73 protein-coding genes and 1 pseudogene are annotated in these 82766 nt (G+C 71.8%); 23 read left to right on the top strand and 51 right to left on the bottom strand.

Features of this window, described 5'->3' with window-relative positions:
- Positions 1–129 precede the first annotated feature (129 nt).
- Positions 130–585 (bottom strand): (2Fe-2S)-binding protein, encoded by a 456-nt coding sequence (locus tag ACCP09_RS08170; RefSeq protein ID WP_433744594.1) that lies wholly within the window; start codon positions 583–585, stop codon positions 130–132.
- Positions 576–1445, bottom strand: a complete 870-nt coding sequence (locus ACCP09_RS08175) for an FAD binding domain-containing protein (protein WP_433744597.1) — start codon at positions 1443–1445, stop codon at positions 576–578. Before ACCP09_RS08175 ends, ACCP09_RS08170 begins: the two co-directional genes overlap by 10 nt.
- 100 nt (positions 1446–1545) lie before the next feature.
- Here ACCP09_RS08175 and ACCP09_RS08180 point away from each other — a divergent pair, with 100 nt between their 5' ends.
- Positions 1546–2997: a PucR family transcriptional regulator gene (locus ACCP09_RS08180; protein ID WP_400986130.1), complete on the top strand. Its 1452-nt coding sequence runs from the start codon at positions 1546–1548 to the stop codon at positions 2995–2997.
- A gap of 26 nt (positions 2998–3023) precedes the next feature.
- Complete coding sequence (locus ACCP09_RS08185) at positions 3024–3842, top strand: alpha/beta fold hydrolase (protein ID WP_433744600.1); 819 nt, start codon at positions 3024–3026, stop codon at positions 3840–3842.
- Here ACCP09_RS08185 and ACCP09_RS08190 read toward each other — a convergent pair.
- Positions 3821–5026, bottom strand: coding sequence for a DUF6986 family protein (locus ACCP09_RS08190; protein WP_433744603.1), 1206 nt, complete (start codon positions 5024–5026; stop codon positions 3821–3823). The two genes, ACCP09_RS08185 and ACCP09_RS08190, sit on opposite strands and share 22 nt — an antisense overlap.
- A gap of 2 nt (positions 5027–5028) precedes the next feature.
- Positions 5029–6603, bottom strand: a complete 1575-nt coding sequence (gene aceB, locus ACCP09_RS08195) for a malate synthase A (protein ID WP_027931833.1) — start codon at positions 6601–6603, stop codon at positions 5029–5031.
- Positions 6604–6693: 90 nt separating this feature from the next.
- On the opposite strand from aceB, the gene ACCP09_RS08200 reads away from it, so the two are divergent.
- On the top strand, positions 6694–7461 hold the full coding sequence (locus ACCP09_RS08200; RefSeq protein WP_017987544.1) for an IclR family transcriptional regulator: 768 nt from the start codon (positions 6694–6696) through the stop codon (positions 7459–7461).
- Here ACCP09_RS08200 and ACCP09_RS08205 read toward each other — a convergent pair whose 3' ends face one another.
- From ACCP09_RS08205 to ftsY, 7 genes are all read right to left on the bottom strand, one after another.
- Positions 7462–7785 carry a DUF4333 domain-containing protein gene (locus tag ACCP09_RS08205; RefSeq protein ID WP_027931835.1) on the bottom strand — a complete coding sequence of 108 codons (324 nt, stop codon included), beginning with the start codon at positions 7783–7785 and terminating at the stop codon, positions 7462–7464.
- A 102-nt stretch (positions 7786–7887) separates the two neighbouring features.
- Positions 7888–8670: a hypothetical protein gene (locus ACCP09_RS08210; protein ID WP_378362986.1), complete on the bottom strand. Its 783-nt coding sequence runs from the start codon at positions 8668–8670 to the stop codon at positions 7888–7890.
- A complete protein-coding gene (locus ACCP09_RS08215; protein WP_400986123.1) occupies positions 8667–9266 on the bottom strand; it encodes a YbaB/EbfC family nucleoid-associated protein in 600 nt (199 codons plus the stop codon). The genes ACCP09_RS08210 and ACCP09_RS08215 overlap by 4 nt, the downstream gene beginning before the upstream one ends.
- Complete coding sequence (locus ACCP09_RS08220; protein ID WP_378335806.1) at positions 9263–9754, bottom strand: hypothetical protein; 492 nt, start codon at positions 9752–9754, stop codon at positions 9263–9265. Before ACCP09_RS08220 ends, ACCP09_RS08215 begins: the two co-directional genes overlap by 4 nt.
- An 18-nt stretch (positions 9755–9772) precedes the next feature.
- Complete coding sequence (locus tag ACCP09_RS08225) at positions 9773–11083, bottom strand: putative T7SS-secreted protein (RefSeq protein ID WP_433744609.1); 1311 nt, start codon at positions 11081–11083, stop codon at positions 9773–9775.
- A complete protein-coding gene (locus ACCP09_RS08230; RefSeq protein ID WP_378335804.1) occupies positions 11083–11601 on the bottom strand; it encodes a hypothetical protein in 519 nt (172 codons plus the stop codon). The genes ACCP09_RS08225 and ACCP09_RS08230 overlap by 1 nt, the downstream gene beginning before the upstream one ends.
- A gap of 118 nt (positions 11602–11719) precedes the next feature.
- Complete coding sequence (gene ftsY, locus ACCP09_RS08235; RefSeq protein ID WP_027931840.1) at positions 11720–13099, bottom strand: signal recognition particle-docking protein FtsY; 1380 nt, start codon at positions 13097–13099, stop codon at positions 11720–11722.
- Between the two features lie 106 nt (positions 13100–13205).
- On the opposite strand from ftsY, the gene ACCP09_RS08240 reads away from it, so the two are divergent.
- Genes ACCP09_RS08240 through ACCP09_RS08250 form a run of 3 tightly spaced genes read left to right on the top strand, consistent with a single transcriptional unit; the run spans position 13206 to position 16500 of the window.
- Entirely contained in the window at positions 13206–14384 is a 1179-nt protein-coding gene (locus ACCP09_RS08240; protein ID WP_433744613.1) for an anhydro-N-acetylmuramic acid kinase, read from the top strand.
- The gene (locus ACCP09_RS08245; protein ID WP_433744615.1) at positions 14371–15900 is read left to right on the top strand and encodes a sodium:solute symporter; all 1530 of its coding nucleotides are present in this window, start codon (positions 14371–14373) and stop codon (positions 15898–15900) included. Before ACCP09_RS08240 ends, ACCP09_RS08245 begins: the two co-directional genes overlap by 14 nt.
- A complete protein-coding gene (locus ACCP09_RS08250; protein WP_123683510.1) occupies positions 15901–16500 on the top strand; it encodes a maleylpyruvate isomerase N-terminal domain-containing protein in 600 nt (199 codons plus the stop codon).
- Positions 16501–17122: 622 nt separating this feature from the next.
- Here the strand turns inward: ACCP09_RS08250 and ACCP09_RS08255 are convergent.
- The 11 genes and pseudogenes from ACCP09_RS08255 to kdpF form a co-directional block, all read right to left on the bottom strand.
- Complete coding sequence (locus tag ACCP09_RS08255) at positions 17123–19621, bottom strand: glycoside hydrolase family 172 protein (protein WP_433744618.1); 2499 nt, start codon at positions 19619–19621, stop codon at positions 17123–17125.
- Positions 19622–19914: 293 nt separating this feature from the next.
- Positions 19915–23496 carry a chromosome segregation protein SMC gene (smc, locus tag ACCP09_RS08260; RefSeq protein ID WP_433744621.1) on the bottom strand — a complete coding sequence of 1194 codons (3582 nt, stop codon included), beginning with the start codon at positions 23494–23496 and terminating at the stop codon, positions 19915–19917.
- Between the two features lie 121 nt (positions 23497–23617).
- Entirely contained in the window at positions 23618–23950 is a 333-nt protein-coding gene (locus ACCP09_RS08265; protein ID WP_051362761.1) for an acylphosphatase, read from the bottom strand.
- A gap of 194 nt (positions 23951–24144) precedes the next feature.
- The gene (locus tag ACCP09_RS08270; protein WP_378335799.1) at positions 24145–24636 is read right to left on the bottom strand and encodes a hypothetical protein; all 492 of its coding nucleotides are present in this window, start codon (positions 24634–24636) and stop codon (positions 24145–24147) included.
- Positions 24637–24667: 31 nt separating this feature from the next.
- Positions 24668–25321, bottom strand: a complete 654-nt coding sequence (locus ACCP09_RS08275; protein ID WP_433744625.1) for a hypothetical protein — start codon at positions 25319–25321, stop codon at positions 24668–24670.
- 405 nt (positions 25322–25726) lie between these two features.
- The gene (locus tag ACCP09_RS08280; RefSeq protein ID WP_378335797.1) at positions 25727–26419 is read right to left on the bottom strand and encodes a response regulator; all 693 of its coding nucleotides are present in this window, start codon (positions 26417–26419) and stop codon (positions 25727–25729) included.
- Positions 26416–28962: a DUF4118 domain-containing protein gene (locus ACCP09_RS08285; RefSeq protein WP_433744628.1), complete on the bottom strand. Its 2547-nt coding sequence runs from the start codon at positions 28960–28962 to the stop codon at positions 26416–26418. The genes ACCP09_RS08280 and ACCP09_RS08285 overlap by 4 nt, the downstream gene beginning before the upstream one ends.
- 4 nt (positions 28963–28966) lie before the next feature.
- On the bottom strand, positions 28967–29554 hold the full coding sequence (locus ACCP09_RS08290) for a potassium-transporting ATPase subunit C (RefSeq protein WP_433744631.1): 588 nt from the start codon (positions 29552–29554) through the stop codon (positions 28967–28969).
- A 2-nt stretch (positions 29555–29556) separates the two neighbouring features.
- Complete coding sequence (gene kdpB / locus ACCP09_RS08295) at positions 29557–31599, bottom strand: potassium-transporting ATPase subunit KdpB (RefSeq protein WP_433744634.1); 2043 nt, start codon at positions 31597–31599, stop codon at positions 29557–29559.
- Positions 31596–33257: a potassium-transporting ATPase subunit KdpA gene (gene kdpA / locus ACCP09_RS08300; protein ID WP_433744637.1), complete on the bottom strand. Its 1662-nt coding sequence runs from the start codon at positions 33255–33257 to the stop codon at positions 31596–31598. Before kdpA ends, kdpB begins: the two co-directional genes overlap by 4 nt.
- 56 nt (positions 33258–33313) lie before the next feature.
- Positions 33314–33409, bottom strand: a pseudogene (gene kdpF, locus ACCP09_RS08305) (K(+)-transporting ATPase subunit F); the annotation flags it as partial.
- A 346-nt stretch (positions 33410–33755) separates the two neighbouring features.
- Here kdpF and asnB point away from each other — a divergent pair.
- A complete protein-coding gene (gene asnB / locus ACCP09_RS08310) occupies positions 33756–35591 on the top strand; it encodes an asparagine synthase (glutamine-hydrolyzing) (RefSeq protein WP_433744640.1) in 1836 nt (611 codons plus the stop codon).
- Positions 35592–35668: 77 nt separating this feature from the next.
- A complete protein-coding gene (locus tag ACCP09_RS08315) occupies positions 35669–36190 on the top strand; it encodes a general stress protein (protein WP_027931854.1) in 522 nt (173 codons plus the stop codon).
- 56 nt (positions 36191–36246) lie between these two features.
- On the opposite strand, the gene ACCP09_RS08320 is transcribed toward ACCP09_RS08315, so the two are convergent.
- The 8 genes from ACCP09_RS08320 to ACCP09_RS08355 all read right to left on the bottom strand — a co-directional run bounded on the left by ACCP09_RS08320 (position 36247) and on the right by ACCP09_RS08355 (position 42796).
- On the bottom strand, positions 36247–37227 hold the full coding sequence (locus tag ACCP09_RS08320) for an alpha/beta fold hydrolase (RefSeq protein WP_433744643.1): 981 nt from the start codon (positions 37225–37227) through the stop codon (positions 36247–36249).
- Between the two features lie 23 nt (positions 37228–37250).
- A complete protein-coding gene (gene idi / locus ACCP09_RS08325; protein WP_027931856.1) occupies positions 37251–37796 on the bottom strand; it encodes an isopentenyl-diphosphate Delta-isomerase in 546 nt (181 codons plus the stop codon).
- Between the two features lie 18 nt (positions 37797–37814).
- Positions 37815–38678 (bottom strand): bifunctional DNA-formamidopyrimidine glycosylase/DNA-(apurinic or apyrimidinic site) lyase, encoded by an 864-nt coding sequence (gene mutM / locus ACCP09_RS08330; protein WP_433744647.1) that lies wholly within the window; start codon positions 38676–38678, stop codon positions 37815–37817.
- Between the two features lie 384 nt (positions 38679–39062).
- Complete coding sequence (rnc, locus tag ACCP09_RS08335; protein ID WP_084022636.1) at positions 39063–39803, bottom strand: ribonuclease III; 741 nt, start codon at positions 39801–39803, stop codon at positions 39063–39065.
- A gap of 14 nt (positions 39804–39817) precedes the next feature.
- Complete coding sequence (rpmF, locus tag ACCP09_RS08340; RefSeq protein ID WP_017987516.1) at positions 39818–40000, bottom strand: 50S ribosomal protein L32; 183 nt, start codon at positions 39998–40000, stop codon at positions 39818–39820.
- A gap of 76 nt (positions 40001–40076) precedes the next feature.
- Positions 40077–40664, bottom strand: a complete 588-nt coding sequence (locus ACCP09_RS08345) for a YceD family protein (protein WP_027931859.1) — start codon at positions 40662–40664, stop codon at positions 40077–40079.
- A 56-nt stretch (positions 40665–40720) separates the two neighbouring features.
- Positions 40721–41443: a DivIVA domain-containing protein gene (locus ACCP09_RS08350; RefSeq protein WP_027931860.1), complete on the bottom strand. Its 723-nt coding sequence runs from the start codon at positions 41441–41443 to the stop codon at positions 40721–40723.
- Positions 41444–41776: 333 nt separating this feature from the next.
- Positions 41777–42796 carry an alcohol dehydrogenase catalytic domain-containing protein gene (locus tag ACCP09_RS08355; protein ID WP_433744653.1) on the bottom strand — a complete coding sequence of 340 codons (1020 nt, stop codon included), beginning with the start codon at positions 42794–42796 and terminating at the stop codon, positions 41777–41779.
- A gap of 161 nt (positions 42797–42957) precedes the next feature.
- Here ACCP09_RS08355 and ACCP09_RS08360 point away from each other — a divergent pair, with 161 nt between their 5' ends.
- A complete protein-coding gene (locus ACCP09_RS08360; RefSeq protein WP_433744714.1) occupies positions 42958–45720 on the top strand; it encodes a helix-turn-helix transcriptional regulator in 2763 nt (920 codons plus the stop codon).
- Positions 45721–45748: 28 nt separating this feature from the next.
- Here ACCP09_RS08360 and ACCP09_RS08365 read toward each other — a convergent pair whose 3' ends face one another.
- The 3 genes from ACCP09_RS08365 to rsmD form a co-directional block, all read right to left on the bottom strand.
- Positions 45749–46168 (bottom strand): ribonuclease domain-containing protein, encoded by a 420-nt coding sequence (locus ACCP09_RS08365; protein WP_433744656.1) that lies wholly within the window; start codon positions 46166–46168, stop codon positions 45749–45751.
- An 83-nt stretch (positions 46169–46251) separates the two neighbouring features.
- Positions 46252–46734 (bottom strand): pantetheine-phosphate adenylyltransferase, encoded by a 483-nt coding sequence (coaD, locus tag ACCP09_RS08370; RefSeq protein WP_027931864.1) that lies wholly within the window; start codon positions 46732–46734, stop codon positions 46252–46254.
- A 20-nt stretch (positions 46735–46754) separates the two neighbouring features.
- Complete coding sequence (rsmD, locus tag ACCP09_RS08375; protein WP_027931865.1) at positions 46755–47327, bottom strand: 16S rRNA (guanine(966)-N(2))-methyltransferase RsmD; 573 nt, start codon at positions 47325–47327, stop codon at positions 46755–46757.
- Between the two features lie 118 nt (positions 47328–47445).
- On the opposite strand from rsmD, the gene ACCP09_RS08380 reads away from it, so the two are divergent.
- The gene (locus ACCP09_RS08380; protein WP_433744661.1) at positions 47446–49575 is read left to right on the top strand and encodes a HelD family protein; all 2130 of its coding nucleotides are present in this window, start codon (positions 47446–47448) and stop codon (positions 49573–49575) included.
- Between the two features lie 113 nt (positions 49576–49688).
- Entirely contained in the window at positions 49689–50624 is a 936-nt protein-coding gene (locus tag ACCP09_RS08385) for a glutamate ABC transporter substrate-binding protein (RefSeq protein ID WP_037322620.1), read from the top strand.
- 3 nt (positions 50625–50627) lie between these two features.
- On the opposite strand, the gene ACCP09_RS08390 is transcribed toward ACCP09_RS08385, so the two are convergent.
- The gene (locus tag ACCP09_RS08390; protein ID WP_433744665.1) at positions 50628–51707 is read right to left on the bottom strand and encodes a DNA polymerase III subunit beta; all 1080 of its coding nucleotides are present in this window, start codon (positions 51705–51707) and stop codon (positions 50628–50630) included.
- Positions 51708–51777: 70 nt separating this feature from the next.
- Here ACCP09_RS08390 and ACCP09_RS08395 point away from each other — a divergent pair, with 70 nt between their 5' ends.
- Complete coding sequence (locus tag ACCP09_RS08395) at positions 51778–52767, top strand: LLM class flavin-dependent oxidoreductase (RefSeq protein ID WP_433744668.1); 990 nt, start codon at positions 51778–51780, stop codon at positions 52765–52767.
- Here ACCP09_RS08395 and ACCP09_RS08400 read toward each other — a convergent pair.
- Genes ACCP09_RS08400 through ACCP09_RS08410 form a run of 3 tightly spaced genes read right to left on the bottom strand, consistent with a single transcriptional unit; the run spans position 52764 to position 58308 of the window.
- The gene (locus ACCP09_RS08400) at positions 52764–54047 is read right to left on the bottom strand and encodes a class I SAM-dependent methyltransferase (protein WP_433744717.1); all 1284 of its coding nucleotides are present in this window, start codon (positions 54045–54047) and stop codon (positions 52764–52766) included. The two genes, ACCP09_RS08395 and ACCP09_RS08400, sit on opposite strands and share 4 nt — an antisense overlap.
- A gap of 39 nt (positions 54048–54086) precedes the next feature.
- Entirely contained in the window at positions 54087–54890 is an 804-nt protein-coding gene (locus ACCP09_RS08405; RefSeq protein WP_433744671.1) for an arginase family protein, read from the bottom strand.
- Between the two features lie 43 nt (positions 54891–54933).
- Entirely contained in the window at positions 54934–58308 is a 3375-nt protein-coding gene (locus ACCP09_RS08410) for a pyruvate carboxylase (RefSeq protein WP_433744674.1), read from the bottom strand.
- Positions 58309–58587: 279 nt separating this feature from the next.
- Between ACCP09_RS08410 and ACCP09_RS08415 the strand changes: the two genes are divergently transcribed.
- The gene (locus ACCP09_RS08415; RefSeq protein ID WP_433744677.1) at positions 58588–59109 is read left to right on the top strand and encodes an ImmA/IrrE family metallo-endopeptidase; all 522 of its coding nucleotides are present in this window, start codon (positions 58588–58590) and stop codon (positions 59107–59109) included.
- 62 nt (positions 59110–59171) lie between these two features.
- A complete protein-coding gene (locus tag ACCP09_RS08420) occupies positions 59172–59372 on the top strand; it encodes a hypothetical protein (RefSeq protein WP_378366307.1) in 201 nt (66 codons plus the stop codon).
- 140 nt (positions 59373–59512) lie between these two features.
- Here the strand turns inward: ACCP09_RS08420 and ACCP09_RS08425 are convergent, their stop codons facing one another.
- Genes ACCP09_RS08425 through ACCP09_RS08435 form a run of 3 tightly spaced genes read right to left on the bottom strand, consistent with a single transcriptional unit; the run spans position 59513 to position 64254 of the window.
- Entirely contained in the window at positions 59513–60448 is a 936-nt protein-coding gene (locus tag ACCP09_RS08425; protein WP_433744680.1) for a S8 family peptidase, read from the bottom strand.
- Positions 60449–60506: 58 nt separating this feature from the next.
- Positions 60507–62660, bottom strand: coding sequence for an ATP-dependent DNA helicase RecG (gene recG, locus ACCP09_RS08430; RefSeq protein ID WP_123683528.1), 2154 nt, complete (start codon positions 62658–62660; stop codon positions 60507–60509).
- 4 nt (positions 62661–62664) lie between these two features.
- Positions 62665–64254 carry a DAK2 domain-containing protein gene (locus ACCP09_RS08435; RefSeq protein WP_027931875.1) on the bottom strand — a complete coding sequence of 530 codons (1590 nt, stop codon included), beginning with the start codon at positions 64252–64254 and terminating at the stop codon, positions 62665–62667.
- A 135-nt stretch (positions 64255–64389) separates the two neighbouring features.
- Here ACCP09_RS08435 and rpmB point away from each other — a divergent pair, with 135 nt between their 5' ends.
- Together rpmB and ACCP09_RS08445 are read left to right on the top strand one after the other, a co-directional pair.
- Positions 64390–64581: a 50S ribosomal protein L28 gene (gene rpmB / locus ACCP09_RS08440; protein ID WP_017987500.1), complete on the top strand. Its 192-nt coding sequence runs from the start codon at positions 64390–64392 to the stop codon at positions 64579–64581.
- A gap of 141 nt (positions 64582–64722) precedes the next feature.
- Positions 64723–65400 (top strand): uracil-DNA glycosylase, encoded by a 678-nt coding sequence (locus tag ACCP09_RS08445; RefSeq protein WP_027931876.1) that lies wholly within the window; start codon positions 64723–64725, stop codon positions 65398–65400.
- Positions 65401–65455: 55 nt separating this feature from the next.
- On the opposite strand, the gene ACCP09_RS08450 is transcribed toward ACCP09_RS08445, so the two are convergent.
- From ACCP09_RS08450 to ACCP09_RS08460, 3 genes are read right to left on the bottom strand one after another with little or no spacing between them, the layout of a single operon-like run.
- Positions 65456–65977 (bottom strand): gamma carbonic anhydrase family protein, encoded by a 522-nt coding sequence (locus ACCP09_RS08450; protein WP_017987498.1) that lies wholly within the window; start codon positions 65975–65977, stop codon positions 65456–65458.
- Positions 65955–66434: a GNAT family N-acetyltransferase gene (locus ACCP09_RS08455; RefSeq protein WP_027931878.1), complete on the bottom strand. Its 480-nt coding sequence runs from the start codon at positions 66432–66434 to the stop codon at positions 65955–65957. Before ACCP09_RS08455 ends, ACCP09_RS08450 begins: the two co-directional genes overlap by 23 nt.
- Positions 66435–66454: 20 nt before the next feature.
- Positions 66455–67423, bottom strand: a complete 969-nt coding sequence (locus ACCP09_RS08460; RefSeq protein ID WP_431902705.1) for a thiamine-phosphate kinase — start codon at positions 67421–67423, stop codon at positions 66455–66457.
- Positions 67424–67532: 109 nt separating this feature from the next.
- Between ACCP09_RS08460 and ACCP09_RS08465 the strand changes: the two genes are divergently transcribed.
- Together ACCP09_RS08465 and ACCP09_RS08470 are read left to right on the top strand one after the other, a co-directional pair.
- Positions 67533–67766, top strand: coding sequence for an Lrp/AsnC ligand binding domain-containing protein (locus tag ACCP09_RS08465; RefSeq protein ID WP_017987495.1), 234 nt, complete (start codon positions 67533–67535; stop codon positions 67764–67766).
- Positions 67767–67769: 3 nt separating this feature from the next.
- A complete protein-coding gene (locus tag ACCP09_RS08470; RefSeq protein ID WP_431902707.1) occupies positions 67770–68303 on the top strand; it encodes a DUF3515 domain-containing protein in 534 nt (177 codons plus the stop codon).
- Positions 68304–68926: 623 nt separating this feature from the next.
- Here the strand turns inward: ACCP09_RS08470 and ACCP09_RS08475 are convergent.
- Positions 68927–70012 (bottom strand): D-alanine--D-alanine ligase family protein, encoded by a 1086-nt coding sequence (locus tag ACCP09_RS08475; RefSeq protein WP_037322622.1) that lies wholly within the window; start codon positions 70010–70012, stop codon positions 68927–68929.
- Between the two features lie 36 nt (positions 70013–70048).
- Positions 70049–71419, bottom strand: coding sequence for a PLP-dependent aminotransferase family protein (locus ACCP09_RS08480; protein WP_433744690.1), 1371 nt, complete (start codon positions 71417–71419; stop codon positions 70049–70051).
- A 71-nt stretch (positions 71420–71490) separates the two neighbouring features.
- Here ACCP09_RS08480 and ACCP09_RS08485 point away from each other — a divergent pair, with 71 nt between their 5' ends.
- Positions 71491–72138, top strand: a complete 648-nt coding sequence (locus ACCP09_RS08485) for a pyridoxamine 5'-phosphate oxidase family protein (protein ID WP_433744693.1) — start codon at positions 71491–71493, stop codon at positions 72136–72138.
- 9 nt (positions 72139–72147) lie between these two features.
- Entirely contained in the window at positions 72148–73320 is a 1173-nt protein-coding gene (locus ACCP09_RS08490; RefSeq protein WP_433744696.1) for an AAA family ATPase, read from the top strand.
- A gap of 39 nt (positions 73321–73359) precedes the next feature.
- On the opposite strand, the gene ACCP09_RS08495 is transcribed toward ACCP09_RS08490, so the two are convergent.
- The 6 genes from ACCP09_RS08495 to ACCP09_RS08520 all read right to left on the bottom strand — a co-directional run bounded on the left by ACCP09_RS08495 (position 73360) and on the right by ACCP09_RS08520 (position 78539).
- Positions 73360–75252 carry a hypothetical protein gene (locus ACCP09_RS08495; protein ID WP_433744699.1) on the bottom strand — a complete coding sequence of 631 codons (1893 nt, stop codon included), beginning with the start codon at positions 75250–75252 and terminating at the stop codon, positions 73360–73362.
- Positions 75249–75560, bottom strand: coding sequence for a type VII secretion target (locus ACCP09_RS08500; RefSeq protein WP_378366231.1), 312 nt, complete (start codon positions 75558–75560; stop codon positions 75249–75251). Before ACCP09_RS08500 ends, ACCP09_RS08495 begins: the two co-directional genes overlap by 4 nt.
- Entirely contained in the window at positions 75557–76072 is a 516-nt protein-coding gene (locus ACCP09_RS08505; protein WP_433744703.1) for a YbaB/EbfC family nucleoid-associated protein, read from the bottom strand. Before ACCP09_RS08505 ends, ACCP09_RS08500 begins: the two co-directional genes overlap by 4 nt.
- Before the next feature lie 114 nt (positions 76073–76186).
- Positions 76187–76651, bottom strand: coding sequence for a cysteine dioxygenase (locus ACCP09_RS08510; RefSeq protein ID WP_433744706.1), 465 nt, complete (start codon positions 76649–76651; stop codon positions 76187–76189).
- Positions 76652–76827: 176 nt separating this feature from the next.
- Positions 76828–77835 carry an NAD(P)H-dependent glycerol-3-phosphate dehydrogenase gene (locus ACCP09_RS08515; RefSeq protein WP_027931887.1) on the bottom strand — a complete coding sequence of 336 codons (1008 nt, stop codon included), beginning with the start codon at positions 77833–77835 and terminating at the stop codon, positions 76828–76830.
- 2 nt (positions 77836–77837) lie between these two features.
- A complete protein-coding gene (locus ACCP09_RS08520) occupies positions 77838–78539 on the bottom strand; it encodes a lysophospholipid acyltransferase family protein (protein ID WP_027931888.1) in 702 nt (233 codons plus the stop codon).
- A 69-nt stretch (positions 78540–78608) separates the two neighbouring features.
- On the opposite strand from ACCP09_RS08520, the gene cofC reads away from it, so the two are divergent.
- The 3 genes from cofC (at position 78609) to ACCP09_RS08535 (ending at position 82482) form a co-directional block, all read left to right on the top strand.
- Complete coding sequence (gene cofC / locus ACCP09_RS08525) at positions 78609–79244, top strand: 2-phospho-L-lactate guanylyltransferase (protein WP_020421983.1); 636 nt, start codon at positions 78609–78611, stop codon at positions 79242–79244.
- Between the two features lie 116 nt (positions 79245–79360).
- Positions 79361–81547, top strand: a complete 2187-nt coding sequence (locus ACCP09_RS08530) for an RNA degradosome polyphosphate kinase (RefSeq protein ID WP_017987482.1) — start codon at positions 79361–79363, stop codon at positions 81545–81547.
- Positions 81544–82482: an NUDIX hydrolase gene (locus tag ACCP09_RS08535; protein WP_433744711.1), complete on the top strand. Its 939-nt coding sequence runs from the start codon at positions 81544–81546 to the stop codon at positions 82480–82482. The genes ACCP09_RS08530 and ACCP09_RS08535 overlap by 4 nt, the downstream gene beginning before the upstream one ends.
- Positions 82483–82766 lie beyond the last annotated feature (284 nt).

The raw sequence follows: 82766 nt of genomic DNA on the forward strand, positions 1-82766 counted from the left end.
CCCCCGGCACGGCCGCCGGGCCGGGGCCGACGGCAGTGATGGTGTCGCCGTCGATGACGACGTGCCCGCTGCGGTGCTCGGCGCCGTCGGCGTCGACCGTCGCGATGGCGGCGTTCTCCAGGATCAGGGTCATTTCGCCGCCGCCCGCACCGCGTCGAGGATCTTCTCGTAGCCCGTGCAGCGGCAGAGGTTCCCGGCGAGCGCCTCGCGGATCTCCTCGTCGCTCGGGTTCGACACCCGGTTCAGCAGGTCGTGCGCGGCGACCACCAGGCCGGGCGTGCAGAAGCCGCACTGCACGGCGCCCGCGTCCACAAAGGACTGCTGCACCGGATCGAGCCGGTCGCCGTCGGCCAGTCCTTCGACGGTGCGCACCTCACGTCCCTCGGCCTGCCCAGCGGCGACCAGGCACGCGCAGACCGGCGTGCCGTCCAGGTAGACCGTGCAGGAACCGCATTCGCCCTGCTCACAGGCGTTCTTCGAGCCCGGCAGGCCGAGCCGCTCGCGCAGCAGGTAGAGCAGGCTCTCGCCCTCCCACACGTCGTCGGCCTGCCGGGCTTCACCGTTGACCGTCACGTTCACGCGCATGTCCGCTCACTTCCCAGGTAGTCCTGCCAGGCCCAGCCGAGTGTCCGGCGGGCGAGCACCGCCAGCGCGTGCTTGCGGTACTCCGCGGTGCCGCGCACGTCGTCGATCGGCGCGGCCGCCGACGCGACCAGCTCGCCGAAGCGCCGCTTGACCGAGTCGCGCAGCGGCGCGGGCGCGTCCCACGGCAGCTCGGCGGCCAGGAACTCCTCGGCTTCGGCGGCTCGGCGGGGGGTGGGCGCCGCGGAGCCGATCGCCGCGCCCGCGCGCCGGTGCGCCGGATCGAGCGCGACGGCGAACGAGCACACCGCGATGACCATGGCGTTGCGTGTGCCGACCTTCGCGAACTGCTGGGGCGCGGTCGCGACCGGCAGGTGCACGGCCACGATCAGCTCGTCCGGCGCGAGGCTGTGCTTCTTGACACCGACGTAGAAGTCGTCCGCATCGATCATCCGGGTGCCTCGCGTGGAGGCGACCTCGACCCGCGCGCCCGTCGCCAGCAGCACCGGGTGCGTGTCCCCCGCGGGCGAGGCGGCGCCGAGGTTGCCGCCGACCGTGCCGCGGTTGCGGATCTGCGGCGAGCCGACCGTGCGCGAAGCCATCGCCAGCGCGGGCAGCTGTTCACCCAGCTCAGTGATGAGCCGCGTATAGGAAACGCCCGCGCCGAGCCGGACCACGCCGTCCTCGACGGTCCACCCGGCGAGTTCCGCGACGCGGGTCAGGTCGAGCAGCGCGTCCGGACGGCGGTGGTCGAAGTTCAGCTCGACCATGACATCCGTGCCGCCCGCCAGTGGCACGGCGTCCGGGTGCTCGGCCTTCGCGGCGAGCGCCTCGGCCAGGTTCGCCGGTCGCAGGAATTCCATGGCAAGAAGTAGACGCCCGGGGCACGGGCACCGGCAACGGCGGCTCAGTACGAACCGACAGCAGCGTACGAGCCCGCGTTTGTGCTTTCCTACAATCCTGATGACGACCGTGAAAACTCTGCTGGAGATCCCGGAACTGCGCCTGCGGTTGCGCACCGGCGCCGGGCAGCTCGGCCGCGCGGTCAGCCGGATCTACGTCACCGAGCTGCCCGACCCGAGCCGGTACGTCTCGGCGGGCGAGGTCGTCCTCAGCGGGCTGCTGTGGTGGCGCGAGCCGGGCGACGCCGGGCCGTTCGTCGCCGCGCTGGCCCGCGCCGGGGTCGCCGCGCTGGCCGCGTCCGGCGCGGACACCGGCGGGATCCCGCCGGACGTCGTGCAGGCGTGCGCGCAGCACCGCATCCCGCTGCTGGAGGTGCCCGCCGACCTGTCGTTCGCGGTGATCACCGAGCGCGTGGTGCTGGAGCTGGCCGCGGCGCGGGGCCGGGAGCCGAGCGGCGCCCGCAAACGCTTGCTGGCCGCGGCGACCGAGGACATCTCGCTGCCCGCGTTGCTGCGGCAGGGTGCGATCGAGCTGGGCGCGCCGTGCTGGGTGCTGTCCGGGACGGGGCGGGTCGTCGCGGGCACGGCCGTGCCGCCCGAGGATCTCGTCGCGCATTTCGTGCCCGGCCGGGAGGTCACGGTCCACGACGGGTACGCGCTGATACCGGTCGGCGGGAGCTTCGCGGTGCCGTGGCTGCTGGCGGTCGCGCAGCCGGAGCCAGGTGAGCTGGCCGCGGAGCTGGCCGAGCTGGTGCGGCTGGCGCGGGCGCGGGCCGACCAGGTGCGGCGCATGTCGGGCCGGGCGGCCGAGCCGTTGCTCCAAGCCCTGGCCGACGGCGGGCCGGTCGGGGACGCCTTCGCCGCGTCCGGACTGCCCGCGGACACGGAGATCCGCGTGCTGCTCGCGCGGGCGCCGGACGAGAACCCGGCACTGGCGGCGGAGGTGCTGGCCGAACTGCTCGCCGAGGCGCGGCCGCTGGTCGGCGTCGTCGGCGAGGACGCCTACGCGCTGGTCGCCGGACCGGGCAACTGGATGCGCGCGGCGGCCGAGGCGCTGACGCGGCTGGACCGGCTGATGTCGTTGTCGCGGTTCCACCTGGGTTCCGGCGGCCCGGCGTCGGTGGACGGCCTGCACGGGGCGACGCAGGAGGCGCGGCACGCGGTCGAACTGGCGGCCCGCCGCGGCGGGCGGATCGAGCTGGTGGCGGGCGAGGACATCGCCGTGCACCAGTTGCTGGCTGCCGGCGCGCCGGACGAGCTGCGCCGGTCGGTGCGGGAGCGCGTGCTCGGGCCGTTGCTCGCCTACGACGCCGCGCAGGGCACGGATCTGGTGCACACCGTGCGGGTGTACCTGGAGTGCTCCAGCTCGCCGACCGCGGCGGCGCGGGCGCTGCACGTCCACGTCAACACGCTGCGGTACCGCATCGCGCGGGCGTCGGAGCTGCTCGGCGTGGACCTCAACGACTTCGTCACCCAGGTGGACGTGTATCTCGCGCTTCTGGTTACCGTCTAAGCCGCTTAACTGGTAACGTCCGGTGCATGGAGGAATTCGAGACACCGGGCGGGACCGTGCGCTGGGCTTCTTCGGGTTCCGGCCCGCCGGTCGTGTTGCTGCACGGCACACCGTTCTCGTCGTCCGTGTGGCGGGACATCGCGTCCGCGCTGAGCGAGCGGCACCAGGTGTTCGTCTGGGACATGCTGGGTTACGGGCGGTCCGAGAAGCGGGACGGCCAGGACGTGTCGCTGGGGACGCAGGCGGAGATCTTCGCGTCGCTGCTGGAGCACTGGGGGCTGGAGTCCCCGTCGGTCGTGGCGCACGACTTCGGCGGCGTCGTCTCGCTGCGGGCACACCTGCTCCATGGCGCACGGTACGACCGGCTCGCCCTGGTCGACGTCGTGGCGATCGCGCCGTGGGGGACGCCGTTCTTCCACCTGGTGCGGGACAACCCGCGGGTCTTCGAGCAGCTGCCGTCGCACCTGCACGAAGCGATCGTGCGCACCCAGACGGCGACCGCGTCCGCTGCCGGTCTGCGCGACGGCGTGCTGGACGAGTTGGTCGCGCCGTGGCTCGGCGCCGCGGGGCAGGCCGCGTACTACCGGCAGATCGCGCAGGCGGACCAGCGGTTCACCGACGAGATCGAGCCGCTGCTGGGCTCGCTGGACCTGCCGGTGCTGGTCGGCTGGGGCGAGGCCGACGAGTGGATCCCGGTCGAGCAGGGCAAGGAACTGGCGTCCCGCATCCCGGGCGCGCGGCTGCGCCTGTTCCCCGGCGCCGGGCACCTGGTGCAGGAGGACGCGCCGGCCGCGCTCACCGCCACCCTGCTGGAATTCCTCGGTCAGCCGCGGAAGGTCGCGTAGCTCTCCAAACGTGCGCGGGTGAGGCCGGTCAAGTTCTCGGCCTCAGCGGTGTCGATGGCGCCGCAATCCAAGCCGCGCAACAGGAAACCGGACAACGCCCGTGCCGTGGCCGGCTCGTCGAGCACGCCGCTGTCCACTTGTGCGGCGTAGTCCCGCAACCTCGCCGCCGCCGCGGGCAGGCCCTCGCGGAAGAAGGCGTACGTCGCGGCGAAGCGGGTGGGCAACTGATGCGGGTGCAGGTCCCACCCCTGGTAGAAGCCGCGCTCCAGGGAGCGTCGCACGAGCCGCAGATGCTCGCGCCAGGCCGGCACCAGCGCGTCGCCCACCGGAAGTTTGTTCGTCGACCCGTCAGACAGGCGCACACCCGTCCCCGCGGCGCTGACCTGCATGAACGCCTTCGCGAAGTCCGCCGCCGGGTGGTCCATGCTCTGGTGCTCCGCGGCGATGCCCAGCCCGGCGCTGTAGTCGTAGGTGCCGTAGTGCAGCCCACTGCACCGGCCCTCGGCGGCCTGCACGATCCGGGCCACCGCGACGCGGCCTTCACCGTCCACGATGGACTGCGCGGTTTCGACCTGCACCTCGAACCGCAGCGCGCCGTCCGGAAGACCGTAGGCCGTCTCCAGGTGGCCGAGCACCTCGGCGGCGGCGCCGACCTGCTCGACCGCCGTCACCTTCGGCAACGTCACCACGAACCCGACCGGCAGCTCGCCGTGCTCCAGCAGCCCGGACAGGAACAGGTCGAGCGTCCGGATGCCGCGACGGCGGGTCGCCCGTTCGAAGCTCTTGAACCGGATCCCGCAGAACGGCGTGACCGGGTTGGCCGCCAGCACGCGGCCCGCCGTGACCGCGGCCTCGTCCTCGGCGTCGTCGCCGGGGCGGCCGTAGCCGTCCTCGAAGTCGATGCGCAGGTCCTCGATCGGTTCGGTGACCAGCTTGCGCCGCACCCGCTCGGCCACGGCCGGGTCGAGCCCGAGCGCGTCGCCGCACGCGTCGAACGCGGCCCGCGCCTGCTCGCCCCAGCGCGCGACCAGATCGGCGGAGTACCGGTGCGCGGGCACGTAGACCGTGTGCACCGGTTGCCGCCCGGACGGCTCACCGGGGTAGCGCGCCTCGACCCGTTCGTCCACTTCGGACAGCCGGGCGTCGATGCCCGCGTACACGTCCCCGGTGAGCCGTCCGGCCACGGTTACTTGATCCGCTCGTAGGCGGGCAGGGTCAGGAAGTCGACGAACTCGTCGGCGAGCGCGACCTCCTCGAAGATCTCGACCGCCGGGGCGAGCAGGTCGGCCGGGACCTGGCCGTCGAGCTCCTTGCGCACGTCGTCCAGCACCGACTTGACCAGGTCACGGGTGACCTTCTGGCCGTTGTCGAGCTGGGTGCCGTTCTGCACCCACTGCCAGATCTGCGAGCGCGAGATCTCCGCGGTCGCGGCGTCCTCCATCAGGTTGTGAATGCCCGCCGCGCCGTTGCCACCCAGCCACGACGCGATGTAGCGGACGCCGACGTCGACCGCGCCTCGCAGGCCGGCCTCGGTGGCGCCGCCCTCGGTGCTCGCGACGTCGAGCAGCTGGTCGGCGGTCACCGACACGTCCTCACGCAGCCGGTCGAGCTGGTTCGGCTTGTCGCCGAGGACCTTGTCGAACTCCTCCTTGCACAGCTCGACCATGCCCGGGTGCGCGACCCACGAGCCGTCGAAGCCGTCATTGGCCTCGCGGGCCTTGTCGGCGTGGACCTTCTTCGAGGCGTTCTCGTTGACCTCGGGGTCCTTGCTCGGGATGAACGCGGCCATCCCGCCGATCGCGAACGCGCCGCGCTTGTGGCAGGTGCGCACCAGCAGCTCGGTGTAGGCGCGCATGAACGGCGCGGTCATGGTGACGCTGTTGCGGTCCGGCAGCACGAACTTCTCGCCCGCGTCGCGGAAGTACTTGATGACGCTGAACAGGTAGTCCCAGCGACCGGCGTTGAGGCCGGAGGCGTGCTCGCGCAGCTCGTAGAGGATCTCCTCCATCTCGAACGCGGCCGGGATGGTCTCGATCAGGACGGTGGCGCGGACGGTGCCGTGCTCGATGCCCAGGGTCTTCTCGGCGTGGGTGAACACGTCGTTCCACAGCCGGGCCTCGAGGTGGCTCTCCATCTTCGGCAGGTAGAAGTACGGGCCCTTGCCGCGCTCGAGCAGCTCCTTCGCGTTGTGGAAGAAGTAGAGCCCGAAGTCGACCAGCGCGCCGACACCCTTGCGGCCGCCGAAGGTCAGGTTGTGCTCGTCGAGGTGCCAGCCGCGCGGGCGGACCACGATGGTCGCCAGCTCGATGTCCTTGCGCAGCTCGTAGTGCTTGCCGTTGGAGTCGAGCTCGATGGTGCCGCGGATCGCGTCGTACAGGTTGACCTGGCCGCCGACGACGTTGTGCCAGTGCGGGGTGTTGGCGTCCTCGAAGTCGGCCAGCCACACCTTGGCGCCCGAGTTGAGGGCGTTGATCGTCATCTTGCGGTCGGTCGGACCGGTGATCTCCACGCGGCGGTCGCGCAGGGCGGGCGGCGCCTCGGCCACGCGCCAGTCGCCCTCGCGGATCTCCTTGGTCTCGGGGAGGAAGTCCAGGCGCCCGGTGCGCTTGGCCTCCTCGCGCCGCTTCGCGCGGGCGGCGAGCAGCTCGTCACGGCGAGCCGCGAAGTTCTCGTGCAGCCCGGCCAGGAAGTCCAGCGCTTCCCGGGTCAGGATCTCGTCGCCTCGCTCGACGGAGCCACCGAGCACCTGGACGTCAGCCATGCGGAACACTCCCAAGAAGACTTGCGGTTCGGTTTTTTACATCCCGGACTATAGTTTCTACATAGCGGAAGCTCAATGTGAGGAGTCGCGGTGGCCGAGGAGAAGGCAGGACGAGACGGCGGGGTCCAGTCGCTGCGTCGCGCGTTCGAGCTGCTCGAGCGGCTGGCGGACACCGGCGGCGAGGCCAGCCTGTCCGAGCTGGCGGCCACGTCCGGCCTGCCGATGCCGACGATCCACCGCCTGATCCGCACGCTCGTGCAGCTCGGCTACGTGAGGCAGAACACGAACCGGAAGTACGCGCTGGGGGCGCGGCTGATCCGGCTCGGCGAGAACGCGAGCATGCAGTTCGGCACGTGGGCGCGTCCGCTGCTGGCGGAACTGGTGGAGGCGACCGGCGAGACGGCGAACCTGGCGGTGCTGGAGCGCGACGAGGTGGTGTACGTGTCGCAGGTGCCGTCGAAGCACTCGATGCGGATGTTCACCGAGGTCGGGCGGCGGGTGCTGCCCCACGGGACGGGCGTCGGGAAGGCCATCCTGTCGCAGCTGCCCGCCGAGGACGTCCGCGCGTTGCTGGACCGCACGGGCATGCCCGCGTACACCGACCACACCTTCACGGACCCCGACGAGCTGCTGGCGCACCTCGCCCAGGTGGCGGCGCAGGGCTACGCCGTCGACGAGAGCGAGCAGGAACTGGGAGTGCGGTGCATCGCGGTCCCGCTCACCGGAACACCGGCTCCCGCGGCGGTCTCGGTGTCCGGCCCGTCCGGGCGGCTGACACGTGAGGCGGTCTCGCGGATCGCCCCGCTGGTCCAGGCGACGGCGGCGACGTTGTCGACGCACCTCGCGGAGAGCGCCTGATCAGCCGAACCAGGGGTTTTCGAGGGGCTGGTCGTCGACCTGGATGTGGTAGTCGGCGCCGCCGTTCGCGACTGCGGTGACAGTCGCGGTGACCCCGTAGCGCTTGCCCCCGACGGTGAGCACGCAGCGAGCGGTCTTACCCGGCTGCGCGGTCAGCGGATCCGGGCAATCGACCGCCTCGGGCCGGTGCCCGACCATGCTGAGGACCGTGTCGGAAATCCCCTGCTCGACGGTCTCCTGACTGAGCGAACGGGTCGTCCCGACGGTGACCGTGCAGCCGGCGAGCAGCAGGGCGGAGCAGACGACGAGCGCGGCGCGGAACATTGCGAGAACCCCCAGGAAGTGAAAGAGCGCGCCGCCTCCCCAGCGACGCGCCCTCACATCCTGCACTGCTCTGACCTGGCTTGTACAGCGTTCCCGATCTTCTCACCCGATCAGGGGGATGCGGTCGAGGATGTCGCAGCGGAGGTCGAGCGCCGCGACCAGTTCGGCGGGATCACGGTGGTCGCGGATCCGGTCGAGGGCGTCGACGCGGTCGGCGAACAGCGTGAACCCGCGGAACCGGCGCTCATCGGTGAGCAGGAACTCCGCCAATGCCGGGGTGATCACGTGGGCGAGGAACCGCTCGTCCGGCCCGTTGACGTCGAACCGGTCGTCGAAGGCCGGGTGGCCGGTGCGGAAGTCGCCCTGCCCGACGGCCGCGTTGATCTTGCTGACCATTCCCACCGTCTGCCGCACGTACACCGGCGGGCACGGCGCGGGCGTGCGCACCCAGATGCAGAGTTCGGTGGTGATCTGGTGCATGTAGAAGATTTCGAGCGTCGCGGCGACGAACGGGCGGCCGCGGTGGGTGCCGGTGATGATGTCGTGAGCGCTTCGCGCGTGCGGCGGCCGGATGAAGTGCTGCTCCAGCGGCCCCGGCGCCTTGGCCTGGAAGCCGGACCGCCATACCGGCTGGTTCGGCCGCCAGAACTGGCTCTGCTCCGGGCTCCAGAACTGCTCGTACTGCCGGTTGTAGGCCTCGGCCAACGAATCGTCGCGCTCGACGTACGTCCACCCCCGCCGCGGCAACTCCTCGCGCAACTTGGCGAGCGTGACCGCCGCGGCGGCACCCTGCCTGCGGTTGAACCACACGATCAGCCAGGTGATCAGCCCCATGAAGAGCACCGACCCGCCGACCGCCATCGCGACGACCGCTCCCGCGCTCACCGGCCCGAACCGTCCGCGAACAGGTCGGTCTCCTCGAACGGCTCGTCGTCCTGCGCGGGCGGCCGCCGGTGCGCCGCGGGCGCACGAGGCGGCACCGGCGTCGGGGCGGGAGGCGGTGGCGGCGGAACAGCCGGGCGCTCCTCGAAGAGCTGGTCGGCGCTCTCCAGCGGTTCCTCTTCGCGAGGTGGGACGAACACGGGAGCCGGACCCGGGTGTTTCGGCCGCTGGTCGCCGAACGTGTTCTCGTCCGCGTCGAGCACACGGTCCAGCAGCTCGGTGTCGCCGAGGCCCCGGCGCACGACCTCGGCCTGCTGCCTGGCCGCGGCGGCCCGCGCGACCGCGAGGGTGTGCATCACCGCCGCGGACAGCGCGGCCGGCGGCAGGTCGCGGACGCGTTCGCCGAAGGTCACCGCCTTGACCTCGCCGCCCGCGCCCGCGACGACCCGGACGGCGCCGTCCGGCGAGACCGCCTCGGCGGTCACGTCCTTCAGTTCCCCGGCCATCTGCTCGTAGGCCTGGGCGCGGCGGCGGTTGTCGGCCGCCGCGGTGTCGATGGCCTCGATCCGGCGCAGCAACTGCTGGGCGAACTCGCTCACCGCGTCTCCTCCGGGCGGATGGTCGACAGGAATTCGTGGAAGTCGCCGACGACCTGGTCGAACTGCTCGGCGAGCGAGCTGAGCACGATCTGCAGCACGGCGTACCGGCTCGGCTCACGGGTGTCGCGGATGCCGAGGAACACCTGGAGCTGCACCACCTGCTCGGGCTTGCCGTTCAGCAGCAGGGACAGGCGCACAGCCTGCGTCAGGCCGGGGCCGCCCGCGGACCCGGCCTCCTTGCGCCTGCCGAGCTGGGCGTCCGGCGCGCCGCGCCGCAGCCGGTCCAGCGCCGCGTCGGCGAGTTCGGTCAGCGACACGTCGCGGGGGTGCAGCTCGCCGCTGATCGTGATGTTCGGGGTGAACCCCTTGACCGCGGGCGGGCGCAGGGCCACGAACGCGGCCTCGTCGGCCTTGACCTCGGCCGGTCGCACCGACTGCCAGCCCTCGGGCAGCGAGAACTGGATCGGCACCGGAATGGTGGCTACCACGATGTCTCCGTCTCCGTCCTAGAACAGGAAGTCCGCGACCGCGTCCGCGGCGTTGGCCAGCCCGTGCCCGACGTCCGTCGCGATGTCGGCAACGTCGTCGGCCACGTCCGTCACAGTGTCCACGACCTCCTGCGGGTCGATCGCGATGTCGAACCCGACGTCCGCGCCGATGCCCAAGGTCAGGCCGAGCGACGCGCTCAGGTGGAACTTGCCGTCGTCACCCATCCCGATCTGGCCGTCCGCGTGCGCACCGACCCCGGCCGAGAGCCCGCCGTGAACGCCCGCGCTGAGGCCAGCCCCCTCGGCGCTCGCCGCGACACCGGCTCGGACGCCGGCAGAGCCTCCCAGGCTGCCCCGGACACCGGTCAGGCTCGCGCTTCCCTCGGCCTCGGCGCGCGCTCCAACGGAGGCTTCCGCGTGCCCGGAAGCGCCGGCGTGCTCCCCGAGCTTGACCTGCCCCTCTGCCGACCCCTTCGCCAGCCACGCCTCGGCGTTCGCCGCCGCGGTCAGACCGAGGGCGTTGGCGCTTCCGGACACGCCGGCGCTGGCACCGAAGAGCGAGCCTTCGAGCTTCCCCGATCCCGACAGCGCGCCGGCGCCGAAGGAGCCGTCCAGGCTCCCACCCAGCAGCTCCCCGCTCGCGGAGGCGCTGAAGGTCTCGTCCGAGAGGTCGAAGCCGAGCGCTTCGAGGGTCTCGTCGATCCGGTCACTGAGCATCCCGTCGGACTGGGAGCCCCACTCGAACCCCTTCCGCCTCCCGGGTTCGTGGCTCTTCTCGCCGAGCTCCTTGCGGTACCCGCCGTCGCCGTCGGGCTCGAATCCGAAGGCCGCCGCGACGGAATCGCCGATCTGGCTCACGTGGGCGCGAGCGAAGTCGAGCACCGACTGGGCTTCCCTCGCCAGGGCCTCGCCGGGGTCCTGGAACGGGGCGAGAGCCTGACCGACGGCCTGGGCCTGCGCGGCCTGGGCGTCGTACTGGGCGGCTGCCGCGCGGGAGGCGGCCTGCGCCTCGGTGTACATCTCGATGGCGCGCTGCGCTTCGGACTGCGCCCAGGTCAGCGCGTCGCCGAAGTCCGCGAGCGCCTGACCGCCCTGGCCGAGGAGCGCCGCGGTCTCGATCCACTTGGGCGGCTCCGCGCCGAACGCCTCCCGGAAGGCGTCGGCGGCCGCACCGCTCCACTGCGCGGGGGCGATCCCGGCGAGCCCGTCGCCGGTGGTGCCGATCTGCTGGATGCCGGCGACCAGGTCGCGCAGGTCGCCTGCGATCAGCTCCGGCTCGCCCGGGATCAGCTCCCTGGGGTTGGTCGTCTCACCGAGTCCGGCGGCCATCAGTAGGTCCGCTCGTCGGCGTCGAACTCGGCGGGGTTCAGCCGGCTGGAGATGCTGCCGCCGTCCGGGAACAGTTCGCGCGCGCGTTCCGGGCTCATGATCCCGGCCTGCTCGACCGGACCACTGGCGGCGCCCTGGAGACCGGCGACGCTCGCGGACGCGCTGCCCGTCACGCGAGCACCGGCGAAGCCGCCGCCGACCACGCCGCCGAGCGGGTCACCGGTCTCGCCGATCAGCTCGCCGATGCCGGCCAGGGACCGGCCGGCGTCGTCGTCCGACTCCAGGTACACGCCTGCCGCGACACGCAGGCTCTCGCCGTGCTCCTCGGCCTTGGCGCGCAGCTTCTTCAGCTGCGCCTCCATCTCGCGGAGGAAATCGGTCCAGCCCGCCTGCACGCCGGCGTGCCCGTAGTCGCCGGCCGGTGCGCGGAAGGCCACGCCTGCGACGCCGGACACGACGTCCCCGATGGTGCTCGCCGTCTGCCGCAGTTCGTCCGGGACCGCGCCGAAGCCGGTCATCGCCCACCCCCAGTCAAGGAAAAGGCGCGCCGCTCCCCGCGGCGCGCCTTCACAGACTGGCGAAATCCAGCCGACCTTGTACGGCGTTTATGATCATCTCACCCGGACGGGTGACGGCTCATCCGAGCAGGGCGTCCACGAAGGCGGCCGGCTCGAAGGGCGCCAGGTCGTCCGGCCCTTCGCCCAGTCCGACGAGCTTCACGGGCACCCCGAGTTCCCGCTGGACCTGGAACACGATGCCGCCCTTGGCGGTGCCGTCGAGCTTGGTCAGCACGATCCCGGTGACGTTCACGACCTCCCGGAACACGCGGGCCTGCATCAGCCCGTTCTGGCCGGTCGTGGCGTCGAGGACCAGCAGCACCTCGTCGACCTTGGCCTGCTTCTCGACGACCCGCTTGACCTTGCCGAGCTCGTCCATCAAGCCGGTCTTCGTGTGCAGGCGGCCCGCCGTGTCGATCAGCACCGCGTCGACCCCGGCGTCCACGCCCCGCTTGACCGCGTCGAACGCCACGGACGCCGGGTCGGCGCCCTCCTTGCCGCGCACGACCTCGGCCCCGACCCGCTCCGACCAGGTCTGCAGCTGCTCGGCCGCCGCCGCGCGGAAGGTGTCCGCGGCGCCCAGCAGCACCTCGCTGCCCTGCGCGACCAGCACCCGCGCGAGCTTGCCCGTCGTCGTGGTCTTGCCGGTGCCGTTGACACCCGCGACGAGCACGACGGCCGGCTGCTTCGTCCCGTCCACGGTGTGCGCGAGCGCCCGCACCGAGCGGTCCCAGTCCGGGTGCAGCGCGTTGGTCAGCACGGTCTTGAGCACCGTGCGCGCCTCCGCGGACGTCCGCACCGCCCGCGCGGTCAGCTCGGTCCGCAGCGTCTCCACGATCTCCGTCGTCGTGGCCGCGCCGAGGTCCGCCATCAGCAGGGTGTCCTCGACGTCCTGCCACGAGTCCTCGTCCAGGTCACCGGCCCCGAGCAGGCCGAGCAGGCTCTGCCCGAACATCGACCGGGACTTCGACAGCCGCCCGCGCAGCCGCTCGATCCGCCCGGAGACCGGCTCCGGCTCCTCGACCGCGACCGCGACCTTCTCCGGCTCACGCGCGGCAGGCACCTCGGGCGTCGCAGGCACCTCGGGGGTGGCCGGGACCTGCGCCGGCGGCGCGGGCGCCTCGGCCTCCGGGAGGCCAACGTCGACGATGCCCCGGCGCGGCGAGTCGCGGGGCACGGAGGCGTCGTCGCCGACACCCGGCTGCCCGTCCACCTCGGTGCGCTCACCCGCGGGGTGCTCGGGCGGTTCGGCCGTCTCCGTCTTCTGACCACCAGGCGCCAGGGCGATGCCGCCGCCGGCCTGGTAGTTCCCGCCTCTCGGAGGCTTGGTCTCCCGCTCCGGCTCCGCCTCGGTCAGGCTGATCCGCCGCCTGCGGGCGAAGACCAGACCGGTGATGAGGAGGATCGCCAGCAGGACGACGACCACCAGGATGATCCAGAACCAGAGGTTTTCCGCCACGTGGCCATCCTCGCATCTGCTGGTTGACCGGGCAGGACACCCCTCGCGGACAAAAACTCACCGGATGCCTTGCGCTCCGGTCAAAAAAGGACTAGACCACTCGGTCATGCGCGTCGTCGGGCTCATCTCCGGCACGTCGGTCGACGGGATCGACGTGGCACTGGCCGAGTTGACCGCGTCCGGCGACGAGGTCGTGCTCGTCCCGCTCGGGCACTCGTCGGTCCCCTACCCCGGCGACCTGCGGCGGGAGGTGCTCGCGGCGCTCCCGCCGTCCGGAACCACCGTCGAGCAGGTCACGCGCCTGGACACCAGGGTGGGGCAGGCCTTCGCCGAAGCCGCGAGCACCTTGTCCGGCACCGCGGACCTCGTCGCCTCCCTCGGCCAGACCGTCTTCCACTGGGTCGACGGCGGCCGCGCCCGCGGCTCCCTGCAGCTGGGACAGCCGGCCTGGATCGCGGAACGGACCGGGCTGCCGGTGGTCGCCGACCTGCGTGTCCGGGACATCGCGGCAGGCGGGCACGGCGCTCCCCTGGCCAGCACGCTCGACGCGTTGTGGCTGCGGGACCTGGCCCCGGCCGTCGCGCTGAACATCGGCGGCATCGCCAACGTGACCGTCGTGCGGGCGGACGGCGTGCAGGCCTTCGACACCGGCCCGGGCAACGCCCTGCTCGACCTCGCCGCGCACCAGGTGACCGGCGGCGCCCAGAGCAGCGACCTGGACGGCGCCATCGCCGCCCGCGGGCAGATTCACGAGGAACTGCTCCGCCGCCTCCTCGACGAGCCCTTCTACGCGGCCCCGCCACCGAAGTCGACCGGCAAGGAGCTGTTCCACGCCGGCTACCTGCGTGCCGCGACGGACGGCCTCGACGTCCGCGACGAGGACCTGCTCGCCACCCTCACCGAGCTGACCGCCGTCACCATCGCCCGCGCCTGCACGGACGCGACCACCGTGATCGTCTCCGGCGGCGGCGCCGACAACCCGTCGCTGATGCGCGCGCTGGCGCGGCACCTGCCCGCCGCCCGGCTGGCGACGAGCGACGAGTTCGGCCTGCCCCGCGACGCGAAGGAGGCGTACCTGACCGCGTTGCTCGGCTGGCTCACCTGGCACGGTGTCCCGGCGAACCTGCCGGAGGCGACCGGCGCACGCGGACCCCGGCTGCTCGGCTGCATCACCCCGGGCGCGCACCCGCTGTCGATGCCCGCTCCACATCCGGTGACCGTCACCCGTCTGCGGGTAGCGGCCCACCCGGACCAACCGATAGGAGTGCCTGATGCACCCAGTTGACCTGGCGATCATCGTGGTCTACCTGGCCGCGATGCCCGCGATCGGCGTGCTCGTGGGGCGGCGCCAGCGCTCGGCGGCGGACTACTTCATCGGCGAACGCAGCCTGCCGTGGTGGGCGGTGTGCTTTTCGATCGTCGCCACCGAGACCTCCACGCTCACCGTGATCAGCACGCCGGGCCTGATCTGGGCGGCGTCCGGCAACTACAACGGCCTCACCTACCTGCAGCTGCCGTTCGGCTACATCATCGGGCGCACGCTCGTGTCGTTCGTGCTGCTGCCGCGCTACTTCAAGGGACAGCAGACCACCGCGTACGCGTTCCTCGGCGAGCGGTTCGGCTCGGCCATGCAGGGTGTGTCGTCGGTGGCGTTCATCGTGACGCGGCTGCTGGCCGAGGGCGTGCGGCTGTTCGCGGGCGCGATCCCGATCCAGGTCATCCTCAAGCACTTCGGGCTGAACACGTCGTACTGGCAGATCGTGGTGGTGCTGACCGCGCTCACCGTGATCTACGCGCTGGTGGGCGGCATCAAGGCAGTCGTGTGGGTTGACGTGATCCAGCTGTCGGTCTACATCGGCGGCGCGATCATCGCGATGATCGTGCTGGCCGGGAAACTTCCCGACGGGTGGACCTCGCGCGCCGCGGACGCCGGGATCTTCCGGCTGTTCGACTTCAACTTCGACGTCCTGCACCTGCTGACCAGCCAGTACGCGTTCGTCACGGCCGTGGTCGGCGGCGCGATCTTCACCATGGCCTCGCACGGCACGGACCAGCTGATCGTGCAGCGGTTCCTGGCCTGCCGCAGCGTCTCCGACGGCCGCAAGGCGCTGATCGGCAGCGGCGTCGCGGTGACCGTCCAGTTCGCGTTGTTCCTGTTCGTCGGCGCGATGCTGTGGGCGCACAACGGGTTCCGCACCCTGCCCGAGCTGGGCGTGAAGGGCGACGACGTGTTCACCAACTTCATCACCAGCGAACTGCCGGTCGGCGTCGCGGGACTGCTGATCGCCGCGATCCTGGCGTCCACGATGGGCGCGCTGGCCTCGGCGCTCAATGCGTTGTCCAACTCGACGGTCGCCGACCTCTACCAGCGGTTCACCAAGCGGCAGCCGGAGGATTCGAAACTGCTGCGGCACGGCCGGATCTGGACGCTGGTGTGGGCGGTGGTGTTCGCGGTGTTCGGTTCGCTGTTCAGCAACCGGAACAACCCGGTGATCGAGCAGGGCCTGTCGATCACCGGCTACACCTACGGCGCGATGCTGGGCGCGTTCTTCCTCGGCATGTGGGTCAAGCGCGCGCGGCAGCTGGACGCGATCATCGCGTTCGTGGTGACAGTCGCGGTGATGGCGGTCGTGGTGCTGGGGGTGAAGATCCCGCCCGCGCCCGGAGCGAAGCCGGTCGTGCTGGCATTCCCGTGGTATACGCTGCTCGGCGTACTGATCACGCTCGTCGTGGGCGGCGCGCTGTCCCTGCGGCACCGCACTCCGGACACCACGGCCGCGAAGGAACCGGAGCCGGTCTAGATGGATGCGAACGCCCTGCTGTCCACCGCGCAGGAGTGCGCGGAGTTCCTGTCGGGGCAACTGCACCGCGACTGGTCGGCCGCGATTCCGGAGATGGACATGACGGTCGCGCAGGTCGTCGCCCACATCGCCGACTGCGTGCACTGGTACTCCTACGACCTCGCGGCCGGGCCGGTCGAGCTGTCGACGATGGAGGCGAAGGTGCGGCCGGAGTCCGAGCCTGCCGAGCTGGTGGTCACGCTGGGCACGACGGCGAAGGTGCTGGCCGCGGTGGTCGCGACCAGCTCGCCCGACGCCCGCGGCTGGCACCCGTGGGGCGTCGCCGACGCGTCCGGTTTCGCGGCCATGGCGTGCGACGAGCTGCTGGTGCACACCTCCGACGCGGCGCGCGGACTGGGCGTGGAGTTCTCGCCGACGCCCCGCCTGGCGGCCGCCGCGCTGTACCGGTTGTTCCCGTGGACGCCGATGGACACCGACCCGTGGCCCACGTTGCTGTGGGCCAACGGGCGGGCGTCCCTGCCGGGCCACCCGAGGCTGACGAAGTGGCGGTGGCACTGCGCGCCACTGTCCGAATGGGACGGTTCGGCGCCCATCAGCTAGGACGTGCGGCCGCTGGGTGGGCGTATCACCGGCACGGCGCGGCGGGGCGGCAGCGGCGAGAGCGCCGACGCGGCACTCGCGGGCGGCCAGCCACCGTGCCGAGCGGCCTCGCGATGCGGCCGGCCGCCCCGGCGCACCGGCTGGACCACCATCCAGCCGCGCGGCCGCACGCCCGGGCCCGCGCACCGCAGCAGCGACACCCCACCACCCACCCGACCACCAACCGCGCTCAGCCCGACCACCCACGACACACGAATAACCACCACAACGCCCCCGACCGCAGGACCACCAACCACCCGCGCAGCCCCAAACCGGGCCCGCCGCACCGCAGCAGCGACACCCTGCCACCCGCCCGACCACCAACCGCGCTCAGCCCGACCACCCACAGCACACGAATAACCACCACAACGCCCCCGGCCGCAGGACCACCCACCACCCGCGCAGCCGCAAGCCCGGGCCCGCCGCACCACAGCAGCGACACCCCGCCACCCGCCCGACCACCAACCGCGCTCAGCCCGAGCACCCACAGCACGCGAGTAACCACCACAACGCCCCCGGCCGCAGCACACCGACACCCACGCAGCCCCAAACCGGCTCCGCGCACCGCAGCAGCGCTCGCTGCCTAGTCCTGCGCGGGCTGGGTCGGCGCGCCCTGCGAGAAGACCGTGTAGCGCGACGCCGACCAGGCCGGCGCCCCCGCGACCGGTTCCAGCCGCACCCGCACCGAGGTCTGGCCTGCCGTCGCCGAGGCCGGGATGTCGAAACTGTCCTCCAGCCACCGCGAATGCGTGTTGCCCAGCGGCTGGTACCACTCGCCGACGAGCCGGTCGTTCACGAACACCCGCGCGTGCTGGAACGCCTGGGCCTGGTCGGAAACCCGGTGCAACCGCAAGCCGCCGTTGGACTGGTCCACCCGCGCGGTGAACGTGACCGGCTGGGTGGTGGCCGTCGTGGTCCCGGTGACCGGCGTGCGGTCCCGCTTGCCCTCGAACGTTGACGTCAGCGACTCGCGTGTTTCGCCCGGCGCCGAATACCCGTGCTGCGACCGGCTCGCGTCGTCGCCGACCTCGACCACGTCGCTCTGGCTCATCGACGGCGTGCTCTGCCCGTACCAGTACGCGGTCGAGCTGTAGTCGGCAGGCATCGACGACCGGTCGCCGTGCTCGATGTCGAACTCGATGCCGTTGCCGAACGGCACCCCGTCGCCGATCATCAGCCGGTAGGCGTTGAGGCACACGTACTGGCAGCCGTCGCTCGCGTCTTCCCGGCTGACCAGCCCCGCCTGCGGCATCGCGTACGGCACGCCCTCGACCCCGCCGTCGCGGCCGTCCTGGAAGTACCAGCCGGACTCGTAGAAGTCCTCGGACCCGGTGCCGTGGATCGCCGGGCTGGCCGAGCCGTTCGGGTACATCCGCTCGTCGCCTTCGAGGTAGTTCAGCTGGTTCTGCCCCGGCGGGATGCCGCCGCGCATGCTGGAGGTGACCCCGTAGAACACGCCCCGCCCTTGCGCGGTGAGGAAGTTCCAGTCCTGACCGGACACCGTCGCGGCCCGGTGGTGGGTCGCGTGGAAGTAGCCGAGGGTGCCGTCCCGCAGGCCCGCGGCCACGCCCGAGTCCGGCGCGGAGGTCACCTCCAGGCTGCCCCCGGTGACCGGCACGCCCGAGGTGTTGACCAGTTCCGCCACCGCGCTGCGGGCGTACGGCATCGGCCACCACGCCGTGAACGCGCCGTTCTCCGTGGTGTCGATGGCGTGCAGCAGCGTCCGCGACGCGTACTTGCCGAGCCCGGAGCCGAAGAACTCCCCGACCGGGGCGTCGACCGTGGTCTGCCCGTCGAAGGTCAGCCGCAGCCGCAGGCCCTCCAGCACCGCCTCGGACGCCGTGGCCTGCCCGGGGTCGGCCGGGTAGCGGAAACGCCGCAGCCCTGCCCACCGCTCACCGTCCACCCGGTACCCGTGCACGGCCTCTTCGTTGGGGTGGTTGTGGCCGAGGTCGAGCACGTCGGTGCGCACCCACTGCCCGCCGACCTTGCTGTGCACCTCGTACCGGAACTCGTTGACGTCCTCGGCGGAGGACACGAACCTGGTCGCGACCTGCACCTGCGACCGGTTGCGGGTCAGGTCCGCGGGCACCTCGACGACCTGGTCCAGCCAGCCGCCCCCGGCGCGGGCCGGGCCGCTGTAGAACTGGCCGGCCGGACGCCCGCCGACCAGCAGGTCCGCGCGTTGTTCGCCGATGCCGGCGTCGACGCGGCGGGTGATCCGCACGCCGTCGTTCTCCGGGGCCACGGTCGCGGTGAACGAGCTGCCGCCCGCGCCGTACGCGCGGCCGTCGTCGGACAGCCCGGGTGCCGCGATGACCTGCGGCAACCGGAGGTTGAGCTGTGTGATGCGCCGCGCGCCGGACGGCAACGGGATCGAGGCCGCGGACCCGGCAGGCACGTCGACCGCGGCCGACTGGACCCGCGCCCCTGGCGCCGCCGGTTTCGGGTCGCGCACGCCGAACCCGCGCAGGCGCTGGATGACGTCCGTGGCCTTGTCGGCCGGGTTGAACGTGCGCACCCCCGCCGCGTCGGCGAACTGCCGGTAGGTGACGTGGTAGAAGTGCGGGTTGTTCTCGGTGGTGATCCGCATCGAGGTCGTGTACGGCATCGGCACCTTGATCGCCGCGCCGCCCATGGTGTCGGCCGAGTTCCCCACCAGCGGCCACACGAACGGCGCGCCCTGCGCGCCGTTCACGATGTCCTGCAACGAACCCTGCAGCACGACCTTGCCGTCCAGTTCGATCTTGATCCGCCCGATCGCGGCGACCGACGTCGACTCGTAGGTGAACCAGATCGAGGACACCTCGCCCGGCCCGCGCGCGTCGGCGAGCAGGCAGTCCCCGTTGGCCTCCTCGCGCAGGCACGAGTAGGTGCCGACGAAGCCGTCGTCGTTGTTGCCCGCCCGGTCGAAACTGGAGAACTGCTTGACCTGCTCACCGGGCCGCATCCGGGCGAGCCCGTCGATCGATCGGTAGACGTCCCAGCCAACGGGTCCCTTGTCGCTCGCCCCGGGAGCAGGCGCCGCACCGGCGGGAACACCGACGACGAGCGCGAGAACCAGCCCGAGCACGACGATCACGGAGCGGTTTTTGGGCGCGACGAAGGAACTTTTGGGCACAGTGGGGACCCCCAGCCTGGACGGACCGCCGCGCCGGAGCGCGAGTAATCGTTTTCTGAACTTAGCGCCTGGTGGCTTCAGTGTGTCTAGCGCCACATGGGTGGTTACGGATCAGACACTGAGGGTTATTGCCGGGCAGGAGTGATCGAAACGGACACTTTCGAGGGAAGTGGGTGTCAAAACCCGGGCGCGGGGGAGGTCTGGGGCGTTGGTCGGCGTCGTTGCGTTGCCGTGCGCCCGACCCGCGGTGGTCCTCAGGCCTCCTGGCGGAGGCGCTGGCTGATCACCTTCGTGATGCCGTCGCCCTGCATGCTGACCCCGTAGAGGGCGTCCGCGATCTCCATCGTCGGCTTCTGGTGCGTGATGATGATCAGCTGCGAGGACTCCCGCAGCTGCTCCAGCAGGCCGATCAGGCGCCGCATGTTGGTGTCGTCCAGCGCGGCCTCGACCTCGTCCATCACGTAGAACGGCGAGGGGCGCGCTCGGAAGATCGCGACCAGCATCGCGACCGCGACCAGCGACTTCTCGCCACCGGACAGCAGCGACAGGCGCTTGACCTTCTTGCCCGGCGGGCGCGCCTCGACGTCCACGCCGGTCGCGAGCATGTCGTCCGGCTCGGTCAGCACCATCCGGCCGTCGCCGCCGGGGAAGAGCACCGAGAACACCGTCTCGAACTCGCGGGCGACGTCGTGGTAGGCGGACGTGAAGACCTCGAGGATCTTGTCGTCCACCTCCTTGATGACCGTGAGCAGGTCCTTGCGCGTGGCCTTCAGGTCTTCCAGCTGGGTGGACAGGAACTTGTACCGTTCCTCCAGCGCGGCGAACTCCTCCAGCGCGAGCGGGTTGACCTTGCCCAGAGTCGCGAGGTCCCGTTCGGCCCGCTTCGCGCGCCGCTCCTGGGTGCTGCGGTCGTACGGGATCGACGGCGGGGCGCTGACCTGCTCGCCGTTCGCCTTGGCCTCCTCGTACTCGGCCATCTCCTGCGCGCTCGGCGGCACGGGCACGTCCGGGCCGTACTCGGCGACCAGGTCCTCCAGGCCGATGCCGAAGTCCTCGGCGATCTTCGTCTCCAGCTGCTCCAGCCGCAGTCGCTGCTCGGCGCGCAGCACCTCGTCCCGGTGCACCGCGTCGGTCAGCTTCTCCAGCTCGTGGGTCAGCTCGCGAACCTTGTTGCGCACCTGGGTGAGCGCGGCCTCGCGCTGCTGGCGCACGGCCTGGGCTTCGTCGCGCTCGGCGGCGGCCCGCTGCACCGACAGCTCGATCCGCTCCAGCGCCAGCTCACCCGCGTCGACCACGGCCGCGGCGATTTCCGCGCCACGGGCCCGCGCCGCCCGCGCCTTCTCGGCCCGCTCCCGCGCCGCGCGCTCCGCGTGCGCGGCCCGGCGCAGCGAGTCCGCGCGGCCGGCGATGCTGCGTGCCCGCTCCTCGGAGGTCCGCAGCGCCAGCCGCGACTCGACCTCCTCCTGGCGCACCGCCGCCAGCCGCTCCGCGGCCTCGTCGCGCGCGCTGGTGTCCGGGTCCTCGTCCACCGGCTGCTCGGCGACCGCGGCCAGCCGCTCCTCCAGCTCCGCCAGGCTGGCCAGCGCCTGCTCACGGCTGGCCTCGACCTTCGCGCGCTGGTCCCGCAGCCGCGTCACCTCGGCCTCGGCGGACCGCGCGGCCTGCTGCAGCCGGTTCAGCCGCTCCGACGACCTGGCCTTGCGGACCTTCGCCTCGGACAGCGCTTCCTTCGCCTGGGCCACCTCTTCGCGCCGCGCCTGCTGCTCGGCGCGGGCGCCCTCCAGCTCGGCGGCCGTCTGCTCCAGGCGGCGTTCCGCGGCCATCAGCCGGTCGCGCGCCTCGTCGACCGCGGCCTGCACCTCGATGACGCTCTCGCTGCGGCCGGAACCGCCGACGGCCCAGTGCGAACCGAACACGTCGCCCCCGGCGGTCACGGCGCTGACCTCCGGGTGCGCCGCGACCAGCTGCCGCGCCGTCTCCAGGGTGTCCACGACCGCGATCCGGTCCAGCGCGCGCTCCACCGCCGGACGCAGCGGCTCCGGCGCGGTGACGACGTCCCGGGCCCAGCGCGCACCGTCCGGCAGCGACGGCCAAGCCGAGGTGTCCACTGTGTACGGAGCGCCGCCGAGCAGCACCCCGGCGCGGCCGGAGTCGTTGTCCTTCAAGAACTTCAGTGCCGCGATCGCCTCGTCGCCACCCTGCACCGCGACCGCGTCGGCGACCGGGCCGAGCGCCGCGGCGAGCGCGACCTCGTAGCCGGTCTCGACCGACAGCAGCGCGGCGACCGAGCCGAGCAGCCCGGGCAGCTGATCGCTCGCGCCGAGCAGCTCACCGGCGCCGTCCTTGCGCCGCAGCCCCATCGACAGCGCGTCCACGCGCGCCTTCTCCGACGCGATCTCGCGCTCGGCCTGCCGCTCGGCCTTGACCAGCTCCTCGACCCGGGCCTTGGCGGCCTGGTTGGCCTGCACCGCGCGGTCGTGCCGGTCCTGCAGGTCGGCGTCGTCGGACTCCTCGACCCCGCCCTCGGCCCTGGCCTCCTCCAGCTCCTCGACCGCCAGCTCGGCACGCGCCGCGGCCTCGTCGATGGCCGCGGTGAGGCGGTCAATCTCGTCCGAGGTCGCACTGTTCTTGCTGCGCAGCGCCTCGACCTGGCCAGTGAGCTTCGCCAGGCCTTCGCGCCGGTCGGCGATCGCGCGCACCGCGGCCATGTGGGCCTTCTCCGCGGCCTGGACCTCGTGCTCCAGCTCCTCGCGGCGCAGCACGGCCTCGGCGAGCGTCTCGCGGGCGATCATCACCGCTTCGTTCAGCTCGGCCTCGCGCTCGGCGACCTGCTCGGCCTCGGCCAGCAGCTCCTCCGGGTCGCGGCCGCCCGTCGAGGTCTCGACGTCGGCGGACAGGTGCCGCTGCCGCTCCACCGCCAGCCGCACCGTGCCGCGCAGCCGCTCGCCGAGCGCGGACAGCTTGAACCAGGTGTCCTGCGCGGCGTTGAGGCGCGGCGCGTCCTCCGCGACCATCGCCTCCAGCTGGGCCTCTTCGGCGCCGGCGAGTTCGAGCGCCTGCTCCACCTCGGCGCGGCGGGCGCGGGCGGCGTTCTCGTCCGCCTCCTCGCGCGCGATCGCCTCGCGCTGGGTCACCAGGTCGTCGGCCAGCAGCCGCAGCCGCGAGTCCCGCAGTTCGGCCTGCACGGCCTGCGCCTTGCGGGCGATCTCGGCCTGCTTGCCCAGCGGCTTGAGCTGGCGGCGCAGCTCGGCGGTCAGGTCGTTGAGGCGGTCCAGGTTCGCCTGCATCGCGGTGAGCTTCCGCAGCGCCTTTTCCTTGCGCTTGCGGTGCTTGAGCACCCCCGCGGCCTCCTCGATGAAGGCGCGGCGCTCCTCCGGCTTCGACTCCAGGATCTGCGCCAGCTGCCCCTGGCCGACGATGACGTGCATCTCGCGGCCGATGCCGGAGTCCGACAGCAGCTCCTGGATGTCCAGCAGGCGGCACGAGCTGCCGTTGATCTCGTACTCGCTGGCGCCGTCGCGGAACATCCGGCGCGTGATCGAGACCTCGCTGTACTCGATCGGCAGTGCGCCGTCGGCGTTGTCGATGGTCAGGGTGACCTCGGCGCGGCCCAGCGGGGCGCGGCCGGAGGTGCCGGCGAAGATGACGTCCTCCATCTTGCCGCCGCGCAGGTCCTTCGCGCCCTGCGTGCCCATCACCCACCGCAGCGCGTCGAGCACGTTCGACTTCCCCGACCCGTTCGGGCCGACGACGCAGGTGATGCCCGGTTCGAACCGCAAGGTGGTAGCCGAGGCGAAGGACTTGAAGCCCTTCAGCGTCAAGCTCTTGAGATGCACGTGGCGGGACCCTTCAACGCCTGGGTGATCCACGGAGTCTATCGGGGGCGGGTGGGCGTCCCGGTCATGCCCGTGGGCGTGTTGTCCCCGGGAGTCCCACTGTGCTCAGCCGCCCCAGGTGTCACTCCTCGACGAAGCCGTCCAGCCCGCCCTGCGCCGGCGACCAGTGCTCGACGACTTGATCCACACGACCGGGTGATGATGTTGAGCGAAGGGTGTCAAGTAGCTGCTGACAGTTGTCCCGACTACCCTCCGCCAATACCCGAACACGCCCGTCGTCGAGGTTGCGCGCACTGCCGACCAGGCCGAGCTCCAGCGCCCTGCACCTGGTCCACCAGCGGAAACCCACTCCCTGAACCCGTCCGCCGACCCACGCCGTGAGCCGGACGGCGTCCTTTTCACCCGTCACGTCCCCTATCCTGCCGGAAGCTTTCCGAATGCGGAGGGTGATCATGCCGGTGCTCCTGGACAGATCGGTATTCACTCCCAGTGCTAATCTCCCCGGCAGGCGCCACCATTCGGGCTCACCCGTCCGGATGTGCTCAAGCCGGTTTCCCCGCCAGTCAAGGAGCGTCAAATGGCCCACGTGGGTCGTCGGACCGAGGTGTCCCCGCCACGCGACTCCGCCTCGCGCAGCCAGCGCAGCGGCTACGTGCTGCTCGCGGTCAGCGGCGTCGTGCTCGCCACCGCGTTCGGCGGACTGGCCACGATCATCGCACCGGGCGGCTCGCCGAAGGTCGCGGTGCCGGGGGGCACCAACTCGACGTCGGGGGCGCAGCTCATCCCCGGTGACGCGGCGCCCGGCCAGACGCCGGTGACCGTCGACGGCGTGGCGATCCCCGCGGGCACCCGCACGGCCGTGGTGACCACCAACCCGGACGGGACGCAGGTCGTGACGCTGGTGCCGGCCGAGGGCTCCGGCGAGGCGCCGATAGTGCTGCCGCCCGGCACGCCGCTGCCGCCCGGCACCGTGATCCCGCCCGGCACCACGCTCCCGCCGGGCACCACGACCACTCCCCCGCGCAGCGACACCACCACGAAGCCGACCAGCACGAAGCCGACGAGCACCCCGCCGGACACGACTTCGCCGACCAGCGGCCCGACGACGTCCACCAGCAGCAGCACAACGTCGCCGACCACCGACAGCAGCACTCCCGAGGACCCGTCGTCGTCAAACGGTAGCGGCAGCTCGGACCCGTCGACTTCCTCGTGATCGGCTGACCAGCCGCGTCACCAGCGCGATCACCGACAGCAGCGGGATCGGAAAGCCCAGCACCAGGCCGATCCCGGCGTCGGCGAGCGGGGCGCACACCGCGGCGGCGAACACCCACACCGGCCCGGTCTGCGGTTTCGCGGCACCGGCCCAGGGCGTGCGCTTCCACGGTTTCGCTACCGACAGCCAGGCCTGGAACGCGATCGCGCTCACCATGAGCACGGTGCCGGCGACGAGACCCCACGGCGCGGGTGACGGATCCCCTGCCAGGGCCGCCTGCTCGGCGTCCGCCAGGGCCGGGGACAGCACGATGATGGCGACGTTGAACTGCACCACGGTGATCGTGAACTTGCCGAACACCCACCAGTGCCGGAAGAACCCCCACGGCGTCGCGGCCGCGAGCAGGAACCCGGTGAACGCGGACGCGTTGGCCAGCGGGGCGAGCAGGTGCAGGTCGATGGCGTGGGCCATGGACATCGCGCTCGCCCGGCGGACGGGATCCCCGCCCGAGCCGATCAGCATGAGCACGAACAACGTGAGCGCCTCGGCCATCCAGCCGACGGACGTGATGATGTGCAACCAGACGGCCGCGTGCCGCCAACTCTTGAGCATGCTTCCGAGGCTGCCGCCCGGGAAAGCCGCCCACATCGGGCGACGCCCGGATCTCTGCCCTGGTACGGAAGTCGCCGGATGTTGACAGGGCGGATCACCCTCGGGCGACCGCTCCGGGCGACAAGTCAGCCACTCCGGGCGGCGACTTGACCACCCCGGACGGCGAACCCGCCGACCCCGGCGGCGACTTGACCACACCAGGCGGCGGGTCGTCCCTTCCGGCGGCGGGTTCGCCGCCTCCGAGGGCGAGCTGGCCGCCCCGGGCGGCGACCTTCCCGCCTACGGGAGCGAATTGCCCCCAACGGCGGGTTCACCCCTCCCGAGCGGCGGTTCCCACCCACCACGGCGAATCGCCCGCCCCCGCCGCGGGGCCGCGCCGCCGGCGGGGGCCACCGGGCGCCGGGATCAGGCCTCGAAGCGGTACCCCATCCCGGGCTCCGTGATCAGGTGCCTCGGCCGGGACGGCTCCCGCTCCAGTTTCCGCCGCAGCTGTGCCAGGTAGACCCGCAGGTAGTGGGACTCGTTCTCGTACCCCGGACCCCACACCTCCCGCAGCAGCTGCTTCTGCGCCACCAACCGGCCGCGGTTGCGCACCAGCAGCTCCAGCACCCCCCACTCGGTCTTCGTCAGGTGCACCTCGACCCCGTCGCGGTGCACCTTCTTCGCCAGCAGGTCCAGCGTGAACGACTCGGTCTCGATCAGCGCCTCGCCCTCCGCGGACGGCACCGCGGAGCGCCGCATGGCCGCGCGCAGCCTGGCGAGCAACTCGTCCATCCCGAACGGCTTCGTCACGTAATCATCCGCGCCCAGGTCGAGCGCCTTCACCTTGTCGGGCGACTCGCCGCGCGCGGACAACACGATGATCGGCACCGTGGTCCACCCGCGCAGCCCGGTGATCACGTCCGTGCCGTCGATGTCCGGCAACCCCAGGTCCAACACCACGACGTCCGGCTTCGTGTCGGCCACCGCCCGCAGCGCCGCCGCCCCGTCGTGCGCCGTCACCACCTTGTACCCGCGCGCGGTCAGGTTGATCCGCAGCGCGCGCACGATCTGCGGCTCGTCGTCGACCACCAGTACCGTGCCGGTCTGCTCGGTCACGGAGCCACCTCCTTCAGCACCACCGGCACCACGTCGGGAGCCTGGCACGCCTTGAGCGCCACCACCACTGTGAGCCCGCCACCGGGCGTGTCCTCCGCCCGGATCGTGCCGCCCATGGCCTGGGTGAATCCTTTCGCGACGGACAACCCGAGCCCGACCCCGGGCGTCGCGTCCCGGTCCCCGAGCCTTTGAAATGGCGCGAACGCCGCCTCCGCCATCCCCTTCTTCAAGCCGCGCCCGTGATCCACGATCCGCAGCTCGACCCACTCCGCGTACGCCGAACCCCGCACCGCCACCGGACCGCCGCCGTGCCGCAACGCGTTGTCCAGCACGTTCGCGATCACCCGCTCCAGCAGCCCGGGATCGGCCATCACCGCGGGCAGCCGCTCGTCCACCTCGACCGCGACCGACTCCGAACCGTCCACATTCGACAGCGCGTGCGCCACCACCTCGTCGTACCCCACCGGCCGCAGGTGCGTCCGCACCGCCCCGGCCGCCAGCCGCGACGAGTCGAGCAGGTTGTTCACCAGCCGGGCGAGCCGGTCGGTCGACTCCTCCGCCGCCTCCAGCAGCTCCTCGGTGTCCTCCGGCGACAGGTCGATGTCCTGCGCCCGCAGGCTCCCGATCGCGGCCTTGATCGAGGTCAACGGCGTGCGCAGGTCATGGCCCAGCGCGGACAGCAACGCCGTGCGCAGCTGGGTCGCCTCGGCCTGGCGCTCGGCTTCCGCCTGTGCGGCCGCCATCCGCTGCTGCCGCAACGCGAGCAGCGCCTGCCCGGCCGCCGCCTCCAGCGCGCGCCGGTCCGCCGCGGGCAACGCCCGGCCCCGCAACGTCAGGTGCACGTCCGCGGTGACCGGGATGTCCACATCGGCTTCGTCCGGCTTGCCGCACGGGTTGACGCCGGCGTGCTCGGCCACCTGCCAGTTCCCGTCGCGCTTTTCCAGCAGCACCACGCATTCCATGCCGAAGTTCTCGCGCACCTTCTCCAGCAGCCGCGGCAACGGCTCGGCGTTGGTCAGCACCGTGCGCGCGTAGGACGCCAGCAACGCCGCCTCCGTGCGCGCCTGCGCCGCCTGGGTGGCCCGCCGCGCCGCCCGGTCCACGACCAGCGCGACCAGCACCCCGACCAGGACCATCGCGACCAGGGTGATCACGTTGCTCTGCGCGTGCACGGTCAGCGTGTAGAGCGGTTCGGTGAAGAAGAAGTTCAGCAACCCGGCCGACAGCAGCGCCGCCACCAGCGCCGGTCCCAGCCCGCCGACCAGCGCGACCACCACCGTGGCGAGGAAGTAGTCGACCACGTCGGTGGAGAAGTCCAGCTCCCGGCGCAGCAGCACCCCGGTCAGCGTGGCCAGGGCGGGCGCGAGGAACGCCAGCACCCAGCCGGCCAGCAGCCGCGACGGCGCCAGCGGGCTGCGCCTACCCAGCCACGACCGCAGCCGTCCGCCTGCCTCGTCGTGGGTCACCATGTGCACGTCGATCTGCCCGGACCGCTGCACCACCGTCGCGCCGATGCCCTCGTCGAACAGCCGCGCGACACGCGACCGCCGGGACGTGCCCAGCACGAGCTGCGTCGCGTTGACGCCGCGCGCGAAGTCCAGCAGCGCGGTCGGCACGTCGTCGCCGACGACCGTGTGGAACGTGCCGCCCAGCTGGTCGGTGAGCTTGCGGTACCGGCCGGTCTCGACGTGCCCGAGCGCGGACAGCCCGTCGCCGCGCAGGACGTGCAGCACCAGCAGCTCCGCTCCGGCCCTGGTGGCGATGCGGCTGCCACGCCGGATCAGCGTCTCGCTCTCCGGGCCGCCGGTGATCGCGACGACCACCCGCTCCCGCGTCTCCCACGTGTCGGTGATGCGCTGCTCGGCGCGGTAGCGCTGCAACGCCACGTCCACCTGGTCGGCCACCCACAGCAGCGCCAGCTCACGCAGGGCAGTGAGGTTGCCGGTGCGGAAGTAGTTGCCCAGCGCGGCGTCGATCCGCTCCGCCGGGTAGACGTTGCCGTGCGCGAGCCGCCGCCGCAGCGCCTCGGGCGTGATGTCGACCAGCTCCACCTGCTCGGCCCGGCGCACGACGTCGTCGGGCACGGTCTCCTGCTGCGCGACGCCGGTGATGCGCTCCACCACGTCGCTCAGGCTCTCCAGGTGCTGCACGTTCACGGTCGACAGCACGTCGATCCCGGCGGCGAGCAGCTCCTCAATGTCCTGCCAGCGCTTCTCGTTGCGCGAGCCGGGCACGTTGGTGTGCGCCAGCTCGTCCACAATGGCCACCTCGGGGGCGCGGGCGAGCACCGCGTCCACGTCCAGCTCCTCGAAGTCGCGGCCGCGGTAGGTCATCCGCCGCCGCGGCACCGCCTCGATGCCCTCCAGCAGCGCCGCTGTTTTCGCCCGGCCGTGGGTCTCGACCAGCCCGGCGACCACGTCGGTGCCGCGGTCGAGGCGGCGCCGCGCCTCGCCCAGCATGGCGTAGGTCTTGCCGACGCCGGGCGCCGCGCCGAGGTAGATGCGCAGCTCTCCCCGGCGCGGCGGTTCCTTCTCCACGTCCACGCTTTCAGTGTGCTCCTGCCGACTGGACGGCGAGGTTGAGTTCGAGCACGTTCACCCCGGGGACGCCGATGCCGTGACCGGTCGTGTTCGCCTCGACCAGCCGGCGGACGCGGTCCTCGGTCAGCCCCGTGTTGCGCGCCACCCGCGGCACCTGCAGGTCGGCGTAGGCGACGCTGATGGTCGGGTCGAGGCCCGACCCCGAGGCCGTGACCGCGTCCGCGGGCACCGTCTCCGGCGAGACGCCCTCGCGCTGCGCGATGGCCGCTTTGCGCTCCTCGACGGCCGCGACCAGGTCGGAGTTGAACCCGCCCTTGTTCGACCCGCCGGACACCGACGGGTCACCGGTCGCGGACGGCCGGGTGTGGAAGTACGGGTCGTGCGCCGGGTCGGCCGGGACCGGGTCGATCCCGATCAGCGACGAGCCCACGACCTGCCCGTTCGCCGTCACGAGCGACCCCTCGGCGTTGTCGTGCAGCCCCGGGATCCGGGACACCGCCCACACGCCGAGCGGGTAGACCACCCCGAGCAGCACCGTGAACACCAGCAGCACCCGCAGGGCGGCGCCGGTTTGCTTCAGCAGATTCTTGATCATGACTACCCGATTCCAGGGATGAAGCGGACGACGAGGTCGATGAGCCAGATGCCGAGAAACGGCGTCGCGATGCCGCCGACCCCGTAGACCAGCAGGTTGCGCCGCAGCAGCGCGGACGCGCTGGACGGCTGGTACCGCACGCCCCGCAGCGCGAGCGGGATCAGCACCACGATGATCAGCGCGTTGAAGATCACCGCGGACAGGATCGCCGACCGCGGGGTCGCCAGGTGCAGGATGTTCAGCGCGGCCAGCTGCGGGAAGATCGCCACGAACATGGCGGGCAGGATCGCGAAGTACTTCGCGAGGTCGTTGGCGATGCTGAACGTCGTCAGCGCGCCGCGGGTGATCAGCAGCTGCTTGCCGATCTCCACGATCTCGATCAGCTTCGTCGGGTCCGAGTCGAGGTCGACCATGTTGCCGGCCTCCTTCGCGGCCGACGTGCCGGTGTTCATCGCGACCCCGACGTCGGACGCGGCCAGCGCGGGTGCGTCGTTGGTGCCGTCGCCGGTCATCGCGACCAGGCGGCCGCCCTCCTGCTCGCGGTGGATGAGCGCCATCTTGTCCTCGGGCTTGGCCTCGGCGAGGTAGTCGTCGACGCCGGCGTCCTCGGCGATGGCCTTCGCGGTGCGCGGGTTGTCGCCGGTGATCATCACCGTCTTGATGCCCATCCGGCGCAGCTCGGCGAACCGTTCCCGCATGCCCGGCTTGACGACGTCGGACAGCCGGATCACGCCACGAACGAACGCGCGCCCGCCGGTCAGCTCGGCGACCACCAGCGGGGTGCCGCCCTGTTCGCTGATCTCGTCGACGATCCGCTCGGTCTCGTCCGGGAAGTCGCCGCCGTGCTCCCGCACCCACTCGCGGACGGCGCTCGCCGCGCCCTTGCGGACCTGACGGCCCGGCAGGTCGACGCCGCTCATCCGGGTCTGCGCGGTGAACGGGACGAACTCGCCGCCGCCGGGAACCGTGGTGCCCTCGGTCAGCTCGACGACGCTGCGGCCCTCCGGGGTGCCGTCCGCGAGGCTGGACAGCCGGGCGGCCTCGGCCAGCTGGTGCGGGTCCGTCGAGCCGACCGGGATCAGCTCGGTCGCCCGCCGGTTGCCGAAGGTGATCGTGCCGGTCTTGTCCAGCAGCAGCGTCGACACGTCACCGGCGGCCTCGACCGCACGGCCGGACGTGGCGAGCACGTTGCGCTGCACCAGCCGGTCCATCCCGGCGATGCCGATCGCCGACAGCAGCGCCCCGATCGTCGTCGGGATGAGGCACACCAGCAGCGCGGTCAGCACGATCACCGACTGCTCGCTGCCGGAGTAGGCGGCCATCGGCTGCAGCGCCACGACGGCGAGCAGGAAGATGATCGTCAGCGTGGACAGCAGGATCGTCAGGGCGACCTCGTTCGGGGTCTTCTGCCGTGACGCGCCCTCCACCAGCGCGATCATCCGGTCCACGAAGGACTCGCCGGGTTTGGTGGTGATCCGGACGACGATCCGGTCGCTCAGCACCGTCGTGCCGCCGGTGACGGCCGAGCGGTCGCCGCCGGACTCGCGGATCACCGGCGCGGATTCCCCGGTGATGGCTGATTCGTCGACCGTCGCGATGCCCTCGACCACGTCGCCGTCGCCGGGGATGGTCTCGCCAGCCTCGACGACCACCAGGTCGCCCACCCGCAGTTCGACGGCCGGCACGCGTTCCTCGCCGTCCGGGGTGAGCCGCCGCGCGACGGTCTCCTTCTTGGTGCGGCGCAACGATTCCGCCTGCGCCTTGCCGCGCCCCTCGGCGACGGCCTCGGCCAAGTTCGCGAACACGACCGTGAACCACAGCCACACCGCGATCAGGATCGTGAACACGCTCGGGTCGGTGACCGCGAAGACCGTGGTGAGCACCGAGCCCACCCACACCACGAACATGACCGGGTTGCGGACCTGGTGCCGCGGGTGGAGCTTGCGCAGCGCGTCGGGCAGCGAGGTCAGCAGCTGCCGTCCGTTGAACACGCCCGCGCCGACGCGAGCCGGCGTTTCGACGGGCCGGTCTTGGGTGATGGTCATGCCATGGCCTCCGCGATGGGACCGAGCGCGAGCGCCGGGACGAACGTCAGCGCCGCGACGAGCAGGATGGTTCCGGCGAGCACGGAGCCGAACAGCGGCCCGGTCGTCGGCAGGGTGCCCGCGGTCTCCGGCACCTTCTTCTGCGCGGCCAGCGAACCGGCCAGGCACAGGACCGCGATGATCGGCACGAACCGGCCGACCAGCATCGCCACCGACAGCGAGGACTGGAACCAGCCGTCCGTCACTGTGATGCCGGCGAAGGCGCTGCCGTTGTTGTTGCCGGTGGAGGCGTACGCGTAGAGCACTTCGGACAGTCCGTGCGCCCCGCTGTTGCCCAGCGCGCCCGCGGTGCCCGGTATGAGCAGGGCCGCGCCGGCACCGAGCAGCACGACCGCGGGCATCGCCAGCATCGCGATCGCGGCGGCGGTGACCTCGCGCCTGCCGAGCTTCTTGCCCAGGTATTCCGGGGTGCGGCCGACCATCAGGCCGGCCAGGAACATCGCGATGATCGCCATCACCAGGATGCCGTACAGACCGGTGCCGACCCCGCCCGGCGAGACCTCGCCGAACAGCATGTGCAGCAGGGTCATGCCGCCGCCGAGGCCGCTGTAGCTGTCGTGCAGCGAATTCACCGCGCCCGTCGAGGTGCCGGTGGTGCTGGTGGCGAACAGCGACGACGCGCTGATGCCGAACCGCTGCTCCTTGCCCTCCAGGTTCGCGCCCGCCAGCAGCGCCGCGGGGCCGTTGGGGTGCGATTCGGCCCACCAGGTCACCGCGAGCACGAACGTCCACAGCAGACCCATCACCGACAGCAGGACGTACCCCTGCTTGGGGTTGCCGACGAGCCTGCCGAACGTCCGGGTCAGCGACACCGGGATCACCAGGATCAGGAAGATCTCGATCAGGTCGGTCCAGACGTTCGGGTTCTCGAACGGGTGCGCGGAGTTGGCGTTGAAGATGCCGCCGCCGTTGGTGCCGAGTTCCTTGATGACCTCCTGGCTCGCCGTGGGCGCCATCGAGATGGTGCTCTGCGTGCCGTCCAGGCCGGTCACCGTGACGCCGGCGCGGAGGCTCTGCGTGACGCCCAGCGCGATCAGCACGATCGCGAACACGACCGACAGCGGCAGCAGGATCCGCACGGTGCCGCGGGTGAGATCGACCCAGAAGTTGCCGAGCCGGTCGGTCCTGGACCTCGTGAACCCGCGGACCAGCGCCATCGCGACCGACAGGCCGACCGCCGCGGACAGGAAGTTCTGCACCGTCAGCCCGGCCATCTGGACGAGGTGACCCATGGTCGTCTCGGGCACGTAGGACTGCCAGTTCGTGTTGGTCACGAAACTGACCGCCGTGTTGAACGCGACGCCCGGGTCGACCGCCCCGCGGCCGAGGCTCAGCGGCAGGACGGACTGCAGGCGCTGCAGCAGGTACAGGAAGACGATGGACACCAGCGAGAACCCGAGCACGCCCAGCGCGTAGGTGGGCCAGCGCTGTTCGGAGGACGGGTCCACCCGGAACGCGCGGTACAGGCCGCGCTCCAGCTTGAGGTGCTTCTCGCTGGTGAACACGCGCGCCATGTAGTCGCCCAGCGGTTTGTGGACCAGGGCGAGCGCGGCGACGAGGATGCCGACCGTGACCAGGCCGGAGGCGAGGTCCGACATCAGGCCCTCCCGTCGCCCGACCGCCACCCCTGGCGGTGGCGCTTCGCGCCGCTGTTTCGATCCGGCTTGATCAACGCGATGAACAGGTAGACGACCAGGCCCAGCGCCAGCACCCCGCCGACGACGTTGGCCACCACCCCGGCGCCGCTCACAGCTTCTCCAGCCCGCGCAACGTCAGCGCCAGCACCGCGAACACCGCGATCAGCAGCACGGCGTACAGCAGATCCGCCACTTCACACCTTCCAGCACGGGTCACCCGATCGGTGACCGCTCCGGTGACAGCCTGCGCTCGGATGTCCCGTCTCCTCGTCCGGATGACGGCGCCTTGACGCCGCTTCGGCGCGGATTTACGCGTTCTTGAGGTGCGTGTGCAACCGGCCACACTGCGTGAAATCCATCCCGTCAGAGCGGACGAATCGAGCAGACAGTTACCGGTGAGTTGTGTTACCACGGTGTTACGCATAGTTGTACTTGCTAAGCATCGGGAGGGTAGTACGCATGTGCGGCATCACCGGCTGGGTCTCCTTCGAGACCGACCTCACCCAGCGGCGCGAGGTGCTCGACGCCATGACCGGGACCATGGCCTGCCGTGGTCCGGACGACTCCGGGACGTGGATCGCCCCGCACACCGCCCTCGGCCACCGCCGGCTCGCGATCATCGACCTCCCCGGCGGGCGGCAGCCGATGTCGGTGACCACGCCGGCCGGCGAGGTGGCCATGGTCTACAGCGGTGAGGCCTACAACTTCACCGAGCTGCGCCGCGAACTGGAGGGCAAGGGCCACACCTTCCGCACCGACAGCGACACCGAGGTCGTGCTGCACGGGTACCTGGAGTGGGGCGAGTCCGTCGCCGACCACCTCAACGGCATGTACGCCTTCGCCATCTGGGACGCGCGCGACGAGAAGCTCGTCATGATCCGCGACCGGATGGGCATCAAGCCGTTCTACTACTACCCGACGCGCGACGGCGTGCTGTTCGGGTCCGAGCCGAAGGCGATTCTGGCCAACCCCGCGGCGAAGCGGATCGTGGACGCGGACGGGTTGCGGGAGCTGTTCTCGTTCACCAAGCAGCCCGGCTGGTCGCTGTGGCACGGGATGTCCGAAGTGGAGCCCGGCACGATCGTCCGGGTGGATCGGGACGGCGTGCACACCCGCACCTACTGGAAGCTGGAGGCACGCGAGCACACCGACGACCAGGAGACCACGGTCGCGCGTGTGCGCGAGCTGATGACCGACATCGTGCACCGGCAGCTGGTCGCCGACGTGCCACGCTGCGTGCTGCTGTCCGGCGGCCTGGACTCCAGCGCGATCACCGGCCTTGCCGCCGCGCGGCTGCGCGAGGAGGGTGAGCAGCTGCGCACCTTCTCGGTCGACTTCGTGGGGCAGGAGGAGAACTTCAAGCCCGACGAGATGCGCAACACCCCGGACTCGCCGTTCATCCGGGACGTGGCGAAGCTGGTCGGGTCGGCGCACCAGGACGTCGTGCTCGACCCGGCGGCGCTGACCGACCCGGCGGTGCGGCGGGCGGTGCTGACCGCGCGGGACATCCCGGCCGGCTTGGGCGACATGGACACCTCGCTGTACCTGCTGTTCAAGGCCATCCGGGCGGAGTCGACGGTGGCGCTGTCCGGCGAGTCGGCCGACGAGGTGTTCGGCGGCTACCGGTGGTTCCACGACGAGACCGCCCGCAACGCCGACACGTTCCCGTGGCTGGCGTTCCGCACCGGCGTCCAGGACGGCGGCAACCTTCTGCGGTCGGACGTGTCGCGGAAGCTGGACCTGGACGGCTACATCGCGGACCAGTACCGCACCGCGCTGGCGCAGGTCGAGCACCTGGACGGGGTTTCCGCGGAGGAGCGCCGGATGCGTGAGGTGTGCCACCTGCACCTGACGCGGATGGTGCGGGCGCTGCTGGACCGCAAGGACCGCGCGTCGATGGCGGTGGGCCTGGAGGTGCGGGTGCCGTTCTGCGACCACCGGCTCGTCGAGTACGTCTACAACACGCCCTGGTCCCTGAAAACGTTCGACGGCAGGGAAAAGAGCCTGTTGCGGCACGCGACCAAGCACGTGCTGCCGCAGTCCGTTGTGGACCGGGTGAAGAGCCCGTACCCGTCCACGCAGGACCCCGGGTACGCGGCGGCGTTGCAGCAGCAGGCGAAGGAGGTGCTCGCCACGCCCGGCGACCCGGTGTTCGAACTGGCCTCCCGCGAATGGGTGACGGACGCGGTGGACCAGGACCCGGCCACGATGACGTCCCAGACGCGCCACGGCCTGGACCGGCTGCTCGACCTGCACCACTGGTTCGACATCTACCGGCCGGAGCTGCGAGTCTGAGGATTCCCTGTGAGGTTCGGACATGGGGCACAAGTGGGTATGCGGGAGCGTTGAACAGGTCAGGAGAGGTGAGGAAGATGACCCAAGCATTCACGCAGACCGCTTTCACCAATGCCCGGACGAGCCCGCAGCTCCCGACCCTGCCCACCGGCTGGCCGATCGGGTCCTACGAGTCCTACGAAGAGGCCCAGCGGGCGGTCGACCACCTCGCCGACAACGACTTCCCCGTGGCGGACGTCACGATCGTCGGAGTCGAGCCGATGCTGGTCGAGCGGGTCGCCGGCAAGCTCAGCTGGGGCCGCGTGCTCGGCGGCGCCGCGATGTCGGGCGCCTGGTTCGGTGTCTTCGTCGGCCTGTTGCTGACGCTGTTCACGCCGGGCGCCGGGCTGTTGCCGATCCTGTTCGGTCTGGTCGCCGGTGTCGCGTTCAGCATGGTGTTCGCGGCCATCAGCTACGGCGCCACCCGCGGCAAGCGTGACTTCGTGTCGCAGACGCAGCTGGTCGCGCGCCGCTACGACGTGCTGAGCCAGCCGCGCAACGCCGAGAAGGGCCGCGAGCTGCTGGCGAACCTCGCCGCGCGGACGCACGTGTTCAACTGAGCCACCCCTGACAAGAGCCCCGAGCCCCACCCCCTGGGTTCGGGGCTCTTCCCCGTTCAGGTGCCGCTCGACACGCCCAGTTCCGGGCCGGGGTGTGTCCTCCGGCCCGTGCGCAGCAGGTGCCGCCACCGGTGCACGTCGTGCCGGGCCGGCGCGGTCGTGGTGAGGAAGTCGCGCAGGACGGCCAGGAAACGCTGCGGCTCCGTGTGGTGCGGGAAGTGCCCGGCGCCCTCGAAGATCTCCAGCCTGCTGCCCGGCATCGCGGCGTGGGCGACCAGCGCGTGCGCGCTCGGCACGACGTGGTCCCGCGTCCCCCACACGAGCATCGTCGGGATGCCCTCGGTGAGGTAGCAGCGGTCGAGCATGTTCACCACCTGCCCGCGCCAGTCCACGACCGCGCGCAGTGTGCGCAGGAACGCCTGCCTGCTGGTCGATTCCGCGAGCCGCACGTACTTGCCGACGACGTAGTCGAGGTCCTCCCCCAGCCCGAACCCGCCGCCGGCCTTGAGCACGCTCTGGAAGCGCCGCAACGCTTCCCCCACCGGCAGGGTGCCGAGGAGGGGCAGCACCAGCTCGGCGCCCGGCGCGGCCGCGAGCCGCAGCAGCGGGTGCACACCCGCGCCGATGCCGCCGGAGCTGACCAGCACCAGACGCTCGCAACGTTCCGGGATCTGGTAGGCGAACTGCATCGCCACGCCACCGCCGAGCGAGTGGCCGATCACGGTCACCCGGTCGACGTCGAGCGTCGCCAGCAGGTCCCGCATCCCGCACGCGTAGGCGGCCACCGAGTAGTCGGCGCGCGGCTTGTCCGAACCACCGTGGCCGAGCAGGTCCGGCGCGATCACGGTGTAGTCCCTGGTCAGCGACGCGAGCACGTCCAGCCAGGTGGACGAGTCGTCACCGATGCCGTGGACGAACAGCAACGCGGGGCCGCTGCCCGCCATGCGGTAGGCGCGCCGGTAGCCGTGGATGGTGCGGTGGCGCAGGTCGAACGTGTCCGGGCCGATCCCGGTGAGCGCGGTGTCCGGGGAACGCACCCGGCAAGCCCACCAGCCCGCTGTTACCGCTGTGTTGCCCCCACCGAAAGAGTTTCCGCGAGCCGCGGGACCTGCAACTGCGACCACGGGCTGAACACGAACGGCGTGCGAGTCATGCTCTCCACCAGGTCGGTCCAGGCCGACCAGCGCCACTCGCACACCTCGTCCGGCTCGGGCAGCGGGTCGGCGTCGGCTTCAGCCACCCACACCGGGCAGAACTCGTTCTCCACCACGCCGCCCGCGTCCGTCGCCGTGTAGCGGAAGTCCGGCAGCACCTTCCGCAGGCCGGTGACCTCCAGGCCCAGCTCCTGCTTCGCGCGCCGCGCGATGGCCTCCGCCATGTCCTCGCCAGGGCCCGGGTGGCCGCAGAACGAGTTGGTCCAGACACCCGGCCACGTCTTCTTGCCGATCGCGCGCCGGGTCAGCAGCACACGGCCGGCGCGGTCGAAGACGTAGCAGGAGAACGCCAGGTGCAGCGGGGTGTGCGCGTCGTGCACCGTGCGCTTCGGCGCTGTGCCGACGGGGTCGAAGCGCTCGTCGAGCAGCACCACGAGTTCTTCCTGGGCCACGTGACCTGCCTTCCGGTGTCAGGAGGAGCGGCGCGGCCGGGGCTGGCAGCGCGGGCAGAAGTAGGACGACCGGTTCATGAACGGCTCGCGGCGGATGGGCGTGCCGCAGCGGCGGCAGGGGCGGTCGCCCTGGCCGTAGACGTTCAGCGAGCGGTCGAAGTAGCCGGACTGGCCGTTGACGTTGACGTACAGCGCGTCGAACGACGTGCCACCGGCCTGGAGGGCCTCGTTCATCACCTCGGTGGCCGCTTCGAGGACGGCCGCGCCCTGGGCGCGGGTGAGCTTCTCGGTGGGGCGGGCCCAGTGCAGCCGGGCGCGCCAGAGGGACTCGTCGGCGTAGATGTTGCCGACCCCGGACACGAGCGTCTGGTCGAGCAGCGCGCGCTTGATCTCGGTGCGGCGGGAGCGCAGGGCCTTGACCGCCTCGGCCGGGTCGAACGCCGGGTCCATCGGGTCGCGGGCGATGTGCGCGATCGGGGCGGGCAGGAGCGTGCCGTCGGAGGTGACGAGGTCGGCCAGCGCGAGGCCGCCGAAGGTGCGCTGGTCGACGAACCGCAGCTCGGGGCCACCGTCGTCGAACCGGATGCGGACGCGCAGGTGCTTCTCGTCTGGGGCGCCCTCGGGCTGCACGAGCATCTGGCCGCTCATGCCCAGGTGGGCGAGGATCGCTTCCTTGTCCGACAGCTCCAGCCACAGGTACTTGCCGCGGCGCCGCGCGGCTTCGACGCCCGCCCCGGCGAGCCGGCCGGTGAAGTCCTCGGGGCCCAGCTCGTGACGGCGGATCGCGCGGGGGTGCAGCACCTCGACGCGGGCGATCCCGCGGCCCGCCACGTGGGCCTGCAGCCCGCGGCGCACCACTTCTACTTCGGGAAGCTCCGGCACCACACCACCCTATCCACGACCCCCGACAATTCCCGACGTCCGTCCGGGTCGCACTCCGGCGACGGACAGTGACTTCCGGCGCGTCAGCCACTCGACGCCCGGAGGGGCAAACACACCGGCCGGTACTTCTATGCCCACCCGGCGCGGCGAGTCCCCCCGCTCCCGGTCGCGGGTGGCTACTGCCGGCAGCGAGATGGCCACTCCCGGCGGCGACTTCGCCACCCCGGCGGCCAATTTTCGGCTCCGGGCAGCAGATCAGCCGCCCACGGGGCGAGCCTGCCGAAGCGGCTGCCCCAGGGCGTGGCGCGCCAGGCGGCAGGTGCCCGGAAATGACGAAAGCCGAGCCACCGCACCATGGCGGCGACCCGGCTCCCGTTGCGAGAACTACTCGGAGCCCTCGGGCTTCAGCTCCTCCGAGAGGGCACGCCAAGCGGTCTCAGCGGCCTTCTGCTCGGCTTCCTTCTTCGTGGTGCCGTTGCCGTTGCCGAAGTCACGGCCGGCGACCAGCACCGTGGCGCTGAACTCCTTGCGGTGGTCCGGCCCGGTGTCCTCCACCTTGTACTCCGGCACACCCAGCCCGGCCGACGCCGTCAGCTCCTGCAGGCTCGTCTTCCAGTCCAGCCCGGCCCCGCGCAGCGGCGCCTCCGCCAGCAGCGCGTCGAACAGCCGGTGCACCAGCGCGCGGGCCGCATCGATGCCGTGCGCGAGGTACGCCGCACCGATCACGGCCTCCAGACCGTCGGCGAGGATGCTCGCCTTGTCACGGCCACCGGTGAGCTCCTCGCCCTTGCCGAGGAGCAGGTGCGCGCCGAGCCCGCCGGGACCCAGCCCCCGCGCGACCCCGGCCAGGGCGTGCATGTTGACCACACTGGCCCGCAGCTTCGCGAGCTGCCCCTCCGGCAGCTCGGGGTGCGTGCGGTACAGGTGGTCGGTGACGACCAGACCGAGCACGGCGTCACCGAGGAACTCGAGCCGCTCGTTCGGCGGCAACCCACCGTTCTCGTACGCGTACGAGCGGTGGGTGAGCGCCAGCGTGAGCAGCTCGGCGTCGAGTTCGACGCCGAGCGCTTCGAGCAACGGTTTCGGGTCGGCGGCCGGCCCTCCCGATCTCGACCTGCCCCCCATACTGGTCAGCGACCTCAGGCGGGCTCGACGACCTGACGACCGTCGTACTGGCCGCAGGTCGGGCAGGCCACGTGCTGCGGCTTCGGCTGACGGCAGGCCCGGTTCTGGCAGGGCACCAGCTGCACGGGCGTCGCCTTCCACTGCGCACGACGGTGGCGCGTGTTGGAGCGCGACATCTTCCGCTTCGGGACGGCCACGACTGAATCTCCTCATCCACGGTTCGCTCACGCGGGCGCGAGCGTGCTTACTCAGGTGCTTACGAGCTGATGCCCGTCAGGCTTGCCGGCCGGGCCCGCCGGAGGACGAGTCGTCGAAACGCTCGACCAGCGCGGCCCACCGAGGGTCTATCGTCTCATGCCCGTGTCCGGGCTCGAGATCGGCCCACTTCCCGCCGCAATCGGGGCACAGGCCCTGGCAGTCCTCGCGGCACAGCGGGACCTGCGGCAGCGCCAGCACGACGGCGTCGCGGACCAGCGGTTCGAGGTCGATCCGGTCGTCGACGAGACGCATGACCTCGTCCTCGTCGGTCGTCTCGTCCGTGGTCGAGTCGGGGTAGGCGAACAGCTCGGTGAGCTCGACCTCGACCTCGTCGTCGATCGGGTCGAGGCAGCGGGAGCAGGCGCCGGTGGTCCGCACCGCGGCGGAGCCGGTGACCAGCACGCCCTCGACCACCGACTCGAGCAGCAGGTCCAGCTCGACCTCGGCGCCCTTCGGCACCACGATCACATCGGGCACGCCCCACTCGACGGCGGTGGGCGCCGTGCGCTGGATGGTCCGGCTCAGGCCGGCACGCCGGCCCAGCTCACGGGTGTCGACGATCCACGGGTTGCGGACGTCGGGGGTGTCATTCTGCTGAGACATCGGTCCGTTGAGTAGAGGGGCGGAAGGCAACCCCACCACTCTACGCCTCCACCCGATCAGGCCTGGAAGTCGTACAGGGGTGTGGGGCGCTGGCCGAGGCTGGACGGGGCGCGCAGGTGGTTGCGGCCGGAGTCGACCGTGCGCAGCGTGGTGGACAGCAGCTCGGAGAACTCGGCGAGCTTGCCGTCGACGTAGGCGTCGCAGTCGGCGCGCTGCCGGTCGGCCTCGGCGTGGGCCTCGTCCACGATGCGCGCGGATTCGGCGTGCGCGGCCTGCACGACCTCGGTCTGGGACACCAGCCGGGACTGCTCGTGGCGGCCGTCTTCGACGGCGCGCTCGTAGGCGTCGCGGCCGGCCTGCATCATGCGCTCGGCCTCGGCGCGGGCCCGCTCGGTGAGGTTGTGGTACTCGGCCTGGCCCGCGGCGATCATCCGCTCGGCCTCGGCACGCGCGTCGGCCATGACCTGCTCGGCGCGCGCCTGCGCGTCGGCGATCATGCGCTCGGCCTCGGCGGCGGCCTCGGAGGTGACCCGCTCGGCCTCGGCGTTGGCGTCGCCGACCGTCGTCTCGGCCTGGTGGCGCGCCTTGTTGATCAGCTCGTCGCGCTGGTCGAGCACGTCCTGCGCGTCGTCGACCTCGCGGGGCAGCGCGTCGCGCACGTCGTCGAGCAGTTCGAGGACGTCCCCGCGGGGAACCACGCAGCTGGACGTCATCGGCACCCCGCGTGCCTCTTCCACGATCGTGACGAGCTCGTCCAGCGCCTCGAACACCCGGTACACAGCGACTCCCTAGGTGGCCTTTCCCCATCCGGCTTGACCACAAGTCTGCCCGCTCCTCGCGTGAAACGGCGGGAACGCTGCGTTACGGGCGTGTCAGCGACGCGAAGCGTCTCAGTTGAGGGTGGCGGCGGGCGACGGGCGGGCGTGTCAGCGACGCGAAGCGTCTCCGTTGAGGGTGGCGGCGGGCGACGGGCGGGCGTGTCAGCGACGCGAAGCGTCTCAGTTGAGCGTCCGCGCGGCTCGGCGTGGCACTCGGGCAGACCACCGGCGCCCCCCGCGACCAGACGTGGATGTGCGGGGCTACCAGGAGGCACGCCGCTCCCCACCACCTGGTCAGTAGGTGATGACGGCCTTGAAGCGGACCTCGCGGGCGGCTGCCTTCGCGCGGGCCTCCTCCGCGCGCTCCTTGGGGAACGTCTCGATCATGGTCGAGACCTTGCCGCGGGCGACGAAGTCGAGGGCCTCGACCAGGTGCTCGATGGTGTTGTGGGCCGAGCCGATCACCTGGTAGCTGTTCGAGGTCAGCGCGAGCGCGGGCAGGTGCAGCTCGTCCGTCGCGATGCCCATGAGGACCACCTTCCCCCACGGCCGCAGGCCCTCCATCGCCTTGGCGACGGCCCCGTGCGAGCTGTTGGTGTGCAGCAGCACGTCCGCTCCACCGGCCGACTTGAGCGCGGCACCGTCGGCCACGACCTCGTCCGCGCCGAGCTGCCGCGCGAGGTCCTCCTTGTCCGCGCTGTGGGTCAGCGCGGTGACGTGGAAGCCCGCGGCCTTCGCGTACTGGATCGCCAGGTGCCCCAGCCCGCCGATGCCCGACACTGCCACCCGCGCACCGGGCTTGGGCTCGGCCCGGCGCAGGCCGGCCCACACTGTGTAGCCGGCGCAGATGATCGGCGCGGCCTGCTCGTAGGACACCCCGTCGGGAATGAGCACCGTCCCGCCTGCGTCGACCGCGACGTACTCGGCGTGGGCACCATCCACGGTGACGCCGGTCAGTCTCGGGTTGGCGCAGTTCGCCGAGGTGACGAAGCTGTTCGGGTGCTCCTCGTGGCAGAAGTCGCACACCCCGCACATCTTCTGCGACATGAAGACGCCGACCCGGTCACCGACCTTGCGCTTCGTGACACCCTCACCCACGGCGACGACCTCACCGGCAGCCTCGTGTCCCAGCACGAGGGGAAAGTCCCGAAACGCCAACACCCCCTGGGTGATCCATTGGTCGGTTCCGCAGATCCCGCACGCCCGGATCCGCACCAGAACGTCGTCGGGTCCCACCTGCGGCATATCCCGGTCCTGCAGTTCCCACTTGCCCTTCACCTCTGAGACGACGACGGCCTTCATCTGTCCGGTCATGTTTGAACTCCTCGTTGATCAGTGCGGACCGCCCGACGGCGTCTCACCGACCCATCCTCAAGGTCATGGCAGCACGTTCGCGTCGGTGGAAGTCGCCTATGCCGTGTGTCCGTGATCGCCTATGGTGATCGGGGGCTCGGTGGACTCGGACAGGAGCGAATCTGGCGGACAGTGGTTGGCGCTCACCGGAGAATCACGCGACACTCCTCGGCCGGGGCGCCGAGCGCGAGGCGGTCGAGCGGTTGCTCGCCCAGGCCCGAAACGGGCGCAGCGGCGCACTGGTCATCCGCGGCGAAGCCGGCATCGGCAAGACCGCACTGTTGGAGCACGCACGCAACGCCGCGACCGGGTTCCGGGTCGAACGCGCTCTGGGCGTGGAGTCCGAGATCGAGTTCGCCTACGCGGGCCTGCACCAGGTGTGCGCACCGCTGCTCGACTGGCTCCCCGCACTACCCGATCCGCAACGGACCGCGCTCGGCGTCGCATTCGGCCTCCACACCGGCGACCCCCCGGACCGCTTCCTGGTCGGATTGGCCACCCTCAGCCTCCTCGCCGAGACCGCCGAAGAACGACCGCTGCTGTGCCTGGTCGACGACGCGCAGTGGCTCGACAAGGTCTCCGCCCAAACCCTCGCCTTCGTCGCACGACGACTCGACGCCGAACGGGTGGCACTGTTGTTCGCGGTGCGCGGCCCGAACGGTTCCGAGCCCTTCACCGGGCTACCCGAGCTGCGCTTGAGCGGACTCGACGAGACGGACGCGCGGACGCTGCTGGCCCGTGCCGTCCACGCGCCGCTGGACGAGGGGGTCCGCGACCGGATCATCGCCGAAGCGCGCGGCAACCCGCTGGCCCTGCTCGAGCTGCTGCGCGGCGCGGAGCCGGCGGAGCTGGCGGGCGGGTTCGCGCTGCCGGACGCGCTGAGCGTGCCGCGCCGGGTCGAGGAGAGCTTCCGGCGCCGCTCGGGCAGTCTGCCCGCCGACACGCAGGTGCTGCTGCTGGTCGCGGCGGCCGAGCCACTCGGCGATCCGGCGCTGCTGTGGCGCGCGGCCGAGTCGCTGGGAATCAGCGTCGAGGCGGCCGCACCGGCGGAGGCGGCGGAACTGCTGGAGATCGGCACCCGGGTGCGGTTCGCCCATCCGCTGGTCCGCTCTGCCGTGTACCGGGCTGCCACGGCACCTCAGCGCCGTCGCGCGCACTACGCGTTGGCCGCGGCGACCGACGCGCGGACCGACCCCGACCGCCGTGCCTGGCACAGTGCGCAGGCCGTGCCGGGCACGGACGAGACGGTCGCGGTGGAGCTGGAGCGCTCGGCGGACCGGGCACGGGCCCGCGGCGGGTTCGCCGCCGCGGCCGCGTTCCTGGAACGAGCCACCGCGCTGACCCCCGAGCCCCCCGACCGTGCTCGCCGGGCGCTGGCCGCCGCGCACGCCAGGCACGAGGCCGGGGCGCCCGAGGCCGCCTCGGAGCTGCTGGCGGTCGCGGCCGCCGGCCCGTTGGACGCGCTGCAACGCGCCCGGGCCGAGCTGTTGCGCGTGCAGATCGCGTTCGTCCTGACCCGCGGCAACGAGGTGCCCGGGATGCTGGTGGACGCCGCCAAGACGCTCGCCCCGCTGGACGCCGGGCTGGCCCGCGAGACCCATCTCCAGGCACTCGAGGCGGCGCTCATCGCCGGCTCACTCGGTCAGGGCCGCGGGCTGCTGGAGGCGGCCGAGTCCGCGCTGGCCGCGCCCGCACCACCGACACCGCCAGGGCTGGTGGATCTCCTGCTCGACGGGCTGGTGACCAGGTACACGCACGGGTACGAGGCGAGCGTGCCCGGCCTGCGTCACGCGCTGGAGGCGCTCCGCGACGATCCCCACGCGGTGAGCGCCAGCCGCCGCTGGCTGTGGTTGGCCTGCCGCATCGGGACGATGCTGTGGGACGACGAGGTGGTCCACGTGTTGACCAGCCGCCGCGTCCGCCTTGCTCGCGAAGCCGGCGCACTTGCCATGCTCTCCACGGCGATCAACTTCCAGGCCTCCGTGCTCGTGCTCGCCGGCGAGCTCACCGGGGCCGCCGAGCTGGTCGCGGAGTCCGCCGCGATCACGGAGGCGACCGGGGCCGCACCGCTGCCCCATGCCGAGCTCATGCTCGCCGCCTGGCGCGGCCGGCGGGCCGAGGCCGTCGAGCTGTGCGCGGCCGCGGTCCAGGAGGCGACCGGGCGGGGCGACGGCATGGTGGTGACCCTGGCCCAGTACGCGCTGTCGGTGCTGAACAACGGCCTGGGTGACTACCGCGCCGCGATCGCCGCCGCCGCGGGTCCGTGCGAGTCCGACGAGCTGGTGCACAGCAGTCTGACCCTGCCCGAGCTGGTCGAGGCGTCCGTCCGCGCCGGTGAACCAGCCCGTGCCGCCGCCGCGCTGGATCGGCTCAGCTCGCGCGCTCGGGCCAGCGGCACCCGGTGGGCGCTGGGGGTCGAGGCCCGCTCGCGCGCGCTGATGAGCACAGGTCCGACCGCCGAGGAGCTCTACCGCGAGGCGATCCAGCAGCTCGGGGCCTGCCGGATCGTCACCGACCTCGCCCGCGCACATCTGGTCTACGGCGAGTGGCTGCGCCGCGAAGGCCGTCGCCAGGACGCGCGTGCCCAGCTACGCACCGCGCACGAGCTGCTGTCGGGCATGGGCGCGGAGGCCTTCGCCGCGCGGGCCGCCCGCGAGCTGACCGCCACCGGCGAACGGCCGCGCAAGCGGGCCGCCCGGCCCGCCGACGCGCTCACCGCCCGCGAGCTGCACATCGCCCGCCTCGTCGCCGCGGGAGCCACCTCCAAGGAGATCGGCGCCCAGCTGTTCCTCAGCCCGCGCACGATCGACGCCCATCTCCGCAACATCTTCCGCAAGCTCGGCATCACCTCCCGCCGTCAGCTCCGGACCATGCGACTCCCCTGAGCAGCGCCGCGGCACGTCGAGGACGCGCCTACCGCACGTCCACCAGGTCGAAGCTCGCGTAGTGGTCGCCGGTGTAGAAGTACTCCCCCGCCGAGCCGGTGACGATGCGGCGGGCGCCGCGGTCGTCGCTGCCGGGCGTCTCCACGGTGTACTCGTGGTAGTAGCCGCTCGCGCAGGCGGGCAGCAGGCCTTCGCGGTTCTGGAAGACCGTCCCGTCCTGCTCGTACGGGTACGGGCCGCCATGCTGGATCAGCTCGTAGGTGTCGGTGGCCTCGGCGGGCAGCGACGACAGCGCGACCACCGTGAAGCCGGAGGTGTCGCCGCACTCGGCCTGCGCGGCGGACAGCGGCGCGGCCGAGGCGGGAGCGGCCAGCCCGAACCCGGTGAACAACGTGAGGACGACCGCGAGCAGCGCACCGGCCACCCGGGACTTCGTGATGTTGGTCATTTTCGGACCGTAGCCCGGACGCGTTACCTGAAGGGGGCCGTCAGGTGAACGCGCCCGAAGTCCCGACGAAAGTCGTCGCCCGATCAGGCGCGTTCGGCGAGTTTCGCGGTGAGCCGTTCGAAGACCACGTCCGGCACCAGGTTCTTCACGTCGCCGCCGTAGGTGGCGACCTCCTTGACCAGCGAGCTGGACACGAAGCCGTAGGCCGGGTTGTTCGACATCAGCAGGGTCTCGACGCCGGAGAGCTCGCGGTTCATCTGCGCCATCTGCAGCTCGTAGTCGAAGTCGCTGACCGAGCGCAGCCCCTTGGCGATCGCCGCGATGTCGTGCTGCCTGCAGTAGTCCACGAGCAGCCCGTGCCACGAATCGACGCGGACGTTGGGCAGGTGCGCGGTGATCTCCCGCAGCATGTCCAGCCGCTCGTCGATGGTGAACATGCCCTTCTTGGACTTGTTGATCATGACCGCGACCACGACCTCGTCGAACAGCTTCGCCGCCCGCTCGATGATGTCGAGGTGGCCGTTGGTCACCGGGTCGTAGGAGCCTGGACACACCGCACGCCGCATGTCGCGGACGCTATCAAGCTCTACCCGCCGTGGCGCGGTGAAGTGACGTACTCCGCCCAGTACAAGGCCGTGTCGCCGTAGCGCGAGGTGCGGACCGGCGCGAACCCGGCGGGCCAGTCCGGTTCGCCGTCACGCAGCGCCCGCTCGACGATCACCAGCCCGTCCTCGGCGATCCACCCGCCGGCGGCCAGCGCGGCCAGCACCGTTCCGATCTTCTCGGCGCCCACCGAATAGGGCGGATCGGCCAGCACGAGGTGGAACGGCTCGTCGGCGGGCTGCGCCAGCACCGTCTCGACCGGACCCGAGCGCACCGAACCGCCCAGCCCGAGCGCGCTCACGTTGGCCTTGAGGACCTGCACTGCGCGACGGTCGGATTCGACGAACACCGCGTCCGCCGCGCCCCGCGAGAGCGCCTCGAGCCCCAGCGCGCCGGAACCGGCGTAGAGGTCCAGCACCCGCGCGTCGGTCAGCTCACCCGCCGCCTCCAGCGCGTTGAACAACGCCTCCCGCACGCGCTCGGACGTCGGCCGCGTGCCCTGCGCCGGCACCTTGAGCCGCCGCCCGCTCGCCGCCCCGGCCACGATCCTCGTCACAGCCCCATCATCGCGCTGTGTTCTGCGCGGTGTTTTGCCCAGGACCCGGTGAACGGCCCGCGGGGCACGCGTAGAGTCAATCTTCCTGTTGCCGGCGAGTGAGCTGTAGGAGCGCTGCGTGTCGGAACCTCGGGTCAGACGGGCCGAGATCGCCATCGAACAACATCACGTGGACCGCGTCTACACCCGGCTCGCCGAACTCCGGGCGCAGGCGGAGGCGATGCGTGCCAAGGGCTACGAGATCGGCCACGGCGCCCAGCGCGAAGCCGTTTTCGAGCAGGCCTCGATGCTGTTCGAGCGGGACATGATGGTCCACCACGCGACCCAGACGCTGCAGACCCTGGACGCCGAGTACGAGGGCCTGGTCTTCGGACGGCTCGACCACACCACCGGGGAGAAGATCTACGTCGGCCGGCTCGGCATCCGCGACGCCGAGTTCGACAACCTCGTGACCGACTGGCGCGCCCCGGCGGCCGCCGCGTTTTACCAGGCCACCGCCGAGGAGCCGATGGACGTGGTGCGCCGCCGCGTCATCCGCTGCTCCGGGCAGACCGTGCTCGACGTGGACGACGACGTGCTGATCCCGGACGCGGTCGGCGACGACATGCAGGTGGTCGGCGAGGGCGCGCTGATGGCCGCGCTCGGCCGGTCGCGCGGCGACAAGATGCGCGACATCGTCGCGACCATCCAGAAGGAACAGGACGAGGTCATCCGGGCGCCGTGGCGCGGTGTCACGGAGATCACCGGCGGCCCCGGCACCGGCAAGACCGCCGTGGCGCTGCACCGCGCCGCCTACCTGCTGTACCGGTACCGCCGCCAGCTCGGCGGGGCCGGGGTGCTGGTGGTCGGCCCGTCCGGGGTCTTCACGAACTACATCTCGCGCGTGCTGCCGTCGATGGGCGAGACCAACGTCGAGCTGCGCGCACTGGGCGCCGTGCTCGACGGCATCAGCACCGACCGGCAGGACCCGGCTCCGCTCGCCGCGATCAAGGGCTCGCTGCGGATGCGCAAGGTTCTCACGAAGGCGATGCGCGACACCCCGCCGGACGTGCCGGACGAGATGCGGATCGTCTACAAGGGCGACGTCCTCAAGCTCAACCGCAAGGAGCTGGAGAAGGTCCGCCGCAAGGTGCACGGCCACGGCGGGCCGCCGAACCGCTCGCGCGTGCGGGCGGCCGAGGCGCTGCTGGAGGCGCTGGCCGACCGCGCCGAGGAGAACGCGCGCGCCGACGGCCGCACGATCGAGCGCGCCGAGCTGATCCACGACCTCGGTGAGCGGATCGACTTCCACCGCTTCCTGGTGGTGTGGTGGCCGGTGCTGTACCCGGCCGAGATCCTGCGGTGGCTGGGCGATCCGCGACGCCTGACGAAGGCCGCGCGGGGCGTGCTGACCCCGGCCGAGGTCGACCTGCTGGCCGCGTCGTTCGCCGACCGCGAGCGCGAGTGGACGGTCGCCGACGTGGCGTTGCTGGACGAGCTGCGCGTGCTGGTCGGCCCGCCGCCGAAGCGCCGCCGCCGGGCGCAGCAGATCGAGCTGGACGCGGCGCCGCCGGAGCGCGGGTCGCAGGGCAAGCCGCACCGGCCGGAACACTACGACGAGTACTCGCACATCGTGGTCGACGAGTCGCAGGACCTCTCGCCGATGCAGTGGCGGATGGTCGGCAGGCGCGGCAAGTACGCCAGCTGGACGGTGGTCGGCGACCCGGTGCAGAGCTCGTGGCCGGATCCGGAGGAGGCGGCGCAGGCCCGGACGCAGGTCTTCGGCGCGCGCACCCCGGTCCGCCGCTACACGCTGCGCACCAACTACCGGAACTCGGCGGAGATCTTCGACCTGGCCGCCCGCGTGGTCGCCAGGCACGCCGCCGAGGGCGAGCTGCCGCGCGCGGTCCGGACCACCGGGATCGAGCCGGACGTGCGGCTGGTCGAGCGCGGCAACGTGGAGAGCGCGGTGCCGGCGGCGGCGAAGGAGCTGCTGGACGCGGTCGAGGGCACGGTCGGGGTGGTGTGCGCCATGGACCGGGTCGCCGAGGTCGGCGCGTGGGTGCGGGGGCAGGCGGACGAGCGGCTCAAGGTCGTCGGCAGCCTGGACGCCAAGGGCCTGGAGTACGACGCCGTCGTGCTGGTCGAGCCGACCGAGCTGATCACCGAGTCGCTCACCGGGCGGCGCGTGCTCTACGTTGCACTGACCCGCGCGACGCAGCAGCTGACGGTCGTGGCGTCCGACGACGACTGGCTGCCTGCGGAATAAATCACGAAAAAAGCGGCGCCGCGGTTGGCCACCGCCATTTCCCGGGCAATTACCATGCACGGCGAGACCGATCGTCTCTTCGTGGTGTCACGGGACTGTGGATGGAGCACCAAATGGCGGGTTGGGTGCGTGCTGCGCGCCGTACGGCGGCCTCGATCGGCCTCGCCGCGGCGTTGCTCACAACGGCCGTCGCCTGTACGGGCGACGACAACGCGAGCACCGGCGGCGAGGTTTCGGCTGGTCAGGGCGTCATCGGTGAAGCACCGGTGGCCGGCGACGCCGATCTGGCAGCCAGCCCGACGGCGCAGGCCATCAAGGCCCGCGGGACCCTGGTCATCGGCGGCGACGAGAACCTGCCCCTGCTGTCGCAACGGAATCCGATCACCGGGAGCACCGACGGATTCGACGCGACACTTGGAAAAATGCTCGCGAAATACATCATCGGTCGGCCGAACGTCAACATCGTGACGACCACACCGGAAACCCGGGAAGCGATGTTGAAAACGGGCACGGTGGACGCGGTGATCCGGATCTACACGATCACCGCGGAGCGGGCGCAGCGGGTCGCGTTCGCCGGGCCGTACCTGCTGTCCGGGCAGGCGATCGCCACCCTCAAGGGCACCACCGGCATCGACGACCCCGGTGACCTCAACGGCAAGACCGTCCTCGCGGTCGCCGGGACGACCAGCGTCGCGGCGATCCAGCAGCGCGCGCCCGGCGCGAAGATCACCACGTTCGGCACCGCCGAGGAGTGCGTGCAGGCGCTGGAGCAGGGCAAGGGCGACGCGTACGTGCACGACCTGACCGTGCTGGCCGGCGAGGCGCAACTGGACTCGAAGCTGCAGATCAGCGGGCAGCCGTTCACCAGCGAGCCGTACGGCATCGGCCTGAAGCTCGACGACGACTCGTTCAAGCGGTTCGTCAACGAGTGGCTGCGCAAGATCGAGGCGGCCGGGCTGTGGCAGCGGGCCTGGCAGGAGACGCTGGGCACGGTCGTGACCGGGGGCGTGCCGTCCCCGCCCGCGATCGGCTCGGTCCCCGGCTCGTAGCCGTCACACCCGCATCGGAACCACCACGCAGGTCACCGCCGCGCCCCCGTCCGGCGGGGCGGTGAACACCGTCGGGCGCAGCCCATCCTGGTGCTCGATCCGCACCGTCCGCCCGGCGAACGGCCGCAGCGCGTCGAGCAGGTAGCGCGCCTGGTAGGTGGCGCTCAGCCGGCCGCCGGAGACGCTCGCCTTGACCACCTGCTCCGATTCCCCGCTGTGCGGATCGCTGCTGATCACCCGCAGCTCGCCGTCCCAGCCGGCGAGGGTCACGGTGCCGCGCGGCCCGGCGTAGGGCGAGGCGCGGCGCAGGGCCGCGACGAGCGCCTCGGCGTCCAGCTCGACCACGCCGGACGGCTGGGCCCGGACGAGCTCGCGCGCCCGCTCGTCCGGGAACGGCACCGCCAGTAGCGCGGTGGCGAACGAGTCCGGCCCCCAGGTGAGGCCCAGCCGGTCGGAATCGGCGCCGAGCCCGACCGACGGCGCCGCCCCGAGCCCGCGCGCCAGAGCGGACAGCGCGGCCGCGGGCGCCAGGGCGTCCAGCCGCCCGCCGGTCCAGTCCAGGGTGGCCAGCGCCATCCGGTAGCGGTCGGTGGCCAGCAGGGTCAGCACGTCACCTTCGGTCCACATGCGCACACCGGTGAAGATCGGCAACGCGTCCTCCCGCGACGCCGCGCTCGCCACCGCCTCCAGCGCCCCGCGCAGGGTGCGACCCGCAACCGAACCCGCGGCAGGCGGCGGGGCCGCGACCCCGGGGTGCAGCCCGCGGTCGAGCAGCGGCAACGCGAACCGGCCGCCGGGCGCGCGCACGACCAGCCTGCTCTCCTCGACCGACACCCGCACCTCCTCGGCGTCCAGCGCCCGCACCGTCTCGGCCAGCGGACGGAGCGGCACGAGCGCCTCGCCACCGGTGTGGACCAGTGCGGGGCGGTCGAGCCGGAGCGCGTGGTCCGGGGCCACCGCGGCGAGCCCGAGACCGTCCGCACCCGCCGTGAGCAGAACGCCGCCGAGCGCGGGCGCGGGGAGCAGCCGCACCGCCTCCGCCGTCGAGGCGGCCAGGACGGCGGTGGAGACGGTGAGATCCATGGGCGCACCGTAACGGCGGGGTACGACAAAACCGGGAAGAGCCGCGGCCGGGGCCGCGTTGGACGTTGCCGTGAAGCCTCTGTCCGATGTCGCGTTGTCCGTGCTGGACCTGTCCCCCATCCCGAGCGGCGCGGACGCGCGCACCGCGCTCCGCGGCTCCGTCGAGCTGGCCCGGCACGCCGAGCGGCTCGGCTACCGCCGGTTCTGGGTGGCCGAGCACCACAACATGCCGGGCGTGGCGAGCTCGGCCACAACCGTCCTGATGAGCCACGTCGCGGCGGCCACCGAGACCATCCGCGTCGGTTCCGGCGGTATCATGCTGCCCAACCACGCGCCGCTCGTGGTGGCCGAGCAGTTCGGGATGCTGGAGGCCTTCCACCCCGGCCGCATCGACCTCGGCATCGGCCGCGCCCCCGGCACCGACCAGCGCACGGCGCTCGCACTGCGCCGGTCCCCGCAGGCACTGGGCGCGGACGACTTCCCGCAACAGCTGACCGAGCTGATGGGCTACTTCGACGGCGAGGGCGCGGTGCGCGCGGTGCCGAGGTACAAGCCGCCGGTGTGGCTGCTCGGGTCGAGCGGCTTCAGCGCGCGGCTGGCCGGCTCGCTCGGGTTGCCGTTCGCGTTCGCCCACCACTTCAGCGCGCGCAACACGATCCCGGCGGTCGAGCTGTACCGCGAGTCGTTCCAGCCGTCGGAGGCGCTGTCCGAACCGTACGTGATGCTCGGCGCGGCGGTGATCTGCGCCGCCACCGACGAGCAGGCGCGGTGGCTGGCCGGGCCCAGCGGCCTGCAGTTCCTCCAGCTGCGCCGCGGCAACCCGATCCCGCTGCCCTCACCCGAGGAGGCCGCCGAGTACCCGTACTCGGACATCGACCGGCACTTCGTGGACGAGCGCCTCGGCACGACGATCCACGGCTCGCCGTCGACCGTCCGGAAGGGCCTGGAGACGCTGGTCGCCGACACCGGAGCCGACGAGATCATGATCACGACGATGGTCCACGGCGAGGCCGACCGCCTGCGCTCCTACGAGCTGGTGGCCGGCCTCGCCCGCGACTAGGACAGCCAGGCGGTGCGCACCGGCGGCATCCCGCTGCCGCCGCGTGCCGTCGGCTTCACGGCGAGGACCTGGTTCACCCCGATCGCGCCGCTTTCGAAGCTCAGCGCGCACGCGGCCATGTACAGCCGCCACACGCGGGCCCGTCCGGCGCCGCTCAGGCGAACGGCTTCGTCCCAGTTCGCCTCCAGGTTGGCGACCCACGCGCGCAACGTGCGCCCGTAGTGCTCGCGCAGCGCCTCGACGTCACGCACCTCGAACCCGGCCTCTTCGAGCGCGCCCGCCATCACGCTGACCGGCTCCAGCTCGCCGTCCGGGAAGACGTACCGGTCGATGAACGACGTCTTCTGGTCGCGCGGCGGCACCGACGGGTGTCGCGAGATGGCGTGGTTGAGCAGCCGCCCCTCCGGACGCAGCAGCTCGAACAGCGACCTCGCGTACACCGGCAGCATCGACGCGCCCACGTGCTCGGCCATTCCGATGCTGGAGATCGCGTCGAACGGCCCGTCGGACACCTCGCGGTAGTCCTGCACCCGGATCTCCACCAGGTCCGACAGCCCCTCCTCGGCGACCCGCTTGCGCGCGAAGTCGGCCTGCGCCTGCGACAGCGTGACGCCGACCGCGTGCGCGCCGTACTCCTTGGCCGCGTGGATCACGAACGTGCCCCAGCCACAGCCGACGTCGAGCACCCGCATGCCTTCGCGCAGCCCGAGCTTGCGCGCGACCAGGTCGACCTTCGCTGTCTGCGCCTCCTCCAGTGTGGTCTCCGGCTTCGCCCACACCGCGCACGAGTACGTCATCGACGGCCCGAGCACCAGTGCGTAGAAGTCGTTGCCCACGTCGTAGTGGTGCGAGATGGCGGCCGCGTCGCGCCGGCGGGAGTGCATGCGCCCGGCGAGCTTGATCTCCTCGGGCGGCGGCTTCGGCGGGAACCCGACGATGCCCAGCTTCAGCGCGGCCTTGGCCAGATCGCGCCGCAGCGACCACGTCAGGTCCACGTCGAAGTCGACGTCGTAGACCAGGTCGTGCAGCCGTTCCAGGGCTGCCACGAACGGCCCCTCGACGTCGAGCTCACCCGCGACGTGCGCCCGCGAGACGCCCAGCTCGTTGGGCGCCCACAGCAGCCGGCGCAGCGCCCGGCGGTGCCTGATGTGCAGGACCGGCGCGTCCGGCGGGCCGGTTTCACTGCCGTCCCAGCAACGAATCCGGATGGGGACAACCTGGCCGAGCGCCGTGTGCAGGAGTTCACCAACGGCGCCGGCGACTCCGCCTGCGCTACCCACGAACCTCATTCAAGCACGCGCCGCGCGAAATTGCTTGTATTAGCGAAGTAATTCACCAATGGTGTGCAGCACGGGTGCCAGAATCGCCAGTTCCTCCCGTTTGCCGGAAACGCATTCGGTGACGCCCGCGCCGACGACCTCGAACTCCGCGAGCGCACGCAGCCCGTCGACGAGCTGCGTCACGCTCATCCCATCAGGCTCCGGGTAGTCCATTCCGGCGAACTCGGACGGGTCCAGTACGTCGAGATCAACATGCACGTACAGCCGTTCGATACCGGCATCGCGGACTTCGGCGACAATCCGCGACGGTTCTCCCGGAACCAGCCGGACCCGGCCCGCCTCGATTTCGTCCCGTTCCGCCGGATCGAAAACCCGGGCGCCGACGAGCACCGCGCGGCCCGGCTCCAGCGCGGGCGCGGCCGCGAACGCCGGGTCGCCGTCGCCCAGCAGCGATCGCAGGACCATCCCATGGAAGGCGCCCGACGGTGAACTCGCCGGGGTGTTGAGGTCGGCGTGCGCGTCGAACCACAGCACGCCGAACCGCTCACCGTGCCGGGCGCGGGCGGCGGCGACCGGCACCAGGTCGGCCGCGCAGTCCCCGCCGACGGTGAGCACCGGGCCGTCCGCCAGCGCCTCGGCATGCCGCTTCTTGTTGTCCAGCAACGCTTCCCGGTTCGCGATCCCGTACGCGACGGGCGCTCCGCCCGCCGCCAGCGGGACCTCGCGCACCGGCACGTCGAGCACCTCCGCCGCGAACGCGGAAAGGGCCCGGCACCCCGCGGGCAGATCGCCCGCCCGGGGTGTCCGGGCCCCTTGCCACTGCGGCACCGCTTGGATCAGCACGGCGCCGACCCTAACGACGGCACGGATGCCGCCGCACGCGGATTTACTCCAGCACGATCAGCAGGTCGCCGCCCTCGACCTGCTGGACCGAGTTGATCGCCAGCCGGGCGACCTTCCCGGACTCGGACGCGGTGATCGCGGCCTCCATCTTCATCGCCTCGATGGTCGCCACCGTGGCGCCCGCGGCGACCTCGTCGCCCTCGGCCACCGACAGCGTGACCACGCCCGCGAACGGCGCGGCGACCTGCTTCGGGTCGGACTTGTCGGCCTTCTCCGCGGCGGGCAGGTCCGCGGCCACCGATCGGTCGCGCACCTGGATCGGGCGCAGCTGGCCGTTCAGCGTGGCCATCACGGTCCGCATGCCGCGCTCGTCGGCCTCGCCGACCGCCTCCAGCTCGAACAGCAGCCGCACGCCCGGTTCCAGATCGACGGCGTACTCCTCGCCCGGGCGCAGACCGTAGAAGAAGTCCTTGCTGGGCAGCACGCTGGTGTCGCCGTAGGCGCGGCGGTGCTCCTCGAACTCCTTGGTGGGCCCGGGGAACAGCAGGCGGTTCAGCGTCGCGCGGCGGTCCTTCGCCAGCCCCTCGCGGTCCTCGGCGGACAGCTCGGCGACCGGCTTCGGCTCGGCGCGGCCCTCCAGCGCCTTGGTGCGGAACGGCTCCGGCCAGCCGCCGGGCGGGTCGCCCAGCTCGCCGCGCAGGAACCCGATCACCGAGTCCGGGATGTCGTAGCGGTTCGGCTCGGCCTCGAACTTCTCCGGCTCCACACCCGCGCCGACCAGGTGCAGCGCGAGGTCGCCGACCACCTTGGACGACGGCGTGACCTTGACCAGGTGGCCCAGGATCTTGTCGGCCGCCGCGTACATCGCCTCGATCTCCTCGAAGCGGTCGCCCAGGCCCAGCGCCTTGGCCTGCGTGCGCAGGTTGGACAGCTGGCCGCCGGGGATCTCGTGGTCGTACACGCGGCCGGTCGGCGAGGCCAGGCCCGCCTCGAACGGCGCGTAGATCTTGCGCACGATCTCCCAGTACGGCTCCAGGTCGCCGACCGCGCGCAGGCTCAGCCCGGACGGCCGTGCCGAGTGGTCGGTGGCCGCGACGATCGCCGACAGCGACGGCTGCGAGGTCGTCCCGGCCATCGACGCGACCGCGCCGTCGACCGCGTCGGCACCCGCGGCGATCGCCGCCAGGTAGGTGCCCAGCTGACCGCCCGCGGTGTCGTGGGTGTGGATGTGCACCGGGAGGTCGAACTCCTTGCGCAGCGCGGAAACCAGCTTCTCCGCGGCAGGCGCGCGCAGCAGGCCGGCCATGTCCTTGATCGCCAGCACGTGCGCCCCGGCACCGACGATCTGCTCAGCCAGCTTGAGGTAGTAGTCCAGCGTGTACAGCTTCTCGCCGGGGTCGGACAGGTCCGAGGTGTAGCAGAGCGCGACCTCGGCGACGGCCTTCCCGGTCTCCCGCACGGCCTCGATGGCCGGGCGCATCTGCTCGACGTCGTTGAGGGCGTCGAAGATGCGGAAGATGTCGATGCCGGTGTTGGTGGCCTCCTCGACGAAGGCGTTGGTCACCTCGGTCGGGTACGGCGTGTAGCCGACGGTGTTGCGGCCGCGCAGCAGCATCTGCAGGCAGATGTTCGGCACCGCTTCACGCAGCTGCGCCAGCCGCTCCCACGGGTCCTCGGCGAGGAACCGCAGCGCGACGTCGTAGGTCGCGCCGCCCCAGCACTCCAGCGACAGCAGCTGCGGCAGGGTGTGCGCCACGACCGGCGCGACGGCCAGCAGGTCCTTGGTGCGCACGCGGGTCGCGAGCAGCGACTGGTGCGCGTCGCGGAACGTCGTGTCCGTGACACCCAGCGTCGGCGACTCACGCAGCCAGCGGGCGAAACCCTCCGGGCCCAGCTCGGTCAGCTTCTGCTTCGACCCGGCGGCAGGCTCGCCCGAGGGCAGCGACGGCAGTTTCGTGGTCGGGTCGATCAGCCGCGGGCGCTCGCCGTGCGGCTTGTTGACCGTGACGTCGGCGAGGTAGGTCAGCAGGCGCGTGCCGCGGTCGGCCGAGTGTCGCGCGGTGAGCAGGTGCGGGCGCTCCTCGATGAACGAGGTGGTGACGCGCCCGGCCGCGAAGTCCGGGTCGTCGAGCACGGCCTGCAGGAACGGGATGTTCGTGGAGACCCCGCGGATGCGGAACTCGGCGAGGGCACGGCGGGCGCGGCCCACCGCGGTCTTGAAGTCACGGCCGCGGCAGGTGAGCTTCACCAGCATCGAGTCGAAGTGCGCGCTGATCTCGGTGCCCGCGAACGCGGTGCCGCCGTCGAGGCGGATGCCGGAGCCGCCGGGCGAGCGGTAGGCGCTGATCATGCCGGTGTCCGGGCGGAACCCGTTGGCCGGGTCCTCGGTGGTGATGCGGCACTGCATCGCCGCGCCGCGCAGGTAGACCTTCTCCTGCGACAGGCCGAGGTCCGCCAGCGTCTCGCCGGCGGCGATGCGCAGCTGCGACTGCACCAGGTCGATGTCGGTGACCTCCTCGGTCACCGTGTGCTCGACCTGGATGCGCGGGTTCATCTCGATGAAGACGTGGTTGCCGTCCCGGTCGAGCAGGAACTCGACGGTGCCCGCGTTGCGGTAGCCGATCTTGCGGGCGAACGCGACGGCGTCGTTGCAGATGCGGTCGCGCAGCTCGGGGTCGAGGTTCGGCGCCGGCGCCAGCTCGATGACCTTCTGGTGCCGCCGCTGCACCGAGCAGTCGCGCTCGAAGAGGTGGATGACGTTGCCCGCGCCGTCGGCGAGGATCTGGACCTCGATGTGCCGCGGGTCGACGACGGCCTTTTCGAGGAACACGGTGGGGTCGCCGAAGGCCGATTCGGCCTCGCGCATCGCGGCCTCGACCGACTCGCGCAGGTGGGCGGGGTCGTTGACCCGGCGCATCCCGCGGCCGCCACCACCGGCGACGGCCTTCACGAACACGGGGAAACCGATTTCCTCGGCGGCCGCGGTCAGCTCGTCGATGTCCGTCGACGGCTGGGACGAGCCGAGCACCGGTACGCCGGCGTCGCGGGCGGCCGCGACCGCACGCGCCTTGTTACCCGTCAGTTCCAGGATTTCCGCGCTCGGGCCGACGAAGGTGATGCCGGCTTCCTCGCACGCGCGCGCGAGATCGGGGTTCTCGGACAGGAATCCGTAACCGGGGTAGACCGCGTCCGCGCCGGCTTTCCGCGCGGCCCCGACGATCTCCTCGACGTCGAGGTAGGCGCGGACCGGGTGTCCCGGCTCGCCGATCTCGTAGGCTTCGTCGGCCTTCAGACGGTGCAGCGAGTTGCGGTCCTCGTGGGGGAACACCGCCACTGTGCCCGCGCCCAGCTCGTAGCCCGCGCGGAACGCCCGGATGGCGATCTCCCCGCGGTTGGCGACCAGCACCTTGCGAAACATGCCCGGTCCTTCCCTGTTCACGGATCGGTAGTGCTGTGACGTTACCTTGCCGATCCCGCTCGTCGGGAGTTCTGTCCCGGGTGATGGACATCATCCGGGACGTGCGCATGCCGCACAGAAGTGCGGGGTAATCGAACGTGCAGGTCTCAAGCGGCGTTGTTCGAGTGGCTAGGGGAAGTTCGCCAACTGATCGACCTCGGATGGCTACCGGCTCTCGAACCGCTGACCTTCCCGGGCAAGGTGGACGGGCCTTCCGCAGCGCGGGAAGCCGCACGGTGGGTGCGCGAGCACCTGGGCCTGGGCGTCGGCCCGATCGACACGATGATGTCCGTGTGCGAGCGCGCCGGGCAATTCCTACTCGTCACCGAGCTCACCGGTGATGGCGCGTCGCTGACGGATGACGGGCTGGCAGTGGCGGTCGTGAACAGCGCAGCGGATCCCGGCCGCCGCCGGGCCACTGCCGCCCACGAACTCGGCCACCTCGTTCTCGGTGACGAGTACTCGACGGACCTTGGTGTTGCGGCCTCCCGGGAGGACCGGGAACGCGCGATCGACGCGTTCGCCGCCGAACTGCTGCTGCCGGTCTCGGTCGTCAGTGAGAGCTGGCCGCAGGTGGAAGCTCTCGGATGGGCCCCGCAACCGGATCTCACCTCCGTGACAGTCCCGCCCTCGTTCGCGCACGCGGTCATGGAAGCCTGGAGGTCCGACCAGATCACGTCGGATCGTGCCGTCGAGCTGCTGCACGGCCGGATCACCATCGACGATCTGCCTCCGCGCGATGACGCCGAGTTGGCACCCTGAACAATGCTCGTCTTCGACGCCACGTGTCTGAGCCACTTCGCACTCGCGGAACGGACTGGCTCGTGCCTGCGCGACTGGACACGATCGAGGAGTTGCAGTGCTTCGCGAAATGGTGTCGGCGCATCGGCGGTGAGCCCCGTAACCGCGGCGAGTCCAGTGTGTTCGCCGAAGTGGAACGACATGGCGGTGTGGCGATCACCGACGATCGCGACGCGGTGCGGGTCGGCCGTGCCTACGGCCTGTCCGTACACGGGTCGCTCTAGCTCCTCGCCCGGGCTTGCGGTGCCGGGAAGGTCACCGAAGTCAGTGCGGGCAACCTCATCGAACGCCTCCGCGAAACCGGGATGAGGTTGCCCTGCACCGGGCGTGACTTCGGCGCCTTCAGCCGACGCCACGGTTTGACTCAGCTTTCCGGGGCGGACTCCTCGAACAGCGTGTACAGCAGCCGGTTCGGGGTGCCCTGCGGCAGGCCCGTCAGCACGTCCGGTGTGGAGTTGTTGATCAGCGCGTTCACGACCTGCTCAGGCGTGTCGTCGGGGTGTTGTTCCCGGTAGAGCGCGGCCGCGCCGGCGACGAACGCCGCGGCCATCGAGGTGCCCGAGAACGGCGTCGCGGCAGTGCTGCCGGGCGCCGTCGACGGGACGTCCACACCGGGCGCGAGCAGGTCGACCCCCAGCCCGAAGTTGGACTTCGGCGCGAAGGCGTCCGTCCGGTCGACCGCGCCGACGGTCAGCAGCTCCGGGATCCGCGCCGGCGACGAGAACGACGAGTCCACTCCCGACCAGCCCGCCGCCGCGACCACCGGCATCACGCCGATCAACCGCCGCACCGCGTTGTCCAGGCCGTCGGACGCCGGGCCGCCGAAACCGATCACCGCGACCGCCGGCTGCTTCGCGTTCTGGGTGACCCAGTCGATGCCCGAGATGATGTTGTTGAGCCGCCCGTTGCCCTTGTCGTCGAGCACCTTGACCGGCACGATCCGCGCGGCCTTCGCGACGCCGAACTCCTTGCCAGCCACGATGCCGGCCATCCGCGTCCCGTCACCGTTGCCGTCGGCCTGGTTGTCGGTGCCGCCCACGAAGTCCTTGCCCGGGTCGACCCGCCCGGCGAGATCGGGCAGCGCCGCGTCGACACCGGTGTCGATCACGTACACCGTGACGCCCTCGCCGGTGCTTTCGTAGTGGTACGTCTGGTCAACGGCCTTGTCGCGCTGGTCGATCCGGTCCAGGGCCCAGCTCGGCGGGTTCTGCTGCGCGCCAGGCGCGGCCGAAGCCGGCGCCACGGCGCCGAGGACGAGCAGTGCCGAACCGATGACCGCGCGTAATCCAGTCTTGAGCACGCCTCAGCGTTGCTCCGCTGTGGATCAGGCACAACTCGGGCCGTCGCCCGATCGTGCGTCAGGACTTCTCCAGGTACTCCGCACGATCCTCGTCGACCAGGTCGGACACCATGTGCGCCAGGCCGGGATGCCGCTCCAGCGCCGGGTCGCCGCTCACGATCTCCTGCGCCCGCTCCCGCGCGGCCGCGATCACGTCCTCGTCCCGCAGCAGCGACAGCAGCTTCAGCCCGGACCGCTTGCCGGACTGGGCCGCGCCCAGGATGTCGCCCTCGCGCCGCAGCTCCAGGTCCAACCGGGACAGTTCGAAGCCGTCCGTTGTGGACTCCACCGCGGCCAGCCGCTCCCGTGTCGCTGTGCCGTCCAGCGTCTCGGTGACCAGCAGGCACAACCCGGGCACGCTGCCCCGGCCCACCCGGCCGCGCAGCTGGTGCAGCTGGCTCACCCCGAACCGGTCGGCGTCCATGATCACCATCATCGTCGCGTTCGGGACGTTCACGCCGACCTCGATCACGGTGGTCGCGACCAGCACGTCCAGCTTGCCCGCGGCGAACGCGCGCATCACGGCGTCCTTCTCGTCGGGCGGCATCCGGCCGTGCAGGATCCCGAGCCGCAGCTCGGACAGTGGCCCGTTCTCCAGTTCGGCGGCGACGTCGAGCACCGCCAGCGGCGGGCGGCGGTCGCTGTTGTTCGACGCGGGCTCGTCGCCGATCCGCGGGCACACCACGTAGGCCTGGTGCCCCTTACGGACCTCCTCGACCAGCCGCTGCCACGCGCGGTCCAGCCACGCCGGCTTCTCCGCCACCGGCACGACGCTCGTCTTGATCGGCGACCGGCCGACCGGCATGTGCCGCAGCGCGGAGGTCTCCAGGTCGCCGTACACCGTCATCGCGACCGTGCGCGGGATCGGCGTCGCGGTCATGACCAGCACGTGCGGGCTGCCGCCGTTGGCCGCGCGGGACCGCAGCGCGTCCCGCTGCTCGACGCCGAACCGGTGCTGCTCGTCCACCACGACGAGCCCGAGGTCGGCGAACGACACGGTGTCCTGGATCAGCGCGTGCGTGCCGACGACGATCCCCGCCGCGCCGCTCGCGGTGTCCAGCAGCGCCTGCTTGCGTTCCTTCGTCGACATCGACCCGGTCAGCAACGTCACCTTCGTCGCGTTCTCCGCGGCGCCCAGCTCCCCCGCCTGGCCGAGGTCGCCGAGCATCTCGCGCAGCGACCGGGCGTGCTGCGCGGCGAGCACCTCGGTGGGCGCGAGCATCGCGGCCTGGCGGCCGGAGTCGACCACCTGCAGCATCGCCCGCAGCGCCACCACCGTCTTGCCGCTGCCGACCTCGCCCTGCAGCAACCGGTTCATCGGGTGCTCGCCGGACAGGTCCGCGGCGATGTCCTCGCCCACCGCGCGCTGGCCCTCGGTCAGCTCGAACGGCAACCGCTGGTCGAACGCGTCGAGCAGGCCGTCCTTCGTGCGCGCGCAGGCGGGCGCCGGCCGCGACACCGCGGAGAACCGGCGCTGCGCGAAGATCAGCTGCACCGCCATGGCCTCGTCCCACTTCAGCCGATCCCGCGCGGCCTCCAGCGCGTCGTGGTCCTTGGGGCGGTGGATGTTGTGCAGCGCGTCGAACAGGTCCATGAGCTGGTAGCCGTCGAGCAACTCGCGCGGCATCGGGTCCTCTTCGCGCTCCAGCGTGTCGAGCACCTGGCGGACGCACCGCGCGATCGACCACGACGGCATCCCGGCCGCCGCCGGGTAGACCGGGATGATCGCGCCGACGAAGTCGTCCATCGCGCTGTCGTCGTCGCCGTCGAGCATCTGGTACTCGGGGTTGGCCAGCTGCAGCGTGTTGCGGAACGCGGTGACCTTGCCCGCGAACAACCCGGTGCGGCCCAGCCGCAGCTGCCGCTCGTGCTGGTGCGGGCGGCCGAAGAACGCGCACGAGAGCCGCCGCTGGCCGTCCGTGATGACCAGCTCCAGGATGTGCCCAGGCTTGTTGCGCATGCGGCGCAGGTTGACCTTCTCGACGCGCGCCATCACGGTCGCGTGCTCGCCGATCTCCAGTCCCGCGATGTTCGTCAGCTCGCCGCGTTCGGCGTAGCGGCGCGGGTAGTGCCGCAGCAGGTCGGCGACGGTGTGGATGTCCAGCGACTCGGCGAGCGCCTTCGCGGTCTTGGCGCCCAGCAGCGGGGGCAGCTTGTCACGCAGTCCGGTCACGCGTTCACTCCACACCGATCAGCAGCACGGCGTCGGCCTGGCCGCCGGGGTAATCCACGAACTCCACCTCCGGTCGCTCGGCCCGCAACCGCTCCCGCAGCTCGTCCGTCAGGCCCGACGGCGCCGCGGTGCCGGTCAGCACGGTGACCAGCTCGCCGCCGACGGCCAGCATCCGGTTCAGCACACCCATCGCGGCCTCGGCAGGCTCGGCGCCTGCCGGTTCGACGAGCACGACCTCGCCGTCGACGAAGCCGATCAGGTCACCGGCGTGGGCCCGTCCCACCCAGGTTATCGACTCCTCGGCGGCGACCACGAGCTCGCCACGCCGGGTCGCGGCGGCGGCCTCCGCCATGGCCACCACGTCGTCGTTCGCGCGCCGCCCGGCGTCGTGCACGGCCAGCGCGGACAGCACCTGGACCGGGGACGCGCACGGGATGACCACCACGTCGCGGTCGCCGATCATCGGGTGGCCCGCGGCGTCGTCGGCGGCCCTGGTCAGGCTCTCCCCACCGGCGAGGACGGTGATGTGACCGGCCGCGCGCTCGGTGATGAGGCCGAGCATCTCCTCGACGCTCGGCGTGGCGTGGTCCGGCACCGCGAGCACCGCGAAGCCCTCCTCACGCAGCAGCTCCGCCAGCTCCTCGCCGTGCACGACCGCGACTACCGCGCGGTCCGGCCCGGACGGCGGTTCGATCGGGGTCGGCGTGATGAGCGGTTCGACGCGGATGCCGCTGGGGCGGCCGGCGCGGAGACCGGCCTCGATGGCGGCGCCGATGTCCGCGCAGTGCACGTGGACGGCGTGTCCCCCGCTGCCGTCCCCGGCCACGGTGACGCTGTCACCGAGGTCGGAGAGCGTGCGGCGCAGGACCGGGACGTCCGCGTCGGCGACGCCTTCCAGCAGGTACATGACCTCCCACGCGTACGGGGCCTGCTCCGCGTCCGGTTCGGTGTGCGGGTGCGCCTCGCAGGAGTGCGAGATCTGGGTCTCGGTGCCGGTGACCACGCCGGCCAGGGCGTCGAAGACCGCGACCAGCCCGCGCGCGCCGGCGTCCACGACCCCGGCCGCGGCCAGGACCGGCAGCTGGTGCGGGGTCTGCTCGAGGGCCTCGGAGGCGGCCTTCGCGGCGACGGCGACGACGTCCGGCAGCTCCCCGGGCTGGGTGGCGACCGCGGCGGCGACCGCCTGCAGGACGCTGAGCATCGTGCCCTGCACCGGGCGCGCGACCGCGTCGGTGGCCGTGCGATGCGCGTTCGCGAGGGCCTTCGCCAGTGACGGCCCGTCCAGCTCGGGGACGGTGCCCGCGGTTTCGGCGAGCCCGCGGAGGACCTGGGAGAGGATGACGCCGGAGTTGCCGCGCGCGGCGAGGACGGCGCCACGGGCGAGCACGGACAGTGCCTTCGCCGCACTGTCCGTATCCGGTTCGGCGGCCAGGCGGGCGTGCGCGCCGGACATCGTGTGCAGCAGGTTGGAGCCGGTGTCGGAGTCGGCGACCGGGTAGACGTTGATGCCGTTGATGGCCGGGCACAGCACCTCCAGGCTGTGCACGCAGGCCGCCGCCCACGCTGTGATGGCATGCTCGTCCAGAGCCCGCACCGCCAACCTCCTCCCTGGTCAGGCCAGGGTAGCGACCCGGTCGCGGGACGGCGAACAGCCGTCGTTTACTATGGTCCGAGTGTCCGGCCCGCGCCGGGCGTGTTTTGTCTTCCCTGATCGTCAAAGGAGTTCGACGTGGCTGCCGTGTGCGACGTCTGTGGCAAGGGACCGGGCTTCGGCAAGTCCGTCTCGCACTCCCACCGGCGTACCAACCGCCGCTGGAACCCGAACATCCAGACTGTGCACGCCAAGATCGGCGTGTCCCAGCGCAAGCGGCTGAACGTCTGCACCTCGTGCCTGAAGGCCGGCAAGGTCGTTCGCGGCTGAGGCGCGAAGCCCGGGACGGCGAGTGCTCGCGGAGAGCGCTCGCCGTTTTTTCGCGCCTCGATGTCTTCGGGGGTCGAACCCCCGCACCCCCGCCGGGGGCAAGCCCCCTGGACCCCCGGGGTGCCGCTAAAGTACGCCGCCGTGGCAGCGAAACCCTTGCACGAGATCGTCGAAGCGGGATGGGCCAAGGCGCTGGACCCGGTGGCGGACCGCATCGCCGCGATGGGCGAGTTCCTGCGTGCGGAGATCGCCGCCGGCCGCCGGTACCTGCCGGCGGGCGAGCACGTGCTGCGGGCCTTCCAGCAGCCCTTCGACGACGTCAAGGTGCTGATCGTCGGCCAGGACCCGTACCCGACGCCCGGCCACCCGATCGGCCTGTGCTTCGCGGTGGCGCCGGACGTGCGGCCGCTGCCGAAGAGCCTGATCAACATCTACCAGGAGTACTGCGACGACCTGGGCTACCCCACGCCGTCCAACGGTGACCTGACGCCGTGGACCGAGCAGGGCGTGCTGCTGCTCAACAGGTCGCTGACCGTGCGGCCCGGTTCGCCCAACTCGCACAAGGGCAAGGGCTGGGAAGAGGTCACCGAGCAGGCGATCAAGGCGCTGGCCGCCCGCGGCAAGCCGATGGTGGCGATCCTGTGGGGCAGCAACGCGCGCAGCCTGAAGCCGCTGCTCGGCGGCGTGCCGTGCATCGAGTCGGTGCACCCGAGCCCGCTGTCCGCGCGCAACGGCTTCTTCGGCTCGAAGCCGTTCAGCCGTGCGAACGAACTGCTCCAGCGGCAGGGCGCCGAGCCGGTCGACTGGAAGCTGCCCTAGCCCCAGACGGCCTATGCCTGGCAGCCGCAGCTCCCGCGCTGCCCTGCGGAACTTCCTAGTCGATCCTGCGCAGCGCGCCGCGGAACCACTGCGCCCGCTCGACGTATCCGTCCACCACGCGCTGGATCTTCTCCGGCCCGAAGGACTTGTTCTCCCGCACCTTGGCGGGCACGCCGAGCGCGATGTGCCCGGACGGCACGTGCGATGAGTACGACAGCACCGCCCCGGCGCCGACCATCGCGCCGTCCTCGATGACGCTTCCGTTGAGCACCACCGAACCCGACGCGATCAGGCACCCGCTGCCGATCCGGGCGCCCTCGACGTGCACCGCGTGCCCGATCGCCGACGACGGGCCGAGGACCGTCGGGTCCTGGGCGGTGCAGTGCAGCACGCACCCGTCCTGCACGTTGGACCGCTCGCCGATCTCGATGTAGCCGTTGTCGCCGCGCAGCACGGTCTGCGGCCACACCGACGCGTTCGGCCCGATCCGCACGTCGCCGATCACCGTGGCGTCCGGGTGCACGAACGCCGTGGGGTGGATCGACGGGGTCAGTTCACCGAGCGCGTAGATCGCCACGCGAAGCCTCCAAGTCCTTGCCCAGGTACACCGAGAGCGGATCGTCCCGGTAGTGGCCGAACGCAGGCACGTCCGTGTAGCCCGACGACCGGTACAACGCGATCGCCTCCGGCTGCTTCAGACCGGTCTCCAGCACCAGCCGCCTGCGCCCGGCGGCGAGCGCCGTCCGCTCCAGCTCCGCCAGCACGGCACGCGCGAAACCCTTGCCCCGCGCGGCATCCACGACGTACATCCGCTTCAGCTCGGCCTCGGCGTCACCGCGAACGCGCCAGCCGCCGCAGGCGACCGGCTCCCCGTCCAGGTAGCCGACGACGAACAACCCCAGCGGCGGCGCGAACTCGGCCGGATCGACCGGGGTGGCGTCGGTTTCGCCGTAGCGCACGACGTACTCCTGTTGCACGGCGTCGATCAGCTTGACCGCGTCCGGATCGTCGTAGGCAACCACGCGAAGGTCCACAACGGGTCACCGTAACGGGCTCAGCGCCAGTGCTCCCAGCCAGTTTCGCCGTGGTACTCCTCACCGTCGACCGTCACGCCCGAGTCCGCCATCGTGACCGCGCCGATCCGCCGCCAGCCCTCGGGCAGGTCGGCGAACGACGGGAACGTCGCGACCAGCGCGTGGTCCTCGCCGCCGGTCAGCACCCAGGTCATCGGGTCCGCGCCCAGCGCGGTGCCGATGTCGACGAGTTTCCGGTCGACCTCCAGGTGCTCGGTCCGGACGTCGATGCCCACGCCCGACGCCTCGGCGATGTGCCCGAGGTCGGCGAGCAGGCCGTCCGAGACGTCGATCATCGCCGTGGCGCCGGCGGTCGCGGCTGCGGGCCCGGCGGCGTAGTCCGGTTCCGGCGCGCGCTGGGCGTTGACGACCGCGACCGGCGAGCGGAACCCGCGGCCGAGCGTGGCCAGGCCGGCCGCGGCCCAGCCCAGCCGCCCGGACACCGCGACGATGTCGCCCGGCCGCGCGCCGGAGCGCGTCACCGGTTCACGTCCCTGCAGGTCGCCCAGCGCCGTGATGCTCACCACCAGCTGGTCCGCCCGCACCATGTCCCCGCCGACGACCCCCGCCCCGGCGCGTTGCGCTTCCGCCCACAGGCCGTCGCTGAGTTCCCGGACCACCTTCGCCGGGGTGTCCGGCGGGCAGGCGAGCCCGACGAGGACGGCTGTGGGCACCGCGCCCATCGCGGCCACGTCGGCGAAGTTCTCCGCCACCGCCTTGCGCCCGACCTGGTCCGGAGTGGACCAGTCCAGCCGGAAGTGCACGCCCTGCACCAGGACGTCGGTGGTGGCGACGACCCGCCCGTCCGGCGCGGCGACGACGGCGGCGTCGTCACCGGGGCCGAGGAGGGTTGCCGCGGGCTGTCTCCGGTTCTCGGTGACGGCGCGGATGAGGCCGAACTCACCCATTCCGGCGACCGTGCCGGAGTCGGATGCCTGGTGGGTTGACATGCGTCACCTCGGTCGCTCGATAGTCGGATGACCTAGATTCGTGGTCCGTGCGGTAGGTTCTGACCACGTTCCTACCTTGAGTTAGACGCCGGAGACGAAGGGGCGCGCCGTGGTCCACGCATACATCCTCATCCAGACCGAAGTCGGCAAGGCCGCCGCGGTCGCCGCGGAGATCGCCGGCATCCCCGGCGTCACCAGCTCCGAGGATGTGACCGGTCCCTACGACGTCATCGTCCGCGCCGAGGCGGACAACGTCGACCAGCTCGGGCAGCTCGTCGTCGCGAAGGTGCAGGGCGTCGAGGGCATCACCCGCACGCTGACCTGCCCCGTGGTGCACCTGTAAGCGATGCCGGACACCGAGACCGGGGCGCCGCCGCGGGCACGGCTCGTGGTCGCGGCCGTGCTGGTGGTCGTGCTGGCTGCCGGGGTCGCGGTCATCGGGCTGATGATGCGTGATTCCGGTGACGGCGACGGGCCGCTGGCGCTCGTGCCGGTGGACGCGCCGCAGGCCGGATCGGCCGAGTGCGCGCAGCTCATCCCGGCGATGCCCGCGCAGCTGGACTCGAAGGGCACCGCGCTGCAGCGCCGGACGATCGCGGAACCCGCTCCGGAGGCGACGGTCGCGTGGGGTTCGCCGGAGTCGATCGTGTTGCGCTGCGGGCTGGGCAAACCGCCGGAGCTGACGCCGACCAGCCAGTTGCGCGTGGTCAGCGGCGTGCAGTGGCTGCCGGTCGAGGGGCCGGGCTCGTCGACGTGGTACGTGGTGGACCGGCCGGTGTACGTCGCGCTGACGGTGCCGGACTCCGCGGGGACCGGCCCGTTGCAGCAGATCTCGGACACCGTGGCGGCCACGCTGCCCGCCGTACCGCTGCGCTTCTGACTGCGCACCCTGGAGTGCGGCGGTTGCCGCGCATCCGGCGCTCCCATCCGAAGGTGACCCGGCCTCCCGCGCCACTCACCCATCGCGCCGACCTGCCGAACTCGCCCGAGGTCGGCCGCCGCAGCAACACTCGGACACCGTGGCGGCCACGCTGCCCGCCGTACCGTTGCGCTTCTGACTGCGCACCCTGGAGAGCCGCGGTTGCCGCGCATCCGGCGCTCCCATTCGAAGGTGACCCGGCCTCCCGCGCCACTCGCCCATCGCGCCGACATGCCGAACTCGCCCGAGGTCCAGCCGCCGCAGCAACACTCGCACACCGTGGCGGCCACGCTGCCCGCCGTACCGCTGTGCTTCTGACTGCGCACCCTAGGGAGCGGCGGGTTGCCGCGCCGGCGCTCCCATACGAAGGTGACCCGACCATTCCGGACCGGCGACCGGTCCTCCACGACCAGGGCGCCGCCACGCGTGCCCGCTGCCCGCCGTACCGCTGCGCTGCTGACTGCGCGAGCCTTGGACTGCGCCGGGAAAGTAACCTGCGCTTCCGGCGCAGCCGCCCAAGTGCGGGGCCGGCCCGCCACGACCGCCGGCCGCGCCCCAGTAGGCCGGTCCACCAGCAGCGCGGGTCAGCGCAGCCCGGTGCCCCTTGCCAGCGCGGTGTCGATCAGCGTCGTCAGCAGCGTGCGGTAGTCGACGCCGGTGACCTGCCACATCTTCGGGTACGCCGAGGTCGACGTGAAGCCGGGCATGGTGTTGACCTCGTTGACCGTCAGCTCGCCGTTCGGGCCCACGAAGAAGTCCACCCGCGCCAGGCCCTGGCAGTCGAGCGCCTCGAACGCCTTCACCGCCTGGGCGCGCAGCTTCTCGGTGACCGAATCGTCCAGCTTCGCGGGGATGTCCAGCTCCGCGTCCTCGCCGATGTACTTCGTTTCGAAGTCGTACCAGGCGGACTCGTCGTCGGAGAGCACGCGCACCTCGGCCGGCAACGACGCCTCCACCCGGCCGTCCGGGAACTCCAGCACGCCACACTCGACCTCGCGCCCGGGCACGGCCGCCTCGACCAGCACCTTCGGGTCGGTCTCGCGCGCCAGGGCGATCGCCGCGTCCAGGTCGGCCCAGTCGGTCACCTTGCTGATGCCGATCGAGGACCCGGCCCGCGACGGCTTCACGAACACCGGCAACCCCAGCCGCTCCCGGTCGGCGGCGTCCAGAGTGGACTGACCACGGCGCAGCTCCACGTAGCGGCCGACCGGCAGCCCCTCCGCGGCGAGCAGTTTCTTCGCGTAGCCCTTGTCCATCGCGGCGGCGCTGGCGAGCACGCCCGGCCCGACGTACGGGATCCCGGCCATCTCCAGCAGCCCCTGCAGCGTGCCGTCCTCGCCGAAGGCGCCGTGCAGCACGGGGAAGACGACGTCGACCCCGCCGAGCGCCTCGGCGCCCGGCTCCGTGACGACCAGCTCGCGCCGCGTCGGGTCACCGGCCAGCACCAGCGACTGGCCGCCGTCGACCGAGGGCAGCTGCCGGTCCTGGATGGTGAGGGTCTTCGGGTCGGCGGTGCCCAGCACCCAGCCGCCCTCGCGGGTGATCCCGATGGGCACGACCTCGAATCGGTCGCGGTCCAGGTGCGCCAGCACGCTGCCCGCCGACAGGCACGAGATGGTGTGCTCGGTGCTCCGGCCGCCGAACACCACGGCCACCCGCGTCTTCCTCATGGGCCGTCACCCTACCGGGCTCTTGCCCCGATCCGATCAGCGCAGTAAGCCCACCAGCGTGTCCAGCGCGCCACTGAGCGCCTCCCGCGAACAGCCCGCGTAGCCGATCGCCACGCCGAAGGCCGTCGGCGTGCCGGCGAAGTGCCGCGCCAGCCCGTCCAGCCGGATCCCCCGCACCCGGCCCGCCGCCAGCCGCTCCCGCTCCACCTCCGGCGACGGGAACGGCACCACCAGGTGCGCGCCCGCGTCGTCGCCCAGCACCGTGATCCCGGCCTCGCGCAGCGCCGACACCAGCAGCACCCGCCGCTCGGACAGCTCCCGCCGCAGTTTCCGCAGGTGACGGCCCAGGTCGCCGTGCCGGGCGAGTTCGACCAGCACCCGCTGGCCCGCCGGTGACGGGCGCGTTCCCGTGCGGTCGCGGTGCCCGAGCACGGACGACGTGACCGCGCCCGGCGCGACCATCCACCCCGCGCCGAGGGTGGGCGTGAGGATCTTGCTGGTGGTGCCGAGATGCACCACGACATCCGGCGCGAGCGCGGCGAGCAGCGGCAGCGGCGCGACGTCGAACCGCAGCTCGCCGTCGTAGTCGTCCTCGATGATCAGCATGTTCTCGGCGCGGGCCCGCTCGACGAGTTCCACCCGGCGGGCCGCGTTCAGCCGCGACCCCATCGGGTACTGGTGCGCGGGCGAGCAGTAGACCCCGCGCACGCCGGCCGGGATCGCGTCGGTGCGCAGGCCCTCGCCGTCGACCGGCACACCGACCACCTTCAGCCCGGCGCTCAGGAACGCCTCCACCGCCCGCTGGTAGCCGGGCTCCTCGACGGCGACCGTGTCCCCGGCGCGGAAGACGGCCCCGGCCAGCTCGAACACCGCGGCGGTGGTGCCGCCGGTCGCCAGCACCGAGTCGGTGCCGACCGCCAGCCCGCGGTGGCGCAGCAGGTGCTCGGCGATCGCCGCCCGGTACTCCGGCAGCCCGGCCCGGTGCGCGCTGGTCAGCGGAGGTGTGTCGGCGGCGGCGCGCCAGGCCCGGCGCCAGGCGGCCCGGTCGATGCCCGCCGCCCACGGCGTGCCCGGGGTGAGGTCGAGCAGCTCTTCCGGCTCGGCGACCTCTCCGGGGACGACCCGTTGGACGGGCCGGTCACTGGGTGGTGAAGTGGTGACGTAGGTGCCGGAACCGTGCCGCCCGGTGATCCACCCTTCGGCGTGCAGTTGCTCGTAGGCGGCGGAGGTGACGGTGCGGCTGACGCCGAGCCGGGCGGCGAGGGCCCGGGTGGACGGCAGGCGGTCGCCGCCGCGCAGGTGCCCGGTCGCCGCCGCGTCGCGCAGGGCGTCGGCGAGCTGCACGGCCAGCGGCGTCGCGGCCTCGCGGTCGAGGGTGACGGGCAGCGCGGTCGCGGGCTGGGACACCAGAAGTGGCCTTTCGTTTTGTCTCGAAAGTGGATCTACCAGGAGTCCACTATACCTTCGACACTGAAGGCATGACCACGCTCTCGCCCACCCCGCGCAGCACCCTGACCCGCAAGAAGGACCGCGCGGCCACTGATCGCGAGCGCCTGTACGAGGTGCTCGACGACGGCCTGATCTGCCACCTCGGGCTCGTGCTGAACGGCTCTCCCGTCGTGCTGCCCACCGGCTACGGCCGCGACGGCGACACCCTGTACTTCCACGGTTCGACGGGCGCCGGGAACCTGCGCGCGGCGGCCACGGGCATCGACGTGTGCGTCACGGTCACTCTGCTCGACGGTCTGGTCTACGCGCGCTCGCTCAACAACCACTCCATGAACTACCGCAGCGCGGTCGTGCACGGAAGCGCGCGCCTGGTGACTGGCGAGGAGAAGATGCACGGGCTGCGCGTCGTGACCGAGCACCTCACGCCGGGCTCGTGGGACCACGCGCGGGCGGTGAACGCGAAGGAGTTGGCGTCGGTTTCGGTGCTGGCGCTGGATCTCGCGGAGGCGTCGGTGAAGATCCGCGCCGGCGAGCCGATCGACGAGCCGGAGGACATGGACAGCCACGAGATCTGGGCCGGGGTGGTGCCGGTCCAGACCACCTTCGGCGAGCCCATCCCGGCCGCGTACATGCCCGCGGGTGCGCCGATCCCGCCGCACGTGCGTGCGCGTGGGTAGCGTCGGGGTGTGCTGACCACCCTCGCCGTCGAGAACTACCGCTCGTTGCGGGACCTGGTGCTGCCGTTGTCCCGGCTGACGGTCGTCACCGGCGTCAACGGCACCGGGAAGTCCAACCTGTACCGGGCGCTGCGATTGCTCGCCGACGCCGGGCGGAACGGCGCGGTCGCCGCACTGGCCCGGGAAGGCGGGCTGCCGTCGACGCTGTGGGCGGGGCCGGAGTCGGTCGGGCGCGCGGTCCGCGAGGGCCGCGCGCCGGTGCAGGGGACGGTGCGCACGAAGGCGGTGGGGCTGCGGCTCGGGTTCTCCGGCGACGAATTCGGTTACGCGCTCGACTTCGGGTTGCCCGTGCCGTCGTCGGATCCGCTGCGGCCCACCCTGTTCAACCTCGACCCGGAGTTCAAACGGGAGGGTCTGTGGCGCGGGCCCGTGCTGCGGCCGGCGGCGTTGCTCGCCGACCGGGCGGGCCCGGCGGTGCGCGTGCGCGACGACTCGGGCGCGTGGGCGGGGAGTTCGCGCATCGGGCTCACCGACAGCATGCTGAGCGAACTGGCCGATCCGCGGGCCTGTCCCGAGCTGCTGGTGGTGCGGGAACGGTTGCGGTCGTGGCGGTTCTACGACCAGTTCCGCACCGACGCGGACGCGCCCGCGCGGCAGGATCGGATCGGCACCCGCACCCCGGTGCTGGACCACGACGGCGGCGACCTGGCCGCCGCATTGCGGACGATCCAGGAGTTCGGTGACGACGAAGCACTGGCCGAGGCGGTGTCCGACGCGTTCCCGCGGTCGCGAGTGGAGGTCGAAGCGGTCGACGGGTTGCTGCGGTTGCGGTTCCACCAGCACGGGTTGCTGCGCCCGCTGGGGGCGGCGGAGTTGTCGGACGGGACGTTGCGTTACCTGTTGTGGGTGGCGGCGTTGCTGAGCCCGCGGCCGCCGGAACTGCTGGTGCTGAACGAACCCGAGACGAGCCTGCACCCGGACCTGTTGCCTGCGCTGGCCGCGCTGATCGCCAAGGCCCGCGCGCAGCTCATCGTGGTGTCGCACGCGCGGCCGCTGGTGCACGCGTTGTCGGCGATCGCGCCGGAGGCCGCGGTGCTGGAACTGGAGAAGGAGTTCGGCGCGACGGTCCTCGCCGGGCAGGGCAGGCTGGACCGGCCCGCCTGGCACTGGCCGAAGCGGTGAGCCCCGCGCTCCGCCGGGTGCGGAGCGCGGGGCCGCTGGTCATTCGTCGTCGCCGCCGGTGACGTTGCCGACGCTCGTCGGGACGCCCTTGATCATGTCGATGATCGTCTTGCCTGCCAGGCCGCGGTAGCCGAACCACGGGTCCGTCATGTACTTGATGGCCTGCTCGAACTTCGCGGCGCCCTCCTCGCCGAACAGCTTGCCCAGCTGGGCGACCGAGAAGTTGCTGATCTTGTCGAACTTGGCCAGCGTCTCGGGCGTGACGCCCTCGATCTTGGCCAGTTCGTTCTTGATGGCCTGTGACATCTGCTCGGACAACCGGTGGTGCGTGGGATCCGGGGTCGCCTGGTTGCCGCCCGGTGCGCTGTTGCCGGGCTGGTTGTTGCCCGCCTGGTTGTTGCCCGCCTGGTTGTTGCCCGCCTGGTTGTTGCCCGCCTGGTTGTTGCCGGGCTGGTTCGAGCCGCCAGGCTGGTTGTTGCCCGCCTGATTCGAGCCGCCAGGCTGGTTCGAGCCGCCGGTCTGGGACTGATCAGTGGGCTTCGGCGAGCCGGGCGCGTTGTCCGTCGGCTTCGGCGAGCCAGGCGCGTTGTCCGTCGGCTTCGGCGAAGTGGGCGCCGGCTCCGTCGGCTTCGGCGAAGCCGTGGCGGAGGTGTCCAGCTTCGGCGGCACGGGCACCGGCTGCACATCCGCAGGCTTGGGCGCCGGAGCGGGATCGTTGAGCTTCGGCCCACCCGACACCGGCGACGGCGGTGGGTCGGCAGGCTTCGGTGCGGCGGACGAAGTCGTCACCGCATCGTCCAGCTTGGGCCCACTCGACACGGGCGCCGCATCCGCGGGCTTCGGCCCAGCAACCGGAGCCGGCGGCGGATCATTCAACTTCGGCCCACCCGACACCGGCGCCGCATCCGCGGGCTTGGGCGCCGGAGCCGGAGCCGGCGGCGGGTCGTTCAGCTTGGGGCCACTCGACACGGGCGCCGCGTCAGCAGGCTTCGGCCCCACAACCGGAGCAGGCGGCGGATCATTCAACTTCGGCCCACCCGACACCGGCGCCGCATCCGCAGGCTTCGGCCCGGCAACCGGAGCCGGCGGCGGGTCGTTCAGCTTGGGGCCACTCGACACCGGCGCACCGGAGTTCGCCGGCGGCGGGCCGCTCGAACCGGGCTTCACCGACGGCGGCTTGGCCCCGGCGAGGTCGTCACCGGCCTTGCCGAGCTTGCTCAGCGACGCCCCCAGGTCCACCAGCTTCCTGGTCAGCTCGGCGATCTTCGCGCCGATCTTGCCCAGCGCGGTGGCCACCATGCCGATCGTCGTGCCGATGAAGATCGCGATCGACGCGCCGAACGTCACCGGCGCCAGCGCCGCCGCGATCAGCGCGCCCTTGATGATCGTCGCGAGCAGCATGGCGATCAGGTCGCGCGCGATGCCGCGGAAGGCGCCCACCAGACCGCCCGCGACCTTCATCGACTTGCCGGCGTTCTCCAGGTAACCGCCGATCGCGTTGAGCTGGTCGGTCACCGCCTCCATGCTCTTGCGGAACTGGTCGGCGCCCTCACCGGTCCAGCTCTCCATCAGCGTCGCGAGCTTGGTCTGGTGGTCCTGCGCCCACTGCTCGAGCTTCGCCTTCTCGGCCTTGACCGCTTCCTCGGCCGCCGCGATGCCCTCGGGGTCGCCCCACATGATGTCCAGCGGCCACCGCAGCACCGAGATGTGCTCGATCAGCCAGCCGATCCCGGCGGTCAGCAGGCTGCCGATCGGGTCGAGCGCGAGACCCAGCGTCTCCAGCGCGAGACCGGCCGAGCCGATGCCGATCGCGACCTTGTCGTTCTCCTTGACGGCCTCGTTCAAGCTGACCGCGGCGTCGAAGAACCCCGCGCCGGTCTGCCACTTCTCGGCCATGTGCAGGCCGACGTCCCCGGGCTTGTACTCGCTCATGCCTTGAACCCCAGCAGTCCGGCAGCGGTTTCGGCGTCGTGCGCGTCGTAGGCCTTCGCGGCCTCGCGCACGTTGTCGGCGAACTCGGTGATCGTGCCCGAGTATTTGTTGAGCTGGTCCTCGGCCTTGCCGCACCACAACGTGACGCCGGCGCCGAAGATCTGCCCGACCATCCCGAAGATGCCGATGTCGCCGACGCACCCGCCGACCACCCCGGCGGTGCCCTTCAGGTTCTCCGTCAACTGGTCGAGGTGCTGGCCGAACGCGACCAGCGGAGCCGAATCGACCTCGAAACCGGAACCGCTCACCACGGCCTCATCTCGTCGTCGTCATCTGCCGGGGACGCCGGGCGCGGCCGCCGCGGCGCGGGACGCTGCTGCTGCACCGGGGACACCGGCGGAACCGGCGGCGGTGGCGGTGGCGGTGTCGCTTCCGCCTCGGGCTCGGCGAAGTCCTCCGGCTCGTCCTCGACCGGCGGCAGGAAACTCCTGATCACCTCAGCGGACTCGCCGTCGCCCGCGATCGCGGTGAACGAGTCCGAGACGGCGCGCGCGGCCTGCCGCTGACCTTCCCGCACCGCCTCCATGATCGCGGCGGTGAGGCGCGCCGGGCCGAGGTCGCAGGCGCGGTGCCCGAGTTCGAGGCGTTGCAGCGCACCGTTCGGCGCGATCGTGACGGTCACCGAACCGTCCTTCGACCGCACCGTCGCCGACGCCTCGCCGAGCGCGTCCTGCAGCGCCGCGGCCTTCTGCTGCATCTCGCGCACCTGCTGTTCGAGCAGGTGCTGGAAGTCCTCCCCCGGCCTCAGATTCGGCTGCATCCTGCTCCCCTGCGCGCGTGTCCGATGATCAACGCGCAGGCTACCGCAGCGATCGTGAGGTTCCGCCCGGATGCGGCGAACTCCCCGGGAACCTTTCCCTAACGGGCGAAAGGGTCAGTCGCGGACCGGCCCGGTGACCGGGTCGAGGTGGTAGGACCGCATGACCCGCCCGCCGCTGCGGTAGACGTGGATGCTGATCGCCGGGTCCGGGCCGTCGTTGCGCACCTGGTGCACGTACCCCGGCCCGAAGACTCGCGACTGCCCCGCCGACAACGCGTGCACCTCGGTCACCCCGTGCCGCGCGACGGTCTCGGTGAGACGTCCGCTGACGACGGTGAACGCGCCCGTCGAGTGCCCGTGGTCGTGCAGGTCGGTGTGCTGGCCGGGCAGCCAGCCCATCAGCCAGATCTCCTCGTCGTCGCGCGCCTCGACGAGCGCGGAGAACCGCTCGTCCGGGTCGTAGCGCAGCAGGTGCCGCCAGCGGTCGCGGTCGGCGGCGAACTCGAGCGCGACCCGCACCGGGTGGCGCAGGACGGGCTTCTCGGTCAGGGCAACGGTGTTGTCCGGAACGGCAAACATGAAAAGAGGTGTCCTCGGAAAAAGGGGGGTTGTCGGGCAGGCTGGGCTGGGTCAGCGACAACAACAAGGACACAGCGCGGCGCCGCAGCGGAGATCCCGCCGGGTCATCAGGCCACGCGTCGTCATGGCGCCCACCCAACCAGCAGGCCGGGCGGGCGTCAAATCCGTTCCACTTGCTAGGACCACTCGTGCTTCTGGCGGCGGCCGAGCAGCTCGGCGCCCACCTGGCGGGGGTCCGCCCCCTCGTGGCACACGCGGTGCATCGCGTCCGTGATCGGCATGTCCACACCGTGCTTGTGGGCCAGTTCGCGGATGGAGGTGCAGGACATCACGCCCTCGGCGACCTGCCCGCCCGCCGCGGCCTGCGCCTGCTCCAGCGTCTCGCCGCGGCCGAGCCGCTCGCCGAAGGTGCGGTTGCGGGACAGCGGGGACGAACAGGTCGCCACGAGGTCGCCGACCCCGGCGAGTCCGGCGAACGTGAGCGGGTCGGCGCCCAGCTTCGTGCCCAGCCGCGCCATCTCCGCCAGCCCGCGGGTGATGAGCGTGGCCGTGGTGTTGGCCCCCAGCCCCATGCCGACCGCCATGCCGCAGCTCAGCGCGATGACGTTCTTCGCGGCGCCACCGACCTCGCAGCCCACCACGTCGGTGTTGGTGTAGGGCCGGAAGTAGGAGTTGAAACTGGCCTGCTGGATCGCGACCGCGCGGTCGTGGTCGGCGCACGCGAGCACCGCGCCCGCCGGCTGCCCCTGCGCGATCTCCCGCGCCAGGTTCGGGCCGGACACCACCACGATCTCGTCGCCGGACACGCCGCTGATCTCGGCGATCACCTCGCTCATCCGCTTGAGCGTGCCGAGTTCGACGCCCTTGGCGAGGCTGACCAGGATCGCGCCGCGCGGCAGGAGTTCCCGCCAGCCGGAGAGGTTCGCGCGCAGGCTCTGGCTGGGCACGGCCAGCACGACCGCCTCCGCGCCCGCCAGCGCCTCGGCCGGGTCGTGCGTCGCGGTCAGGTTCGCGGGCAGTTCGATGCCCGGGAGGTAACCGCTGTTGGCGTGCCGCTCGCGGATCTCGCCGGCGACTTCCTCCCGCCGGGCCCACATCGTCACGTCCCGGCCCGCGTCGGCGAGCACCTTCGCGAACGCGGTGCCCCACGAACCCGCGCCGAGCACGGTGATGCGCTGCACCATCGTCAGTCCGCCGCCTCGGGCTTGCGGGCGGGCGGCTGCTCACCGCGGACGTCGGCCAGCAGCTCGGTGACCCGCTCCATGAGCAGTTCCGTCACCTCCCGCAGCAGCGGACCGGTCTGCGGCTTGCCGCGGTAGGCGGACAGGTCGACCGGTTCGCCCACCGCGTGCGTCACGGTCGTGCGCGGCACCAGCCGCACCTTCTTGTGGTAGAAGTCCAGGATCTGCTGGGTGCCCCAGCGCGCCACGGGGATCACCGGGACGTCGTTGTCGAGCGCCAGCCGCGCGACCCCGGTGTGCGACCGCTTCGGCCAGCCGTTCGGGTCCTTGGTGATGGTGCCCTCGGGGTAGATGACGACGACCTTGCCCTCCTGCAGCGCCTGGTGCGCGGCGCGGAGGCTGTCACCGGCCTGCGCGGACCCGCGGTAGACCGGGATGCTGCCCGCGCCGACGAGGATCTTCCCGAAGATCGGCGTGCGGGCGAGGCTGTCCTTGGCCAGGAACCGCGGCACGCGCTTCTGGCGGTGGATGAACACCGCGTCGACGGCGGGGTCCATGTGCGAGACGTGGTTCATGACCACGAGCGCCGGACCTTCCCGCGGGATGCGCTCGGCGCCGGTGTAGACCCGCCTGCCGATCCAGCTCACCGGGTAGAACAGCACGGCGGCGGCTCCGACCCAGAACCCGCCCTTCTCACGACCGGCCAAGACTCCTCCTGCTGTGGTGTGTGCTGCCGGTAGCTGATCCTAGGTGCACGATTGCGGAAAGATGGGGGTGTGCCCGTACCCGTCGAAATCTCCGGCCTGATCGTCCCGCTGAAGCCACCGCGGGCAGGCAAGTCCCGCCTGCGTGGCGCGGTGGACGAGCGCGACCACGCCGCGCTCGTACTGGCCCTGGCCTGGGACACCCTGGCCGCGGCGACCGACGCCGGCGTCCGCCTGCTGGTGGTCGCCGCGGATCCGGCAGCCGTGTCCGGCCTGCGACGCCCCGGGGTGGAGGTCGTCGGCGAGCGCGGCGACGGCGACCTGAACTCCGCGCTGCGGCAGGGCGAGGCGCTGCTCCGGCAGCGGGACCCGGACGCCGTGGTCGGGGCGATTCAAGCCGATCTGCCCGCTTTGCGTCCCGCGGAACTGGCCGCAGCGCTCGCCGCGGCGGAGGGCAGGCGGGTGTTCGTCGCGGACGCCGACGGCACCGGCACGACGCTGTTGCTGTCCGAACCGGGCGGGCCCCTCGACCCGCGGTTCGGCGCCGGTTCGGCCGCGGCGCACGCCGGGTCCGGCGCGGTGCCGCTGGAACTGGACCTGCCGACCCTGCGCCGGGACGTGGACACCCCGGCGGACCTCGCGGAGGCCTGCCGCCTGGGTGTCGGCGATCGGACACGGGCGGTGCTCTGCTCACGGGAGGTCGCGTGAACATCACCCGGCCGCTCGGCGAACTGCTCCGGGTGGTCCTGCGGAGCACGGGTGAACTGCTCAATCTCTCACTCGGAGTATCGGCAGGCAGGCCCGAAGTAGGGAACAATGCGAGGGTGAGCAGCGACGAGACCAACCCCCCGGCAACGACCCAACCGGCGTCCGGCGAGACCGCCGCGCCCACGAGATTCCGCGCCATCCCGTCCGCGCCCCCGGCGGTGACCCCGTCGTCGGACCTGCCGCCCGCGTCCCTGCCCGACGACCGGTACTTCAACCGCGAGCTGTCGTGGCAGGACTTCAATGCCCGGGTGCTGGCGCTGGCCGAGGACGCGTCCCAGCCGCTGCTGGAGCGGGCCAAGTTCCTCGCCATCTTCGCGTCCAATCTGGACGAGTTCTACATGGTGCGGGTGGCCGGGCTGAAGCGCCGCGACGAGACCGGCCTGCCGGTGCGCAGCGCCGACGGGCTCACCCCGCGCGAGCAGCTGGCCTACATCGCCAAGCGCAACCAGGACCTGGTTGAGCGGCACACCGCCGCGTTCGAGGAGCACGTCCGCCCGGAGCTGGCCAAGCACGACATCCAGATCGTGTGCTGGGCCGATCTGGAGGCGGACGACCAGGCGCGGCTGTCGGACTACTTCACCGAGCAGATCTTCCCGGTGCTGACGCCGCTGGCGGTCGACCCGGCGCACCCGTTCCCCTACATCTCCGGGCTGTCGCTGAACCTGGCCGTCACGGTGCGGGACCCGGACCTGGGCACCGAGCGGTTCGCCCGGGTCAAGGTGCCGAACAACGTGCCGCGCCTGATCCGCGTCGAGCAGCAGCGGGAGAGCCGCGTCGCGACGTTCCTGCCGTTGGAGGAGCTGATCGCGGCGCACCTCGGTGAGCTGTTCACCGGCATGGAGGTCACCGAGCACCACGTTTTCCGGGTGACCCGCAACGCCGACGTGGACGTGGACGAGGACCGCGACGAGGACCTGTTGCAGGCACTGGAGCGGGAGCTGGCGCAGCGCCGGTTCGGCCCGCCGGTGCGGCTCGAGGTCGCCAACGACATGAGCGAGCACGTGCTCGACCTGCTGCTGCGGGAGTTGGAGGTCGATCCGCACGACGTGGTCGAGGTGCCCGGGCTGCTGGACCTGACGTGCCTGATGCAGCTTTCCAGTTTGGACCGCAAGGAACTGAAGGACCGCCCTTTCGTCCCGGCCACGCACCCGGCGTTCGGTGAGCACGAGACGCCGAAGAGCGTCTTCGCCACCCTGCGCGAGGGCGACGTGCTCGTGCACCACCCGTACGACTCGTTCTCCACGAGCGTGCAGCGGTTCATCGAGCAGGCCGCCGGGGACAGCAAGGTGCTGGCCATCAAGCAGACCCTGTACCGCACGTCCGGTGACTCCCCCATCGTGAACGCGCTCATCGACGCCGCCGAGGCGGGCAAGCAGGTCGTGGCGCTGGTGGAGATCAAGGCCCGGTTCGACGAGGAGGCCAACATCACCTGGGCCCGCACGCTGGAGCGGGCCGGGGTGCACGTGGTGTACGGGCTCGTCGGGCTGAAGACGCACTGCAAGGTGGCGATGGTGGTGCGCCAGGAGGGCTCGACCATCCGCCGCTACTGCCACATCGGCACCGGCAACTACAACCCGAAGACGGCGCGGCTCTACGAGGACGTCGGCCTGCTGACCGCCGACCCGGACATCGGCGCGGACATCACGGACCTGTTCAACGTGCTGACCGGGTATTCGCGGCAGGACACCTACCGCAACATCCTCACCTCACCGGCCGGGATCCGGCGCGGCATCCTGCGGCTGATCGACGAGGAGATCGAGCACAAGCACGCCGGCGCGGAAGCCGGTATCCGCATCAAGTGCAACTCGCTCGTCGACGAGCAAATCATCGACGCGCTCTACCGGGCCTCCGCCGAAGGGGTTCCGGTGGAGATCGTGGTGCGGGGTATTTGCGCCCTGAAACCGGGCGTGCCCGGACTGTCCGAGAACATTTCCGTCCGGTCCATTCTCGGGCGGTTCCTGGAGCATTCCCGCATCTTCCATTTCCTCGCCGGGCGCACCTACTGGATCGGCAGCGCGGACATGATGCACCGCAACCTGGACCGCCGGATCGAGGCGATGGTGCAGGTCAAGGACGTGCGGCTGACCAGGCAGCTGGACGAGATCCTCGATTCGGCGCTGGACCCGGCGACGCGGTGCTGGGTGCTGACCGACAGCGGGGAGTGGCAGCCGTCTCCCGCGGACACCACGCAGGTCCGCGACCACCAGAACGAGTTGTTGAAGAAGCACGGGGCCAACGGGTGAGTTCTGTTCGTGTCCGCGCCGCGGGTGCGGTGCTGTGGCGGACCGGTTCCGGCGGGGTCGAGGTGGCCGTCGCGCACCGACCCCGCTACGACGACTGGTCGCTGCCGAAGGGGAAGCTCGACAGCGGGGAGACCCTGCCCGCCGCGGCGGTGCGGGAGATCGCGGAGGAGACCGGTTTCCGGGCTCATCTGGGGCGGCACCTGCGGACGGTGCGGTACTCGGTGGCGGCCGGGCCGAAGTCGGTGGACTACTACAGCGCGGCGGCTGTTTCGGGGGCTTTCGAGCCCAACGAGGAGGTCGACGAGCTGAGGTGGCTCGCGCCCGCGGAGGCGGCCGGGTTGCTGTCGTACGACAGTGACCGGTCGGTGCTCGAGGATTTCGAAGCATTGCCTGCGGGGTTGACCACGCTGTTGCTCGTGCGGCACGCGAAGGCCGGCAAGCGGGACGAGTGGCGCGGTGACGACGACCTGCGACCGCTGTCCCCGAGCGGCATCCGGCAGGCAGCCGCGCTGCGGGCGTTGTTGCCGCTGTTCGGACCGGACAGGGTGGTGGCCGCCCCCCGGTTGCGGTGCGAGCAGACGGTGCGCGGCGTGGCGGACGACCTCGGTGTGCCGGTCGAGCACGAGGACCTGATGGCGGAGGAACGCTACTGGGACGACCGGGACGCCGGGCTCGCCAGGCTGCTGGCGCTGGTGTCCGTCGGCGGGACGCCCGTGGTGTGCAGCCAGGGCGGGGTGATCCCGGACCTGGTGACGCGGTTGGCCACGCGAGACGGCGTGCGCCTGCCGGTCGATGAGGGTGAGAAGGTGCCGAGCAAGAAGGGCTCGGTGTGGGTGCTCTCGTTCCGGGCCGCGCCCGGCAACGGCGGACCCCAGCTCGTGGCGGCGGACTACGTGCCCACAGCGCTGCCAACCCCCGCCACGAGCCAGGTGTAGCTCAGTCCGCCTGCGACGGTGGTCGCAGCGCACCGACGCCCCCCGCCCACCTCGCCAACGCAAGCCGATAACGCCAGCGGACCGACCAACACACCAGGCCTCGCCCCCACTCCGCAACCGCCGCCCGGCAACGCAAGGGGCCCGACCACACCCCCGCCCCTCCCCCACCCCGCGAACGCAAGCCGGCAACGCAAGCAGACCGACTACCCCAACCAGACCTCCCCCGCCCCCGATCCACAGCCGATCTTTAGTCGCCGACCAGGGTTGTCAAGGCACGCTTTCCC

Origin of the sequence: Amycolatopsis sp. 3B14, from assembly GCF_050958625.1 — a bacterium.
Lineage (GTDB): Bacteria > Actinomycetota > Actinomycetes > Mycobacteriales > Pseudonocardiaceae > Amycolatopsis_E > Amycolatopsis_E thermoflava.

What these genes read in the sequence shown, in the direction of transcription:
- ACCP09_RS08485 (WP_433744693.1), top strand. Translation starts at nt 71,491, where the DNA reads ATGACCACGCTCTCGCCCACCCCGCGCAGCACCCTGACCCGCAAGAAG.
- ACCP09_RS08385 (WP_037322620.1), top strand. Translation starts at nt 49,689, where the DNA reads ATGGCGGGTTGGGTGCGTGCTGCGCGCCGTACGGCGGCCTCGATCGGC.
- asnB (WP_433744640.1), top strand. Translation starts at nt 33,756, where the DNA reads ATGTGCGGCATCACCGGCTGGGTCTCCTTCGAGACCGACCTCACCCAG.
- rnc (WP_084022636.1), bottom strand. Translation starts at nt 39,803, where the DNA reads ATGGGGGGCAGGTCGAGATCGGGAGGGCCGGCCGCCGACCCGAAACCG.
- ACCP09_RS08355 (WP_433744653.1), bottom strand. Translation starts at nt 42,796, where the DNA reads ATGACCGGACAGATGAAGGCCGTCGTCGTCTCAGAGGTGAAGGGCAAG.
- ACCP09_RS08365 (WP_433744656.1), bottom strand. Translation starts at nt 46,168, where the DNA reads ATGACCAACATCACGAAGTCCCGGGTGGCCGGTGCGCTGCTCGCGGTC.
- ACCP09_RS08205 (WP_027931835.1), bottom strand. Translation starts at nt 7,785, where the DNA reads ATGTTCCGCGCCGCGCTCGTCGTCTGCTCCGCCCTGCTGCTCGCCGGC.
- ACCP09_RS08230 (WP_378335804.1), bottom strand. Translation starts at nt 11,601, where the DNA reads ATGACCGGCTTCGGCGCGGTCCCGGACGAACTGCGGCAGACGGCGAGC.
- ACCP09_RS08275 (WP_433744625.1), bottom strand. Translation starts at nt 25,321, where the DNA reads ATGCTCAAGAGTTGGCGGCACGCGGCCGTCTGGTTGCACATCATCACG.
- ACCP09_RS08175 (WP_433744597.1), bottom strand. Translation starts at nt 1,445, where the DNA reads ATGGAATTCCTGCGACCGGCGAACCTGGCCGAGGCGCTCGCCGCGAAG.
- ACCP09_RS08515 (WP_027931887.1), bottom strand. Translation starts at nt 77,835, where the DNA reads ATGGTGCAGCGCATCACCGTGCTCGGCGCGGGTTCGTGGGGCACCGCG.
- ACCP09_RS08265 (WP_051362761.1), bottom strand. Translation starts at nt 23,950, where the DNA reads ATGATCACCCTCCGCATTCGGAAAGCTTCCGGCAGGATAGGGGACGTG.
- ACCP09_RS08240 (WP_433744613.1), top strand. Translation starts at nt 13,206, where the DNA reads ATGCGCGTCGTCGGGCTCATCTCCGGCACGTCGGTCGACGGGATCGAC.
- ACCP09_RS08225 (WP_433744609.1), bottom strand. Translation starts at nt 11,083, where the DNA reads ATGGCCGCCGGACTCGGTGAGACGACCAACCCCAGGGAGCTGATCCCG.
- kdpA (WP_433744637.1), bottom strand. Translation starts at nt 33,257, where the DNA reads ATGTCGGACCTCGCCTCCGGCCTGGTCACGGTCGGCATCCTCGTCGCC.
- ACCP09_RS08290 (WP_433744631.1), bottom strand. Translation starts at nt 29,554, where the DNA reads ATGATCAAGAATCTGCTGAAGCAAACCGGCGCCGCCCTGCGGGTGCTG.
- ACCP09_RS08180 (WP_400986130.1), top strand. Translation starts at nt 1,546, where the DNA reads ATGACGACCGTGAAAACTCTGCTGGAGATCCCGGAACTGCGCCTGCGG.
- ACCP09_RS08315 (WP_027931854.1), top strand. Translation starts at nt 35,669, where the DNA reads ATGACCCAAGCATTCACGCAGACCGCTTTCACCAATGCCCGGACGAGC.
- ACCP09_RS08390 (WP_433744665.1), bottom strand. Translation starts at nt 51,707, where the DNA reads ATGGATCTCACCGTCTCCACCGCCGTCCTGGCCGCCTCGACGGCGGAG.
- coaD (WP_027931864.1), bottom strand. Translation starts at nt 46,734, where the DNA reads ATGCGGCGTGCGGTGTGTCCAGGCTCCTACGACCCGGTGACCAACGGC.
- ACCP09_RS08250 (WP_123683510.1), top strand. Translation starts at nt 15,901, where the DNA reads ATGGATGCGAACGCCCTGCTGTCCACCGCGCAGGAGTGCGCGGAGTTC.
- ACCP09_RS08505 (WP_433744703.1), bottom strand. Translation starts at nt 76,072, where the DNA reads ATGCAGCCGAATCTGAGGCCGGGGGAGGACTTCCAGCACCTGCTCGAA.
- aceB (WP_027931833.1), bottom strand. Translation starts at nt 6,603, where the DNA reads ATGGCTGACGTCCAGGTGCTCGGTGGCTCCGTCGAGCGAGGCGACGAG.
- ACCP09_RS08495 (WP_433744699.1), bottom strand. Translation starts at nt 75,252, where the DNA reads ATGAGCGAGTACAAGCCCGGGGACGTCGGCCTGCACATGGCCGAGAAG.
- ACCP09_RS08510 (WP_433744706.1), bottom strand. Translation starts at nt 76,651, where the DNA reads ATGTTTGCCGTTCCGGACAACACCGTTGCCCTGACCGAGAAGCCCGTC.
- ACCP09_RS08475 (WP_037322622.1), bottom strand. Translation starts at nt 70,012, where the DNA reads ATGAGGAAGACGCGGGTGGCCGTGGTGTTCGGCGGCCGGAGCACCGAG.
- kdpB (WP_433744634.1), bottom strand. Translation starts at nt 31,599, where the DNA reads ATGACCATCACCCAAGACCGGCCCGTCGAAACGCCGGCTCGCGTCGGC.
- ACCP09_RS08170 (WP_433744594.1), bottom strand. Translation starts at nt 585, where the DNA reads ATGCGCGTGAACGTGACGGTCAACGGTGAAGCCCGGCAGGCCGACGAC.
- ACCP09_RS08410 (WP_433744674.1), bottom strand. Translation starts at nt 58,308, where the DNA reads ATGTTTCGCAAGGTGCTGGTCGCCAACCGCGGGGAGATCGCCATCCGG.
- ACCP09_RS08245 (WP_433744615.1), top strand. Translation starts at nt 14,371, where the DNA reads ATGCACCCAGTTGACCTGGCGATCATCGTGGTCTACCTGGCCGCGATG.
- ACCP09_RS08345 (WP_027931859.1), bottom strand. Translation starts at nt 40,664, where the DNA reads ATGTCTCAGCAGAATGACACCCCCGACGTCCGCAACCCGTGGATCGTC.
- ACCP09_RS08185 (WP_433744600.1), top strand. Translation starts at nt 3,024, where the DNA reads ATGGAGGAATTCGAGACACCGGGCGGGACCGTGCGCTGGGCTTCTTCG.
- ACCP09_RS08470 (WP_431902707.1), top strand. Translation starts at nt 67,770, where the DNA reads ATGCCGGACACCGAGACCGGGGCGCCGCCGCGGGCACGGCTCGTGGTC.
- ACCP09_RS08460 (WP_431902705.1), bottom strand. Translation starts at nt 67,423, where the DNA reads ATGTCAACCCACCAGGCATCCGACTCCGGCACGGTCGCCGGAATGGGT.